Genomic DNA, 106,278 nt, shown 5'->3' with positions numbered 1-106,278 from the left:
GCGATGACAGGGTTTGCAACTTCGGTAATTGCCTGCGGTTGTGAGGCGGGGATAGAACGTGTTTTAGATTCTTCGGAAACGCCCGATGGACGCCCTGGCGTGTCAGTATTGATTTTCGCCATGGGTGGTAAGGGTTTAGCCAAGCAATTGGAAACTAGAGCAGGGCAGTGTGTGTTAACCTCACCTACCTCCGCTTTATTTGCCGGAATTGATGAAGGACTGCAAATTCCTTTAGGTAAAAACCTGCGCTATTTTGGTGATGGATTTCAAATCGCGAAAAAAATTGACGGTAAGCGATACTGGCGTGTGCCGGTGATGGATGGTGAGTTTTTAACCGAAGCGACCACAGGGCGTGTGGATGCGGTCGGTGGTGGTAACTTTTTAGTGTTAGCAGAATCGCAGCCACAAGCTCTGGTGGCCTGTGAAGCGGCTATTGTGGAAATGAAGAAATTACCCAATGTGATTATGCCGTTTCCTGGAGGAGTCGTTCGTTCAGGCTCTAAAGTGGGCTCAAAATACCCTGCTTTGGGTGCTTCAACTAATGATGCATTTTGTCCGACCTTAAAAGGTATCACTAAAACTGATTTATCCCCTGAAATTGAGTCGGTGATGGAAATTGTGATTGATGGCTTAACTAAAGAAGATATTGATAAAGCGATGCGTGTCGGTATCCAGGCAGTCTGTGATTTAGGTGCCGAGAATGGTATAAAGCGTATTAGTGCAGGTAATTATGGCGGAAAATTAGGGCCATTCCATTTTCATTTACAGGAGATTATGGCATGAGTGCTTTAACTTTTACGCTCAAGCAAGAAACTGCACAACGTGTTGATATGTCGCCATTGGTGTGTCAGTTATTAAAAGATGTGAGCATTGATGACATTGCGGCCATAGAATTGCAAAATGGCAAACGTAAAATACCGGTAAGCGAGTTATTTGATATTTCTGGTGCAGATACGCAAAATATTGTGATCAAAAACAGCTTTGCCAAATTAGACTTTATCGCTAAAGATCTGCAAGATGGCAGTATCACCGTAGAGGGTGAAGCGGGTGCATATCTTGCGATGGGTATGAAATCAGGCACTGTAACAGTCAATGGGGATGTCGGTCTTTATGCCGCCTGTGAAATGAAAAATGGCTTGTTGACTATACAGGGCAATGCAGGAGATTTCCTGGGTGCCGCGCTACCGGGCAATAAGCAAGGTATGAAAGGTGGGACTGTGCTGGTTAAAGGCAATGTCGGTCAGCGTGTCGGTGATCATATGCGTCGGGGCACCATGTTAATTGAAGGGTGTGCCGGAGATTACTGTGGCTCGCGGATGATTGCAGGTACGATAGCGGTGATGGGGGCTACGGGGCGGTTTTTAGGTTATGCGATGCAAAGAGGAACGATCCTGTTATGGCGGCAGCCGAAGCTATCGGCAACTTTTAATGATTGTGGTACGCATACGCTGGCATTTTTACCCATTTTGTTTAAGTCATTCAGGAAATTTGATTCCAAGTTTGCTGCACAGGCAATAGCATTCAATCGTGTGCAGCGTTATGGCGGTGATATGGCTGAAAAGGGTCGTGCCGAGATTCTGGTTAAGTTACCATCTGCAGGGCAGAATGATTCAGCATTTTCGGCGGAAAGCTTTCATTAAACGTTTTAGTCGCGTTTTATGTGCTACTGAAAAATCCTGGCAAGTGCAGAGATCAACCAGTGTACGCCCAGCTTGCAGCGTAAATATCTGCTTTCCATAGTTATATTTTGACTTATTAGGGTTTAATTCATTGACAACTGCAATTAATAATTTAGTACAAACACGTATTCCAACAGAATATGGTGAATTCGTACTACATTACTTTACTAACACCATCGATGATAAGGAGCATGTTGCTTTTGTGTTTGGTGATGTGATGCATAAGTCGCGTGTGCCAGTACGAATTCATTCAGAGTGCTTTACCGGTGATGTGTTAGGCTCAAGACGTTGTGATTGTGGTGACCAGCTGGATAAGGCACTGCAATTGATCAGTGAGCATGGTTTTGGTGTGTTGATTTATCTGCGTCAGGAAGGGCGGGGGATAGGTTTACTGAAAAAACTGCAGGCCTATAATTTGCAGGATGAGGGCATGGATACGGTAGATGCTAATCTGCACCTGGGGCACAAACCTGATGAGCGCGAGTATACAATTGCTGCGTTAATGCTGGACAACTTGCAGATTAAAACAATTGAGCTGATTACGAATAACCCTAATAAGATAGAGCAACTACAAGCCCTTGGGGTAAAGGTCGATGGGCGGATAGCAATTGAAATCGAGTCGAACTGTGATAATCGTGCCTACCTGCAGACTAAAGCACATAAGATGGACCATTTACTGACCAAGACAAAAAAATGATCGTATGCGTGATAGCTTGGCGCAGGTTATATTTAGCGCTATTTATTTCGCCAAATTAAAAGGCAAGAGTATAATAATCAATTTTTACCATCACGCTTGTGTGGTGGTTATCAGCAACACAGGTAGAATCCTACGTAGTCTATGACGCAGAAATTATTTATTTTGACCACAGGTTGTCAAATGAACGAGTACGATTCGGATAAAATGGCCGATGTACTCAAAGCCTCGCATAATATGGAAGTCACTGAAACACCCGAAGAAGCGGATGTTTTATTGTTAAATACCTGTTCAATTCGAGAAAAAGCGCAAGAAAAAGTATTTTCTTTGCTAGGCCGCTGGCGCAAAATCAAGCAGAAACGTCCGGAGATTATTATTGGCGTGGGTGGCTGTGTAGCGAGCCAGGAAGGCGAGGCGATCCAAAAACGTGCGCCTTATGTGGATATTGTGTTTGGACCGCAAACTCTGCACCGTTTGCCTGAATTGCTTAATAAATCTCGTAGCGGTGTCAAGCGGGTTGTCGATATTTCCTTTCCGGAAATTGAAAAATTTGATGCACTGCCAGAGCCTCGAGCAGAAGGCCCCAAGGCATTTGTCTCAGTTATGGAAGGCTGCAGTAAATATTGTACCTTTTGCGTGGTACCTTATACGCGTGGTGAAGAAATTAGTCGTCCGGTGCAGAGCGTGCTGGATGAAATTACTACGCTGGCCGGGCAAGGCGTACGTGAAGTCAATTTACTGGGACAAAATGTCAATGCCTACCGGGGGGAAATGGACGATGGTGACATCGCTGATTTTGCCTTGCTGCTACATTTTGTCGCTGCCATTGAAGGTATCGATCGTATACGCTTTACAACCTCTCACCCCATAGAATTCACTGATGAACTGGTGGATGCTTTCGCTGAAATCCCCGAATTAGTCAATCATCTGCATTTACCGGTACAGAGTGGTAGTGATAATATTTTAAGCATGATGAAACGCGGCCATACCCGTGCGTATTACCTGGCTACCATGGATAAAATTAAAGCAGTTCGCCCGGGTATCAGCTTGTCTTCGGATTTTATTATTGGTTTTCCAGGTGAAACTGATGCCGATTTTGCCGATACTATGGACTTGATCGAGCAAGTCGGCTTTGATTTTTCCTATAGCTTTGTCTACAGCTCTCGTCCAGGCACGCCTGCGGCGGATTTCCCTGATGACACGACTGAGGTTACAAAAAAGCAGCGGCTTAAATTATTGCAAACACGCCTGGATGAAATGACCATGGCTATATCTGCATCTATGGTCGATACGGTACAGAAGATTCTGGTTGAAGGCGTATCCAAGAAAAATCAGTTGCAGGTCACAGGTCGGACTGAAAATAACCGGGTAGTGAACTTTATTGGACATCCGCGCCTGACAGGTCAGTTTGTCGATGTATTGATTACTGAGGCTCTGCCTAATTCCTTGCGTGGCAGGATGCTAGAATCATCGCTAGACAAGATTATTCAGCAGGCAAATGGGTGAGTAGAGAAACATTACAATTAACCCTGGATCCGGTTGATAATCAGCGCCTGGCTAATCTGTGTGGACAGTTTAATGCGCATTTACAGCAAATAGAGCGACGCTTGAATGTGGAAATTGCCAACCGAGGCAATCAATTTAAAATTACCGGTCTGGTGCAGGCCATTAAAGCAACGGAAGCCATTTTACAAATGTTGTTTAATGATGCCGCAAGTGAAGAGATTACTCCCGAGCAAATTCATTTATCAATGCAGAAGGCTAATATCGAGGATATCGTACAGCCCGCGCCTGTGGATGATAGCCAGGCTGAGGTTTTTATTAAAACCAAGCGTGGTGTTTTAAAAGGGCGTGGCAGTAATCAGCGGGCTTATCTGCAAAAAATACTGGCGCATGATATTAATTTTGGCGTGGGACCTGCAGGCACCGGAAAAACTTATCTGGCTGTCGCGTGTGCAGTTGAGGCTCTATAGTCTGAACAGGTGCGGCGCATTGTGTTAGTGAGACCTGCAGTAGAAGCGGGTGAAAAGCTGGGGTTTTTGCCCGGTGATATGGCGCAGAAAGTAGATCCCTATCTACGGCCGCTTTATGATGCCCTTTATGAAATGTTAGGCTTTGAACGGACAGAGAAGTTGATTGAGCGCAAGGTTATTGAAGTGGCGCCATTGGCATTTATGCGTGGGCGAACGTTAAATGATGCTTTTATTATTCTGGATGAAGCGCAAAATACCACCAATGAGCAGATAAAGATGTTTCTAACCCAGGTCGGCTTTGGTTCAACGGCAGTGATTACCGGGGACATTACGCAAATTGATTTACCCAATGAAAAAATGTCTGGCCTTAAGCATGTGTTAAAGGTGCTGAAAGGCGTGGAGGGAATTAGCTTTACATTTTTTAGCGCCAAAGATGTGGTGCGTCACCCCTTAGTGCAGCGTATAGTGGTCGCCTACGAAAATTACGAGCGCGAGCAGGGTTGATGGCAATTCGTGATGTAGAGGTGCAGCGAATGGTCGATAGTCAATCTTTGCCGAATGATGAAGAGCTGCAACTTTGGGTCGAAAAGGCATTAAGCGATTATTCAAAAGATGCTGAAGTTGTTATTCGCATTGTAGATACTGACGAAATTTCGGGTTTAAATCAGCAATATCGGCTTAAAACAGGCCCGACTAATATTCTAAGTTTCCCATTTGAAGTGCCTGAAGGTGTGTCGGGGTTAAACCTGTTAGGTGATTTAGTTGTTTGTGCCGAGGTATTGCAGCAGGAAGCAATAGCGCAAAGAAAAACCTTAAAAGATCACTGGGCGCACATCATTATTCATGGTATTTTACATCTCATTGGTTATGATCATATTAAAGCAAAAGACGCTCTTGAGATGGAAGCAAAAGAAATTCACTTATTACAGCAACTCAGAATTGATAACCCGTATCAGGAGACAGAAGTAAATGGCTGATGAGGTCACAGGCAATAATAAATCTTCGCCAAAAAGCTGGCTGGAACGTATCGGTCAAATTATGGGGGGAGAACCTCAGGACAGAGAAGACTTGCTAGACATTTTAAGAGAGGCAGAGGAAAAACATCTTTTAGATAAATATGCACTGAAAATGCTGGAAGGTGTACTACAAGTTTCCGAGCAGCGAGCGCGAGATGTAATGGTGCCGCGCAAGAAGATGATCGTTTTAAAGAAAGATGCATCACTGGAAGAAATTTATCCGATTGTTATTGAATATGGTCACTCACGCTTTCCAGTGATTAGTGAAGATAAAAGTGAAGTTGTTGGCATTTTATTAGCCAAGGATTTACTGGCGCATGCCATAGACAGAAAAGATATAAAAGTTGCCGAGTTGATGCGTACCGCGACGGTGGTGCCTGAGAGTAAGCGCTTAAATGTACTGCTCAAGGACTTTCGTGCCAAACGTAGTCATATGGCCATTGTAGTTGATGAGTATGGGGCGGTTGCAGGTGTAGTCACCATTGAAGATGTGTTAGAGCAGATTGTCGGCGAGATTGAAGATGAGCATGACTATGCTGATGAAGAGTACATTACTAAACGTAATGATAAGGAGTATATAGTTCAGGCTCTGACGCCACTAGAAGATTTCAATGAATATTTTGCCGCTGACTTTGATACTGAAGAGTTTGATACTATTGGTGGCTTTATCGTTGGCCGTTTGGAGCATATGCCTAAAAAAGGTGAAAAAGTAGAGCAGGACAGATTTCGATTTGAAGTATTAAGAGCTGATGGACGGCGCGTACATTTGCTAAAAGTAAAAATAAGGTGATTGTCGGAAAATAATATGCCAGATTACGCAGGATTTTGTTTGTTTTCAAGGCACGACAACAGGCACATAGTTGTTCTATGTGATTTTTGTCGCAACGCAGAAGACGGGCAAAAAGACCAGTAAGGTGGTAAATTCTTTGACAGAAATCACTTAAGGAGCGAGAATTCAATAATACCCGAGTCTGACTGGTCTTTTGACTCCACAGGCGCACTAGAAAAATAGTTTCGTAGCCCCAGCTATGCGCCTATTTCCCTAGTACACCTGTGTAGCCAAAATCCTGCGTCATACTTTCGGGAATTATTAAACCCTCGCTCCTAAAGGGTACAATGAATTAGGGCAGTTACTATTAACTATTAGGATCATCAGTGTTCCCCTATCAATTGAGGCCGTGAAACTAACCTCGCCACAAGAGAGCTCATAAAGCACTGTAAAGACATTCCTGTTATTATTGCGTTTTGAACTGCTCGAATGGTATACGAGCTGATACGAGATATTCTTGCCTGGAAAAATAATGGATTCACAAAACGATCTCGTTTTTGAGCCTGTTGCTGCCTAATCTCCAGAGCCTTGCTATATTTTTTATCCGATGGATGAATCAATTCTGGCTGTTGTGTTTTTGAAAAATCTTCAAACACGCGCATTAAATTATAGCTCATTGCAGTCGCTGTCAGCCCCGGACGGGCTGATAGTCTCCAGAAGGCGCAGGGAAATTTGCCAATCCGAAGTGCGCGATAGCGCGCGAGGGAGGCTAAAATTTTATCCCGAATAGCCGTAGAGCCATTTGTGGTAGCCATGACTGAGCTGCTTTGTGCTCAGTCTGTGGCGGACGCAGGGCGGCTGGAGCATCTCCTATTCGCTGCGTAGGTGAACGAATTACGGCGACAGGAGTCCCGGAATTTCGTGAGGTAGCATGGCGCGCCTGCAGGCGCATTTGATTTTCAAGTGAGCGGGTATTGGAAGACCAAGCTTTAGTTTCCTTGAAATTACTTTTAGTGTTATTGAATGTCTTTTCAATCGTCCATCGCTTGAAATACAGCATGGCAATGGTTCTAGGGTTAATAGTCATTGGCAAGGTTGTCACAAACCGGTGAAGTTTTCCGGTTTCTGGATCACGGTAATCCACCACGTTAAATTTGATGCCCTTGTTTTCGTACACACTGTATGCTTCAACCCCTGTATTGATCTCAGGGCGGGAGTCAAAAGGGATAGACTCAACCAGAGTCGCAATTGAATTTTCTTTTAGCATTGAAATCATGTAATTAGCATGTCGTTTCTGCCGATCCCACCAGACAAAGTCGGTGACGGCTTTATCGTAGGCATAGAGATGTTTCTGAGAGCTGTTATTTCCCTTGTTTTGCTTTTCAATATGATCTCGTAACACAGGTATTTCTTGATGTCTCTGAGTTCCGTTTGTCACCAGACAAAGAAATCTGAGCAACCCACTTCTGAGATTCAACGCGTAAATCCCCCCGGCTGCATAAACTTTCCCCTTGCTGTTTTTTTTAGTATGGCATGCATGATTAATAAAATGTCCATCCGCTGCTTCTATGGTGTATTCGTCAAGTCCCTGGAATTCTTTAAGATAATCAATGCCTTGCGATAGCGGTGTTTCAGCGTGAAGATGATAGCTCTGCTGTTCAAATGCCTCAAGCATACTTGTTCGTCTATGCGACTTCAGTGATTTAAAATACGTTGAGTGGGGAAGCTGAAGTTTCCCAATTATTGAGTAGCTGAAATACACAATGCTGGTGTATCGAGGTTTATTTTAGGTGATTTTGCCATGTTTATACTCGATGTTCAAGTTTTTCCATCCCATTGCCATCAAACTCTTACCTTCACCCAGCAGAACAATACTTTAATGATGGTGTTGGCTCTAAGCGCCCTAAATATCTGCCAATCATATGTTTTCCTGATGACATCAGTTGAAACACATCCTTTATTAATTCACCTAACTCTTTCAGCTTATCACCAGGATCTGGAAACTCTAGCAATGACGTGATGAACTCAAGCAGTACATCCATTTGAGACTTGCGCTGTAAGCTTCCTACGGTATACGCAGGTAGTTTGCTTTCAATGCGGGCTATTTGCTCTGGGTGAAGGAGAAGGCATCGGGGAGTCGCTATTTTTGCGAAAGCTTGTTTTGGGCATCCCAGCCCAAGCAAGCAGCAAAAACTTAACGCGACCACTTATGCCTCCGGCGGCCCCGATTCGTCCTCGTCACCTCGTCCCGACCCAACAAGGGGTCGGAACATAGGCTCCAAATGACTTGACGCCGTGTCGGATGGCCTTTTATTTTGTCTCCACCTTCGCTAACGCTCAGACTCCGACAAAACAACGGCCCTACGGCTATCGCGGACTAAAAATCTTCACTTCGCTAAAGCTCCGTTTCCAGGATTTTCAGCGATGGTCAAACAAAAGACTCAGAATCAGGCCACGGCTTGATCACTCTTCATCCGCTGTCAGCCACGGACGGGCTGATAGTCTCCAGAAGGCGCAGGGAAATTTGCCAATCCGAAGTGCGCGATAGCGCGCGAGGGAGGCTAAAATTTTATCCCGAATAGCCGTAGAGCCATTTGTGGTAGCCATGACTGAGCTGCTTTGTGCTCAGTCTGTGGCGGACGCAGGGCGGCTGGAGCATCTCCTATTCGCTGCGTAGGTGAACGAATTACGGCGACAGGAGTCCCGGAATTTCGTGAGGTAGCATGGCGCGCCTGAAATCTGTTCATTGGTTTGGAGGAAATGGCGACCTACACTGATACAGCGTAATAACCCAAGGCGAATAAAGTCGATATCCTTCAACTCTGGGCATGAACGAGCCCACAAAGGATGACGCTCTGCTAACAGGGCACGTTCCATACTTTCATTGCAGTGTTGGTGAATATGTTCAGAGAGTGGTAGGTCTTTAAGCATGGGTGATATCCGTTTATGAGGTGATTAAAACGGAAAATTTTTTCGGCAATTGCAAGCTTTATTTGAAATTATTTGTTGTTCTTTTACGGTGCCTACAGAGTGTCTATTTGCTGTTATAAGTGATTAAAATCAAAAATATGGAAATATTCGAGTGGTGCTACCTTCAGGTAGGTTATAGGCTGCTTTGTTTAGGTACTTCTTCTTTCAATGGGAACACTGATGCATGAATCAGAATTTGCAGGTTTCGCAGAGCAATTTAGCGCTAAAAATATTCGCAGTATTGATACTGATAGCTTGTTTGCGCAACTGGATTTAGCAATTTTAAATAAAGGAGAGGCCTTTGGTCTCCTAAAGCTTATTAATCCGGGCGACCCTGATCCTGGTGCAGAGATTATTGCTATTTATACCTTTATTCCAAATATGCTAGGCCATGTCGGTGGGATTATTACTGAGCAGCCACAAACGCCTTTATCGCATATAAATTTGAAAGCGCGGCAAAATGATACGCCTAATGCCTATATGAAAAATGTGCGAGCTATACCAGAAGTCGCTGATTTGATCGGTCAGTGGGTGCATTACTCTGTAAATGATGAAGGTGTGCATATTGAGTCTGCGACTGAGCAAGAGGCTGAGCAATGGCTGGCAGGCCATTTTCCTGTAGAAGCGACGATACCGGAAAGTGATTTAAGTCTGACTGCGCCTATGCCATTAACAGCACTAAGTCATGTAGACTGGATTCGTGTTGGTGTTAAAGCAGCTAATGTTGCCGAATTAGGCAACATTCTGGCAGAGGGCATAGCACCTAAAGGCTATGCTTTGCCGTTTGCGATGTACGATGCTTTTATGCGTAGCCCGCGTTGTGTCAATGAGCCGCGTGTGCTGTGTGATAATAATGCGAGTGTGTCGTTGTATACGTATATAGAGCGATTATTAGACAATGCTGAGTTTAATGCGAGTTTGGCGGTTCGTGAGCAAAAGCTGTCAGAGTTTCGAGGTCTTATTGAACATGCTGAGGTAGAGAAATCTCTAGTTGATGAAATTGAAACGGTAAGATTATTCTGGGAACCAGAGGGCGAGCCTTTTACGCAAAAGCTGCGAGTTCGTTCCAGTACCAATAATGAAGATCTGCAGGGGTTTAGCGGGGCAGGTTTATACGGCTCTTTTACCCATAAACCCAAAGAAGGGAAGTTGATTAAAAGTATTAAAGAAGTTTGGGCTGGTTTATGGACGTTAACCCATCTTCGTCACTTTCATCTTTCTAAGTCATTGATTCATCGGTTTAAGCGATTTTTTGTCGAAAAATTCTCTTTAAAATCAATGGTGTTTTTTTTGAAAGTTTTGTAGTGCCATTTATATTATTTTTGTCGATAAATTCATTGACTTTTGTCAAAAAAATCATCATTATTTGAGTGTAATTTACATGCGACAAAAATACTCTAAAAAATCCAACGTTTTATACAAAAACACAAAATCTGTAGTGCCAACTGGCTACTTTTTAAAATTTCAACCAATTGATTTATAACAACTACATCATCAATAGTGACGAAGATGGGTTAAGAGCCTTTGAAGAACGCAGATTGCATCGCGTTGAGCATTTGAAAACCTATATGGGAGTATTGATACACCCTAATTATGGCGATGAACAGGTGAATGGTGTTGCGATTAGCAAAAATATCTATAATCGGGGCTGGAAAGGGTTTTATGTAAATGCGCAGTATGGTGAATTATCGGTCACTAATCCAGAGCCGATAGAGATATCGGCTGGCTTGATTAGTCCGGTGTCCGATGAATTCCTTATTACCCGACTTGCAGCACCCTTTAGTGGATTTACCTGGGAAACGCAATTTATCAGGCACTCAAATATAAAAGCTGAAGTTTCCCAATTATTGAGTAGCTGAAATACACAATGCTGGTGTATCGAGGTTTATTTTAGGTGGTTTTGCCATGTTTATAGCAAACCCCTACTTAATTCCCCTTAGGCAATAGCATTTGAAACGAATGAAAAGACTATTTTTTTCATATAGTTGTAGCATAGTTTCAATTTTACCATAAATAATTATTGGGAAACTTCAGATATAAAAGAAGTTTATGATACGCCGGTGATGACGGAGGACGTACGCTGAAAATCATGGAAACGGAGCTTAGGGAAGTGGTGATTTTTAGTCCCTGATAGGCGACAGGGCAATTCGCTGATTCGACGTGTGCTAGCAGCACGCGAGAGGAGCAAGAATTGCATTCCGAATAGCCGTCCAGCCAGTGAGGTAGTAATGACGAAGCGGCTTTTGTGCGTAGTCGTTGCGGACGCAGGGCGTTCAGGGCATCTCCCATCCGCTGCGTAGGTGAACGAATTATGGCGACAGGAGTCCCGGAATTTCGTGAGGTAGCATGGCGCGCCTGATGAGCTCTCTTGTGGCGAGGTTAGTTTCACGGCCTCAATTGATAGGGGAACACTGATGATCGACATATAGTTTCTCAGATAAATAATTTCCAAATTTGGAGCGCTTAAACTTAGGCGGTAACAACGAAATCTTCCCGCAATCGCTGTCAGCCCCGGACGGGCTGATAGTCTCCAGAAGGCGCAGGGAAATTTGCCAATCCGAAGTGCGCGATAGCGCGCGAGGGAGGCTAAAATTTTATCCCGAATAGCCGTAGAGCCATTTGTGGTAGCCATGACTGAGCTGCTTTGTGCTCAGTCTGTGGCGGACGCAGGGCGGCTGGAGCATCTCCTATTCGCTGCGTAGGTGAACGAATTACGGCGACAGGAGTCCCGGAATTTCGTGAGGTAGCATGGCGCGCCTGTAAGTGTTAAAAGTTTGCACAACTGAATCATGAAGATCTTCAAAAGTTTTAAAATACTTCATATGAGTCGAATCGCGTTTCGTATTTTTCCATAATTTCTCAATCGGATTAAAATCCGGCGAGAACGCAGGGAGACGTTCTACTGTCAAACGATCTACATTAGCTAACTTAAATTCCTTAATAACACCGCTTCCATGATACGGGGCACCATCTTCAATTAGAATAATCTTGCCTTTATAATAAGCCAGCAATTGTGTTAAAAACTCAACATAGCTTTCACCATTAAAACGCCCAGATGTTTCAGCGTGTTGTAATATCATTGGCTTATAACTCTCGATTAAGACGTTGTCGGCAATAGAATATATCGCTTCCATAAAAAGCTTCTGTGTTGGATATTTCTCATTTTTTAAGCTTTTAAGAATAGCTAAAAATTCTTGAGGCAGCCCAGCTTCTTTTAAAAGTCTAAGTGACTTTGGTTTTATCTCATAAGCCAATGATTCTCGGTATTGAAAACTCCCTCCTTCGAGTTCGATCGTACCAAACATTTTCAACCCTTTTCGAATCCCTGATGTTTTCACTGTGGGTTGCTCTCCTATTGGAGCCCAGGTTCGTGCCAATGAACCCCACATAGCAAATGACACCTCATCACCGAATAAAACGACACTCTTTTCTTCTACCGCCTTTTCCATAATGGCAGGCAATGTTTCTTCCAGCCACGTTTTTCTTTCAAGCTCGTACTTTTCTTCTTCTTGGCGATCAGTCACAAAACGAGCTTTTTGATAACTGAAGCCCAGTTTTTTCATTAGGCTTGATAAATAGTTCAAGTTATAACGAACTTCAAGTTTTAACCAAATAAGCTCGGCAATCATCGCAGTATTCCATATTCCACAATGAAATCCATTGTCTTCTGGGCCTTTCTTTATCAACTCAACCAACGCTGAAAATCAGGGAAACGTAGCCTAAGCGAAGTGAAGATTTTTAGTCCGCGATAGCCGTAGGGCCGTTGTTTTGTCGGAGTCTGAGCGTTAGCGAAGGTGGAGACAAAATAAAAGGCCATCCGACACGGCGTCAAGTCATTTGGAGCCTATGTTCCGACCCCTTGTTGGGTCGGGACGAGGTGACGAGGACGAATCGGGGCCGCCGGAGGCATAAGTGGTCGCGTTAAGTTTTTGCTGCTTGCTTGGGCTGGGATGCCCAAAACAAGCTTTCGCAAAAATAGCGACTCCCCGATTTATTTTTCTGGTCTTTAGTTAACTTTGACTTCCGACCACGTCCTTGATAGTGTTGCCCTATTAACCAACCGACACCTTTATCCATGAATGTTTTCAGCCGCTGAAAATCAGGGAAACGGAGCCTAAGCGAAGTGATGATTTTTAGTCCGCGATAGCCGTAGGGCCGTTATTTTGTCGGAGTCTGAGCGTTAGCGAAGGTGGAGACAAAATAAAAGGCCATCCGACACGGCGTCAAGTCATTTGGAGCCTATGTTCCGACCCCTTGTTGGGTCGGGACGAGGTGACGAGGACGAATCGGGGCCGCCGGAGGCATAAGTGGTCGCGTTAAGTTTTTGCTGCTTGCTTGGGCTGGGATGCCCAAAACAAGCTTTCGCAAAAGTAGCGACTCCCCAACAATTTATAATGGTTTTTTCACAGACTCCCATTAGGCGTGCTATTTCTTTGATTCCCATGCATTCACTGAACCAGAGTAGAGCTTGAGTTAATCGATATAAACAAATATTACTTAGCTTGAGAGCTGTCGCCATATTTTTTTTAGTCGGTCTACAATTGACTTTGAAAAAGTGAGGGATACCATTTTTGACTGTTTCCGTTAGTGTTGGGACGAAAATTATAAGCCAGTTTCCCCTCTGTCGTTTTTGTTTGTTCGGAAATTAATTTTCTGAAAGTCTATAGAGTTTAAAATTACAGAAACTGATGATGGCAGTCGAGGTAAACTGGCAATAAAACAAGCCCGCCCCTGGGTTGATTAGTTTCGATAATTGTAACTACTCAGCGTGTTTTTTAACTTTAAAATCAAATGGATATATTTTAATTTAACCTGACTTTAGTCATTTTCACCTTTAAAAAGGGGTGAAAATTGGACTAAAATTCAGAGAGATACATTAATTATTATTTTAAATCAATCTGTTATGAGTTTAAATTACGCTGAGTAGTTACCGATAATTTTTGAATACTTGCAAAGAATGAAAGGACTGCCAGTAGAGGTTGCGACTGGCAGTCTATGCTAAGGATCGCGCAGGGAATAAGTTGAGCATCTGGCGCAGGATTTTTATTCATATTCAAGGCGTAGAAACAGGCGTAAAGCCAGTTACGTAAGTTTTCTATAACGTAGAAGAGAGATAAAAAGACAAGCCAATTGTTTAAGCAATTCCGTAAACGTTGTTAAATATTTAGGTTTGTGTATCATCCATAGAAGGTGGTTCTTTCCTGTTGGTTTTGGACAAAAAGAACAAGCCTGCAAGGGTTATCGGGGCGATAATTAACGGAATTAGAATTTTACTCGGTATTGCACTTTCGTCTTCTTCCAGGCCGACAGAAAAAGGCAAGTGCGAGTCGATAGTCTCACCCTGGTTAAGCACGGTGACATGGAGTAGGTAATTGCCCTCTCCATATTGTCTAAAATCAACCTTGGCATCTATCGTTCCTTTAGTGATTTGCTCGGGGCTATGGTAATACACGCGGCTTCCCTCGGGCTCTTTGGTTACCTCAAATTCAACGGTGGTATGGCGTAGTTTTTTACCTTCATAATCTATGACAAGATCTGTCAAGCCAACTTCTGGGATAATGTGGCAGTAGCTTTTACCACCCGATAAAGCGGGGGTGTAGGCTGAAAAATGAATCACTTCTTTACCGACTGATATTCGGCAGGTATCAACCTCGCCTTTTGCTCCTCTATGGGCATTAGCGGTTAATGGTAATATCAGGATCAGGCATAAAATAGACAAAAATGCATGTGACTTATTGCTGATTATGCGTGATATGCCAGAAAAAAGTCTCGGGTTATTTTTATCTCTGTAAGTAGTATTGCGTGCTGATCTGATTAGATGCCCGGCAGTATTGCCGTGTTGAGAAAGTGTAGAAGTTAATGCAGTTTTATTCATGTCATACCCTCTTAAAATACTGAAGTTTCCTAGTTTTTAAAGCATAAGAATATCAGCTAATGCTTATTTTTCTAAAATATTAGGTATTGCTAATATTAATGGCATTCCGTTGACTAAAAGCCTTGAATTCTTTTTAAAAACAACAGGTTAATCGTGAATGAGGCCTAGTTTTACTGTATAATGAAAGTTTATAACACATTGATTATACAAATAAAACGACCTCATTCATGTTCATTTTACGCGATATTTTACTCCCGCTTCAAGATCATTTTTCCGGAACCACTTTAGGCCGCGAACGAGCCTCTCTGTTCGTTTACACGATCCTGTCCATTATCGTTCCTTTTACGTCATCAATGACCTCTAATCTTTGGCGTTGCCTTGATACGTTGTTTGGGTTTGAGATCAAGAATAAGCGCTTTTACACTTTCATAGCTTCTTCAACTTTGCCGTGGGCTGGGCTGTGGAAAACTATCTGGGAGCTGATTCCGTCTCCTGAAACAGATGGGCGCATATTGGTTGCACTGGATGACTCCATTATCACTAAAGTAGGCAAAAATATCTTCGGCTGTGAAGCCATTTTTGACCACGCGGCCAAATCGAATCAAAGCAAATATCCATGGGCACAAAATATTGTATCGGTAAGGTTGCTGAAACAGGTCAAAGGTCGCTGGGCGTGCTTATTTTTAGATTTCCGATTTTATCTGCCCTTAAAAACAATTCAGGCAAAAAAAGAAATCGCCACGATAAGAGGTGATGTCGTTCCTTTCCAGACCAAGATGGCTCAGGCGGCTCAAATGCTGATTGCAATTGCAGAACATTTTTCCACCGCTCCGATATTGACAGTCACTGATAGCTGGTTTGGCAACAATGGCCTATGGAAGCCTGTTTACAAAGCTATCGGAAGCCGGTTTAATATTCTCTCTAGGTTAAGGTGCAATAATGTACTGTACGATCGTCCAGAAAAAAGAAAACCCAAGCAGAGGGGGCGGAATAAAAAGTACGGGCAGCGTTGGGGGCAGCCACAGACATGGCAAAAAAAGTACAACAAAAGGCCCGATCGTATACCGTGAATCTCTATGGAAAACAGCGTGAAGTCAGGGCTTATAGTCGCGTTGTCATGCTGAAAACATTGAAACGACCCGTTCAGGTTGTCTGGGTGTCTCGTCGCACACAGTGGATTGCTTTGTTTACGACCGATCTAAGTTTATCCGTCACACAGATTATTGAGTATTATGGTGCGCGATGGAAAATCGAATCCGGGTTCAAAGAGCTCAAGCAAGACATAGGGAGCCATAAAAGTCAGTGTCGAAATGCGCAGGCAGTGACCAACCATTTGGACTTCTGTATGATGGCAACAACGCTGACGTGGATTTACGCGGATCGTTTAAAAACCGATCTGGAACGTCGGCACAAAGTGAAGGGGCGAGCCAGTTTCGCCTTTTCAGATATCCGCCGCATCATTGCCGAAGCGGCTTTGGATCCGGATTTTGAAAGGGTTTGCCCCAAATACAGCAGCTCCCCTGTAAATTCGGTGGTAGCCGTTTTATTGCGAATGGTTGCTTGATGAATTTCTAAGAAACTTCAGTTAGAATACAGACATTAGCATTGCTAAAAAAAGAAATACCGTCTGCTCGTAATGAAATTGAATAGTAATTCAATATCTGAAGTTTCCCAATTATTGAGTAGCTGAAATACACAATGCTGGTGTATCGAGGTTTATTTTAGGTGGTTTTGCCATGTTTATAGCAAACCCCTACTTAATTCCCCTTAGGCAATAGCATTTGAAACGAATGAAAAGACTATTTTTTTCATCAGTGTTCCCATTGAAAGAAGAAGTACCTAAACAAAGCAGCCTATAACCTACCTGAAGGTAGCACCACTCGAATATTTCCATCTTTTTGATTTTAATCACTTATAACAACAAATAGACACTCTGTAGGCACCGTAAAAGAACAACAAATAATTTCAAATAAAGCTTGCATTTGCCGGAAAGATTTTTCTAAAAATTTCCGTTTTAATCACCTCATAAACGGACATCACCCATGCTTAAAGACCTACCACTCTCTGAACATATTCACCAACACTGCAATGAAAGTATGGAACGTGCCCTGTTAGCAGAGCGTCATCCTTCGCTGAAAATCAGGGAAACGGAGCCTAAGCGAAGTGATGATTTTTAGTCCGCGATAGCCGTAGGGCCGTTATTTTGTCGGAGTCTGAGCGTTAGCGAAGGTGGAGACAAAATAAAAGGCCATCCGACACGGCGTCAAGTCATTTGGAGCCTATGTTCCGACCCCTTGTTGGGTCGGGACGAGGTGACGAGGACGAATCGGGGCCGCCGGAGGCATAAGTGGTCGCGTTAAGTTTTTGCTGCTTGCTTGGGCTGGGATGCCCAAAACAAGCTTTCGCAAAAATAGCGACTCCCCAATGTGGGCTCGTTCATGCCCAGAGTTGAAGGATATCGACTTTATTCGCCTTGGGTTATTACGCTGTATCAGTGTAGTCGATAGTGGTAGCCATTTCCTCCAAACCAATGAACAGATTTATGGCCAGCTGCTTCCCCACTCAACGTATTTTAAATCACTGAAGTCGCATAGACGAACAAGTATGCTTGAGGCATTTGAACAGCAGAGCTATCATCTTCACTCTGAAACACTGCTATCGCAAGGCATTGATTATCTTAAAGCATTCCCGGAACTTGACGAATACACCATAGAAGCAGCGGATGGACATTTTATTGATCATGACTGCCATACTGAAAAAAACAGCAATGGGAAAGTTTATGCGGCCGGGGGGATTTACGCGTTGAATCTCAGAAGTGGGTTGCTCAGATTTCTTTGTCTGGTGACAAACGGAACTCAGAGACATCAAGAAATACCTGTGTTACGAGATCATATTGAAAAGCAAAACAAGGGAAATAACAGCTCTCAGAAACATCTCTATGTCTACGATAAAACCGTCACCGACTTTGTCTGGTGGGATCGGCAGAAACGACATGCTAATTACATGATTTCAATGCTAAAAGAAAATTCAATTGCGACTCTGGTTGAGTCTATCCCTCGCTGAAAATCCTGGAAACGGAGCTTTAGCGAAGTGAAGATTTTTAGTCCGCGATAGCCGTAGGGCCGTTGTTTTGTCGGAGTCTGAGCGTTAGCGAAGGTGGAGACAAAATAAAAGGCCATCCGACACGGCGTCAAGTCATTTGGAGCCTATGTTCCGACCCCTTGTTGGGTCGGGACGAGGTGACGAGGACGAATCGGGGCCGCCGGAGGCATAAGTGGTCGCGTTAAGTTTTTGCTGCTTGCTTGGGCTGGGATGCCCAAAACAAGCTTTCGCAAAAATAGCGACTCCCCAATTTGACTCCCGCCCTGAGATCAATACAGGGGTTGAAGCATACAGTGTGTACGAAAACAAGGGCATCAAATTTAACGTGGTGGATTACCGTGATCCAGAAACCGGAAAACTTCACCGGTTTGTGACAACCTTGCCAATGACTATTAACCCTGGAACCATTGCCATGCTGTATTTCAAGCGATGGACGATTGAAAAGACATTCAATAACACTAAAAGTAATTTCAAGGAAACTAAAGCTTGGTCTTCCAATACCCGCTCACTTGAAAATCAAATGCGCCTGACTGCAATGAGCTATAATTTAATGCGCGTGTTTGAAGAGATTTCAAAAACACAACAGCCAGAATTGATTCATCCATCGGATAAAAAATATAGCGAGGCTCTGGAGATTAGGCAGCAACAGGCTCAAAAACGAGATCGTTTTGTGAATCCATTATTTTTCCAGGCAAGAATATCTCGTATCAGCTCGTATACCATTCGGGCAGTTCAAAACGCAATAATAACAGGAATGTCTTTACAGTGCTTTATGAGCTCTCTTGTGGCGAGGTTAGTTTCACGGCATCAATTGATAGGGGAACACTGATGATTTTTTTCATATAGTTGTAGCGTAGTTTCAATTTTACCATAAATAATTATTGGGAAACTTCAGTTCAATATTAATTGTGGCCGGATAGCATTATTCACTGAGTGGATTTAATGCGGTGAAGTGCCTCCCGCTCTTTTTATGCCGAAGCTATTGATTTATAAACCTGTGTTATTGACAGGTTGATGTGATCATAGGTTACAAATCTACCATCAGTCAAATACTTAAGAAATTTTATCCCCCAGAGTTTTTAGTTGTGCTACTATGCGAAAGGCTGGAATAAGGTGTCGAAGAGCGCCGTTTGTAGCCGCAGAACTATAGCGTAGCTATTTTCAACGTTAATTAAAAGTTTTACGAGGGTAGGATATGACTGAATTAATTTATGTACTGACGATACTTTACGGTTTGTATGTGATCGATAAAATGGTGGGTGACAAGCTGGTTTTATTTTTTGCTGTAACTGCGCTTGTTATCGGTGTGGTTCATTAAGGGGGTAAGATGAGCGTTGTAAGGCACGGGTTATCAATTGGCATAGAAAGAATCGGTCATGAGTTCTTTCTCTCCTTGAAAGCAACCGGAACGCTTACGCTGAAAATCCTGGAAACGGAGCTTTAGCGAAGTGAAGATTTTTAGTCCGCGATAGCCGTAGGGCCGTTGTTTTGTCGGAGTCTGAGCGTTAGCGAAGGTGGAGACAAAATAAAAGGCCATCCGACACGGCGTCAAGTCATTTGGAGCCTATGTTCCGACCCCTTGTTGGGTCGGGACGAGGTGACGAGGACGAATCGGGGCCGCCGGAGGCATAAGTGGTCGCGTTAAGTTTTTGCTGCTTGCTTGGGCTGGGATGCCCAAAACAAGCTTTCGCAAAAATAGCGACTCCCCAAGTCATGAGGATTATTTAAAAATAAATCCGATGATAGACTCTGCTTTGCAGGGTGTCAAAGACCCACAAACGCTGTCAGCCCCGGACGGGCTGATAGTCTCCAGAAGGCGCAGGGAAATTTGCCAATCCGAAGTGCGCGATAGCGCGCGAGGGAGGCTAAAATTTTATCCCGAATAGCCGTAGAGCCATTTGAGGTAGCCATGACTGAGCTGCTTTGTGCTCAGTCTGTGGCGGACGCAGGGCGGCTGGAGCATCTCCTATTCGCTGCGTAGGTGAACGAATTACGGCGACAGGAGTCCCGGAATTTCGTGAGGTAGCATGGCGCGCCTGTAAAGGTCTTTATCGACGGCTCCGAGCTACAGGGCTGGGAATTAAGAGCAGCATGGGATGACTTTAAACTGGGCTTAAAACATGGTAACGAGTTTAGTGAAATTGCTATTTTTGGTAATAAAAAATGGCAGGAATACACTGCAAAAATAGCTTCGTGGTTTATTTCAGGCGAAGTTAAATACTTTGAAGATTCTGACCAGGCACTGGCCTGGCTACAGGAATAAGTCTTACCATTAGTTAGGCTCTGTTTATATTAACGCTAAATATGATTGCCTAGCGCATTAATTTAAGCATTCAATAAACTCAAAAAAGTAAGTTATCCATTTTCCAATTTTACATTCATTTTATGTCAAGTATACAAGCCCCTTCTCGTACCACTCCTGAAACGCATCAGCGGAATGCTGAAAAATTATCCAGAATCCCTGTCAAGGTAGTGCCCGGAAAATCGGTTTTGCGCAAACCTGACTGGATTCGGATTAAGTTAGCAGGAAATGAAGATGTGGTACGTATTAAAAAGACATTGCGTGAAAATAAATTACACAGTGTTTGTGAAGAAGCGGCCTGCCCAAACTTAAACGAGTGCTTTAGTCTGGGTACGGCAACTTTTATGATTATGGGGGATTTATGTACCCGGCGCTGCCCTTTTTGTGATGTAGCACATGGCAGGCCTGAGCCTCTGGATTCGTCTGAACCTATCAATCTAGCTAAGACGATTAAACAATTAGCACTGAGATATGTGGTGATTACTTCGGTAGACCGGGATGATTTAAGAGATAGCGGGGCAGGGCATTTTTCCGCCTGTGTGGATGCTATTCGGGAGAAATCGCCTGATACAAAAATTGAAGTTCTAGTGCCTGATTTCAGGGGGCGTGTAACAGTTGCTCTAGATATTTTACAGTCTAGTCCTGTGGATGTATTTAATCATAACCTGGAAACTGTTCCGCGGCTTTATAAGCAGGCCAGGCCAGGTGCTCACTATCAACAGTCACTGGATTTATTAAGAGCACATCATGAGAGATTGCCACAAATACCGACAAAATCCGGGTTGATGTTAGGTATAGGTGAAACCCGGGAAGAAGTGCTAGAAGTTATGCGCGACCTGCGCGAGCATCATTGTTCAATTTTAACCCTGGGACAGTATTTGCAACCGAGCACAGATCATTTGGCGGTACAGCGTTATATCACACCAGAGGAGTTTGATGAATATGCTGTATTAGCTAAACAGGTGGGGTTTAAACAAGTTGCCAGTGGGCCTATGGTACGCTCGTCATATCATGCTGATGAGCAGGCTCGGGAGTTATTAGTCTAGGTTAGGGAGATGGAAACGCACATCATCCAAAAAACTGCTGGTCTTTTTTCCGTCTTCTGCGATGTAGTAACTTTACGTAGCCTGCTATGCGCCTGTTGTTACTACGTCTTGAATACGAACAAAAATCCTGCGCCATACTTTCAGGTATTATTAAATCCTCGCTCTTTAGATAAGAATTCAGCGGGTGCCAAACGCAACAATGGTTTTGCCATGAGCCGAAATTAATTGCTTGTCTTCCATTTCTTTTAAAATACGTCCGACCATTTCTCTGGAGCAACCGACAATGCGGCTAATCTCCTGACGCGTTGTATGTAACTGCATACCCTCCGGGTGCGTGATAGCATCGGGCTCTTTAGTTAAATCCAGCAATGTGCGGGCAATACGCCCTTCAACGTCCATAAAGGCCAAGTCGCAATATTTTCTACTGGTAATCAGCAGACGACACGCGAGTTGTTCGCCAAATAAAGACAGTAAGTAGACTGACTGGTCGGCAAGTTCATTATGCATCGCCTGATGCAGGCGAACGTAACTGATTTCTGCGAGCTTGCAGGCGACCCGAGTTCTAACGGTGACTTGTCGATCACCGGGTGGTTTAAATACCCCAATTTCTCCAATAAAGTCATTCTTATTCAGATAAGCCAGAATAAGTTCATGACCTTCATCATCCTCAGCGCAGACGCTGGCGGAACCTTCAACAATATAATGCAAGGTATCACCTTTGTCGCCAGGGCGAATGATAGTCGTCTTGGCTGGATAACTACGCACATGACACAGGGTAAGCATCTTGGCGATAGCAGCGGTTTGTTCAGGACTTATTGGTTGGTTGTTGATCATAAATACATATACCTGTTTTCATGCTTTGAAAAAGAACTTACTCTGAAATTTAACGAAATCATACTTAGCCCGGAGCAGAGTCGTAAGTACCTATAAAGAATTATTTTTAACCTTTGTATTTAAATAAATTGCATAGGATGGGTAGAGAATATTTTTACGCAACCCATCATTTTATGTACACTGTGATGGGGTTTCACTGTGTGCCCAAAAAACAAGCACTACGTTGTACCCATTTTATACAAAGTGTTAAGTTGTTTGTAACTACTCAGCGTACGCTTAAAATCAGGGAAACGGAGCCTAAGCGGAGTGATGATTTTTAGTCTCTGGTAGGCGACAGGGCAATTCGCTGATCCGAAGTGCGCTAGTAGCGCGCGAGGGAGGCAAGAATTGCATTCCGAATAGCCGTCCAGCCATTTGAGGTAGACTTAACTGAGCAGGGTTTTGTGCGTAGTTGAGTAGTTGAGACGGACGCAGGGCGACCAGGGCATCTCCCATTCGCTGCGTAGGCGAATGAATGTTGGTGACAGGAGTCCCAGAATGTTGTGAGGTAGCATGGCGCGCCTGAATAATTAAAAAAGTTCTTGACAGGGTTTTAGTCTGGTTTTTGTGATTTTTAGTAAACTGCCCAACAGTCGATTAATCCACGCTTTATTGCTTCTATCGCTATAGTCATCACAAAATGTCCCCTTAAACATCTACGACCTCGAAGAACTTTTTTATTCGCCTTACAATCGCTTAAAACAAGGAAAATTCGGGATTTAAAACCCATGAGATAATAAGCCTGTCCTTAAAGCAATACAGGTTACCCTTTGAAAATAGACTTCATCGATGTTGATTCCGCAATCAGTCATGCCAAACAGTTACTTGAAACTGAGCGTGATATATCGCCTGCGCTAAAATCAGCACTGGAAGTGATTCTATTATTAGTCACGGTATTACTCAATCGAGTGACACTGAACAGCAAAAATAGCAGTAAACCACCTGCAAGTGATCCCAACCGTAAAAAAGGGAATCGAAAAAAATCAGATAAGCCTTCTGGCGGACAAAAATCGCATGTCGGCACGACACTTCAAAAATAGATGACCCGGATGAAATCGAGATCATTACCATTGATCGCCGTACCTTGCCAAAAGGGCGATACACGGCAGATGGCTTTGAAACACGCCAGGTATTCGATATTGATATCTCAAGGGTAGTGACAGAATACCAGGCGCAACGGTTGATAAATGGAAAAGGTCAGTGTTTTATCGCTCCTTTTCCAGATGAGGTTACTAAGGCTGCGCAATATGGTAATGGGATAAAAGCCCATGTGGTTTATCTTTCGCAATATCAGTTATTGCCCTACAACCGAATACAGGAGTATTTCGCTGATCAATTAGGTATGCCGATTAGTGAAGGCTCTATCTATAATTTCAATGAACTGGCCTATGAGAAGTTGGCTGGGTTTGAAACTATCAGTAAAGAACACTTAGTCGAATCAGCGTGCATTCATGCGAATGATGCCGTCAATGAAGCAGGTGGCATGCTACTACATAAAGAAGCAGAAAACAGGCGCGCCATGCTACCTCACGAAATTCCGGGACTCCTATCGCCGTAATTCGTTCACCTACGCAGCGAATAGGAGATGCTCCAGCCGCCCTGCGTCCGCCACAGACTGAGCACAAAGCAGCTCAGTCATGGCTACCACAAATGGCTCTACGGCTATTCGGGATAAAATTTTAGCCTCCCTCGCGCGCTATCGCGCACTTCGGATTGGCAAATTTCCCTGCGCCTTCTGGAGACTATCAGCCCGTCCTGGGCTGACAGCGATGGAAGGTACAATACAGAGAATTACTTGGCAAAGCGGAGATCGAATGCCCACCACCCGATAAGCCTAAAGAAGTAAAACGGGAGCGAATAAAACGCAGTAAAGCTAGAAACTTACTGGAAAGGCTGATTAATTATGAAGAGGATGTCTTGCACTTCATGACAAATACCTGGGTGCCATTTACCAATAATGCCGCAGAAAATTCGATTCGGATGACCAAGGTTCAACAGAAGATATCCGGCTGCTTTCGTAGTACCAAGGGTGCAGAGATATTTTGTCGTGTCAGAGGGTATTTATCAACGTGCCGTAAACAAGGTCTATAGACTTTCAGAAAATTAATTTCCGAACAAACAAAAACGACAGAGGGGAAACTGGCTTATAATTTTCGTCCCAACACTAACGGAAACAGTCAAAAATGGTATCCCTCACTTTTTCAAAGTCAATTGTAGACCGACTAAAAAAAAATATGGCGACAGCTCTCAAGCTAAGTAATATTTGTTTATATCGATTAACTCAAGCTCTACTCTGGTTCAGTGAATGCATGGGAATCAAAGAAATAGCACGCCTAATGTGAGTCTGTGAAAAAACCATTATAAATTGGCTGAAAACATTCATGCATAAAGGTGTCGGTTGGTTAATAGGGCAACACTATCAAGGACGTGGTCGGAAGTCAAAGTTAACTAAAGACCAGAAAAATAAATTGGTTGAGTTGATAAAGAAAGGCCCAGAAGACAATGGATTTCATTGTGGAATATGGAATACTGCGATGATTGCCGAGCTTATTTGGTTAAAATTTGAAGTTCGTTATAACTTGAACTATTTATCAAGCCTAATGAAAAAACTGGGCTTCAGTTATCAAAAAGCTCGTTTTGTGACTGATCGCCAAGAAGAAGAAAAGTACGAGCTTGAAAGAAAAACGTGGCTGGAAGAAACATTGCCTGCCATTATGGAAAAGGCGGTAGAAGAAAAGAGTGTCGTTTTATTCGGTGATGAGGTGTCATTTGCTATGTGGGGTTCATTGGCACGAACCTGGGCTCCAATAGGAGAGCAACCCACAGTGAAAACATCAGGGATTCGAAAAGGGTTGAAAATGTTTGGTACGATCGAACTCGAAGGAGGGAGTTTTCAATACCGAGAATCATTGGCTTATGAGATAAAACCAAAGTCACTTAGACTTTTAAAAGAAGCTGGGCTGCCTCAAGAATTTTTAGCTATTCTTAAAAGCTTAAAAAATGAGAAATATCCAACACAGAAGCTTTTTATGGAAGCGATATATTCTATTGCCGACAACGTCTTAATCGAGAGTTATAAGCCAATGATATTACAACACGCTGAAACATCTGGGCGTTTTAATGGTGAAAGCTATGTTGAGTTTTTAACACAATTGCTGGCTTATTATAAAGGCAAGATTATTCTAATTGAAGATGGTGCCCCGTATCATGGAAGCGGTGTTATTAAGGAATTTAAGTTAGCTAATGTAGATCGTTTGACAGTAGAACGTCTCCCTGCGTTCTCGCCGGATTTTAATCCGATTGAGAAATTATGGAAAAATACGAAACGCGATTCGACTCATATGAAGTATTTTAAAACTTTTGAAGATCTTCATGATTCAGTTGTGCAAACTTTTAACACTTATATGCATGATGCCAGTAAAGTGATTTGTGTTATGCAAAAATTGCGGGAAGATTTCGTTGTTACCGCCTAAGTTTAAGCGCTCCAAATTTGGAAATTATTTATCTGAGAAACTATAAGACCTGTTAATACAATGTCCTCTAGGGCAGAGTGGTTTATTAATATGTTTTAAAAAAATGATACTGGATTCACAAAAATCTCCCTGATTTAGCTAGAATAAAAATAGAAATACAGAGATAGTGATATATTGTAACCTGTTGATAATATAGTTATTTACATCTTAAGTGCGTGCTGTTCGTGTAACATGCATTTTATTTATGGCATACAATTATTCAACTAATTCAGGTTAGGAAGTACTAACGTTTCGGTTTAGTCTACAACATTAGAAAGCTAAACACCTGACCCAAACGGGTCAAGATTACACTTAATTTTTTGTTTAACTAAAAATATTTAATTTATATGTCAACGCCTGTTTCTCTTCCATAAACAGTATTTAAAGGGGGCGTATGATATCTACTAGTATCAAAGATGCTATAAATATGCGCAGGAGTATTTTATTGACAATTAAAAAACAAAAGAGGGTAGGCGGTTAGCGCCACCAAAAGCAAGATGTGGATTATTGCTTGCAATGTCCTGTGAAGAAAAGTTGCGTAGTAACTTGTATTCATTGGCTTAATTCCATCTTTCTTATTGAGTGGCTCAATTAATGATCTGAAGTTTCCCAATAATTATTTATGGTAAAATTGAAACTATGCTACAACTATATGAAAAAAATAGTCTTTTCATTCGTTTCAAATGCTATTGCCTAAGGGGAATTAAGTAGGGGTTTGCTATAAACATGGCAAAACCACCTAAAATAAACCTCGATACACCAGCATTGTGTATTTCAGCTACTCAATAATTGGGAAACTTCAGTTAATGATGATCCAATATGTTGGGGTTAGTGGCGCTAACCGCCTATCATCTTAAAAATAATATAAAAATCAGATTATTTCGTAAATAAGGAATGACGAAAAGAGTAATGTAGATTAAAATAATCTGTTGATTTACAGCATGGCATTAGGCTAATGCTGTACTAGTTTCTAAAAAATACATTCCTCAGTTTTCAGAACTTTTAATGACAAAATTTATATTTATTACAGGTGGTGTTGTTTCATCTCTTGGCAAAGGAATTGCGGCCTCATCTTTAGCGGCTATTCTGGAAGCGCGTGGTTTAAAAGTAACCATGACAAAACTGGATCCTTATATTAATGTGGATCCGGGTACTATGAGCCCGTTTCAGCATGGTGAAGTGTTTGTTACCCAGGATGGGGCAGAAACAGATTTAGATCTGGGGCATTATGAGCGTTTTTTACAAACGCGGCTAACCAAGAAAAATAACTTTACCACCGGCCAAGTCTACGAAAGTGTGTTACGCAAAGAGCGTAAAGGTGAGTACTTAGGCGCAACGGTACAGGTTATCCCGCATATTACCAATGAGATTAAGCGCCGCATCTATGCCAGTGCAGAAGGTATGGATGTTGCCATTATTGAAGTAGGTGGTACGGTTGGCGATATCGAGTCTTTGCCTTTTCTGGAAACCATTCGTCAGATTGGTATTGAATTAGGCCTTGACCGGGCGCTGTTTATCCATCTTACCCTGGTGCCTTATATTAAGACTGCGGGTGAAATTAAAACCAAACCAACCCAGCACTCGGTTAAAGAATTACGCACTATCGGAATACAGCCGGATATCTTAATCTGTCGTTCTGAGCAGTGGATTCCTGCAGCAGAGCGGCGTAAAATTGCCTTATTTACCAATGTACCTGAACATGCGGTGATTTCGGCGATTGATGCCGATACGATTTATCTTATTCCTTTATTACTCAATGAACAGGGACTGGATGATATCGTGGTTAAGCAACTGCGCCTGGATGTTCCTACTGCTGATTTATCTGAGTGGGAAGCCGTTGTCGATGGCGTAACCCATCCGCATGATTCAGTCACGATTGCTATTGTAGGCAAATATGTGGGGCATAGCGATGCCTATAAATCACTGGGCGAGGCTTTGACTCATGCCGGGATTAGTACGCGTAACACGATTAAAATCAAATATGTTGATTCTGAAATTATCGAGCATGATGGTGTGGCTCCGTTAAAAGATGTTGATGCAATTTTGGTGCCTGGTGGTTTTGGCGAACGGGGCGTAGAAGGCAAGGTTGCTACGGTGCGTTATGCTAGAGAAAATAAGATTCCTTATTTGGGGATTTGCCTGGGCATGCAATCTGCTGTTATTGAGTTTGCACGTAATGTTGCTGGTCTGGAAGGGGCGCATAGTACTGAATTTTTGCCGAATAGCCCGCACCCTGTGATTGGCTTGATTATCGAATGGCAGAACCATGAAGGACAGACCGAAACTCGCGATGAAAATTCGAATTTAGGCGGCACCATGCGCTTAGGGGCACAGAAATGCCGACTCCAGCCTGACTCCCGAGTATTTGAGATGTACCAGAAAGATGTGATTACCGAGCGGCATCGTCATCGCTATGAATTTAACAATAATTATATAGAAGCACTGGAACAGGCAGGGCTGCGCTTTACCGGTAAATCTATGGACGGGCGCTTAGTCGAAGTCGTCGAGGTGCAGGATCATCCGTGGTTTATCGCCTGTCAATTTCACCCGGAATTTACGTCAACACCTAGAAAAGGGCATCCTCTATTTTCTGGCTTCGTTGTTGCAGCAGCAAAACACAAACAGGATATGAATAAATGAAATTATGTAATTTTGAAGTCGGCCTAGATCAGCCTTTCTTTCTGATTGCTGGCACCTGTGTTATTGAAAGTGAGCAAATGACACTGGACACAGCAGGTTTTCTAAAAGAATTAAGCACAAAGTTAAAAATTCCTTTTATTTATAAGTCCTCATTTGATAAAGCCAACCGTTCTTCACATGCCAGTTATCGTGGCCCAGGTGTAGAAGAAGGCTTGAAAATTCTGCAGAAAGTTCAACAGCAAATTGGTGTGCCGGTACTTACCGATGTACACGAAGATACGCATTTAAACGAGGTAGCCAGTGTGGTTGATGTCATGCAGACACCTGCTTTTTTATGCCGCCAGACTAATTTTATCCAGGCAGTTGCCGAGCAGGGTAAACCGGTTAATATTAAGAAGGGGCAGTTTTCAGCGCCCTGGGATATGGTGCATGTGGTTAATAAAGCCAAGGCAACAGGCAATCAGAACATTATGGTTTGTGAGCGCGGCGCATCGTTTGGTTATAATAATCTGGTCTCTGATATGCGCTCATTGGCAGAAATGCGTAATACTGATTGCCCGGTGGTTTATGATGCGACTCATTCTGCACAGCTTCCAGGCGGGCAGGGGACTTCATCGGGCGGGCAGCGCCAGCATGTTCCTGTTTTAGCAAGGGCTGCAATAGCTGCAGGTGTTTCAGGCTTGTTTATGGAAACTCACCCAGACCCTGATAAGGCATTGAGTGATGGCCCAAACTCATGGCCATTACATCGTATGCAGGAATTACTAGAAACTTTAATGGCTATCGACCATGCTGTTAAACAGAATGCATTAATAGAAAATACTTTATAAGTGCCTGACAGCTGCCTGGGCATTAAGCGCAGTGGTGTTAGACACAGACATACAAAAATATTTAATTTAACCAATATAGGAAAAAAGAATGGCTAAAATCGTCGATATTAAAGCAAGAGAAATTTTAGATTCACGAGGGAACCCGACTATTGAGGCGGATGTTGTTTTAGCGTCAGGTCATACTGGTAGTGCAATGGTTCCATCTGGCGCATCGACAGGTGAGCGTGAAGCAATCGAATTACGTGATGGCGATAAATCACGTTATTTAGGTAAAGGCGTATTAAAAGCAGTAGAATTTGTCAACACCGAAATTCGCGCTGCTGTTGTAGGTCTTGATGCTGCTGATCAAACAGCGCTAGATCAGGCCATGATGGATTTAGATGGTACAAAGAACAAGGGTCGTATTGGTGCTAACGCTATACTAGGCGTTTCTTTAGCAGCAGCACGCGCTTCTGCGTTAGATGCAGGCGTTCCTTTGTACCGTTACCTGAATAATAGCGGTGAATTCGTGATGCCAGTACCGATGATGAATATTATCAATGGCGGCTCACATGCTGATAATAGTGTTGATCTACAGGAATTCATGATTTTACCTGTCGGTGCTCCTACATTTCGTGAAGCGATTCGGTATGGCGCAGAAGTTTTCCATAATTTAGCTAAAGTTTTAAAAGCTAAAGGCCTGGCGACGACTGTCGGTGATGAAGGTGGATTTGCTCCGAATTTATCATCTAATGAAGAGGCGATTGAAGTGATTCTGGAAGCCATCGTTAATGCAGGTTATAAGCCAGGAGAAGATATATTCCTGGGTATGGATGCGGCCGCTTCTGAATTTTATAAAGACGGTAAATATGAGCTGACTTCTGAAGGCAAAACTTTAACAGCGGGCGAAATGACTGATCTATTCGCTGACTGGGTAGCAAAATATCCTATTATCTCAATTGAAGATGGTTTGTATGAAAATGACTGGGATGGCTGGAAAGAGCATACTGATCGCTTTGGTGATAAGGTTCAGTTAGTGGGTGATGATTTATTTGTAACTGACACAGCAACTTTAAAAGACGGCATAGCCAAAGGTGTTGCTAACTCTATTTTAATTAAAGTTAATCAGATCGGTACTTTAACTGAAACTCTGGAAGCTATTAACACGGCTCACGCAGCAGGTTACACAGCGGTTGTTTCGCATCGTTCGGGTGAAACTGAAGATACTACAATTGCTGATTTATGTGTTGCAACCGGCACAGGGCAAATTAAAACTGGCTCGTTAAGCCGCTCTGACCGTGTTGCTAAATATAACCGCTTAATGAAAATTGAAGAAGAGCTAGGTGCGGCGGCAAAATATGCTGGACGTAGCGCATTTAAAAAGTTGTCATAATACGTTGATTTGATTCAGAGTGGGTAAATTGCCCACTCTGAGTTGCTTGCCTGATAGGTGACTTATCAAAATTCTTATTGCCTTGCTGATTGTTCTGATTGTACTTTTACAATATCGCTTATGGTATGGTGATGCTGGCTATCAACAAATACAGAGATATCAGCAGCAACTTGATCAGTTACAGCAGCAGTTAGCTATAAAGCAACTGCGTAATAAAGCACTGGAAGCCGAAGTGCTGGATTTGCGTAAGGGCAAAGAGGCGATTGAAGAAACTGCGCGACATGACTTAGGTTTGATCAAGCAGGATGAAACTTTTTTTCAAGTCATTGAATAATTCCTATGACCGAATCAAATAAATACTGGGGAATTGTACCCGCTGCAGGTGTTGGTAAGCGCATGCAGGCTGATCGTCCTAAACAGTATCTGCAATTAAATGTACACACAGTTATCGAACAGACCTTAACGCGCTTATTAAGTGTTAAGCAATTAACTGCGGTTGTGGTGGCTATTTCTAAGCAAGATCCATATTGGCCGGAACTGGAAGTCTCAAAAAATCCGCGCATTATCACGGCTGCGGGGGGTAAGGAAAGGGCAGATTCTGTGCTATCTGCACTTAACAGCATTAGCGATAAAGCCTCTGATAATGACTGGGTGCTGGTACACGATGCGGCACGTCCCTGTATTGCTCAGAGTGATGTCGAACATTTAATTGATGAATTACAAGAGCATCCGGTGGGTGGGATTTTGGCACTGGCTTCGCATGATACCTTAAAATCGGTTAACACTGAGCTGGCTATTACGGATACCGTGGATCGAAGTAAAATATGGCGTGCTTTAACCCCGCAGATGTTTCGATACAGCGCCTTAAAACATGCTTTACAGGAAGCTGCAGATAAAGGCTGGATTATGACGGATGATGCCAGTGCGATGGAATTACAAGGTCTGCATCCGAAAATTATCGCTGGCCGCTCGGATAACCTAAAGATTACCCGGCCTGAAGATTTAGCTTTAGCACAATTTTATTTGGAGCAACAATGATACGAGTTGGACAAGGTTATGATGTACATCGTTTTATCGACCAGGGTGATGTCATTCTAGGTGGCGTAAAAATTGACTACGAACAGGGTTTAGAAGCTCATTCTGATGGTGATGTCGTGTTGCATGCATTATGCGATGCATTATTAGGTGCTGCTGCTTTAGGTGATATAGGTAAGCATTTCCCCGATACCGACCCTGAATTTAAAGGTGCAGATAGTCGTGTTTTATTGCGCCATGTGTATGGCATAGTACAGCAAAAAGGCTACAGCCTGGTGAACGCTGATATTACAATTATTGCACAGGCACTTAAGATGGCACCTCATATCGTTGCCATGTGTACAAATATTGCTAAGGACTTATCTATTGATATTGATTGCATTAATGTCAAAGCAACTACTACCGAAAAGCTGGGCTTTGAAGGTCGCAAAGAGGGTATTGCAGTGCAAGCGATAGTACTTATTACCAAATAGAGATGTACTGTAGGGCGTTGCTGAAGCCACGCCCTACGCAGACTATATACTTCATTATATTTTCAGTTTTTGAACTCTAAACTAACCCTACACGACTGGGCACACGCCTTTGGTGAAGCTCAAAGCCTGGGTATTATTCGCACGACTCCCGATGATTTTATCGTCAATGAAATTCAGTCATTTGAACTTTCAGGTAAGGGTGAGCACGCTTTTTTATTAATCGAAAAATGCTCGGAAAATACCGATTATGTTGCTCGATTACTCGCACGTTTTGCTGGCGTTCGCCAAAGAGATGTTAGTTACGCTGGCCTAACCCATCTTCGTCACTATTGATGATGTAGTTGTTATAAATCAATTGGTTGAAATTTTAAAAAGTAGCCAGTTGGACTACAGATTTTGTGTTTTTGTATAAAACGTTGGATTTTTTAGAGTATTTTTGTCGCATGTAAATTACACTCAAATAATGATGATTTTTTTGACAAAAGTCAATGAATTTATCGACAAAAATAATATAAATGGCACTACAAAACTTTCAAAAAAAACACCATTGATTTTAAAGAGAATTTTTCGACAAAAAATCGCTTAAACCGATGAATCAATGGCTTAGAAAGATGAAAGTGACGAAGATGGGTTAAGGTGATAACTAATTAACCATAAAATAAACTAAATTTTTTTGTTATGTGGTGAGTGTCTTGCTGCTCACTATGATCGATAGCTGGGCTAGCCCGTTTTTTCATGAGAGTGGTGGGTATTCTGTGTTTTCAGTAGATAATCAAACAATGGGTATGATATGCACCAGTTAGTATCTGAACTTACTAAATGGTGCTGATAATGCCAAGGTAGGTATATTTTGCCCAGTTAACATCTATATGCGCTTTACGGTGTAAATAGTAATACACACATACCGAGACAGTTATACCCCAGGCATAGCCATTCAGAAACCAGAAAAAAGGGGCATTTAAAATTAAGATACCACATAAAACCAGTATTTCTTTTGCCTGACTATTCCAGAGTTCTGGACGCTTCTTGTAGCCCGGATCCAGCATATTTAATTGTGCAGCAATATGATGGTGCTGGTAAATATGGTATGCCCAGAAGCTATCCACATTTTTCCCCAATCCATGCAACAGATAGCGATGAATCAGCCATTCACCCGCATTTGCAATTATTAATCCAGAGAAAAATTGTAATCCCCATACGAACATTATTTTATAAGGCCTCTGTAAATAGGTGGTTTAACCTGGTAATTGATTTTTAGGTATTGTATTTGGTTTCAATAATCCCACCACCTAAGCAAACTTCTCCCGCATAAAATACCACTGATTGGCCTGGAGTAATCGCACGTTGTTGTTGTGCAAAGACTACTTTTACTCTGTTTTCTGGCAAAGGGATTACTGTACAAGTCTGGTCTTCCTGACGATAGCGAGTCTTAGCGGCGCATTGGATCGTTTCTGTAAGCGGTCGGTTACTGCACCAGTCTAGTTGATTGGATTCCAAAGTATTATGTAACATTGAAGGGTGATTATGCCCTTGTCCGACTATTAATATATTATTGTCCAGATCTTTATCCAGTACATACCATGGCTCATCCGATGCATTTTTTACGCCACCGATACCAAGCCCTTGGCGTTGACCAAAGGTGTAATACATTAAACCCGAGTGCTGGGCAATATACTGCCCTTCCGGTGTACGCATTTCGCCAGGCTGAGTGGGTAGATAGCGCTGTAGAAATTCGGTGAACTTTCGCTCACCTATAAAGCATATTCCGGTACTATCTTTTTTATGATGATTTGCGAAGCCATATTTCTCAGCCATTTTTCGAATTTTGGTTTTATGTAAATGGCCAATCGGAAATAAGGTTTTGCATAAGGCTTGCTGGCCCAGCGTGCATAAAAAATAGCTTTGTTCTTTACTGGGATCCAGTCCTTTAAGCAAAAAATATTCCCCATCTTTTTCGCTGATACGCGCATAGTGACCGGTTGCGATATATTCAGCACCCAGGTCTACAGTGGCATAATCCAGGAATGCCTTAAATTTAACATGCTTATTACACAGTATGTCCGGGTTGGGTGTGCGCCCTGCAGCAAATTCAGCGAGAAATACTTCAAATACTTCATCCCAGTATTCACTGGCAAAATTCACTGTTTTTAATTCGATACCCAGGGTATCACAGACCTGCTGCGCATCAGCAAGATCTTCCAGCGCCGTGCATTCTTCAGTACCATCATCTTCATCCCAGTTTTTCATAAATACACCGGTGACCTGATGGCCTTGCTCTAATAATAATGCGGCGGTAACAGAGGAATCAACGCCACCTGACATGCCAACAATAATATTTTTACTCATTATTCTATATCTATAAATGTTTTCAAAAGGGCAAGCGGGTAATGTTCACCTTGCAGATACTGGTCTATCGTTGTTAACACCAGTAGGCTGCGTAATTGCGATGTTTTAGCGACTACTTCATCACGAGTGAGCCAATGTGTAGCTATAATTCCGTCATCTAATGGTTGTTGCGGCTCATGATCATGGCAACTACCTGCAAAGCAGACTCTAAGAAAGCTGGGGGATTCGGGAGTCTTGCGCCAAAGCTGTATAGAAATAATATATTCTGGTGTAAACTGCCATGCAGTTTCTTCATTTACCTCGCGCTTTACCGCATGCATAAGACTTTCACCTGCTTCTAGGTGTCCCGCAGGCTGGTTGTAAGCTAGGCCATTTGCAGTGTGTTCTTCAACTAAAAGAAATCGACCTTCACGCTCTATAATAGCAGCAACAGTCACATGAGGTTTCCAGAGCATAAATTTACTTTAGGTTTTTAAAAAGGCAGTAGTCTTCTCAATCAAAGGGTATTATACTTTATAACAAATTGAAAATTGAGGATTACGCCTCAATATTTAAAGTTAGATTATTATTTAAAGTGTAGAAAACGATGAGTGACGTTAATCCATCCATAGACCATGATGATGCGCTAGCAGTACAGGAAGCAAGAACAAAATTAAACAAGCCGCCATTATTTAAAGTTATTTTACTGAACGATGACTTTACGCCTATGGATTTTGTTATTGAAGTATTAGTAGATTTTTTTGCCATGAATGAAGACGCAGCAACACAGGTTATGTTACATGTACATACACAGGGTATAGGAGTTTGCGGGGTATTTTCCAAGGATGTAGCAGAAACAAAAGTTGAGATAGTTAATAATTATTCTCGAGAAAATCAACACCCGCTTATGTGTGCAATGGAAGAAGCCTAAACGGCTTAAGGAGATATTATGTTAAGTAAAGATCTTGAAGTGACATTGAATCTGGCTTTTGTTTCAGCACATGAGAAACGTCATGAGTTTATTACAGTCGAACATTTATTATTAGCGTTACTCGATAATGACAGTGCACTGCAAGTGCTATCAGTATGCGCGTGCGATGTGGCTAGTTTGCGTGGCGAGATAACCCAGTTTATTGATGAAACAATTAGCTTATTATCCGTTGAAGGAAGGCGTGAAGCGCAACCCACACTAGGTTTTCAGCGAGTTTTGCAGCGTGCTGTTTTTCATGCCCAGGCACCTGATAAAAAAGAAGTCGATGGCGCTAATTTATTGGTCGCCTTGTTTAGCGAACAGGATTCACATGCTGTTTATTTATTAAATAAACAGGATATACAACGTCTGGATGTGGTCAATTTCCTATCTCATGGAATATCCAGGACGGATCAGGAAGTTCCGGAGCAAAAAGATAGCACAGGAAATATTGAGCCGGAAGCAGCAGAAAGCCCACTCGATAAGTACACAACTAATCTTAATCAGGAAGCTATTGAAGGAAAAATTGACCCACTGATCGGCCGCGAACTGGAATTGGAACGCACGGTGCAGGTTTTATGTCGTCGGCGTAAAAACAATCCCCTTTTAGTAGGTGAAGCAGGTGTGGGGAAAACAGCTATTGCTGAAGGTCTGGCAAAGAAAATTGTCGAGGAAGAAGTGCCCGAATTTTTGCAGGACTGCGTTATTTATTCACTGGACCTTGGCTCTCTGGTAGCCGGAACTAAATATCGAGGCGATTTTGAAAAGCGGCTTAAGGCGTTAATGAACCAGTTAACACAAGATTCTAAAGCTATTTTATTTATTGATGAAATTCATACTATCATCGGTGCGGGATCCGCTTCTGGTGGGGTTATGGATGCTTCAAACCTAATCAAGCCCGCTCTGGCATCTGGTAAATTGCGTTGCATAGGCTCTACGACTTATCAGGAGTATCGGGGTATTTTTGAAAAAGACCATGCACTCGCTCGACGCTTTCAGAAAGTAGATGTAATGGAACCCTCCGTAGATGAAACTTACCTGATATTAAAAGGCTTACAGAGCCGTTTTGAGGAATATCACGAGCTTAAATACAGTCTGGATAGTTTACGTGTTGCTGCAGAATTATCAGACCGACATATCAGTGATCGTTTCTTACCTGATAAAGCAATAGATGTGATTGATGAAGCCGGTGCCAAGCAGCGTCTGATGCCTGAAGGGGAGCGAAATAACCTGATTGATACGCATGAAATAGAAGAGGTGGTTGCAAAAATTGCACGCATACCCCCTAAATCAGTTTCCAGTAATGACCAGGATAAATTAAAAAACCTTGAGAAGAACCTGAAAATGCTGGTTTTTGGCCAGGATGAAGCAATAGCATCGCTATCCTCTGCGATTAAACTCTCCCGGGCAGGCTTGCGCGATATCAGTAAAACCATAGGTTCATTCTTATTTGCAGGTCCCACAGGCGTAGGTAAAACAGAAGTGACCAAGCAACTAGCTCACCTGATGGGTGTAGAGTTAATTCGCTTTGATATGTCCGAATATATGGAAAGTCATACGGTGTCGCGCTTGATTGGTGCTCCTCCCGGTTATGTCGGTTATGATCAAGGGGGATTACTAACCGAACAGGTTAATAAGCATCCTCATGCAGTGCTGTTATTAGATGAGCTGGAAAAAGCGCACCCTGATGTGTTTAATCTACTCTTACAGGTTATGGATCATGGTACTTTAACGGATAACAATGGCCGTAAAGCGGACTTTAGAAATATTATCCTGGTGATGACAACCAATGCCGGGGCAGAAGAGGAAAGTCGAGCATCGATAGGCTTTACGCAACAAGAGCATTTCAGTGATAGCATGCGGGTGGTGGAAAAAACCTTTTCCCCGGAGTTTAGAAACCGCCTGGATACGATTATTCAATTTAAGCCGCTAGATATCGCAATCGTAGGGAATGTGGTCGACAAGTTTATATTTGAACTGGAAACTTTATTACTCGAGAAAAATGTGACTTTCAGCCTTGATGCGGAAGCCAGACTCTGGTTAGCTGAACATGGCTGTGACCCTAAAATGGGGGCAAGACCAATGGCGCGTCTTATTCAGGATAAAATCAAAAAGCCACTGGCCAATGATTTATTATTCGGCAAACTAGAGCAGGGCGGGCATGTCCGCGTGACCGTGCAGAATAATGAATTAGCGTTTACGATAGAAAGTAAACAGCTGAGTATTCCGGAAAGTAATTAGTATTGAAGTATGCGTTAAGCGGAAGGCTTAGCGCATACGAAATGTTATGCGACCTTTTGTTAAGTCGTAAGGTGTCATTTCTACCTTAACTTTATCACCGGTCAGGATGCGTATGTAATGCTTACGCATTTTACCAGAGATATGCGCAGTAATTACATGACCATTTTCTAACTCAACTCTAAACATGGTATTCGGGAGGGTCTCGGTAATCGTACCATCCATTTCTATTTGATCTTCTTTTGCCATCTGTTTTCTATATTCTAATTTATCAGTAAATTTTTTATTCTAGCAGTTTTTATTTGCTAAAGACAGTAATAATAAAGCATAGACAAAACTGACTCTGTCTATGCTCTTTATATTTATGTTTTGGAAAAACAAAGTTTCAATTAATTTTTCTTGGCCGTTAGTCTTCAGTATTAGTTACAGTAGTATTAGGTTTTGACTCTGATGACGTCTTAGCGGCAGAAATATTTTTTTGATGATTTGCAGCATAAGACTGACTATCGCTGTTTTTATCTATGTTCACACTTGTTTCTTTTTGCGTCTGCTGGTTATTCGCTTTGCCACTATCTGCTGGCGTGTCAACTGAGTTATTTTCTTCGATCCCTTGCTTTGCAACTCTAGGCTTGCGGTTATATCCTCGGGGGTTAGGCTTGCGGTTCTGATTTCTAGGTTTAGACTCGGATGTTTCAGTATTACTTGCAGCTGTAGACTCGCTATTCTTAGCAGGGGCTGGTTTTTGCGTATCAGCAGGCTTCTTAGCTTGCGATTTATTGCGATCCCGGTTATTTGCGTTTTTATTGCGATTTCTGTTATTCGAGTTGCGACGGTTATTAGGATTTCTACGGTTGTTCTGCGGTTTGTCGCTTGTGGTTCTTGCCGGTTTTTCACCTTTGCCAGAGGTTTCGGCCGATTCTTCCTGGGCACTCGAACCGCCTATGAGTTTAGTCCAAAAGCGATTTATTAAACCTGCAGAGGTTTTTTTGTTCTGCACAGGCGCGGGTGCATCAGGCAAAAATTCTTTAATAGCAGCCTGCTCAGCTTGAGGTGCTGCTTGCCTGGCAAATTCCGGCAAAGAAGTATCCTCTGCTTTTATTTTGGTATAGCTAGCTACTTCTTCAGAGCCATCCTCATCTTTAGATTTAATGCGTTCTATATCATATGCCGGTGTTTCCAGATGTTTACTGGGTAATACTATAATTCGCACGTTTAAGCGCGACTCAATTTGATCGATAGAAGGACGTTTTTCATTCAGTAGGAAGGTAGCACACTCTATTGGTAAATGAGCAATGACTTTTTCCGTGCCGTTTTTCATGGCTTCTTCTTCAAGAATACGCAAGACAGATAAAGCAACAGACTCAACATTACGAATCTCACCCTGCCCATTACAACGGGGGCAGGTAAGCTGGGTTGTGTCACCTAGGGAAGGGCGCAATCTCTGCCGCGACATCTCCAACAAACCAAAGCGAGAAATACGGCTGGTTTGCACACGCGCACGGTCAATTTTTAGCGCATCACGCAATCTGGTTTCTACTGCACGCTGATTTTTATTGGCCAGCATATCAATAAAATCGATCACGAATAGACCTCCTAGATCACGCAGCCTTAGTTGACGCGCAATTTCATCTGCTGCTTCCAGGTTGGTATTTAAGGCAGTTTCTTCAATATCACTACCTTTAGTTGAGCGTGCAGAGTTGATATCGATAGAGGTCAGTGCTTCAGTATGATCAATTACCAATTCACCACCCGAAGGTAGCGCAACTTCACGGCTATAGGCGGTCTCAATCTGGGTTTCAATCTGATAGCGGTTAAACAGCGGCACATCGTCGCAGTATAACTTGGCTTTGTTTAGATAATGCGGCATAACCTGTTTGAGGAAGTTATGCACTAACTTAAAAGACGATTCCTTATCAATTAGAATTTCATCTATATCGGCACGTAGATGGTCACGTAGGGCACGAATAATAACATTGCTTTCCTGGAAAATAAGGAATGGCTGACTCTGCTCTTTAGATGACCGGTCTATCGCTTCCCATAACTGTAGCAAGTAATTTAAGTCCCACTGCAATTCTTCAGTGCTTTTTCCACAACCAGCGGTACGTACAATAAGCCCCATGTTTTCAGGGACTTCCAGTCCTACCATGGCGTCACGCAGTTCATTGCGTGTTTCACCTTCTATACGTCGGGAAATGCCGCCGGCCTTCGGGTTATTAGGCATTAACACCAGGTAAGTCCCGGCAAGGCTAATATATGTAGTTAGCGCCGCACCTTTATTGCCACGCTCTTCCTTTTCAATCTGGACAATGACTTCCTGTCCTTCCCGTAATTGTTCTTTAATTTTTGCGCGACTTAGATTTAAATCATCTGAGTACACTGCGCTAGGTGAAACTTCTTTGAGAGGTAAAAAACCATGTTTATCTACACCATAGTTAACAAAGGCTGCTTCCAGACTTGGCTCAATACGGGTAATAATACCTTTATAGATATTAGATTTTTTTTGTTCGTGTGAAGGGTGTTCTATGTCAAAATCATACAGTTTTTGACCATCTACCAATGCAACACGCAGTTCTTCAGACTGCGTTGCGTTGATAAGCATTCTTTTCATTAATTTATCCTTGCTTGATCCTGATGTTCCGTGCAGAAGATAAAAAAGACTTTTTCGTATGGGTTACTAGCAATACAAGCAGCTAATAATGACCACAGCAGAGACGATCTACTATAGTTCAGAGCGTGTTATTGCATAGCAAAGCTATGTCTGATTACACAATGAAAATATATAGCAAGACCCAAAGTTGGGTGCTTATAACATCATTTTCTGGCGGCGTTTATTGCATCATAGCAATAACACCTTAAAATGTAGGCTTTCAATCACATCATTGACTGTTTTACTGAAAACGCATGTCCAGGAGAATTTATAGTACTATGGCGCTCTACTGGTGTTTAAACTCCAGGTATTACAGTCTGGATTAATCAAACGTAAAACACGGTCTTTTTTATCGTTCGGCCTTTATCAGGTCGAGTATCGCTCGTCATGGGTCGAGCGTAAAAACCCAAAATCTGTTTTGCTATATTATTCCGTTTAAAGTAACTATTCAATTGAGGCGGGTATTGAATTACGCGATACCCTGTGTAAATGCAACAATTGATGAATTATGCCGTGTACGGTCTTATTGTATTCATCTTGATTAGTGACTCTTGAATAACAAGCAGCGCATAAACTGCAATTACAGCTTATAGCTTTACAATTATAACCTGTTACGCTCTAGATTGTAATATTCTTAATAAAATACACAACCGCACCCGCTAAAACGTTTAATTTGGCCTGTCATAACCTTCCTAAACCCTGAATTTAATCTCGACTCTCCACACGAAAACCTTCTATGGATAGCGCTCGGTGAACCAGCGAAAATCCTGTGCTCGCTTGCCCCACAGACCAAGATAGTTTTCCGGGGGAATTTCAAAAAAATCCAAACAGTCCGGAATGCCCGCCGCAGACCTAATCCGGCTCCGTCTAGATGTTGATTGTTCATGACGGGAATCTCATCCTCGATTTTTTTTTAGAAAATCATTCTCTACTTTCAGTTGCCCTATCTGCTTGTACAGATCGTCAACTAAAGCCTGCTGGTCATTATCCTGTTGTTTCCTTTTAGTCGAGAATGCTTCAGGAATAACCTCTAATACAGCTTTTTTCCAATTGTTGATTTGTGTTGCATGAATACCATATTTCGCGGTAATTTCAGCTCTTGTCTTTTCCCCTTTTAGTACGTCTAATACCACTTTTACTTTGGTTTGCGTACTATGCTTCTTCCGATTTATGGTCATTTCTTAATCCTCAGTTTTGAGGGCAAGATTCTATCTTAAATGCTGGTCTAGTTTTTGGGGATCATTATACTTTTGATGCGGTTGATGTCGCCGTGCCACTTGAAAGGCAACAGGAAAGCCTTAATCGTATTGTAGAGCTGGTAAATATGCAGTATCACTTTAATGATAAAGATGCGGTGCGCGATTACTTTACACAATTAACCGGCTTATTTAAAAACTTGAATTATTCACCCAGCAATCGCTGAAAATCCTGGAAACGGAGCTTTAGCGAAGTGAAGATTTTTAGTCCGCGATAGCCGTAGGGCCGTTGTTTTGTCGGAGTCTGAGCGTTAGCGAAGGTGGAGACAAAATAAAAGGCCATCCGACACGGCGTCAAGTCATTTGGAGCCTATGTTCCGACCCCTTGTTGGGTCGGGACGAGGTGACGAGGACGAATCGGGGCCGCCGGAGGCATAAGTGGTCGCGTTAAGTTTTTGCTGCTTGCTTGGGCTGGGATGCCCAAAACAAGCTTTCGCAAAAATAGCGACTCCCCGATCGCCTGAATTCGTATAATAAGTGCATAACCCTCTGCAAGTATTGGCTAGACTAACACCTGTTGAATTAAGACAAGACATAGGTGTAAAGTAAACAGCTACCAAACAATTTACAGAGGCTACAAATGAGCTATACACACCTATGTCCTGAAGAAAGATATTATATAGAAATTGAATTAAAAAAGGGAACTTCACAGAATAAAATAGCAGAAGCCTTAGAACGAAGCCAAAGCAATATTTCACGCGAGATTAAACGCAATACAGGTCAAAGAGGCTACAGGCATAAACAAGCAGAAGATTTTGCCCAAGAACGACACAAAAACAAGCCTAAAGAGGTTAAATTAACGGATGAAATAAAAGGCATTGTTAATGTTCGCATTGAGGATGACTGGAGTCCTGAGCAGATTGCAGGGCGGTTAAAACAAGAAGGTATAATTAGTCTTCATCCGCTGAAAATCCTGGAAACGGAGCTTTAGCGAAGTGAAGATTTTTAGTCCGCGATAGCCGTAGGGCCGTTGTTTTGTCGGAGTCTGAGCGTTAGCGAAGGTGGAGACAAAATAAAAGGCCATCCGACACGGCGTCAAGTCATTTGGAGCCTATGTTCCGACCCCTTGTTGGGTCGGGACGAGGTGACGAGGACGAATCGGGGCCGCCGGAGGCATAAGTGGTCGCGTTAAGTTTTTGCTGCTTGCTTGGGCTGGGATGCCCAAAACAAGCTTTCGCAAAAATAGCGACTCCCCGAATGAAACAATCTACCAGCATATTCTGGCGGACAAAAAGGCAGGGGGTGAACTATACAAGCATCTTCGGCATCAGAACAAAACCTATCGCAAGCGGTATGGGTCAGCCCATAATAGGACAGGAATCCCTAATAGAGTCGATATAGATGAGCGTCCTGAAGAGGTCAACAACCGTAAGCGTATAGGTGATTGGGAGGCAGATACAATCATTGGGAAAAATCACAAAGGGGCGATTGTAACGCTGGATGAGCGAGTCTCTAAATTACGGTTGGCCTTCCCTTTAGCGGGGAAAAAGGCTCAATATGTATTAGACGCAACTATTTTAATGCTTGATCCTATAAAAAGCTTTGTTAAAACAATTACTTTTGATAACGGGAAAGAGTTTACCCTGCATGAAAAAATAGCAGAAGCACTAGGTTGTGATACGTATTTTTCGACTCCCTACAGCTCTTGGGAAAGAGGGCAAAATGAGAATGCTAATGGCTTATTAAGACAGTATTTCCCTAAAGTAATGGAGTTGATTGATGTTACGATAAAAGAGGTTTTTATAGCCGTTGATAAGCTAAATAGTCGCCCTAAAAAGTGTCTCAATTACAAAACACCTTATGAGGTATTTGAAGAGCTGACTGGGATAGATATGAAAAATTTATTGGGTTATGTACTTATGACTTGAATTCAGGTCGAATGAATATAGTGATTACAGTGAAAAAATAGAGCAGTTAAGCAAGTCGGTCATGCACGAATAGCAACAGGCTATTTAGCAATGTCAGTAAGTTCAAACTATTAAGTTTTACAAGTAAAAAGTTTAAGCATGTTAAAATGATACTCTATCAGAGCCGGCTTTATAGGGTCGGCTTTTTTCATGATTAATATCAGTGGAACAAAATAGCGTGTACACAATTTCCAAGCAATTTAATTTTAGTGCAAGTCATATTATTGAGGGACTACCAGAGCAACACCCCTGTAGCCGATTGCACGGGCATAATTATGTTGTCGAACTGGTTCTGGCCGCAGAAGAACTCAATGCAACCGGATTTGTGGTTGATTATAATGAACTAATTGTTTTTAAAAAAATGATTGATGAGACGCTGGATCATCGTCACCTTAATGATGTCTTAACAGGTTCTACCACAGCAGAAAGTATAGCCAAATATCTATACGATCATGCCAGGCAGATCTGGCAGGAAGTCATTTCAGTCAGTGTCAGCGAGACACCGAAAACTAATGCTACGTATTGCCCCTGACATCTAATAAAAATAACAATAATAAATAGTCACTATGCAGCGTAATGATTTTTCCAATCTACAATTTTTAAAAGACAGTATAAAGCGAATTCTACCCAATTCGCAAGCAGTGGCTTTAGCGATTATTTTAATCGTTGGATTCTTGTTAATTACATCTCTGGCTGATGTATTAATGCCGGTTTTTATTGCCATTGTATTAGCCTACTTATTAGAAGGCATGGTCAAAAAGCTAGAGCATAAACTAAAGCGTCTACCTGCTGTATTAATTGTGTTTTCAGGGTTTATGGGTGCTTTTAGTTATTTATTATTTGGCCTGATGCCTATGCTATATAAGCAGCTAAAACAGCTCTTGCAGCATACACCGGACATTATAAAAAGCTCGCAAGCAGAAATTTTGAAATTGCCGGAAGCCTATCCGCAAATTATATCTGCTGATAAATTGCGTGAACTCATGTTTGCTATTCAGCAAGAGGCATTGAGCTATGGCCAGGACTTATTAAGCTTTTCCGCCTCATCGGTAGTAGGCATTATCAGTGTCTTAGTCTATTTGATTTTGGTTCCGGTGCTAATCTTTTTCTGTTTGAAAGATAAGAAAATTTTATTAGACTGGTTTGCTAAGTTTTTACCCCGGGATAGGTTGTTATCTGTCAATGTCTGGGTCGAAGTAGATATGCAATTGGGTAACTATATACGTGGGAAATTTGTCGAGGTTTTAATACTTGGTATTGTCAGTTATATGACATTTTCTGCGTTAGGGCTTAATTATGCGGTATTGTTGTCTGTGTTTATGGGGCTGCAAGTGATTATCCCATACGTAGGTGCTACGCTAGTGACTTTTCCTGTTTTGGGCGTGGCCTTTTTTCAATGGGGGTTTGGCGGCGATGAATTTATGTACACGGTAATTGCTTATTCAATCATACAGGCTATTGATGGTGTGGTTTTAGTACCACTGCTTTTCTCGGAAGCGGTTAACCTGCATCCGGCTGCCATTATCGTTGCTATCTTGTTTTTTGGTGGACTTTGGGGGTTTTGGGGCGTCTTTTTTGCTATTCCTCTTGCTACTCTGGTTAAAGCAGTGGTATCAGCCTGGCCACGCCTGGATGATAAAATGAACACCTATGAAATGTAGTGACTATGAAAAATATGCAGCAGTTAAGAGATCCGCAAACCGGTTGTTCATGGGATAAAAAGCAGGACTTTAGCAGTCTGATTCCCTACACGCTGGAAGAGGCGTATGAAGTTGTCGATGCGATTGAACGCGGTGATATGCAGGATCTTAAATCTGAATTAGGTGACTTGTTGTTCCAGGTAGTGTTCCATGCCCAGCTTGCAGCAGAGCAGGGACTATTTGATTTTGAACAGGTTGCAGCGGGTATTACTGACAAATTAGTTCGCAGACATCCACATGTCTTTGCGGACGTAGTTTATGCCAATGAAGCTGAGCAACATCGGGCATGGGAAACATTTAAATCTTCCGAGAGGGAGGCAAAAGAAGTAGCAAACCATACTATATTATCTGGTGTGGCAAAAAATCTACCCGCTCTAGTGCAGTGCAAGAAAATTCAGGATCGAGCTGCACATCATGGTTTTGGCTGGGTGGCAGTTGAGCCTGTTTACGATAAAGTTCTGGAAGAACTAGACGAAGTTAAAGAAGCCTGGGAGTCAGGCGACAAGCAGCATATAGAAGAGGAGATAGGCGATTTATTGCTGGTTGCTGTTAATCTCGCTAGACATATGCAGATTGATCCCGAACAGGCACTCAAAAAAAGCACCCGGAAATTTACCCAGCGCTTTGAATATATAGAAAATAAAGTGCTGCAATCTGGACGGGAAGTTAAACAATGTGAGCTAGATGAATTAGATGGCTTATGGAATGAAGCAAAACTTACTCTGAAGAAAATATAAGCTGTAGCGCGGACTTTAGTCCGCAATTATTGATTTAGAAGCAGAATTTTTAATACTCGAAACTATATATTCCGTAGGATGTGCTTCGTTCCTCAGCGCATCCTACAGCTTTCGGGTTTAATTTAATTTTCAACCCTTAGAGTAGCGGACTAAAGTCTACTCTACATCGAGTTTTTCACTCCCTGATTTCCCCAAATAAAATAAGACTATGACCGTGCAACGCATTATTGCAATAGAAACCAAAATTGCCTATCAGGAAGATACCATTGCCCAACTTAATGAGGTGGTATGTAAGCAGCAAACCCAGATAGATGCATTAGAACTCCTAACACAGCAATTGATCGGCCGGGTACGTGATTTATCGGAAGCGTCAGCGCAATCTGCAGGTGCATTTTCGGCTGCGGATGAACGTCCACCGCATTATTAATGAATAAGTTGATTCAGCAATGACTAATAACGATGTTTTACGGCGTATCCGTTACACTTTTGATTTTAATGATACCCGCATGATTGCATTATTTGCGCTGGCGGATCATCAGGTGTCGCGGCAGCAGATCAGCGCCTGGCTAAAAAAAGATGACGATCCTGAGTACCAGGCATGTAGAGATACTGAACTGGCAATTTTCCTGAATGGTTTGATTAACCATAAACGTGGCAAGAAGCCTGGCACGCAACCCAAGCCAGAGCAGCGGCTGACGAATAATATTATCTTTAGAAAATTAAAAATCGCGTTAAATCTTAAGGATGACGATATTCTGGCGATCATGCAACTCGTTGACTTTCGCTTGAGCAAGCATGAGTTAAGTGCATTTTTTCGTAAGCCAGAACATAAAAATTATCGTGAATGTAAAAATCAGATTTTGCGTAATTTTTTAGCCGGAATGCAGCTTAAATACCGGAAAAAGGCTGATCGTATCTCCTAATATAAATGTTTCGAGTAGTTGATGAAAAAAACAAGACTCACCATGAAGGTCATGAAGAAAAACAAAATAACCTTCGTGTCCTTCATGGAGAAAATACAAGTTAAAAAATGTCGTTCACAATTAAAAGGCTTCCTCAAGCTACCTGATATACAGTTGGGGTTTGACTAAACGTGAATAAGTGTGTCATTAATCCTCCGGTGAAAAAGGACAGCATAAGCTGCTCATTCAACCATTTATATTATCTGCACTTTGATATTACCAGCTACCGGTATTTTCCATAGAAGCCCAGGGTTCAGTAGGGCTTAGCGGCTCACCTTTTTGCAATAGTTCAATGGAAATCAGATCGGGCGAGCGGATAAAGGCCATATAACCATCGCGTGGTGGCCGGTTAATAATTACACCACTCTCCAGTAGTTTTTGGCAAGTAGCGTAAATATCATCGACTTCAAAAGCCAGGTGGCCAAAATTTCGTCCATCGGCGTACACTTCAGTATCCCAGTTATAGGTTAACTCCAGTAACGGCGCCTGGGTGTTTTTTGCCAGCTCGGAATCTGCCGGGGCATTTAAGTACACGAGTGTGTAACGACCAGCTTCATCGTCAAATCGATGTGATTCCTGGATGCCTAATTGCTGGCAGTAAAAATGTAGGGCTGCGTCCAGGTCTTGTACTCTGACCATGGTATGTAAATAGCGCATATGTATTCTTCCTTATTCAGGTTTAAGTATTTACTTAATGTGGGTTCTAATGATTCAAAATTGCCGGTAAAAAAAACTCACTAACCAATAGCGGGTGATGATGAATGGCATAAATGGTTCTACGTCCCCATAGGGGTTGTGTAACCAGCATCATCTGTTGTATAGATGACCGCCAGCTATGCACGGGGACCTGTGTAATTTCCAGTGCCAGGCGTTCTAATCTGGGGTATGAAAAAATCACTTCGCCCAGAGGACGATTACCCAGGTGCGACAGGTTTCGATGTGCGCTACTGATAGTCTGTTTAGGCAGGATAGTTCGTGCGAGTACCAGAGGAATATCATCAGCATACAGCAGTACTTCTCGGGTCAGAGTATATTTTATGGGTGACGTTTTTAGTAGCTTGCTTTCGGATATAAATGCTCTTTGCCATTGGTTTTTAAGCACCTGCACACGCACGCGCGAGCCATAGTAGTCTCGAAGTCTTTGGGTAATAGAGCCGGGCTCGTAAATCCACGAAGCAGCATTATCAGGGATGTTTAAACGACTTTTTAAGCGATTACAGAACCAGGTTGGCTCTTTTGGATATAAGCTGCTTTTATTGTTCAATATTATCAAACCTCTGCATATTTCGTTGTCGATCCTAACCAGCGCTCAACCAGCGGCTGAATATTTTCGGGATAGTTTTGCTGGATAAGATTGACTGCTATGTCGACCTGATCCAGTAAATCAATATCGTTCTCCAGGCTGGCAATTTTAAATTGCATTTGCCCGGTTTGCCTGGTGCCCATCATCTCACCCGGGCCGCGTAATTCTAAGTCTTTTTCGGCAATAATAAAACCATCACTGGTTTCGCGCAAAATATTAAGTCGCTCGCCAGCTGTTTTTGATAAGGGCGATTGATACATTAACAGGCAGAAACTATCATCACTACCACGGCCAACACGCCCGCGTAACTGGTGTAGCTGAGAGAGGCCCAGTCGCTCAGGGTTTTCGATAATCATCAGTCCGGCATTAGGCACATCAACGCCGACTTCGATCACTGTGGTTGCAACCAGTAGATCCAGTTGATGCTTTTTAAACGCTTGCATCACCTGGTCTTTATCCGCTGCTTTCATGCGTCCATGCACCAGGCCTATACGTACCTCTGGCAGTATTTCGACTAAATGTGCAGCCGTTTTCTCTGCCGCTTCACACTGTAATGCTTCGGATTCTTCGATTAAGGTACATACCCAGTAGCTTTGTCTGCCTTGCTGTATCCAGTTGTTGATTTTGGCAATGACCTCGCTACGCCGCTGTGCAGAAATAGCGCGGGTAACAACCGGAATTCTGCCAGGAGGCAGTTCATCAATAATGGAAATATCCAAGTCTGCATAATTAAGCATTGCGAGGGTTCGAGGGATAGGCGTTGCAGTCATAATTAACTGATGCGGCTTGTTGTTTTTATGCTGGCCTTTATCTCGCAATGCCATGCGCTGATTAACACCGAAGCGGTGTTGCTCATCAATAATGATCAGCCCCAAGCGGGCAAATACAACTGCATCCTGAAATAAGGCATGGGTGCCGATAATAATACCGGCACTGCCATCTGCTATTGCTTCCAGTGCTTGCTGGCGTTTTTTGCCTTTTAGCTGTCCGGTTAGAAAGATAATATGAGTATCAAAGCACTTAAACCAAACACTAAAATTGCGTAGATGCTGTTCAGCCAGCAATTCGGTAGGTGCCATAATAGCTACTTGATATTGACTACTTAAGGCAAGCAAGGCAGCGTATGCAGAGACTACGGTTTTTCCTGAGCCTACATCGCCTTGTATTAAGCGTAACATCGGAGAGTTGCTGGCACAATCAGTTGTGATTTCAGCAATAACCCGCTGTTGGGCATTAGTTAGCTTAAAACTGAGGCTAGCTAGAAACTGTCTGGCTTGCTGTTTGCTACATTCTAAGACGGGAGCCTGCCAGTGCTTATCTGCCGATTTTCGTTGCAGCTGACTTAACTGATGGGCAACGAATTCTTCAAAAGCCAGACGTTTTAATGCCGGGTTAGGGTAGTTGACTAAGGTATCAAGCGATATGCCTGGGGCTGGCGTATGCAGGGTATTTAATGCATCAATTAAAGTGGGATATTGAAATTTGCGTAATACCGCCGCAGGTAATAAATCGGGAAGTGAGTCGGGGGCATTGTTGTACAAAGTTAACGCCTGCTCTACCGCTTTTCTAATACTGCTCTGGCGTAGCCCTTCAGTAAGTGGGTAGATTGCGCTCAGGGTATCTTTGGTGATGCAGTCATCAATTTGCTGGATGACTTTATATTCAGGGTGGATCATTTCATGGCCCGAGTAGCCATCTTTAATTTCCCCAAAGCAGCTGATTAATGTTCCCGAACTAAGGCTATTGTATTGCTTGGCTGTAAAATGAAAAAAGCGCAGCCCTAGATAGCCGGTTTCATCGCTGATCTGACAGACTAATGTGCGCCGGCCCCGATTTAGAATGCTGCTGGAAACGACTTTCGCGCAGATTAAGGCGACACTACCCGGGGTGAGCTCATTTATTGCCTGAACACGGGTGCGATCTTCATAACGCAAGGGCAGGTGAAAGATTAGATCACGAATCTGGCGAATAGCTAATTTTTCCAGGCGGCCTACTGTTTGCCCACCGATACCTTTGAGTGATGCGACAGATTGGTTTAGAATGCCCTGTGAATCCATGGTAAGTCATTAACTTTAGCAGTAGGAGTGGCTCGGAATTAGGCCGCTAATGTTTTAAAATGTTAAAAAAGGGGGGTTAATAATTATACTGAAGTTTCCCAATAATTATTTATGGTAAAATTGAAACTATGCTACAACTATATGAAAAAAACAGTCTTTTCATTCGTTTCAAATGCTATTGCCTAAGGGGAATTAAGTAGGGGTTTGCTATAAACATGGCAAAACCACCTAAAATAAACCTCGATACACCAGCATTGTGTATTTCAGCTACTCAATAATTGGGAAACTTCAGTAATTATACTCAGGCGACTTTAATTCCATCACCGCATCCATTTCTACGCTAACACCTTTAGGTAATGCAGCAACACCGATGACTGCACGGGCAGGGTAGGGCTGGTTAAAATACTGCCCCATTATTTCATTCACGATAGGAAAATAAGACAAGTCGGTGAGGAAAACATTCAATTTAACAACATCCTGCAATTCACCACCAGCCGCCTGTGCGACAGCCGTTAAATTATCAAACACCTGTTTGATATGTGCGCTGATATCACCTGTTACGACTTCCATTGAGACGGGATCCAGTGGGATTTGTCCTGACAGGTAGATCGTTGTCCCTACTTTAACTGCCTGAGAATAAGTGCCAATTGCCTGGGGTGCAGATTCAGTGTGGATACTCTCTTTTTGCATAAATATTTCTAGCCTCTTGTGCGGGTAATTTTTAGAACAATAAATAACTTTTTAAGCTGGCGCATGATATTTGCCAGATGTAATCTATCTTTAACTGTCAGGGTAATGTAATCAACAGAAACGCGTCCATCCTGCTCGGCAATGTTGATATTTTCTATATTGGATTCTAACTTTGAAATTGTTGATACAATGGTAGCTAAAGTCCCCGGCTGATTCAATAATTCCAGGCGTATTTCAGTTGGATATTCGCCAGTTGTATCATTGCTCCACTCAACTTCTAGCCAGTCGGTGGTTTTTTTGCGTTCATTAGTACTATTCCGGCATTCATGATGATGCACTACGATCCCTTTGCCTGGATTGAAATAGCCGACTATAGGATCGCCCGGAATAGGACGACAGCATTTTGCGATAGTGACCACCATGCCTTCAGAGCCCTTTATAGCCAGCGGAGTTTCTTTACGTATTTCGGTGTCCTCCAGTTTTAAAGAGGCACTGACATCAGCTTGATTGAGCTGCTTGGCAATTAAAAAGGGCATTTTATTGCCCAGACCAATTTCTTCATATAGCTCATCCGTGCTGGCAAGGTTAATCGCTATTAATAGCTGATTTTGCATGGACTCCGAAATATCTTCAAGAGATTTTCCTATATCTTGCAGCTCTTTTTCCAGCAGGCGCCGTCCCAGACTAATAGCTTCCTGCTGCTTAAAATGTTTCAGATAGGAGCGTATACCTGCGCGCGCCTTAGTAGTGACTACATAATTTAACCAGAGTGGATTAGGTCTTGCCCAGGTAGCCCTAATAACTTCAACAGTTACACCGTTTCCCAGTTTCGCCTGTAAAGGTGCCAGGCGTTTATCGATACGCGCTGAGACACAGGAATTGCCTATGTCTGTGTGCACTGCATAGGCAAAATCGACCACACTGGAATTTCGTGGCAGTTTTACAATATTACCTTGCGGCGTAAAAACAAAAATTTCCTGGGGGAATAAATCAATCTTTAAATTATCAATAAATTCCAGTGAATTACCCGCTGTTTTCTGAATTTCCAGTAAGTCACGTACCCATTCATTAGCACGATATTTAGAATTGAAGTGCTCTTCGTCATCAGACTTATAAAGCCAGTGAGCAGCAATGCCTGATTCAGACATGCGATGCATTTGATGTGTACGAATCTGGATTTCCAGAGGCACACCGTAAGGTCCGATTACAATAGTATGCAAAGACTGATAGCCATTTGCCTTGGGTAAGGCGATATAGTCTTTAAATTTCCCGGGAATAGGCTTGAAGAGATTATGTACTATGCCTAAAACCCGATAGCAGGTATCGACATTATCGCAATGAATGCGAAAAGCGTAGACATCAAAAATATCCGAGAAAGACAGTTTTTTTGCCAGCATTTTCTTGTAGATACTGTACAGGTACTTTTCACGGCCTTGTACATCACAGCTCACATGTTCCTGATGCAGGCGAGTTTTTAAGGAATTTGTAATGGTTGCAACAATTTCATTGCGATTGCCTCGCGCTTTTTTTACCGCATTTTTTAAAATCCGGTAGCGCATGGGGTGCATTGCTTCAAAGCATAATGATTCCAGCTGATGGCGGATATTATTCATGCCCAGGCGATTAGCAATAGGCGTGTATATATCCAGGGTTTCTTTGGCTATGCGGCGCTTTTTATCCGGGCGCATAACACCGAGTGTCTGCATATTATGCAAACGATCGCCCAGCTTGACCATAATCACACGCATGTCTTTAGCCATTGCCAGACACATTTTACGCACATTTTCTGCTTGTGCCTCAGCTTGAGTCTTGCAATTTAACTGGGTTAGCTTGGTAACACCATCGACTAATTCAGCGACATCCTCGCCAAATAATTCAAGGATCTCCTGTTTGCTAACATCGGTGTCTTCAATAAGGTCATGCAGAATAGCAGCCATAATGCCATGCACATCCATGCGCATTTTAGCGAGAGAAATTGCAACAGCAAGTGGGTGGCAAATATAAGCCTCGCCGGTTTTACGAAACTGCCCCTGATGGTGTTTGGCACCGTATCGATAAGCTTGGTAAACCTGATCAATGTGGGCTGAATTTAAATATTTACTTAGTAAGGTATTTAGTTTTTCGAACAGGAGCTGCTCAGGTTGCTCGGAGATTGCTGTGGAGACCTGAGCGCTCATACATTCAATTTAATGTAGTCTGGAAGGCATCAAGAGGCTCAGCTACTTGGTGTAGTGCATCTATGTTTTCTTTGGTCACATGACCTTCCGCTATTTCGCGTAAGGCAACAACGGTGCATTTATCTTTTCCACGTGTAACAAATTCATCAGCGCCTTTTTCTAGTTGCCGAGCTCTTTGTGCCGCCAGTAAGACTAGCTCAAAGCGATTTTCAACATTATCTAGACAATCTTCGACAGTAACTCGTGCCATTATTAAACCTTCAGGGTGGATATTAAAAAATAATTGACTATTATATTGGAGTTTTAAGTTCTTATAAAACTTTCCTTGATAAAAAGTCAGCATTAGTGATGGTTTGCGTGCAATAAAAACGACACGCAAACCATCTTTGCTTTAATTAAGCTAGCTATTCTTGGCTTCAAGTGCAGTAATAGCTGGCAGTTCCTTGCCTTCTAAAAATTCCAGGAATGCGCCACCTCCGGTAGAGGTATAGGACACTCTGTCTTTAATTTCATATTTATCAATAGCTGCCAGAGTATCGCCACCACCGGCAATAGAGAACGCATCACTATCAGCGATAGCCAGAGCTAATGTTTTTGTACCTTCGGCAAATTGGTTAATTTCAAAAACACCGACCGGCCCATTCCAGACGATAGTTTTAGCTGACTTTAGAATCTCTGCATATTGTTTGGCAGTTTCTGGGCCGATATCCAGCACCATATCATCTTCGTCTATATCGCTCACATTTTTGATCGTCGCTACAGCAGACTCCGAAAATTCTTTTGCACACACCACATCAACAGGTACAGGAATATCTGAATTATTGGCTTTAGCCGCTGCAATTAATGCCTTAGCATCGTCAATTAAATCAGCTTCATAAAGCGATTTGCCCACTGAATAACCGGCTGCGGCAATAAACGTATTGGCAATTCCACCGCCGACTATGAGTTGATCAACTTTATCTGCCAGGGTTTTGAGAACAGTCAATTTAGTTGAAACCTTAGAGCCGCCAACTATGGCAACCACCGGGCGTTCAGGGTTATTCAGAGATTTGCCCAGAGCTTCTAGTTCAGCTGATAACAATGGCCCAGCGCAAGCAATCCTGGCATGTTCGATTACACTATGCGTTGACGCCTGTGCTCTATGTGCAGTACCAAAAGCATCCATCACAAAAATATCGCATAAAGCGGCCATTTTTTTGCCCAGTTCAGGACTGTTCTCTTTTTCGCCAATATTAAAGCGTACGTTTTCGCATAATACGACTTCACCAGGCTTGATATCGATACCATCAATCCAGTTTTTTTCTAGGCGAACCGGCGTGCCAAGCAACTCTGATAAACGTTGCGCAACTGGCTGCAAAGAAGCCGCTTGATCAAACTCCCCTTCAGTAGGGCGACCTAAATGCGACATTAGCATGACGGCGGCGCCGGCATCCAGGCCAAGCTTGATAGCAGGTAAACTGGCACGGATACGGATATCACTTGTAATTTTGCCATCTTGAACCGGTACATTAAGGTCCTGGCGAATTAAAATTCGTTTTCCATTTAAATCTAAATCAGCCATTTTTGTTACTGGCATTGCTATCTCCGATAATTGAGTGTGAATTTAAAGAGTGCGCTAGGTATATCAAACGGGTAAATTTAGCGTGTAATAGAAAAATATTATACCTTAAGTCTGTCTTGTGATTAAATTAAGCTTGCATATTCACTTTTAAGATTAAATCAGCGAGTGACTTTTGAATTAGGGCAGTAAAATTGAGGTAATAAATGGCTATTGGAAATCAGGAATTTAAAGACACACTTAAGCTTTGGGCGAGTGGTGTATCGGTTGTTACCGCACAATCAGAAGATGAGAAATTAGGCATGACTGCAACGTCATTTGCCAGTGTTTCTATGGATCCGCCACAAATTCTAGTGTGCCTTAATGAAACAACAGAAACCGGTGCTGCGATTCTGCAAAATAAAAAGTTTGCAGTAAATATCTTAACCAGCGAGCAGCAACAGGTATCAAACCAATTTGCGGGTGGCTCAAGTATGGATGAGCGCTTTAAAAATGTCGTCTGGCATAAGGGTGAATTAGGCGTGCCAGTTTTAGATGAATCTCTCGCCATTATGGAATGTACCGTTGTGCATCAGTTCAAAGCTGGTACGCATTGGGTGGTTGTGGGAGAGATTCAACATAATCAGTGCAATACTGGTGGTCCTTTACTTTATTTCAATTCAGCCTATCAGCAAGTAGCAGAGTAGCTTTGGGGAGTCGCTATTTTTGCGAAAGCTTGTTTTGGGCATCCCAGCCCAAGCAAGCAGCAAAAACTTAACGCGACCACTTATGCCTCCGGCGGCCCCGATTCGTCCTCGTCACCTCGTCCCGACCCAACAAGGGGTCGGAACATAGGCTCCAAATGACTTGACGCCGTGTCGGATGGCCTTTTATTTTGTCTCCACCTTCGCTAACGCTCAGACTCCGACAAAATAACGGCCCTACGGCTATCGCGGACTAAAAATCATCACTTCGCTTAGGCTCCGTTTCCCTGATTTTCAGCGTTAGCTAGCAGCTTCAGGGTATAAATCAAAGATTTATACCCTGAGGTTTTTTATGTAATACATAGCACATCCCTCAGCAGTCCAGGCTTGCGGAAAATTCTTTATATTGCTTATTATCTGAAGTTTCCCAATAATTATTTATGGTAAAATTGAAACTATGCTACAACTATATGAAAAAAATAGTCTTTTCATTCGTTTCAAATGCTATTGCCTAAGGGGAATTAAGTAGGGGTTTGCTATAAACATCATCAGTGTTTCCCTATCAATTGAGGCCGTGAAACTAACCTCGCCACAAGAGAGCTCATAAAGCACTGTAAAGACATTCCTGTTATTATTGCGTTTTGAACTGCCCGAATGGTATACGAGCTGATACGAGATATTCTTGCCTGGAAAAATAATGGATTCACAAAACGATCTCGTTTTTGAGCCTGTTGCTGCCTTATCTCCAGAGCCTCGCTATATTTTTTATCCGATGGATGAATCAATTCTGGCTGTTGTGTTTTTGAAATCTCTTCAAACACGCGCATTAAATTATAGCTCATTGCAGTCAGGCGCATTTGATTTTCAAGTGAGCGGGTATTGGAAGACCAAGCTTTAGTTTCCTTGAAATTACTTTTACTCGATGTTCAAGTTTTTTAACTGATTGATTTTATTGATAATTTTACTGACAAAGAAAGCATCAACATCATTGTAAATCAATCACTTATAAAACAAAGCCGGAAAAATTTACTTTTCTTAGCCCAGTTATAGCTGAAAACTTGAACATCGAGTTTTAGTGTTATTGAATGTCTTTTCAATCGTCCATCGCTTGAAATACAGCATGGCAATGGTTCCAGGGTTAATAGTCATTGGCAAGGTTGTCACAAACCGGTGAAGTTTTCCGGTTTCTGGATCACGGTAATCCACCACGTTAAATTTGATGCCCTTGTTTTCGTACACACTGTATGCTTCAACCCCTGTATTGATCTCATGGCGGGAGTCAAAAGGGATAGACTCAACGAGAGTCGCAATTGAATTTTCTTTTAGCATTGAAATCATGTAATTAGCATGTCGTTTCTGCCGATCCCACCAGACAAAGTCGGTGACGGCTTTATCGTAGACATAGAGATGTTTCTGAGAGCTGTTATTTCCCTTGTTTTGCTTTTCAATATGATCTCGTAACACAGGTATTTCTTGATGTCTCTGAGTTCCGTTTGTCACCAGACAAAGAAATCTGAGCAACCCACTTCTGAGATTCAACGCGTAAATCCCCCCGGCCGCATAAACTTTCCCCTTGCTGTTTTTTTCAGTATGGCAGGCATGATCAATAAAATGTCCATCCGCTGCTTCTATGGTGTATTCGTCAAGTTCTGGGAATGCTTTAAGATAATCAATGCCTTGCGATAGCAGTGTTTCAGCGTGAAGATGATAGCTCTGCTGTTCAAATGCCTCAAGCATACTTGTTCGTCTATGCGACTTCAGTGATTTAAAATACGTTGAGTGGGGAAGCAGCTGGCCATGAATCTGTTCATTGGTTTGGAGGAAATGGCGACCACTATCGACTACACTGATACAGCGTAATAACCCAAGGCGAATAAAGTCGATATATCCTTCAACTCTGTGCATGAACGAGCCCACAAAGGATGACGCTCTGCTAACAGGGCACGTTCCATACTTTCATTGCAGTGTTGGTGAATATGTTCAGAGAGTGGTAGGTCTTTAAGCATGGGTGATATCCGTTTATGAGGTGATTAAAACGGAAATTTTTAGAAGAATCTTTTCGGCAAATGCAAGCTTTATTTGAAATTATTTGTTGTTTTTTTACGGTGCCTACAGAGTGTCTATTTGCTGTTATAAGTGATTAAAATCAAGAAGATGGAAATATTCGAGTGGTGCTACCTTCAGGTAGGTTATAGGCTGCTTTGTTTAGGCACTTCTTCTTTCAATGGGAACACTGATGGTGCGTATAGGAAAACAAGTCAAGCAACGTACATTGCTCAATATAGGTGCGGACTTTACGATTGATGAAAAGTACTGGCCCTTGCTGACGGCCAGAATCGAACAATTACAGCAAGGTTTGGAACCACATCAGGAAGAGCTATTCAATTTAGCCGATGATTTAAATCAACTTCTGGAAGCAACAGCCCAGCGCTATAGCTCACTGATGACTGCAAAACTGTCACAACCGCTAGATTCAAAAACAACAACGCGAGATTTTCATCATGTCGATATTAATCATGTCGAAGCCATTAATGCCCGTAGTATTGGTGTTGAAACCCTGGCACTGCATGCCGCACAGCAGTTACAGCTAGACGAAAAACTCATGGCGCTGGGCTTTAATAAAGTAGATACGGCGACGGCCCTGGGCACTATCATAGGACGTATGGTTTCACCCGGCAGTGAACTGCAAACACATGACTGGTTGCAAAATCGAACAGGCCTGGGCGAATTACTGGGTCATGACTACGGTAACACCAGCCTGACGCGATTATATACAGTCAGTGACAAGCTACTCAAACATCAGGCAACTCTTGAATATTTTCTGGCTGACCGAGAGCAGACGTTGTTCAATTTAAACCGCAAGATTGTATTGTACGATCTGACCAATACTTATTTTGAAGGCCAGTGCGCCCGAAACCCGAAAGCGAAATTCGGTCGCTCTAAAGAGAAACGCACTGATTGCCCGTTGGTTACTCTGGGGCTGGTTCTGGATGGTGACGGCTTTCCATTGAGTAGTCAGGTTTTTCCCGGCAACGCCAGTGAGCCCGCGACCTTGAAACTGATGCTTGACGAACTGCGAGACAAGGATCCCTTTCATCAAATAAAGCCGGTGGTTATCATGGATGCCGGCATTGCCAGCGCTGACAATATTGCCTGGTTAATCGAACAAGATTATCATTATCTCGTTGTCAGTCGAGAACAACATGTAAAAAACCCAAGAGATCAGAAAACTCCGGTAGCGGTCAGGGATACCCGGGACAGCAATGTTGTTGTTTATCGTGAAGTTGATCAAGAAACCGGGGAAACCCGACTCTATTGTCATTCAGAACAAAAAGCAAAAAAAGAACAAGGTATCCGTAATCGCTTCCATGCTCGTCTGGAAGAGGTCCTGGAAAAACTGCACACAGGTCTGAGCAAAAAAGGCACCCTTAAAAAATACGACAAAATACTGGAACGTATCGGACGACTACGTGAAAAACATAGCCGTGTTGCTGCAGATTACACCATTAACGTTATCGCGGATGACAAAAAAAACAAAGCCATCGGTATAGAATGGCAACGTAAACCTGAAACTCGATGTTCAAGTTTTTCCATCCCATTGCCATCAAACTCTTACCTTCACCCAGCAGAACAATACTTTAATGATGCTGTTGGCCCTAAGCGCCCTAAATCTCTGCCAGTCATATGTTTTCCTGATGGCATCAGTTGAAACACATCCTTTATTAATTCACCTAACTCTTTCAGCTTATCACCAGGATCTGGAAACTCTAGCAATGACGTGATGAACTCAAGCAGTACATCCATTTGAGACTTGCGCTGTAAGCTTCCTACGGTATACGCAGGTAGTTTGCTTTCAATGCGGGCTATTTGCTCTGGGTGAAGGAGAAGGCAATGGTCAAACAAAAGACTCAGAATCAGGCCACGGCTTGACCCCTCTTCATCCGCTGAAAATCAGGGAAACGGAGCCTAAGCGAAGTGATGATTTTTAGTCCGCGATAGCCGTAGGGCCGTTATTTTGTCGGAGTCTGAGCGTTAGCGAAGGTGGAGACAAAATAAAAGGCCATCCGACACGGCGTCAAGTCATTTGGAGCCTATGTTCCGACCCCTTGTTGGGTCGGGACGAGGTGACGAGGACGAATCGGGGCCGCCGGAGGCATAAGTGGTCGCGTTAAGTTTTTGCTGCTTGCTTGGGCTGGGATGCCCAAAACAAGCTTTCGCAAAAATAGCGACTCCCCAATAATTGTTTGGCCTCACGCCCCCATCCTTCATTAAAGCTTCCAGTCCTCAAAGAAAACCTCAATCAGCCATCTCAACGTATAGGCTTGAATAATATCTTGTGTGCGCCAAGTCAGGTCTGTCGCCACTAAATAGCGATAGTCGTTTTCACCGTCATATTTTAAGGCAATGACAAAGCGCTTTTTACTGTGAGATCCCACTTTTAATCGTGCACTGCTGACAGTCACTTTAATCTCTTTGCCGCCACGTACACGTATTATCTGATCAATGCCTTTGTTAATCGAATTAAAGTAGCTCTCGACTGACCTTATTCTACCTCTATATTCAATATTTTGGTTTTTACATAATTGGCTAATCACCTGCGAGCCTCCAGATTCTTTAGCGGCTTCGTCCATAAAGGCTTTTCACCATACAGCGCATCAGCCAGTACGCCCGCTGAAAATCATGGAAACGTAGCTTAGCGAAGTGGTGATTTTTAGTCCCTGATAGGCGACAGGGCAATTCGCTGATTCGACGTGTGCTAGCAGCACGCGAGAGGAGCAAGAATTGCATTCTGAATAGCCGTCCAGCCAGTGAGGTAGTAATGACGAAGCGGCTTTTGTGCGTAGTCGTTGCGGACGCAGGGCGTTCAGGGCATCTCCCATCCGCTGCGTAGGTGAAAGAATTATGGCGACAGGAGTCCCGGAATTTCGTGAGGTAGCATGGCGCGCCTGCTTTACTCAAGTACTGCTGTTTCTGTTGTAATCAGTCGCCGTGCCCGACTCATGAAACAAGATCGCAGCAATGTTTCTTCCGCTTTGATCATGGCGACTGCTATGATGTATCTTAGGTTGTTGGTTATTATTTTCTTCCTGGATAGCACAGCAGGTAAAAGCCTATTATTAGCCTTTGCCGTTCTAATTATCCTTTCCTGTCTGCTTGTTGTGGGTTTACTTCACCCGCTGAAAATCCTGGAAATGGAGCTTTAGCGAAGTGAAGATTTTTAGTCCGCGATAGCCGTAGGGCCGTTGTTTTGTCGGAGTCTGAGCGTTAGCGAAGGTGGAGACAAAATAAAAGGCCATCCGACACGGCGTCAAGTCATTTGGAGCCTATGTTCCGACCCCTTGTTGGGTCGGGACAAGGTGACGAGGACGAATCGGGGCCGCCGGAGGCATAAGTGGTCGCGTTAAGTTTTTGCTGCTTGCTTGGGCTGGGATGCCCAAAACAAGCTTTCGCAAAAATAGCGACTCCCCGATGGACAACAATAGTGCTGCCATACCTGCAAGTAATACAACGCAACATCCTCTGGAGCTATCAACAGCAATATTTTGTTTGCTTTTATGTTTGTATTCTTTTCTTTTATCACCCAATATGTCATCGGGAATTTTGGTAATAATGGACTTAACTTTTTGTCTACTGAAGTTTCCCAATAATTATTTATGGTAAAATTGAAACTATGCTACAACTATATGAAAAAAACAGTCTTTTCATTCGTTTCAAATGCTATTGCCTACGCTGTCAGCCCCGGACGGGCTGATAGTCTCCAGAAGGCGCAGGGAAATTTGCCAATCCGAAGTGCGCGATAGCGCGCGAGGGAGGCTAAAATTTTATCCCGAATAGCCGTAGAGCCATTTGTGGTAGCCATGACTGAGCTGCTTTGTGCTCAGTCTGTGGCGGACGCAGGGCGGCTGGAGCATCTCCTATTCGCTGCGTAGGTGAACGAATTACGGCGACAGGAGTCCCGGAATTTCGTGAGGTAGCATGGCGCGCCTGAAAATAGCGACTCCCCGCATTGATTTTAAAGAGAATTTTTCGACAAAAAATCGCTTAAACCGATGAATCAATGGCTTAGAAAGATGAAAGTGACGAAGATGGGTTAGCAGAGCGTCATCCTTTGTGGTCTCGTTCATGCCCAGAGTTGAAGGATATCGACTTTATTCGGCTTGGGTTATTACGCTGTATCAGTGTAGTCGATAGTGGTCGCCATTTCCTCCAAACCAATGAACAGATTTATGGCCAGCTGCTTCCCCACTCAACGTATTTTAAATCACTGAAGTCGCATAGACGAACAAGTATGCTTGAGGCATCTGAACAGCAGAGCTATCATCTTCACTCTGAAACACTGCTATCGCAAGGCATTGATTATCTTAAAGCATTCCCGGAACTTGACGAATACACCATAGAAGCAGCGGATGGACATTTTATTGATCATGCCTGCCATACTGAAAAAAACAGCAAGGGGAAAGTTTATGCGGCCGGGGGGATTTACGCGTTGAATCTCAGAAGTGGGTTGCTCAGATTTCTTTGTCTGGTGACAAACGGAACTCAGAGACATCAAGAAATACCTGTGTTACGAGATCATATTGAAAAGCAAAACAAGGGAAATAACAGCTCTCAGAAACATCTCTATGTCTACGATAAAGCCGTCACCGACTTTGTCTGGTGGGATCGGCAGAAACGACATGCTAATTACATGATTTCAATGCTAAAAGAAAATTCAATTGCGACTCTCGTTGAGTCTATCCCTTTTGACTCCCGCCATGAGATCAATACAGGGGTTGAAGCATACAGTGTGTACGAAAACAAGGGCATCAAATTTAACGTGGTGGATTACCGTCGCTGAAAATCAGGGAAACGTAGCCTAAGCGAAGTGATGATTTTTAGTCCGCGATAGCCGTAGGGTCGTTGTTTTGTCGGAGTCTGAGCGTTAGCGAAGGTGGAGACAAAATAAAAGGCCATCCGACACCGCGTCAAGTCATTTGGAGCCTATGTTCCGACCCCTTGTTGGGTCGGGACAAGGTGACGAGGACGAATCGGGGCCGCCGGAGGCATAAGTGGTCGCGTTAAGTTTTTGCTGCTTGCTTGGGCTGGGATGCCCAAAACAAGCTTTCGCAAAAATAGCGACTCCCCGAGATCCAGAAACCGGAAAACTTCACCGGTTTGTGACAACCTTGCCAATGACCATTAACCCTGGAACCATTGCCATGCTGTATTTCAAGCGATGGACGATTCAATAACACTAAAAGTAATTTCAAGGAAACTAAAGCTTGGTCTTCCAATACCCGCTCACTTGAAAATCAAATGCGCCTGACTGCAATGAGCTATAATTTAATGCGCGTGTTTGAAGAGATTTCAAAAACACAACAGCCAGAATTGATTCATCCATCGGATAAAAAATATAGCGAGGCTCTGGAGATAAGGCAGCAACAGGCTCAAAAACGAGATCGTTTTGTGAATCCATTATTTTTCCAGGCAAGAATATCTCGTATCAGCTCGTATACCATTCGGGCAGTTCAAAACGCAATAATAACAGGAATGTCTTTACAGTGCTTTATGAGCTCTCTTGTGGCGAGGTTAGTTTCACGGCCTCAATTGATAGGGGAACACTGATGATAAACATGGCAAAACCACCTAAAATAAACCTCGATACACCAGCATTGTGTCTTTCAGCTACTCAATAATTGGGAAACTTCAGTTTGTCTATTGTGGTGGGCTTTACTGATATCGACCCCTCTATTTTATCATTGTTGTCAGGGAAATTTTCAGTTACAGAAAATGCAATTGTTTCTGCCATCATTGTTGCCAGTGGCAGTAATAATTTATTAAAGGCAATATACGCAACTATCCTGGCTCGCAATCGCTCAGTCATAGTGGCTGTCGTCTGGCTATTACTGTTGTTTGTTATTTCGCTTTTCTATGCTTTTTACTTTGTTTAATCTACAGGCGCGCCATGCTACCTCACAACATTCTGGGACTCCTGTCACCAACATTCATTCGCTTACGGAGCGAATGGGAGATGCCCTGGTCGCCCTGCGTCCGTCTCAACTACGCACAAAACCCTGCTCCGTTAAGACTACCTCAAATGGCTGGACGGCTATTCGGAATGCAATTCTTGCCTCCCTCGCGCGCTACTAGCGCACTTCGGATCAGCGAATTGCCCTGTCGCCTACCAGGGACTAAAAATCATCACTCCGCTTAGGCTCCATTTCCCTGATTTTAAGCGTATGTGCTGTTGCCGACCAGCTGATGATATGTTTTAAAGGTAGCCTACATTTAAGTTTTTCTATCGCTTGTAAAGCTTTTTCTGTTTCCTCGTAAAACTCAATAATCAAGGGTAATTCCAAAGATAGGTTCAGTAACGATGAGGTATGAATTTCTTTGTTTTCACCAAAACCGGCAATACCGCGAATAACGGTGGTGCCATGAATACCCTCCTCATCATGCAATATATTAAGAGCCTGGTCCATTTGATTATGTCCTTCCAAAATATAAACTCTGACAACCGTCACACTCACGCTGTCAGCCCCGGACGGGCTGATAGTCTCCAGAAGGCGCAGGGAAATTTGCCAATCCGAAGTGCGCGATAGCGCGCGAGGGAGGCTAAAATTTTATCCCGAATAGCCGTAGAGCCATTTGAGGTAGCCATGACTGAGCTGCTTTGTGCTCAGTCTGTGGCGGACGCAGGGCGGCTGGAGCATCTCCTATTCGCTGCGTAGGTGAACGAATTACGGCGACAGGAGTCCCGGAATTTCGTGAGGTAGCATGGCGCGCCTGTACTCATATGTGTTTTCCTAGCATTAATCCAATCCATAAAGATAAACCGCAAACAGCCAAGTTACTTATAAAAACCCCCGCCATAGCGTTTAAATCTGATTTAAACGTATGTCCGCTTTCTATTAAATATAATATCAGATATAAACTGGAGCAGGTAACAAATATGCCAACCATTATTGTCACCAGTGATGCCCGATATTCCAGGGACAGATCATTTTTTTGAATGAGAATAGTACTGATAATGCCAATAATAAAGGCGCCCATAGCATTAACCAGTATCAGTGCATAAGGGAAACCCCAGCCCATCCAGCGCACCACGCCGCCGGAATACAAAAACAGGGTTCTGCCTAATAACAAGCCCAACCACACTGCAAATAAACAAGCAAAAACACTGATCAGTACATTTAATGAGGCCTTTAAAAGATTCCCTTGCTCAATCAGATAAAGGGTTTCCAGCGAAAATGTGGAAAATGTGGTAAATGATCCAAACACACCGACCAGAAGAGCAGCTCGATATTCCATGGTGATGGCAATACGCTGTAAGATCAGTGCTTCTGTCATCAGACCAATTAAAAATGAACCTAAAATGTTAACGCTTAATGTCCCATAGGGAAAACCACGTCCTAACCATTGGTAAACTCCGCTGGATACCAAAAAACGTAATGATGCGCCCAAAGCACCGCCCAAAGCGACTGCGATTAAATGATTCATATTCAAATTTAAAAAAATGTTCCCGTAGTGCAGGAACATCAAGATTGCGATAATGAAAATAATTTTACAGTTTTTGCATAAGTAAGATACAAAAAAACGCCTGTTCTGGCAAATACTGTACCTACAAATAGATGATTTATTTTTTTGCACCCAGTGTTTTAAAAACTGAAGTTTCCCAATTATTGAGTAGCTGAAATACACAATGCTGGTGTATCGAGGTTTATTTTAGGTGGTTCTGTCATGTTTATCATCAGTGTTCCCATTGAAAGAAGAAGTACCTAAACAAAGCAGCCTATAACTCGATGTTCAAGTTTTCAGCTATAACTGGGCTAAGAAAAGTAAATTTTTCCGGCTTTGTTTTATAAGTGATTGATTTACAATGATGTTGATGCTTTCTTTGTCAGTAGAATTATCAATAAAATCAATCAGTTAAAAAACTTGAACATCGAGTATAACCTACCTGAAGGTAGCACCACTCGAATATTTCCATATTTTTGATTTTAATCACTTATCACAGCAAATAGACACTCTGTAGGCACCGTAAAAAAACAACAAATAATTTCAAATAAAGCTTGCAATTGCCGAAGAAATTTTTCTAAAAATTTCCGTTTTAATCACCTCATAAACGGATATCACCCATGCTTAAAGACCTACCACTCTCTGAACATATTCACCAACACTGCAATGAAAGTATGGAACGTGCCCTGTTAGCAGAGCGTCATCCTTTGTGGTCTCGTTCATGCCCAGAGTTGAAGGATATCGACTTTCGCTGAAAATCAGGGAAACGGAGCCTAAGCGAAGTGATGATTTTTAGTCCGCGATAGCCGTAGGGCCGTTGTTTTGTCGGAGTCTGAGCGTTAGCGAAGGTGGGGACAAAATAAAAGGCCATCCGACACGGCGTCAAGTCATTTGGAGCCTATGTTCCGACCCCTTGTTGGGTCGGGACGAGGTGACGAGGACGAATCGGGGCCGCCGGAGGCATAAGTGGTCGCGTTAAGTTTTTGCTGCTTGCTTGGGCTGGGATGCCCAAAACAAGCTTTCGCAAAAATAGCGACTCCCCGAATTCGCCTTGGGTTATTACGCTGTATCAGTGTAGTCGATAGTGGTCGCCATTTCCTCCAAACCAATGAACAGATTTATGGCCAGCTGCTTCCCCACTCAACGTATTTTAAATCACTGAAGTCGCATAGACGAACAAGTATGCTTGAGGCATTTGAACAGCAGAGCTATCATCTTCACGCTGAAACACTGCTATCGCAAGGCATTCGCTATCAGCCCCGGACGGGCTGATAGTCTCCAGAAGGCGCAGGGAAATTTGCCAATCCGAAGTGCGCGATAGCGCGCGAGGGAGGCTAAAATTTTATCCCGAATAGCCGTAGAGCCATTTGTGGTAGCCATGACTGAGCTGCTTTGTGCTCACAGTCTGTGGCGGACGCAGGGCGGCTGGAGCATCTCCTATTCGCTGCGTAGGTGAACGAATTACGGCGACAGGAGTCCCGGAATTTCGTGAGGTAGCATGGCGCGCCTGGATTATCTTAAAGCATTCCCGGAACTTGACGAATACACCATAGAAGCAGCGGATGGACATTTTATTGATCATGCCTGCCATACTGAAAAAAACAGCAAGGGGAAAGTTTATGCGGCCGGGGGGATTTACGCGTTGAATCTCAGAAGTGGGTTGCTCAGATTTCTTTGTCTGGTGACAAACGGAACTCAGAGACATCAAGAAATACCTGTGTTACGAGATCATATTGAAAAGCAAAACAAGGGAAATAACAGCTCTCAGAAACATCTCTATAGACTTTCAGAAAATTAATTTCCGAACAAACAAAAACGACAGAGGGGAAACTGGCTTATAATTTTCGTTCCAACACTAACGGAAACAGTCAAAAATGGTATCCCTCACTTTTTCAAAGTCAATTGTAGACCGACTAAAAAAAATATGGCGACAGCTCTCAAGCTAAGTAATATTTGTTTATATCGATTAACTCAAGCTCTACTCTGGTTCAGTGAATGCATGGGAATCAAAGAAATAGCACGCCTAATGTGAGTCTGTGAAAAAACCATTATAAATTGGCTGAAAACATTCATGCATAAAGGTGTCGGTTGGTTAATAGGGCAACACTATCAAGGACGTGGTCGGAAGTCAAAGTTAACTAAAGACCAGAAAAATAGATTGGTTGAGTTGATAAAGAAAGGCCCAGAAGACAATGGATTTCATTGTGGAATATGGAATACTGCGATGATTGCCGAGCTTATTTGGTTAAAATTTGAAGTTCGTTATAACTTGAACTATTTATCAAGCCTAATGAAAAAACTGGGCTTCAGTTATCAAAAAGCTCGTTTTGTGACTGATCGCCAAGAAGAAGAAAAGTACGAGCTTGAAAGAAAAACGTGGCTGGAAGAAACATTGCCTGCCATTATGGAAAAGGCGGTAGAAGAAAAGAGTGTCGTTTTATTCGGTGATGAGGTGTCATTTGCTATGTGGGGTTCATTGGCACGAACCTGGGCTCCAATAGGAGAGCAACCCACAGTGGAAACATCAGGGATTCGAAAAGGGTTGGTACGATCGAACTCGAAGGAGGGAGTTTTCAATACCGAGAATCATTGGCTTATGAGATAAAACCAAAGTCACTTAGACTTTTAAAAGAAGCTGGGCTGCCTCAAGAATTTTTAGCTATTCTTAAAAGCTTAAAAAATGAGAAATATCCAACACAGAAGCTTTTTATGGAAGCGATATATTCTATTGCCGACAACGTCTTAATCGAGAGTTATAAGCCAATGATATTACAACACGCTGAAACATCTGGGCGTTTTAATGGTGAAAGCTATGTTGAGTTTTTAACACAATTGCTGGCTTATTATAAAGGCAAGATTATTCTAATTGAAGATGGTGCCCCGTATCATGGAAGCGGTGTTATTAAGGAATTTAAGTTAGCTAATGTAGATCGTTTGACAGTAGAACGTCTCCCTGCGTTCTCGCCGGATTTTAATCCGATTGAGAAATTATGGAAAAATACGAAACGCGATTCGACTCATATGAAGTATTTTAAAACTTTTGAAGATCTTCATGATTCAGTTGTGCAAACTTTTAACACTTATATGCATGATGCCAGTAAAGTGATTTGTGTTATGCAAAAATTGCGGGAAGATTTCGTTGTTACCGCCTAAGTTTAAGCGCTCCAAATTTGGAAATTATTTATCTGAGAAACTATAGTGCATTTCCAGGTTTTAGAGTATTTATCCCTTTGCAATAAATACAGCGATACTCCGGCTGCTATTGCAAACTATCTGGGTATGACACGGGGAACTGTATCGCAGACGCTGATTATTTTTGAAAAAAGAGCATATATAAAAAAATCAGGATCAGCTGGATAAACGTGTTTATCATATTCAGTTACTTGACAAAGGGAGAAATATCTTAAACAAGGCAAAACCCACTGATTTATTTAAAAAAGCGGCGTAACTACTCAGCGTAATTTAAACTCATAACAGATTGATTTAAAATAATAATTAATGTATCTCTCTGAATTTTAGTCCGATTTTCACCCATTTTTAAAGGTGAAAATGACTAAAGTCAGGTTAAATTAAAATATATCCATTTGATTTTAAAGTTAAAAAACACGCTGAGTAGTTACAAAGCGGCTACAATACTACAAGCAAATGCTTCAATCCTTCCAGAAAACGAAATTTTTACTGAGGCGCTGAGAGCGCTGCAAAAAGCAAATAACTCAAATTCTTTTGGCGTCTGTAAAACATGTAAAAACTTTAGCAAAAGATCCTTTGGTTTTTTCTGTGAGTTAACCGAAGAAAAATTAACTAAAAGTGATAGTAATAAAATTTGCCAGGAACATATCCCACTATAATCCTAGAAAAATCAGTTGAGTGCGGAATTATAGTGCAAGATATTGGTTTCACAGTGATTTGAAAAAAATCTTAGCTTCACCATAGGTTAAGCGGGTATTTTTTTGAAGTGCTGTGGAGTCAATAGCTTATGCTAGAAACCGTGAGCAACCGCTGTCAGCCCCGGACGGGCTGATAGTCTCCAGAAGGCGCAGGGAAATTTGCCAATCCGAAGTGCGCGATAGCGCGCGAGGGAGGCTAAAATTTTATCCCGAATAGCCGTAGAGCCATTTGTGGTAGCCATGACTGAGCTGCTTTGTGCTCAGTCTGTGGCGGACGCAGGGCGGCTGGATCATCTCCTATTCGCTGCGTAGGTGAACGAATTACGGCGACAGGAGTCCCGGAATTTCGTGAGGTAGCATGGCGCGCCTGTGATTTTTTTAATATAATATAGCGTTATTGCCAAACATATTTTTACAGGATTAAAGAAAACATGATAAAGAAGCCATTGTTAACGGAAAATGACTTGCTATTGAATTATAAAGCTAGTTTTCGTTACGACCTTCCAGCAAGCATCGTCGTTTTTGTATTAGCCTTACCACTGTGTTTAGGTATTGCACTGGCATCAGGGGCGCCACTGTCTGCGGGGTTAATTGCCGGGGTTATCGGTGGCATCGTGGTTACTAGCCTAAGTGGCTCTTCATTAGGGGTGAGTGGGCCAGCTGCAGGTATGGCGGTTATTGTATTTTCTGCTATTGCAGAAATAGGCTTTGAAGCTGTGTTGCTTGCAGTCGTTCTCGCAGGCGTTCTGCAGTTTATTCTCGGTAAACTGGGTGCTGGAGTGATCGGCTATTATTTCCCGTCAGCGGTGATTGCCGGCATGTTGTCCGGGATTGGAATTATTATTTTTCTTAAACAGATTCCGCATGCAGTTGGTTATGACCAGGATTATGAAGGTGATCTCTCGTTCGTTCAGGGTGATGACTATACAACGTTGTCGGAACTGGGGCATATGGTTGATTTTATCGCTCCAGGCGCAGTTGTTATCAGCCTGCTTAGCCTGGGGTTAATATTATTATGGGAAACTGACTGGATTAAACAATATCGTTTCCGGCGCTGGTTGCATGGTTCTGTAATGGCGGTTGTTGTGGGGGGCATATTAAATCAGTTATTTATCTATTTTTATCCTGCCTGGGCCTTGGGTGTAAGCCACCTGGTCAACTTACCTGTAGTGGAAACGTACGGCGATATCATGAACTTAATCACCTTGCCAGATTTTAGTCAGATCGATAATCCAGCGATTTATCCTGTAGCGTTTACCATTGCCATTGTCGCAAGCCTGGAAACTTTATTATGTGTAGAGGCGGTTGATAAGCTGGATCCTTATACGCGCGTTACTTCAAATAATCGGGAGCTTAGAGCGCAGGGTATCGGTAATATCTGTTCGGGTTTATTAGGCGGTTTGCCTATGACGCAATTAATTGTGCGTAGTTCGGCTAATATTCAGATGGGTGGGCGTACAAAAATGGCTGCTTTGATACAGGGTTTGTTCTTATTAATCGCTGTACTACTTATTCCTGAATTAGTAAATAAAATCCCACTGGCCAGTTTAGCAGCTATTTTGTTAGTGGTTGGTTATAAGTTAGCCCAGCCTGCATCATTTAAAACCATGTATCAGGTTGGTTATTTTCATTTTCTTCCCTTTACGGCAACGATTTTCGGTCTTATTTTTTCAGATATGTTGACAGGTATCAGCATAGGTATGGCGTTTGCGCTATTTTTTATTTTGCTAGAAAATTTACAAGTGGGATTTCATTTGCATGAACAGCACAAGTTAAACAAAACGGTAATTACCTTATCGGAAAATGTGTCTTTTTTGAATAAATCAAAAATCCTGCATATATTGAGTAATTTACCTGCTAAATCTAATGTGGTGATTGATGCAACCTACGCTAAATATATTGATTATGATGTTTACGAGATGATTCAAAATTTTAAAGTTGAGGCAAGACGCAAAAAAATCAAGTTGGTTATCCAGAATTTGCGGGGCTTTGGCTTTTTAGAGCCGGTTGAGCGTGCTTTGCCGATTACTAAAGAGTCTCAACAGGCATTATCACCAAAGGATGTACTGGAGATATTGAAATCAGGTAATACCCGTTTTGTTAATAGCCTAAGAAATAATCGTAACCTCTTAGAGCAAGCTAATGAGAGTGTAGGAGGGCAGTTTCCTATTGCCATTATCTTAAGCTGTATAGACTCACGAACCTCGGCAGAATTGATTTTTGACCAGGGACTGGGTGATATCTTCAGTGTTAGAGTTGCTGGAAATGTGGTGAATGATGATATTCTGGGCAGTATGGAATATGCCTGTAAAGCAGCCGGATCTAAATTGGTCGTGGTGTTAGGACATACCCATTGTGGTGCTATTAAAGGTGCATGTTCGGGAATCGAGCTAGGAAATCTGACTAACTTACTAGATAAAATTCAGCCTGCAGTTGCATTCGTTAAAAGTGGAAAGCATACTACAAACATTAGCTTAGACAACTCTCTGGAAGAGAAGGTAGCGGAGCGGAATGTGGAAATAATGGTCGAACAAGTTAAGCAGCGGAGTGAAGTCTTAGTGCAATTAGAATCCGCTGCTGAGATAGCTATCGTTGGTGCAATGTATAATATAGAAACCGGAATTGTAGAGTTTTTTGATTAAGTGACTTCATTCTAGGCTGCCTAATCTACAGGCATTTCTGATTTACTCACATCTGAATAAGGAAATCGCGTAGAATACCCCACATTTTAGGTGATTGTCGGAAAAGAATATTCCAGATTGCGCAGGATTTTTGTTTGTCTTCAAGGCGCGATAACAGGCACATAGTCGTTCTATGTAACTGCTGTCGCAACGCAGAAGACGGACAAAAAGACCAGTAAGATGGTCTATTCTTTGACAGAAATCACCTTAAATAGTTATCTGCTAGAACAGCATCATTCCGTGAATGGCATTTCAGACAGACGGGATTGTTGTGCCTGCCCAAACCTAAAATATAAATATGCTTACAACTGCAAATATCACTATGCAATTTGGCGCCAAGCCACTTTTTGAAGACGTATCCGTTAAATTCGGTAATGGAAATCGTTATGGGCTGATTGGAGCTAATGGTTGTGGTAAATCAACCTTTATGAAAATTTTGGGTGGTGATCTGGAAGCTACATCGGGCAATCTTTCCAAAGATCCTAATGAGCGAATCGGCAAGTTACAACAGGATCAGTTTGCTTACGAGCAATATGCCGTAGTGGATACCGTGATTATGGGGCATGAGGAGCTCTGGAAAGTAAAATCAGAGCGTGATGCCATTTATGCAAACCAGGAAATGACGGAAGAAGAAGGGATGCGTGTTGCTGAGCTTGAGTCCGAGTTTGCCGAGATGGATGGTTATACTGCAGAGGCGCGTGCAGGGGAGTTACTCGCCGGAGTGGGTATTCCACTGGATCAGCATTATGGGCTTATGAGTGCAGTCGCACCCGGCTGGAAGCTACGCGTATTATTGGCACAAGTGCTGTTTTCCGATCCGGATATTATGCTCTTAGATGAGCCTACGAATAACCTGGATATTAATGCCATTCGCTGGTTGGAGGGGATATTAAATGAGCGTCAGTGCACCATGGTTATTATCTCGCATGATCGACACTTCCTAAATAGCGTGTGTACGCATATGGCAGATCTGGATTATGGTGAAATTCGCCTTTATCCAGGTTCCTATGATGATTATATGACTGCTGCCACTATGGTCACCGAACAGTTACAAGCGGACAATGCAAAAAAACAGGCAAAAATTTCAGAACTCAAAGCGTTTGTCAGCCGTTTTTCTGCGAATGCTTCAAAATCGAAACAGGCGACTTCTCGCGCTAGGCAGTTGGAAAAAATTGACTTGGCCGAGATCAAGCCTTCAAGCCGGAAAAATCCGTTTATTCGCTTTGAGCAAAACAAGAAACTGCACAGACTGGCATTAGAAATAGCAGGGCTTGCTAAAAGCTATGATGAGGAGCTCTTTGCCAATTTTGACCTGATGGTACAGGTGGGCGAGCGTATTGCTATTATCGGGCCAAACGGTATAGGTAAAACGACGTTACTCAAATGTATGGCAGGGGAAATTGAACCCACAGCCGGTAAGATGAAGTGGTCTGAAAATGCGGATATAGGCTATTGTGCACAGGATCATGCGGCAGATTTTGCTGAGCCGAAATTATTATTTGATTGGATGGAGCAGTGGCGTCAGCCGAGTGATGATGACCAGGTGATACGCGGAACGCTAGGAAGACTGTTGTTTTCTCAGGATGATATTCATAAAAAAGTCAGCGTGCTGTCGGGGGGTGAAAAAGGCCGTATGATCTTCGGTAAATTAATGCTCCGCCGTAACAATGTACTTTTGCTGGATGAGCCTACTAATCATCTGGATATGGAATCGATAGAATCATTAAATCTGGCGCTGGAAAATTATCCTGGAACCTTGATTTTTGTCAGCCATGATCGTGAGTTTGTGTCCAGTATAGCCACGCGCATCCTGGAATTAACACCGACAGGGGTTGTGGACTTTCATGGCACCTACGAAGAATACTTAGCAAGTCAGGATTTAGGTTAAAAGTAAGCATCCGGATACCCTCGCTGCCAGCCATGGAGAGCGAAAGCGAGGGCTGGTAGTCCCCAGAAGGCGTAGGGCCGTTGTTTTGTCGAAATCGTAGCGCTAGCGTAGGTGTAGACAAAATAAAAGGCATTCCGAAACGCCGTCCAGTCATTTGAGGGAGTGTTACGAAGCCAGCACCGAGTTTACGATGGTAATGGCGAAGTGGCACGTACGCAGGACGTCTGGGGCGCCGAAGGCATTAGTGGTCGCGTTAAGTTTTTGCCGCTTGCTTGGGCTGGGATGCCCAAAACAAGCTTTCGCAAAAATAGCGACTCCCCGAGTAGGGCGGACTTTTTCCGCTAATTGAGTCGTGAGAAGAGGGATGTTTGAGTGAGGCTAAGCGCAAGTTTTACACACACGCTGAAAATCATGGAAACGGAGCTTAGCGAAGTGGTGATTTTTAGTCCCTGATAGGCGACAGGGCAATTCGCTGATTCCAGGCGCGCCATGCTACCTCACGAAATTCCGGGACTCCTGTCGCCGTAATTCGTTCACCTACGCAGCGAATAGGAGATGCTCCAGCCGCCCTGCGTCCGCCACAGACTGAGCACAAAGCAGCTCAGTCATGGCTACCACAAATGGCTCTACGGCTATTCGGGATAAAATTTTAGCCTCCCTCGCGCGCTATCGCGCACTTCGGATTGGCAAATTTCCCTGCGCCTTCTGGAGACTATCAGCCCGTCCGGGGCTGACAGCGGACGTGTGCTAGCAGCACGCGAGAGGAGCAAGAATTGCATTCGCTGAAAATCAGGGAAACGGAGCCTAAGCGAAGTGATGATTTTTAGTCCGCGATAGCCGTAGGGCCGTTATTTTGTCGGAGTCTGAGCGTTAGCGAAGGTGGAGACAAAATAAAAGGCCATCCGACACGGCGTCAAGTCATTTGGAGCCTATGTTCCGACCCCTTGTTGGGTCGGGACGAGGTGACGAGGACGAATCGGGGCCGCCGGAGGCATAAGTGGTCGCGTTAAGTTTTTGCTGCTTGCTTGGGCTGGGATGCCCAAAACAAGCTTTCGCAAAAATAGCGACTCCCCAACCGAGTAGCCGTCCGGCCAGTGAGGTAGTAATGACGAAGCGGCTTTTGTGCGTAGTCGTTGCGGACGCAGGGCGTTCAGGGCATCTCCCATCCGCTGCGTAGGTGAACGAATTATGGCGACAGGAGTCCCGGAATTTCGTGAGGTAGCATGGCGCGCCTGAAAAAGCCCTGCTGATTGTGCTAACCAGCAGGGCTTTTTTTACAAGATTTTAGATTAAGCTAACTTACGTTTTCTTAAGCTCAATCCAGCTAAACCCAAGCCAAATAAAGCTAAAGTAGCGTGCTCTGGAACTGTAACATCCTTAATGAATTTATCTTTGACAGCAGCGTCAAAATCCCCACTTTCAAAACCTGTAGACTGTACACAGGCATTATTTACAACGTTGTCGGTGTAATACCCGCCGGCAAGACATGCATCCTGGAAACTTCCATCATCAACTGCTAGACCATTAACAATAATACCCGCTGCTGTAGCTAGGTCGCGTTGATCTCTTACAGCCTCATCTCGTCCAGCTTGGTCATTGGTATAGCCACCAATATTAACATTTTGGTCACCGTCACCGGAAACATCCATCACTAGGGCGCCGCCCTCTTTATCATTGCCAGTCAGCCAGGTATTTGCTAATTTCATGGCAGCTACAATATTTGTACGGGCACCAATAGTACCAAGTCTTGCAATTGCATCAATCGCGGTTGCAAAATTCATTGCATCAGTAGCTGTTACTAGCAAAGCCTCAATACTACCTATGGCAGAAGAAGAAAAGAATAGCTTTACTGCAAACCCACCAGCTATGCCCTCAATCCTATCTTGAATGTCAACATCACTAAACGCATTGACATAACCTTGCATTTGTGCTTCAAATTCAGTATTAGTGATGCTGCCAGAAGAATCTATAACCACTGCAAGCTCAACGCCTACCGGTACAGCCATTGCTTCAGTGCCAGCAAAAAGCAGCAGCGAAGCAACAACCCCGGTTAAAATTTGTTTTAAGGTTTTCATTTTTTTTACCCTCTAGGTGTAAATGAATATTATTGTAAAATGTTACATAATAATTTTGCGAATGTTCTATATTGTTTTTGAGGTAATTATTAAAAGCTAATTACCGTATTAACTAATACTGCAAAATCATATTAAAAGCAGCAAGTAGTATGCTACTTTGGTTAAGCCATTGATATGCATGTATTTTATTTATTTTGGTGTTGAGCCTAAGTATACAGGTGTAAAAAAAGCTGACAATATTAAGTGCCGCTCAGTTTAAAGTCGAGCAATAATCTTCAGCTGATTCAATATGTTAGGGTAGTGTCTTTGGTGCTTAGAATAGCCATCTATTCTATCAATGATGGAGTCGTTGGTGTTCTCGGGGGCATCGGGCTGACACGTATGGCTTATGAAAAAATCATCCCCTATGTCGATGTAACCGCAAAATTATTAGGCACAGCATTGAATAACAGGTAAGCATCCCCATCATAAAAGCAGTTTTTTGTAATTATTCAGTAGTAGTATTTACATACTGTTTGTAGGGCGTGGCTTTAGCCCGCTAAAATAATCGAAAGTATGCTAAAAGCGGGCTAAAGCCACGCCCTATAGCTGTTTTTAACTTATTGAATAATGGTAAATTTTAATGTTATACCCATATTTTCTGGAGCAAATTAAATGAGTAAAGATCAGCCATCCGCAGAGGTTCAATTAGACCGTGAATTGCTTGAAGACGTTCTTGAGCAGGTCGATGAACTTGATAATGAATCAGCAGAGTTAGAAGACGAAATTCAGACGGAGCTTTCCGTTGAAGATTTGCAGAAGAAATTGGCAAAGGCAGAGAGTAAAGCCGCTGAAAACTGGGATAAAGTCTTGCGTATACAGGCAGAAATGGACAATCTTAAAAGACGCACCCAAAAAGACCTGGATAGCGCGCATAAATATGGCCTGGAAAAATTTGCCAAAGAATTGCTCAGCGTCATTGATTCGCTGGAGCTGGGTATCCAGGCGGCTACGAGTGACTCCCCTGAAGTCGTTAAATTAAAGGAAGGTAGCGAACTAACAGTAAAGCAATTTGAATCAGTGTTCGAGAAATTTAATATTGAGGCAATTGACCCACTAGGGCAGCCGTTTGATCCTGAATTCCATCAGGCCATGTCTATGGTGCCAACTGAGGATGCAGAGCCAAATACAGTAATTAATGTATTTCAAAAGGGATATATATTAAATGGTCGCCTGATTCGCCCTGCAATGGCTGTTGTTGCTCAAGCTGTTGCATAAATTCAGCCGTTTTACTGGCGGTGCTGCACCTGCTCTTTACATATTGATGAATAAATGAATGAAGTTTGTGAGTTAAATCAAAGAGTTTAAGGCGACTCTAACTAGTAAAGTTAAATAGGCATTGCACAAGGCTTGAAAAAAAAATTAACAACCACATATCAGACTTAACTTTTAAATATATAAACCTTTTTGGAGCATTCAATGGCTAAAATGATTGGAATTGATTTAGGAACGACCAACTCTTGTGTTGCCGTTCTGGAAAATGGTAAAGCACGAGTTATCGAAAACAGCGAAGGCGCACGTACTACGCCATCAATTATTGCATTTACTAAAGATGATGAAGTTTTGGTAGGTCAGTCTGCAAAACGTCAGGCGGTCACTAATCCGGAAAATACCTTATTTGCTATTAAGCGTTTAATCGGACGTCGCTTTAAAGATGATGTGGTACAAAAAGACATCAAAATGGTGCCTTATAAAATCATCGAAGCAGAAAATGGCGATGCATGGGTAGAGTGTCACGGTAAAAAGATGGCAGCCCCTGAAGTTTCTTCACGTGTGTTGATGAAACTAAAAAAAGATGCGGAAGCCTTTCTAGGCGAAGAAGTTAATGAAGCGGTCATTACCGTACCTGCTTACTTTAATGATTCACAGCGTCAGGCAACTAAAGATGCCGGTCGTGTAGCGGGGCTTGATGTTAAACGTATTATTAATGAGCCAACAGCGGCTGCATTAGCCTTTGGTATGGATCAAGCACCAGGCGATTCGACTATTGCTGTATATGACTTAGGTGGTGGTACTTTTGATATTTCCATTATCGAAATAGCCGAAGTGGAAGGCGAGCACCAGTTTGAAGTATTAGCGACTAATGGTGATACATTTCTGGGTGGTGAAGATTTCGATTTAAGAATTATTGATTACCTGGCAACTGAATTTAAAAAAGACAATGGTATAGACTTACATAATGACCCATTGGCTTTACAACGCTTAAAAGAAGCAGCAGAAAAATCAAAAATTGAATTGTCTTCTGCTGAGCAGACAGATGTGAATCTACCTTATGTGACAGCTGATGCGTCAGGTCCTAAGCACTTAAATGTTAAATTAACCCGTGCTAAATTAGAGTCTCTGGTTGATGACTTAGTCCAGCGTACTAAAGGCCCATGTGAAACAGCATTAAAAGATGCTGGTTTGTCGGCAAAAGACATTAACCATGTCATATTAGTTGGCGGTCAGTCACGTATGCCGAAAGTACAGGAAGTGGTACAAGGCATTTTCGGTAAAGAGCCACGTAAAGATGTAAACCCAGATGAAGCGGTAGCGTTAGGTGCTGCGATTCAGGCGGGTGTTCTAGGTGGTGATGTTAAAGACGTATTATTACTTGATGTAACACCACTGTCTCTGGGTATTGAGACTATGGGTGGCGTGATGACTAAGTTGATCGAGAAAAACACTACGATTCCAACCAATGCATCCCAGGTATTTTCTACTGCTGATGATAATCAAACAGCGGTTACTGTGCATGTTATGCAAGGTGAGCGTGAAGTTGCTGCGGGGAACAAGTCATTAGGACGTTTTGATCTGTCTGATATTCCACCGGCCCGTCGCGGCGTACCACAAATTGAAGTTACTTTTGATATTGATGCCAATGGTATTTTGAATGTTTCTGCCAAAGACAAAGCAACAGGTAAAGAGCAGTCGATTATTATTAAGGCATCGAGTGGCTTATCGGATGATGAAGTTGAACGCATGATAAAAGATGCTGAAGCGCATGCAGAAGAAGATAAGAAGCTAACTGAGCTGGTTTCAGCACGTAATACTGCCGAAAGCATGATCAATGTCACCGAGAAATCAATTGAAGAACTTGGTGAGCAAGTAACTGCTGAAGAAAAAACGGCTATTGATGTGGCTATCGAAGAGCTAAAAGAAACACTGAAAGGTGATGACAAAGAAGCGATCGAAGCGAAAACAACGGCATTAACTGAGTTATCAGGCAAACTAGCTGAGCGTGCTTATGCACAGCAGGCAGGTGCTGAAGGTACGCCAGATATGGGGGGCTCTACAGAGCAGCCAGCAGCAGAGGCTGATGGCAGTGTTGTTGATGCTGAATTTGAAGAAGTAAAAGACGATGATAAGAAATAAGTTGTCATAAACCATTTAAAAAATGGGAGCGCCTCGCCACGGTGAAAAACTGTGACGGGGCGTTGTTGTATCACATAGTAGACTTCGCGTGGCTAGGTAAATGGCTGTGTGCGAAACAAGTGTAAAAGTAATTTCATAGTAACTGGGGTTAAGCCCCGGCAATGATAGGGTGTGGACTGAAAAATGGCAAAAGAAGATTTTTATAAGCTACTGGGTGTAAGTAAAAATGCAAGTGAAACAGAAATAAAGAAAAGCTATCGCAAGATGGCAATGAAATTCCATCCGGATAGAAATAAAGACAAGCCAGAGATTGCTGAGATAAAATTCAAGCAGATTAAAGAGGCGTACGAAATATTATCCGATGCGCAAAAGCGCTCTGCCTATGACCAGTTCGGACATGCCGGTGTCGATAATTCAGTGGGCGGCGGTTTTGGTGGTGGCGCGGAAGGCTTTGGGGATATCTTTGGAGATGTTTTCGGCGATATCTTCGGTGGCGGTGGCGGGGGGCGCCAGCGTAGCAATGTGCAACGCGGTGCCGATTTAGGCTACAACCTGGAACTTACCCTGGAAGAAGCGGTCGCAGGAACCGAAGCTAAAATTAGAGTACCTGTACTAGCCACTTGCGGCGAGTGTAGCGGTTCCGGCGCCAAGAAAGGATCTAGCCCGGTAACTTGTACAACCTGTCAGGGACATGGACAAGTCAGAATGCAGCAAGGTTTCTTTTCTGTGCAGCAAACCTGCCCGACCTGTCACGGTACAGGTCAGCAAATAAAAGATCCTTGTCATAAATGTCATGGACAGGGACGGTTACAAGAAAATAAGACCTTATCAGTCAAGGTTCCCAAAGGTGTTGATAGTGGTGACCGTATTCGCCTCGGTGGAGAAGGGGAAGCCGGAGCACATGGTGGCCCTGCAGGGGACTTATATGTCCAGGTACAGGTAAAAGATCACCCTATTTTTACCCGTGATGGTGAAAATTTGTACTGTGAAGTGCCAATTAGTTTTCCGGTTGCCTGCTTAGGTGGGGAGTTGGAAGTGCCTACCTTAAGTGGCAAAGTTAAATTAAAAATCCCGGCAGAAACCCAGACTGGAAAATTATTCAGGTTGCGTGGCAAAGGTGTTAAACCGGTGCGCGGGGGTGCTGTAGGCGATTTGATGTGTCGTGTGCAAATAGAAACACCAGTACGTCTGACAAAAGAACAAAAAGCACTGATTGAGCAGTTTCGCGAATCACTATCCACAGGTGGCAAGCACCATAGCCCACAAGAGCACTCATGGGTGGATGGCGTAAAAGGTTTTTTTGATAAATTAACAGGGTAATAGCCATGATTAGAGTTGCGGTTGTTGGTGCATCAGGGCGGATGGGCTTATGCCTGATTAAAGCCGCAGAGTTGGCTGAGAAAACTACATTGAGCGCAGCCATATCGCGTAGTGGTAGTGGCAAAGATGCGGGTGATTTAGCGGGTATTAGTGCATTAGGTATTTGTATCCGAGAGGATCTTGCGAGCGTGCTGGATCAGTTTGATGTGTTAATTGATTTCACCCGTCCAGAGCCTTCTATGCAATATATAGAGCTTTGCCGCCAGGCAGGTAAAAAGCTGGTGATTGGCACTACAGGTTATTCTGAAAAGCAAAAAGAACAGATTGCAGCAGCGGCTAAAGATATTGCCATCGTGATCGCACCCAATATGAGTGTTGGCGTGAACCTATCGCTAAAATTGCTGGAAATGACTGCAAAAGTGATGGGCGACACGACCGATATCGAAGTGATCGAAGCGCATCACCGACACAAGGTTGATGCACCATCAGGTACTGCTTTACGTATGGGTGAAGTTATTGCAGATACATTAGGACGTGACCTGAGAGAATGCGCTATCTACGGCCGCGAAGGTGATACGGGAGAGCGCGAGCGGAAAATCATTGGCTTTTCTACTATTCGCGCAGGCGATATAGTCGGCGAGCATACCGTTATGTTTGCGGATGAAGGTGAGCGCTTAGAAATTACCCATAAAGCAACCAGCAGAATGACTTTTGCTAATGGTGCGGTACGCGCCGCAGTCTGGCTGGAAAGTCAGAATAATGGTTTATATGATATGCAGGATGTTTTGGGTTTAAAGGATATTTAGGTACCTAGCAAATACCCCAGTCATCTTACTGGTCTTTTTAATCATCTTCTGCGTTGTGGGAACGGTTATATAGCTGGCTATGCGCCTGTTCCCACGCCTTGAATACAAATAAGCTAGCTGGCTTATTTATTGCCAGTTGCCTTAGTCATTCTAGGATAGCTATTTCACACGATTAATATCTCCACCCACTTTAGCAAAGTGCATTAATGAGGCTATATTCAATGCTCGGTCTGCTATTTTCTCTAAACGGCGTAATGTAAACATAACCGCTTGATATTCGTTAGAAAGCTGAATATCATTACTGATTTTTTTTAACAAGCTCTTTTCAATAATTTTGTAAAATTCATCGTTCTTCTCTTCTTCAATCACAACCGTTTTGTAAAGTTCCGCTACCTCAGATTTATCATCTATAGAAAAAAGAGCTAAAGCACTTTCTACTGAAACTACACAGGTTTTCTGTAAAGGAATGGCATATTCAAGAATAAAATATTGATCAATTTCTTTTGATAAAACATAGGGAAAATCTCGAATAAAAGACCGACTGGTATTAACAGTACGATCTAGTTCATTAGTGATTTTTAAAAAGGCGATTAATTGCCTTAAATCACGAGCCTCTGGAGTGTACAAAGCAAAAACATGAATAATTTGCGTATCAATTTTAGCAATATCCGCCCGCCAATTCTTTTTAGAATAAAACTTTGAGTGGGGAAGCAGCTGGCCATAAATCTGTTCATTGGTTTGGAGGAAATGGCGACCACTATCGACTACACTGATACAGCGTAATAACCCAAGGTGAATAAAGTCGATATCCTTCAACTCTGGGCATGAACGAGCCCACATTGGGGAGTCGCTATTTTTGTGAAAGCTTGTTTTGGGCATCCCAGCCCAAGCAAGCAGCAAAAACTTAACGCGACCACTTATGCCTCCGGCGGCCCCGATTCGTCCTCGTCACCTCGTCCCGACCCAACAAGGGGTCGGAACATAGGCTCCAAATGACTTGACGCCGTGTCGGATGGCCTTTTATTTTGTCTCCACCTTCGCTAACGCTCAGACTCCGACAAAACAACGGCCCTACGGCTATCGCGGACTAAAAATCTTCACTTCGCTAAAGCTCCGTTTCCAGGATTTTCAGCGAAGGATGACGCTCTGCTAACAGGGCACGTTCCATACTTTCATTGCAGTGTTGGTGAATATGTTCAGAGAGTGGTAGGTCTTTAAGCATGGGTGATATCCGTTTATGAGGTGATTAAAACGGAAATTTTTAGAAAATTTTTTTTCGGCAAATGCAAGCTTTATTTGAAATTATTTGTTGTTTTTTTTACGGTGCCTACAGAGTGTCTATTTGCTGTTATAAGTGATTAAAATCAAAAATATGGAAATATTCGAGTGGTGCTACCTTCAGGTAGGTTATAGGCTGCTTTGTTTAGGTACTTCTTCTTTCAATGGGAACACTGATGCATTGCGTGCTGTTTAATGACTAATGTTTGACCTAACGCTAGAGTGGTATTGAGCCCAATCTGATTCCACTGGGCAATATCTTTACTATGTAAGCCCAGTTTTCTAGCAATGCCCCATAAACTATCGCCTGATTTAACTGTATAGCTAGATTTATTGTAAATAGGCATTTTAGCCGTGGCCTGGGTAAACGAGGCCTGAGTCCCCTGGCTACGGGGGACAGGGATAAGCAACTGAGCACCCGCACGAATATTATTATTTGTTAAATGATTAACTTCACGGATGGATCTTATATGGGTTTTATAGTGACGAGCAATCGCCCATAGGTTCTCGCCGGGTTTAATCTGGTGTGTTTGCCATTGTACGCGCTGGGCTACGGGTAGAGCGGCCAGGTTCTTTTTAAATAGTTCGGCATTTGCGATTGGAATCAATAGACGGTGAGGGCCTTTTGGGGGGGTATAGCCGCGACTCAGTCCTGGGTTTAGATGTAATAATTGCTTAACTGTGGTGTTAGACAATTGCGCAGCTTTTGCCAGTTCAAGCTGAGAACCTATATTAATTGCCATAAAGGCGGGCTCATGCGTCTGGGTTTTTAAGCTGATACCATAATGATCTGCATGAGCGAAAATTTTTGCCAATGCAAGTAGACGCGGCACGTAATTTCTGGTTTCTTTAGGTAATTTCAGCGACCAAAAGTCGGATGCCTTGTTTTGGGAGGCATTGCGCTTGACTGCTCTGCCGACGGTTCCCATGCCGGCATTATATGAAGCAAGGGCGAGTAGCCAGTCATTATTAAAAATACCGCCCAGTTTTTTCAGGTAACTAGTTGCTGCATCGGTAGAGGCATAGACATCGCGCCGGCCATCGTACCACCAGTTTTGATCCAGGCCATACAGTCTTCCAGTAGAAGGTATAAACTGCCACAAGCCTGATGCCCGTGCCCGCGAATAGGCATGTGCTTTAAATCCACTTTCTACCGCAGGAAGCAAGGCGAACTCACCCGGCAAGCCCTTTTCTTCTATCTGTTTAATAATATTATATAAGTAAGGTTGCGCCCGTGTCTGAATGGTTGCTATATATTCTGGACGAGCCAGATACCAGTCCAGCTGTTTTTGAATTAGAGCATCATCAACTTCAGGAATGGCAAACAGGGAAATTAGATATTGCCAGCTATCATTGGTCTGGGCAAAGTTGCGTTTAGCTCGAATTGATGCGGCAGGCAAGTCTAGCCCGGCTTGTTGTGCCAGTTCACTAAGAGACTTATTTTGTTGCTTATTTTCTACCTGATTGGGATTTTTGAGGCTACAACCCTGGATAAAAAGCAGCATCAAAAAAAACAAAATGGAAAAACGTCTATTAATTTCTTGCATAATAAAAAATGAGCGTTAGACTTTAATTTATAATTACACTGTATTGTACTGTATTCTATGGGGATTTAACACTCAGAATATGTGCAAAAAAACTTATTTAGGAAACTTAAATCAGTAAAAAATAGTAAATTTATAGCCGTTAATTGTCTGAGGCGTTATTTTTGATTTTAGCATTCAACAAATTACCTTATAATAAGCAACTCATTTTTACGTCACACAATTAGGATTAAATATGAAAAAAATTTCTTTACTTGCATTATTCTTGTTTTTATTTAGTGCGATTTCTTTTGCACATGGCCCTGTTAGAGGAAAAATGACAGCAAAAGTTGCAATTGATGCGCCTGCTGAAGAAGTCTGGGACGTAATTAAAAACTTTGATGATATGTCCTGGCACCCAGGAATTAAAAGCACTGATGGAAAGGGTGGTAATGAAAAAGGTGCTACGCGTGTTTTAACACTACCTGGTGGTGGCACAATCACAGAATTTCTGAAAAAGTATGATGATAAGAAAATGTCATATACTTATAAGATCACTGACATGAGTATTGTAAAAACAATTCAGCACTCAGGTCAGGATGAAGACGTGCCAGTTCTTGCTGTTGATAATTACCAGGGTAAGTTGACAGTTAAGAAAAAAGGTAGCGGCTCTGAAGTAATTTGGGTCGCAACGTATTATCGAGGTTATATGAACAATAATCCACCGGTAGAATTAAACGAAGAAACAGCGGATAAGCAAGTAACGGCAGTATTAAAAGAAGGCTTAACAAGCTTGTTAAATAAATTTGAGCCTGCCGCTTCACCAGAAACGATTACATTTGAAATGAAAAGATAAGCTTCTTTTTAGTTGTTCGTCTAGGCAGTACTTGAAAGTGGGTCACAATGTACGCCTCTAGTCTACTTAGCTGGTATGACAATTAGATAGATAGTACCTGTTCGTTATTGAGAGGGACTAAGGGGAGGTTTATACTTCGCGTGGACACGACTGCGGATTTCTAACGACTGAGTTTTTGTCGATAGCGGCGTTGCTAAAACACTTGCGTAGCCAGTTTTAGCGCCTTGCCCTCGACAAAATCAGTGCACTATAAATTCTGCATCCGTGACCGCGCGAAGTATAGTAAAAACGCCACTCAGTCCCCCGCTGAAAATCAGGGAAACGTAGCCTAAGCGAAGTGATGATTTTTAGTCCGCGATAGCCGTAGGGCCGTTGTTTTGTCGGAGTCTGAGCGTTAGCGAAGGTGGAGACAAAATAAAAGGCCATCCGACACGGCGTCAAGTCATTTGGAGCCTATGTTCCGACCCCTTGTTGGGTCGGGACGAGGTGACGAGGACGAATCGGGGCCGCCGGAGGCATAAGTGGTCGCGTTAAGTTTTTGCTGCTTGCTTGGGCTGGGATGCCCAAAACAAGCTTTCGCAAAAATAGCGACTCCCCGATTTTCATAAGAGGGTGTGCACTACTTTCTTAATCGTCCAAGAGCGCATGCTTGCAAAACAAAATCAACGTCAGCATTATATGCCATTCAAATACACCTTCCAGATAATATATGTACTTTTGTTACTTACTAATAGTTCTTTTCTATTAGCGCAGCCCTATGCATTTATCACGAATCAATTAGATAACAGCATTGCGGTAGTTGATGTCGCGACTAATCAGGTCATTAAAACCATTGCCGTTGTTGGTAAACCTGTGGGTGTGGCAGTTAATCATCGATTAGGCAAGGTTTATATTAGCACCCCTGAAGGTGATGGCTTTGCTGTGATAGATGCGCAAAGTTTGCAACAAACAAACCATGTAACAGTCGGTGGTGCATCGGTTGGTATAGCTGTTAGCCCAGATGGGCAGCGTATTTTTGTTGCTGACTGGTATGAAAACAGTGTATCGATTTTTAATAGCGCTGATCTAGAACTAATCAAAAAACTAATAGTTGGCAAATCACCATCAGGTCTGGTAGTCAGCCCTGATAATCGCTGGCTATATGTTGCCAACCGCATGGATGACACATTATCTCAAATTGATTTACGCAGCTTTAAAATTAGAAATACGACTAAAGTTGGCGCTCACCCTTTTGGCATCATCCTGGATAAAAAAGGCGAGTACATTTATAGCGCGAATGTAGAAAGTAATGATGTCTCTGTTTTAAGTGCGCAAAATTTAAAACGCATCTCGCGCATTAAAGTGGGTGGTCGACCTTATGCACTCGCTTTAGCATTAAATGAAAAATTATTATTTGTTACCAACCAGGATGACAATACTGTTTCTGTTATTGATACGCAGACATTAAAAGAAATCAGCCAGATAGAAGTGGGCGAAAAACCGGAAGGCATAAGTACACACTCTGATGACCGCCATGTTTATATTGCTAACTGGTTCGATGGCACTGTCACAGTGATTGATGCTCAAACATTGAGCGTAGTAGAAACGATAGAAACAGGTGATGGTAGTCGTGCATTTGGTGATTTTATCAGTAAATAACCCTAAGAATAACTTGCGGCTTTAGCCCGCGAATACTTTAGGGTTGCGGATTAAATAATGCCTAAAACCTGTAGGATGTGCTGAGGCACGAAGCGCATCCTATAAAATATATAGTTTCAGATATTAATAAACTGAAGTTTCTTAGAAATTCATCAAGGAACCATTCGCAATAAAACGGCTACCACCGAATTTACAGGGGAGCTGCTGTATTTGGGGCAAACCCTTTCAAAATGTCCGGATCACAAAGCCGTTCGGCAATGATGCGGCGGATATCTGAAAAGGTGAAACTGGCTCGCCCCTTCACTTTGTGCCGACGTTCCGGACGGTTTTTAAACGATCGCGTAAATCCACGTCGCGTTGTTGCCATTCATACAGAAGTTTCAAATGGTTGGTCACTGCCTGCGCATTTCGACACTGACTTTTCTGACTCCCTATGTCTTGCTTGAGCTCTTTGACCCGGATTCGATTTTCCATCCGCGCACATTGGGTTTTCTTTTTCTGGACGATGACAGTACATTATTGCACCTTAACCTAGAGGAGAAATATTAAACCGGGCTTCCGATAGCTTTGTTAAACAGGCTTCCATAGGCCATTGTTGCCAAGCCAGCTATCAGGACTGTCAAATATTCGGAGCGGTGGAAAAATGTTCTTGCAATTGCAATCAGCCATTGAGGCGCCGAGTCATCTGGTCTGGAAAGGAACGACTTCCCCTCTTACGTGGCGGTTTCTTTTTTTGCCTGAAATTGTTTTTTAAGGGTAGATAAAATCGGAAATCTAAAAAATAGGCACGCCCAGCGAACCTTTGACCTGTTTCAAGCAACCCTACCGATACAATATTTTGTGCCCAGGATACGAGTTTTCAAGGATAGTTTTCGCCTAAATTTATTAAGCCGCTCATCAGTCCTTCAGGATTAATGAAAACTGCCCCTGTAGCATCCCAGTTTCTGGTTGAGCCAGACCATCTGGAAAGGTTTTTCTTTTTTCTTTGGAGATATAATTTTATCTTCGCACGCTGTCAGCCCGGACGGGCTGAAGTCTCGAAGGCGCAGGGAAATTTGCCAATTCCGAAGTGCGCGATAGCGCGCGAGGGAGGATAAAATTTTATCCCCGAATAGCCGTAGAGCCATTTGGGTAGCCATGATGAGCTGCTTTGTGCTCAGTCTGTGGCGGACCGCAGGTGGGCTGGAGCATCTCCGATTCGCTGCGGTAGGTGAACGGAATTATGGCGACAGGGTCCAGAATTTCGTGAGGTAGCATGGCGCGCCTGGAAAATAGCGACTCCCCGAGCCTGTCGGTTTTCTTTTATATGCGGATCCAGCCTTAAAGCAGTGGGATAAGAAGAAAAACGGTTGAAAAAGAGCGTATAGCAAAAAAAATATAGGCCTATTAGCCTGAAACGTGACAGTGCCTACCCGACCAAAACAGAGATTGCATTAGGCTTATAAAAGAGTTTAAGTGAGCATAGCCTGATTAAAATTAAGGGCGTACTCGTGATGCGATGTATGGTGAAACAAGCCTCTAGGGCGAAGCCGCTAAAGAAATGGAGGCTCGCAGGTGATTAGCCAATTACGTAAAACCAAAAAATTGAATATAGAGGTAGAATAAGGTCCGTCGAGAGTACTTTAATTCGATTAACAAAGGCATTGATCAGATAATACGTGTACGTGGCGGAAAAGAGATTAAAGTGACTGTCAGCAGTGCACGATTAAAGGTGAGTTCACACAGTAAAAAACGCTTTGTCATTGCCTTAAAATATGACGGTGAAAACGACTATCGCTATTTAGTGGCGACAGACCTGACTTGGCGCACACAAGATATTATTCAAGCCTATACGTTGAGATGGCTGATTGAGGTTTTCTTTGAGGACTGGAAGCTTTATGAAGGATGGGGGCGTGAGGCCAAACAATTAGATGAAGAGGGATCAAGCCGTGGCCTGATTCTGAGTCTTTTGTTTGACCATTGCCTTCTCCTTCACCCAGAGCAAATAGCCCGCATTGAAAGCAAACTACCTGCGTATGCGGGGAGTCGCTATTTTTGCGAAAGCTTGTTTTGGGCATCCCAGCCCAAGCAAGCGGCAAAAACTTAACGCGACCACTAATGCCTTCGGCGCCCCAGACGTCCTGCGTACGTGCCACTTCGCCATTACCATCGTAAACTCGGTGCTGGCTTCGTAACACTCCCTCAAATGACTGGACGGCGTTTCGGAATGCCTTTTATTTTGTCTACACCTACGCTAGCGCTACGATTTCGACAAAACAACGGCCCTACGCCTTCTGGGGACTACCAGCCCTCGCTTTCGCTCTCCATGGCTGGCAGCGACCGTAGGAAGCTTACAGCGCAAGTCTCAAATGGATGTACTGCTTGAGTTCATCACGTCATTGCTAGAGTTTCCAGATCCTGGTGATAAGCTGAAAGAGTTAGGTGAATTAATAAAGGATGTGTTTCAACTGATGCCATCAGGAAAACATATGATTGGCAGAGATTTAGGGCGCTTAGGGCCAACAGCATCATTAAAGTATTGTTCTGCTGGGTGAAGGTAAGAGTTTGATGGCAATGGGATGGAAAAACTTGAACATCGAGTAATAGGCTACGCTCAAGTAGTGTAGCGGCATCTTCGCCACTTTCTTGTTCATACACTTCAGCCCCGACTATTTTTCGGCTATAAATGTCCTCTATCATATATAAATAGTAGAACTGACCCACGATGGGTGTTGGCATGTAGCTGATATCCCACGTCCATACCTGGTTCGCTTTTTCTGCGATATAACTCGTTGGTTTGGAGGTGTTTTTGCGCTCTTTAGCCCGCCCTCTATGTGTGACTTGTTCTGCTTTATGCAACACTCGATAAAATGATGATTCGGAGGCAATCAGGCGCGCCATGCTACCTCACGAAATTCCGGGACTCCTGTCGCCGTAATTCGTTCACCTACGCAGCGAATAGGAGATGCTCCAGCCGCCCTGCGTCCGCCACAGACTGAGCACAAAGCAGCTCAGTCATGGCTACCACAAATGGCTCTACGGCTATTCGGGATAAAATTTTAGCCTCCCTCGCGCGCTATCGCGCACTTCGGATTGGCAAATTTCCCTGCGCCTTCTGGAGACTATCAGCCCGTCCGGGGCTGACAGCGAAAGTATGGAACGTGCCCTGTTAGTAGAGCGTCATCCTTTGTGGGCTCGTTCATGCCCAGAGTTGAAGGATATCGACTTTATTCGCCTTGGGTTATTACGCTGTATCAGTGTAGTCGATAGTGGTCGCCATTTCCTCCAAACCAATGAACAGATTTATGGCCAGCTGCTTCCCCACTCAACGTATTTTAAATCACTGAAGTCGCATAGACGAACAAGTATGCTTGAGGCATTTGAACAGCAGGGCTATCATCTTCACGCTGAAACACTGCTATCGCAAGGCATTGATTATCTTAAAGCATTCCCGGAACTTGACGAATACACCATAGAAGCATCGGGGAGTCGCTATTTTTGCGAAAGCTTGTTTTGGGCATCCCAGCCCAAGCAAGCAGCAAAAACTTAACGCGACCACTTATGCCTCCGGCGGCCCCGATTCGTCCTCGTCACCTCGTCCCGACCCAACAAGGGGTCGGAACATAGGCTCCAAATGACTTGACGCCGTGTCGGATGGCCTTTTATTTTGTCTCCACCTTCGCTAACGCTCAGACTCCGACAAAACAACGGCCCTACGGCTATCGCGGACTAAAAATCTTCACTTCGCTAAAGCTCCGTTTCCAGGATTTCCAGCGGCGGATGGACATTTTATTGATCATGCCTGCCATACTGAAAAAAACAGCAAGGGGAAAGTTTATGCGGCCGGGGGGATTTACGCGTTGAATCTCAGAAGTGGGTTGCTCAGATTTCTTTGTCTGGTGACAAACGGAACTCAGAGGCATCAAGAAATACCTGTGTTACGAGATCATATTGAAAAGCAAAACAAGGGAAATAACAGCTCTCAGAAACATCTCTATGTCTACGATAAAGCCGTCACCGACTTTGTCTGGTGGGATCGGCAGAAACGACATGCTAATTACATGATTTCAATGCTAAAAGAAAATTCAATTGCGACTCTGGTTGAGTCTATCCCTTTTGACTCCCAGCATGAGATCAATACAGGAGTTGAAGCATACAGTGTGTACGAAAACAAGGGCATCAAATTTAACGTGGTGGATTACCGTGATCCAGAAACCGGAAAACTTCACCGGTTCGTGACAACCTTGCCAATGACTATTAACCCTGGAACCATTGCCATGCTGTATTTCAAGCGATGGACGATTGAAAAGACATTCAATAACACTAAAAGTAATTTCAAGGAAACTAAAGCTTGGTCTTCCAATACCCGCTCACTTGAAAATCAAATGCGCCTGACTGCAATGAGCTATAATTTAATGCGCGTGTTTGAAGAGATTTCAAAAACACAACAGCCAGAATTGATTCATCCATCGGATAAAAAATATAGCGAGGCTCTGGAGATAAGGCAGCAACAGGCCCAAAAACGAGATCGTTTTGTGAATCCATTATTTTTCCAGGCAAGAATATCTCGTATCATCTCGTATACCATTCGGGCAGTTCAAAACGCAATAATAACAGGAATGTCTTTACAGTGCTTTATGAGCTCTCTTGTGGCGAGGTTAGTTTCACGGCCTCAATTGATAGGGGAACACTGATGATGTTTATAGCAAACCCCTACTTAATTCCCCTTAGGCAATAGCATTTGAAACGAATGAAAAGACTATTTTTTTCATATAGTTGTAGCATAGTTTCAATTTTACCATAAATAATTATTGGGAAACTTCAGTTTTGTTAATGATGGCATCTTTTCTTTCTTTTGGGTATTGAGTTGTCATGGTTTTATTTTTCCGCCCCTTGTTTGAGTTATTATTTTTCAAATAAGGCGAAAACTATCCTGACACGGGGGGGGGGATATTTGCTTTGATTCGATTTGGCCGCGTGGTCAAAAATGGCTTCACAGCCGAAGATATTTTTGCCTACTTTAGTGATAATGGAGTCATCCAGTGCAACCAATATGCGCCCATCTGTTTCAGGAGACGGAATCAGCTCCCAGATAGTTTTCCACAGCCCAGCCCACGGCAAAGTTGAAGAAGCCATGAAAGTGTAAAAGCGCTTATTCTTGATCTCAAACCCGAACAACGTATCAAGGCAACGCCAAAGATTAGATGTCATCGACGACGTAAAGGGAACGATAATAGACAGGATCGTGTAAACAAACAGAGAGGCTCGTTCGCGGCCTAAAGTGGTTTTGGAAAAATGATCTTGAAGCGGGAGTAAAATATCGCGTAAAATGAACATGAATGAGGTCGTTTTATTTGTATAATCAATGTGTTATAAACTTTCATTATACAGTAAAACTAGGCCTCATTCACGATTAACCTGTTGTTTTTAAAAAGAATTCAAGGCTTTTAGTCAACGGAATGCCATTAATATTAGTAATACCTAATATTTCAGAAAAATAAGCATTAGCTGATATTCTTATGCTTTAAAAACTAGGAAACTTCAGTTAATAAATCCAGGTTCCTAAATAGAATTCAATTTATTAATGGTAGACTATGCATCAATTCATTTTTTTGGAGTAAGTAATGCTCAATAAAGTAACTTTAATAGGAAATTTGGGGGCTGATCCAGAGGTGCGTTATATGCCTACTGGGGGAGTAGTTGCTAATGTAACCCTGGCAACAACCTTTCGCTGGAAAGATAAGCAATCGGGTGAACGCAAAGAAAAAACTGAATGGCATCGAGTGGTGTTCTTTAATCGCCTGGCAGAAATTGTCGGCGAATATTTACGCAAAGGTAGCCAGGTTTATGTAGAAGGGCGTTTGCAAACACGTAAATGGCAAGATCAGAGCGGTCAGGATAAATATACTACTGAAATAGTTGCTACAGAAATGAACATGCTAGGTAGCCGTTCTGGAGGGACAGCACCGTTAGCAAGTAATGCTGCCAATGCTCCTGCAAGTCCACAGAGTCATGCTACTCCTGCTCCAGCACAAACAGCACCAAATTCACCACCGCCTGCGGAGTATGAAGATTTTGATGATGATATTCCATTTTAGCTATCTGTAGGTTGGGATAAAGCGAGCGTAATCCCAGCTTTTCACAGGCTTCGTTTGTGACTTAAATATCTATTTGCTGGGTTTCGTACCTCAACCTCAGTCTACACTGAACAGCCTTAAGAAACTATTTTATAGCAGGGCACATAGGTTGTTCCGGGCAATTTCATGCGTTTCTGGCTAACAAATGCTGCAAGTAACTCATCACCGGTTGCATGATTTCTTTATCGCCACTGATTTCAAAATGTCCATTTTTTTCTATAGCCCGGATTCCCTCGCTGTCAGCCCCGGACGGGCTGATAGTCTCCAGAAGGCGCAGGGAAATTTGCCAATCCGAAGTGCGCGATAGCGCGCGAGGGAGGCTAAAATTTTATCCCGAATAGCCGTAGAGCCATTTGTGGTAGCCATGACTGAGCTGCTTTGTGCTCAGTCTGTGGCGGACGCAGGGCGGCTGGAGCATCTCCTATTCGCTGCGTAGGTGAACGAATTACGGCGACAGGAGTCCCGGAATTTCGTGAGGTAGCATGGCGCGCCTGCGTCTTTAACATTACCAGCCACTATGCCAGAAAAAACCCGGCGTAAATTTGCGGCTAATTGATGTTTTGCCTGGTCTTTATGTAATTCCAGCCCTGCCATATTTTCGTGAGTAGGGGTAAATGGTTGCTGAAACTCAGTAGCGATTTTTAAGCTCCAGTTAAAATAATAGGCATCGGCTTTACTCTTACGGAATTCGCGTACTTGCCGTATTCCTAAGCGCATTTATCGGGCAACTCTGGCCGGATCATCGATGATAATCTTGTAGCGCTGCTGTGCTTCAAAACCTAATGTTTCACCTATAAAGGCATTGATCTGCCTAAAGTAATCTGCTGATGATTCAGGTCCGGAGAAAATGAGCGGGAATGGGGTTTCTGCATTCTCTGGATGTAATAAAATCCCCAATACATATAAAATTTCTTCAGCGGTTCCGGCGTCTCCTGGGAACACGATAATACCGTGTCCGATACGCACAAATGCTTCCAGGCGTTTTTCTATATCCGGTAAAATTACCAAGTTATTTACAATTTCTGTGATGCCGATATAATGCCCGTGGTTGATGCGTTGTTTTGTATGGCCAATCGTTGCACCTTTCATAGGGCCTTTCATTGCGCCAGGGCCACAGCCGGTACAGATATTCATACCACGTAAGCCTATCTCGTAGCCTACTTCCGCTGAAAATCAGGGAAACGGAGCCTAAGCGAAGTGATGATTTTTAGTCCGCGATAGCCGTAGGGCCGTTATTTTGTCGGAGTCTGAGCGTTAGCGAAGGTGGAGACAAAATAAAAGGCCATCCGACACGGCGTCAAGTCATTTGGAGCCTATGTTCCGACCCCTTGTTGGGTCGGGACGAGGTGACGAGGACGAATCGGGGCCGCCGGAGGCATAAGTGGTCGCGTTAAGTTTTTGCTGCTTGCTTGGGCTGGGATGCCCAAAACAAGCTTTCGCAAAAATAGCGACTCCCCGATTTCGTATAAGTATATTCTTCGCGCGCTGAAAATCAGGGAAACGGAGCCTAAGCGAAGTGATGATTTTTAGTCCGCGATAGCCGTAGGGCCGTTATTTTGTCGGAGTCTGAGCGTTAGCGAAGGTGGAGACAAAATAAAAGGCCATCCGACACGGCGTCAAGTCATTTGGAGCCTATGTTCCGACCCCTTGTTGGGTCGGGACGAGGTGACGAGGACGAATCGGGGCCGCCGGAGGCATTAGTGGTCGCGTTAAGTTTTTGCTGCTTGCTTGGGCTGGGATGCCCAAAACAAGCTTTCGCAAAAATAGCGACTCCCCGTCGAAATGGAATGTCCACCCCAGAAAACAACCAGTTTAGGTTCGGTACTCTGGTGAATAATATTGGCATTGCGTAAAATATGAAATACTGAATTGCTTATGCCTTCCGAGCTTTGCAAGTCGAATTTAGGGTTATCATTTATTTCATCGCTAACGTAAACAATATCACGCAATACAGCAAATAAATGCTCGCGTATGCCTTTAATCATTTCTCCATCGACAAAAGCGGTTGCCGGTGCGCTTTTCAGATCCAGCTTAATACCCCCGCTGAAAATCATGGAAACGTAGCTTAGCGAAGTGGTGATTTTTAGTCCCTGATAGGCGACAGGGCAATTCGCTGATTCGACGTGTGCTAGCAGCACGCGAGAGGAGCAAGAATTGCATTCTGAATAGCCGTCCAGCCAGTGAGGTAGTAATGACGAAGCGGCTTTTGTGCGTAGTCGTTGCGGACGCAGGGCGTTCAGGGCATCTCCCATCCGCTGCGTAGGTGAACGAATTATGGCGACAGGAGTCCCGGAATTTCGTGAGGTAGCATGGCGCGCCTGTTCTCTGGATTGGGCGATTCAAAACGGAGTTGCTGAATGGGGCGTTACGCTATTAGCAGCTCAGGAAGAAATGGATATGGGCGATATCTGGGCGACAAAAACCTTTCCTATGCGCAATGCCACAAAAAGTAGCCTATTTAATCGCGAAGTGACGCAGGGTGCTGTGGACTGTTTATGGGAGGCGCTCAGCTATTTTGATGCGCCTGACTTTAAGCCTGTTCCGCTGGATTACAATAACCCAATGGTTAAAGGCAAGCTTCAGCCGATGATGAAACAGGCTGATCGTGCGCTTAACTGGAAAAAACAATCAACTGATGAGATTTTGCGACATCTGCATCAGGCGCGCCATGCTACCTCACGAAATTCCGGGACTCCTGTCGCCATAATTCGTTCACCTACGCAGCGGATGGGAGATGCCCTGAACGCCCTGCGTCCGCAACGACTACGCACAAAAGCCGCTTCGTCATTACTACCTCACTGGCTGGACGGCTATTCGGAATGCAATTCTTGCTCCTCTCGCGTGCTGCTAGCACACGTCGAATCAGCGAATTGCCCTGTCGCCTATCAGGGACTAAAAATCACCACTTCGCTAAGCTACGTTTCCATGATTTTCAGCGGCGGCAGATGGTAGCCCGGGGGTGCTGGATGAAATCTATGGGGGACCTGTGTTTTTATACAATGTGCATAAAGAAGAGCAGTTAACAGGAAAAGCCGGTGACATTATTGCTGCGGCAAATCAGGCTATTTGTAGAGCGACTATAGATGGCGCTATCTGGATAGGTCATTTAAAACCTAAGCTGGCGGCTAGTGAAAAAGGCATCAAGTTACCTGCAACGGTTGTTTTAAAAGATGAATTAGCACTTGCTGAAAAACCGGCTTCGATCGTAGCAAATCTTTTTTCTAAATCCATCATCAGTGTTCCCATTGAAAGAAGAAGTACCTAAACAAAGCAGCCTATAACCTACCTGAAGGTAGCACCACTCGAATATTTACATCTTTTTGATTTTAATCACTTATAACAGCAAATAGACACTCTGTAGGCACCGTAAAAAAACAACAAATAATTTCAAATAAAGCTTGCAATTGCCGAAAAAATTTTTCTAAAAATTTCCGTTTTAATCACCTCATAAACGGATATCACCCATGCTTAAAGACCTACCACTCTCTGAACATATTCACCAACACTGCAATGAAAGTATGGAACGTTCCCTGTTAGCAGAGCGTCATCCTTTGTGGGCTCGTTCATGCCCAGAGTTGAAGGATATCGACTTTATTCGCCTTGGGTTATTACGCTGTATCAGTGTAGTCGATAGTGGTCGCCATTTCCTCCAAACCAATGAACAGATTTATGGCCAGCTGCTTCCCCACTCAACGTATTTTAAATCACTGAAGTCGCATAGACGAACAAGTATGCTTGAGGCATTTGAACAGCAGAGCTATCATCTTCACGCTGAAACACTGCTGTCGCAAGGCATTGATTATCTTAAAGCATTCCCGGAACTTGACGAATACACCATAGAAGCAGCGGATGGACATTTTATTGATCATGCCTGCCATACTGAAAAAAACAGCAAGGGGAAAGTTTATGCGGCTGGGGGGATTTACGCGTTGAATCTCAGAAGTGGGTTGCTCAGATTTCTTTGTCTGGTGACAAACGGAACTCAGAGGCATCAAGAAATACCTGTGTTACGAGATCATATTGAAAAGCAAAACAAGGGAAATAACAGCTCTCAGAAACATCTCTATGTCTACGATAAAGCCGTCACCGACTTTGTCTGGTGGGATCGGCAGAAACGACATGCTAATTACATGATTTCAATGCTAAAAGAAAATTCAATTGCGACTCTCGTTGAGTCTATCCCTTTTGACTCCCGCCATGAGATCAATACAGGGGTTGAAGCATACAGTGTGTACGAAAACAAGGGCATCAAATTTAACGTGGTGGATTACCGTGATCCAGAAACCGGAAAACTTCACCGGTTTGTGACAACCTTGCCAATGACTATTAACCCTGGAACCATTGCCATGCTGTATTTCAAGCGATGGACGATTGAAAAGACATTCAATAACACTAAAAGTAATTTCAAGGAAACTAAAGCTTGGTCTTCCAATACCCGCTCACTTGAAAATCAAATGCGCCTGACTGCAATGAGCTATAATTTAATGCGCGTGTTTGAAGAGAGTTCAAAAACACAACAGCCAGAATTGATTCATCCATCGGATAAAAAATATAGCGAGGCTCTGGAGATAAGGCAGCAACAGGCTCAAAAACGAGATCGTTTTGTGAATCCATTATTTTTCCAGGCAAGAATATCTCGTATCAGCTCGTATACCATTCGGGCAGTTCAAAACGCAATAATAACAGGAATGTCTTTACAGTGCTTTATGAGCTCTCTTGTGGCGAGGTTAGTCTCACGGCATCAATTGATAGGGGAACACTGATGAAATCCATACAAAATATAGCTATTAATTATACCAAAGCGGGGCTGTATCCTCCTTGTCAGGAGGTCTGGTATCATACGAAAAACCGGGTCGCTTACCTGCATTCATCCTTTCATAATGGCGGTATGAGTACCGAGCAGTGCAGATTGCTACTCAGCGTTTATCAACATGTTAGTACCCTGGATATCGATGTGATTGTGTTAATGGGCGGGGAAGAGTCCTGGTCTAACGGTATACATCTCAATATAATCGAAGTTGCAGATGAGCCGGCGAAAGAATCGTGGCTTAATTTTATGCGATCGATGACATAATCCTGCAAATAATCAACACGCTGGATAAAGTGACAATCTCTGCTGTTACTGCTAACGCTGGCGCGGGAGGGGCAATATTAGCACTTGCGGCGGATAGAGTATTTGTCAGAGAAGGCGTGATATTCAATCGCTGTCAGCCCCGGACGGGCTGATAGTCTCCAGAAGGCGCAGGGAAATTTGCCAATCCGAAGTGCGCGATAGCGCGCGAGGGAGGCTAAAATTTTATCCCGAATAGCCGTAGAGCCATTTGTGGTAGCCATGACTGAGCTGCTTTGTGCTCAGTCTGTGGCGGACGCAGGGCGGCTGGAGCATCTCCTATTCGCTGCGTAGGTGAACGAATTACGGCGACAGGAGTCCCGGAATTTCGTGAGGTAGCATGGCGCGCCTGTTTCCAAGGAATAGTAATTAACTAAAATGCGCTTCGGCTAATTCAGCTGCAGCTATATAGTTAATTTTCCCAGTTGCCAATACAGGGACTTTCTCCACGGCGATAAATTTCTTTGGTAAATTAATGCTGGACACGCCTTTGGCAAGTGCGATCAGTTCTTTGCTATTAGCATTTTCCTGTGTGGTAATCAGGATTAATTGTTCACCTTTTCTTTCATCTGGAATACAGACCACAACATGCTGTGCATCTGGCCAGATTTCATTGATTAATTGCTCAGTAGCGGTCAGGGAAACCATTTCTCCGGCAATTTTTGCAAAGCGCTTACTACGTCCACGAATGGAGACATAGCGCTCCTCATCGACATGCACTATATCCCCGGTATCATACCAGCCATCGCCATAGATAGAATGGGGGGGTACTAATACTCCCGGATTATCGGCTAGCAAATAGCCTTGCATAATGTTTTCCCCGTAAAGGTGCAGTTTTCCAGCATTTTCAATGCCGGGAATGTTTTCTAATTTGTATTCCATTCCCGGCATTAAGCGCCCCACTGTCCCGTTTTTACAAAACATGGGGGTATTAACTGCAGCAACAGGGCTGGTTTCAGTCGCACCGTAGCCTTCTAATATACGAATGCCAAATTTATCTGCCCACAATTGCCGAGTGTTTTCATGCAGCTTTTCAGCACCTGCGACAACATAGCGTATATTGAAAAAATCATAGGGATGCGCCTTTTTTCCATAGGCGGCTAAAAAGGTATTGGTACCAAAGATAATAGAGGAATTGGTTTCATAAGCCATTTCAGGAATAATGCTGTAATGCAATGGCGATGGATAGAAGAAGGTGGTCATGCCATTCATAATAGGTAGCATAGTGCCAACGCTAAAACCAAAGGAATGAAACATGGGTAAGAAATTTAATACGGTATCCTGGGCATTAAAGTTAATTCGCGCTGAAATCTGCTTATGATTTGCCAGGATATTTTTATGCGATAGTACAACACCTTTAGGTGCACCTTCTGAACCTGAAGTAAAAAGCACAACGGCTGGGCTATCTGGGGAGCATTGTGTACGTGGATACCATAAATGGGTGGTTTTTGCCTGTATTAAAGCTGTGAGCTTATTGATAGTGCTTATATCTTTGGCTAAATCTTCCAGATAAATGAGGTTAATATTTTCCGCGAGTGTATGCGCATCTTCAGCAAATTTCCCTAGTTCAATAAAACGGTGTGAGGTCAGAACCGTGGTGATTTTTGCAGTATGACAGGCAGACAGCATTCCGGTAGCGCCTATAGAATAATTCAACATGGCGGGTACGCGTTCATGCAATTGCAAGCCTAGAACAACATTCAGTGTCTTACTATTATTCGGTAAATAGACCCCAACATTCTCACCTTTGGCAGTGATTTTTTTCAATGCATTACCTATCGCAATAGATCGGGTAATCAGTGTGTTATACGAAACAGGGATTCTGTCTAAATCTTCTGCAACACGGTGTTTACCACCGTGGATCTTTTTAGCATCCAGCATGGCTGAAAAAATTGTTTGTTGATAGTGACTGGTTGTATACATCATATTGCTCATGATGTCGGTTAAAATCAGACCACTGACATGGCGGCGCGCTTTTCCACGCAAATCTTTATCCACCTCAATTTTTGTTGGTGGTAGAATTTGCAGGGCGATTTTAGGAAAAAAACGTAGGCGAACTATTCTATGTAAACGAGAGAAATGTGTATATTGCGCGCCTTCTATACGGATAGGTAGAATTGTCGCTCCAGATTTATCGGCGACCATTCCAGTGCCGTCGTATATCTTCATCATCGAGCCAGTGACGGTAATCCGGCCTTCAGGGAAAATAACGGTTTTACTGGGTTTTTGTAAGAAATGAATCAGGTTTTTCAAGGATATCGGGTGGGTCGGATCCATGCGAAAAACATGCGACAATCTAAGAAATGGCCTTAACCACCAGAGTTCGGCAATATGGCTGTTAATTGCAAAAGTAATTCTATCTGGCAGGAATACACCTAATATTAATGGGTCTAAAAAAGAGCTGTGATTGGCAATAATCAGTACACGGTCACCAGCCTGCTTATAATTATCTAAACCTTTTACTTCAATTCTATAAAGAAAAGTCAGTAGCCATCTTAAAAATATTTTTAGCATGGGAGTCTTGGTATGTTGGATGGATAAAACTATGTGGTCATCAGGATAAGGGGGCTGCAAGCCTATTTATGTTTTTTGCAGCATAGCTGATACAGATAAATATAAAAAATTGTACACCAAAAGTTAAATTTGCCATTAATAAATGTATGGGTTGTGCGACAGGAGGCATGCCCAGATGATCTAAAGACATGCCCGCAAGAATTGCAGAAATAATTAGACCGACTAAGACCAAGGCAAGACGAAATAATAAGCTGCTTTTATCGACTGACTGGTAGACTTTCCATGCTAACCATAGGTTAGTGAAGAGTATCACTGCTGAAAATGATCGGTGTATGTAAAAAATAAGCGGAAAGCTATCGCGCCAGTATTCACGGTCTATATAATTATGATGTGTGGCAATTAAATCCACTGCTTCTCTAACCTGAGTGCCCATGCCGACTTGCAGTAAAGTAAAGCCCATAGCGACAATCAAGACAGTTTTAAATGTTGCAGGCAATGCAGAAATATCAATCTGGCGTAATAAATCATTTTGTGAGCGGGCAATGACATAGATTAATAAGGCGACAATAAACAGCGCGAGTAGCATATGTGCCGTGATCATCAACGGGTGCAGATGGGTTTTTACCACGATGGAACCCAGCCAGCCCTGAAAGCCCACTAACAGAAATACAGTCAGGGATAAATAAAACACTGCTTTATCTGTTTTCAGGTAGGCGCGTGATGCCCAGAGTGTTAAGAAAATTAAAAAACCGATTGTCACCCCGGTAAGGCGGTTCAGGTATTCAGTCCAGGTTTTGATGACATTAAAATCGGTATTGGTATAGCCAACAGCATAGATTTCATGATAATTGGCGGGCAGCTGAGCTTCGCTAGTTGGCGGGATTAGCTGTCCAAAACAGGTAGGCCAGTCAGGGCAGCCCATGCCGGCTCCAGATGCACGGACAATACCGCCTACTAAAATAACAAAATAGACGGCGAAAATTGTCAGTGTACCTAAGCGCCTAAAGCGTCGTGCAATGTCAGGGTTCATTTGTATTGTGCGGCTTTCATTATGATGTTAATTCAGAGTAATTTTATCGCAGGATTGATTAGCAAGTTGGAGATTTACATCATTAACTGCCTGATCATGCAGTACCACTAATAGCTGAGTTATATTGTCTTGCACTGCAACTAATACGACCATGCCCCGTACCTTAGACTCATTATCAGTAACTGAACAGCCAGGGCTAATTTCAGCAGCCGTAGCACAGCGTGCTTGATACATGGTGCGCTTATTCTTGCCTAAATAGTGTGTGCGAGCTACGATTTCCTGGCCGGTGTAGCAGCCTTTTTCAAAGCTGATCGCACCCAGTTTATCCAGGTTAAGCATTTGTGGCACAAATTCTTCACTAGTCCGTGTATATAGCCAGGGAATCCCCGCCTGAATATCCAGGCCTAACCAGGCGCTAGAGCTGATTAAGCTTATGTCTAGCTGCTGGCTTAGCTCTAACCAGAATAAGCGGCTTTGTTCGGGGGCGCCGATAAACAGAAAGCTGTTTTCTAGTTGCGGGTATGGGTATAACAGCTCTTGTGGATTCAGTTTGATATTTGCAATACCACTAATACATAAGTCATCACTATGATCTGTCATTTTTACGTCAGAACGTAACACATACATTTGCAGCTTTTTTCTAACCGATTCGAGTAACTCGTGCGTAAGGATGAGCTGAAATGAATCTTGATGCCGGATAATGATAAAGCTACTGATTGTACGACCTTTGGCATTGCAATATGCACCCAAAACAGGCTGCGCATCAAGCAATGCTTTAATATCACATGTTGTTTGACCTTGTAAAAAATCTGCCGCATCTTTCCCCGAAACCGTTAATATGCCTAAATGCGTAAGTGGCGCTAAGATTGCCTGCTTATCGGTTGGTACAAAGCTTAATAGTTTTTGTGTAGCCAGGTAGTCTATCCAGTCAGCATGCATAATAGTGTTCTAGGAATTCTTAATAAGTTCATAATAGAGGTCAATATTATAACGGGATATGCTTTTTATTGCCGCGAATTCCTGGCCGTGTAGTCACATAATAATCGAACAAGCAGGAGTAAAAAACTTTAGATTTTTTACTCTGGGTTATTATTAAGAAAAATACGCTTAACTGAAGTTTCCCAATAATTATTTATGGTAAAATTGAAACTATGCTACAACTATATGAAAAAAACAGTCTTTTCATTCGTTTCAAATGCTATTGCCTAAGGGGAATTAAGTAGGGGTTTGCTATAAACATGGCAAAACCACCTAAAATAAACCTCGATACACCAGCATTGTGTATTTCAGCTACTCAATAATTGGGAAACTTCAGCCCTTAAAAACAATTCAGGCAAAAAAAGAAACCGCCACGATAAGAGGGGAAGTCGTTCCTTTCCAGACCAAGATGACTCAGGCGGCTCAAATGCTGATTGCAATTGCAGAACATTTTTCCACCGCTCCGATATTGACAGTCACTGATAGCTGGTTTGGCAACAATGGCCTATGGAAGCCTGTTTACAACATCAGTGTTCCCATTGAAAGAAGAAGTACCTAAACAAAGCAGCCTATAACCTACCTGAATGTAGCACCACTCGAATATTTCCATCTTTTTGATTTTAATCACTTATCACAGCAAATAGACACTCTGTAGGCACCGTAAAAAAACAACAAATAATTTCAAATAAAGCTTGCAATTGCCGAAGAAATTTTTCTAAAAATTTCCGTTTTAATCACCTCATAAACGGATATCACCCATGCTTAAAGACCTACCACTCTCTGAACATATTCACCAACACTGCAATGAAAGTATGGAACGTGCCCTGTTAGCAGAGCGTCATCCTTTGTGGGCTCGTTCATGCCCAGAGTTGAAGGATATCGACTTTATTCTCCTTGGGTTATTACGCTGTATCAGTGTAGTCGATAGCGGTGTTTTTCAAGATAGTTTTCGCCTAAATTATTTAAGCCGCCTCCGCTGAAAATCCTGGAAACGGAGCTTTAGCGAAGTGAAGATTTTTAGTCCGCGATAGCCGTAGGGCCGTTGTTTTGTCGGAGTCTGAGCGTTAGCGAAGGTGGAGACAAAATAAAAGGCCATCCGACACGGCGTCAAGTCATTTGGAGCCTATGTTCCGACCCCTTGTTGGGTCGGGACGAGGTGACGAGGACGAATCGGGGCCGCCGGAGGCATAAGTGGTCGCGTTAAGTTTTTGCTGCTTGCTTGGGCTGGGATGCCCAAAACAAGCTTTCGCAAAAATAGCGACTCCCCAATTTTCCTTTAATAGGCTACGCTCAAGTAGTGTAGCGGCATCTTCGCCACTTTCTTGTTCATACACTTCAGCCCCGACTATTTTTCGGCTATAAATGTCCTCTATCATATATAAATAGTAGAACTGACCCACGATGGGTGTTGGCATGTAGCTGATATCCCACGTCCATACCTGGTTCGCTTTTTCTGCGATATAACTCGTTGGCTTGGAGGTGTTTTTGCGCTCTCGCTGAAAATCATGGAAACGTAGCTTAGCGAAGTGGTGATTTTTAGTCCCTGATAGGCGACAGGGCAATTCGCTGATTCGACGTGTGCTAGCAGCACGCGAGAGGAGCAAGAATTGCATTCCGAATAGCCGTCCAGCCAGTGAGGTAGTAATGACGAAGCGGCTTTTGTGCGTAGTTGTTGCGGACGCAGGGCGTTCAGGGCATCTCCCATCCGCTGCGTAGGTGAACGAATTATGGCGACAGGAGTCCCGGAATTTCGTGAGGTAGCATGGCGCGCCTGTTAGCCCGCCATCTATCGCTGAAAATCAGGGAAACGGAGCCTAAGCGAAGTGATGATTTTTAGTCCGCGATAGCCGTAGGGCCGTTGTTTTGTCGGAGTCTGAGCGTTAGCGAAGGTGGAGACAAAATAAAAGGCCATCCGACACGGCGTCAAGTCATTTGGAGCCTATGTTCCGACCCCTTGTTGGGTCGGGACGAGGTGACGAGGACGAATCGGGGCCGCCGGAGGCATAAGTGGTCGCGTTAAGTTTTTGCTGCTTGCTTGGGCTGGGATGCCCAAAACAAGCTTTCGCAAAAATAGCGACTCCCCGAGTGTGACTTGTTCTGCTTTATGCAACACTCGATAAAATGATGATTCGGAGGCAATGTAGATGCCTTTGTCTGCCAGGATAGGGACGATTTGACTCGGTGGTAAATTGGCATACTCGTCCTCATTACACTCGATGTTCAAGTTTTCAGCTATAACTGGGCTAAGAAAAGTAAATTTTTCCGGCTTTGTTTTATAAGTGATTGATTTACAATGATGTTGATGCTTTCTTTGTCAGTAAAATTATCAATAAAATCAATCAGTTAAAAAACTTGAACATCGAGTTACAGGTCATTAAAATAGCGAGTTGCTCATATTCGCTTAATTTATTATTACTCGATGTTCAAGTTTTTCCATCCCATTGCCATCAAACTCTTACCTTCACCCAGCAGAACAATGACGCAACGACTACGCACAAAAGCCGCTTCGTCATTACTACCTCACTGGCTGGACGGCTATTCGGAATGCAATTCTTGCTCCTCTCGCGTGCTGCTAGCACACGTCGAATCAGCGAATTGCCCTGTCGCCTATCAGGGACTAAAAATCAACACTTCGCTAAGCTACGTTTCCATGATTTTCAGCGGTAGCAACCAGTCCCAGGGTATACTTGCTTTACGAAACACCCAGGATAATGCGGCTACTTTGCAATCTCCAAGGCTTGCTCGCTCAAACTTAGCCCAGCAAACAGAGTTCATTAGCAGTCATCAGTGTTCCCATTGAAAGAAGAAGTACCTAAACAAAGCAGCCTATAACCTACCTGAAGGTAGCACCACTCGAATATTTCCATCTTTTTGATTTTAATCACTTATAACAGCAAATAGACACTCTGTAGGCACCGTAAAAAAACAACAAATAATTTCAAATAAAGCTTGCAATTGCCGAAAAAATTTTTCTAAAAATTTCCGTTTTAATCACCTCATAAACGGATATCACCCATGCTTAAAGACCTACCACTCTCTGAACATATTCACCAACACTGCAATGAAAGTATGGAACGTGCCCTGTTAGCAGAGCGTCATCCTTTGTGGGCTCGTTCATGCCCAGAGTTGAAGGATATCGACTTTATTCGCCTTGGGTTATTACGCTGTATCAGTGTAGTCGATAGTGGTCGCCATTTCCTCCAAACCAATGAACAGATTTATGGCCAGCTGCTTCCCCACTCAACGTATTTTAAATCACTGAAGTCGCATAGACGAACAAGTATGCTTGAGGCATTTGAACAGCAGAGCTACCATCTTCACTCTGAAACACTGCTATCGCAAGGCATTGATTATCTTAAAGCATTCCCAGAACTTGACGAATACACCATAGAAGCAGCGGATGGACATTTTATTGATCATGCCTGCCATACTGAAAAAAACAGCAAGGGGAAAGTTTATGCGGCCGGGGGGATTTACGCGTTGAATCTCAGAAGTGGGTTGCTCAGATTTCTTTGTCTGGTGACAAACGGAACTCAGAGGCATCAAGAAATACCTGTGTTACGAGATCATATTGAAAAGCAAAACAAGGGAAATAACAGCTCTCAGAAACATCTCTATGTCTACGATAAAGCCGTCACCGACTTTGTCTGGTGGGATCGGCAGAAACGACATGCTAATTACATGATTTCAATGCTAAAAGAAAATTCAATTGCGACTCTGGTTGAGTCTATCCCTTTTGACTCCCGCCATGAGATCAATACAGGGGTTGAAGCATACAGTGTGTACGAAAACAAGGGCATCAAATTTAACGTGGTGGATTACCGTGATCCAGAAACCGGAAAACTTCACCGGTTTGTGACAACCTTGCCAATGACTATTAACCCTGGAACCATTGCCATGCTGTATTTCAAGCGATGGACGATTGAAAAGACATTCAATAACACTAAAAGTAATTTCAAGGAAACTAAAGCTTGGTCTTCCAATACCCGCTCACTTGAAAATCAAATGCGCCTGACTGCAATGAGCTATAATTTAATGCGCGTATTTGAAGAGATTTCAAAAACACAACAGCCAGAATTGATTCATCCATCGGATAAAAAATATAGCGAGGCTCTGGAGATAAGGCAGCAACAGGCTCAAAAACGAGATCGTTTTGTGAATCCATTATTTTTCCAGGCAAGAATATCTCGTATCAGCTCGTATACCATTCGGGCAGTTCAAAACGCAATAATAACAGGAATGTCTTTACAGTGCTTTATGAGCTCTCTTGTGGCGAGGTTAGTTTCACGGCCTCAATTGATAGGGGAACACTGATG

General features: G+C 43.1%; 153 protein-coding genes and 13 pseudogenes (1 of these 166 only partly in view). 85 read left to right on the top strand and 81 right to left on the bottom strand.

Translation table 11 applies throughout. The features are described from left to right. The 7 genes and pseudogenes from fhcD to K6984_RS14930 all read left to right on the top strand — a co-directional run. Positions 1-783 carry the 3' portion of a formylmethanofuran--tetrahydromethanopterin N-formyltransferase gene (gene fhcD, locus K6984_RS14960; RefSeq protein WP_221896253.1) on the top strand. The gene continues 114 nt to the left of window position 1, outside the view, so only the last 783 of its 897 coding nucleotides appear in the window; its start codon lies beyond the left edge, outside the window; its stop codon occupies positions 781-783. Next, a complete protein-coding gene (locus K6984_RS14955; protein ID WP_221896252.1) occupies positions 780-1,640 on the top strand; it encodes a formylmethanofuran dehydrogenase subunit C in 861 nt (286 codons plus the stop codon). Before fhcD ends, K6984_RS14955 begins: the two co-directional genes overlap by 4 nt. Positions 1,641-1,770: 130 nt before the next feature. Continuing rightward, the gene (ribA, locus tag K6984_RS14950) at positions 1,771-2,376 is read left to right on the top strand and encodes a GTP cyclohydrolase II (RefSeq protein WP_221896251.1); all 606 of its coding nucleotides are present in this window, start codon (positions 1,771-1,773) and stop codon (positions 2,374-2,376) included. Positions 2,377-2,517: 141 nt separating this feature from the next. Beyond that, positions 2,518-3,879, top strand: coding sequence for a tRNA (N6-isopentenyl adenosine(37)-C2)-methylthiotransferase MiaB (gene miaB / locus K6984_RS14945; protein WP_221896250.1), 1,362 nt, complete (start codon positions 2,518-2,520; stop codon positions 3,877-3,879). Beyond that, positions 3,876-4,850: pseudogene (locus K6984_RS14940) on the top strand (PhoH family protein). Before miaB ends, K6984_RS14940 begins: the two are co-directional and overlap by 4 nt. Continuing rightward, positions 4,850-5,323 carry an rRNA maturation RNase YbeY gene (ybeY, locus tag K6984_RS14935; RefSeq protein WP_221896269.1) on the top strand — a complete coding sequence of 158 codons (474 nt, stop codon included), beginning with the start codon at positions 4,850-4,852 and terminating at the stop codon, positions 5,321-5,323. Before K6984_RS14940 ends, ybeY begins: the two are co-directional and overlap by 1 nt. Further along, complete coding sequence (locus K6984_RS14930) at positions 5,316-6,152, top strand: HlyC/CorC family transporter (protein WP_221896249.1); 837 nt, start codon at positions 5,316-5,318, stop codon at positions 6,150-6,152. The genes ybeY and K6984_RS14930 overlap by 8 nt, the downstream gene beginning before the upstream one ends. A 362-nt stretch (positions 6,153-6,514) precedes the next feature. On the opposite strand, the gene K6984_RS14925 is transcribed toward K6984_RS14930, so the two are convergent. From K6984_RS14925 to K6984_RS14915, 3 genes are all read right to left on the bottom strand, one after another. After that, entirely contained in the window at positions 6,515-6,946 is a 432-nt protein-coding gene (locus tag K6984_RS14925; RefSeq protein WP_221896248.1) for a hypothetical protein, read from the bottom strand. Continuing rightward, complete coding sequence (locus K6984_RS14920) at positions 6,901-7,893, bottom strand: transposase (RefSeq protein WP_221896247.1); 993 nt, start codon at positions 7,891-7,893, stop codon at positions 6,901-6,903. The genes K6984_RS14925 and K6984_RS14920 overlap by 46 nt, the downstream gene beginning before the upstream one ends. Positions 7,894-7,987: 94 nt before the next feature. Continuing rightward, complete coding sequence (locus K6984_RS14915; protein WP_221896246.1) at positions 7,988-8,314, bottom strand: hypothetical protein; 327 nt, start codon at positions 8,312-8,314, stop codon at positions 7,988-7,990. On the opposite strand from K6984_RS14915, the gene K6984_RS33725 reads away from it, so the two are divergent. Both K6984_RS33725 and K6984_RS14910 read left to right on the top strand, forming a co-directional pair. Beyond that, positions 8,278-8,406, top strand: coding sequence for a hypothetical protein (locus tag K6984_RS33725; protein ID WP_263458596.1), 129 nt, complete (start codon positions 8,278-8,280; stop codon positions 8,404-8,406). The genes K6984_RS14915 and K6984_RS33725 overlap by 37 nt on opposite strands. A gap of 27 nt (positions 8,407-8,433) precedes the next feature. Further along, positions 8,434-8,679 (top strand): hypothetical protein, encoded by a 246-nt coding sequence (locus K6984_RS14910; protein WP_221896245.1) that lies wholly within the window; start codon positions 8,434-8,436, stop codon positions 8,677-8,679. Between the two features lie 77 nt (positions 8,680-8,756). Here the strand turns inward: K6984_RS14910 and K6984_RS14905 are convergent, their stop codons facing one another. Next, positions 8,757-9,062 carry a hypothetical protein gene (locus K6984_RS14905; RefSeq protein WP_221896244.1) on the bottom strand — a complete coding sequence of 102 codons (306 nt, stop codon included), beginning with the start codon at positions 9,060-9,062 and terminating at the stop codon, positions 8,757-8,759. Positions 9,063-9,269: 207 nt separating this feature from the next. Here K6984_RS14905 and K6984_RS14900 point away from each other — a divergent pair, with 207 nt between their 5' ends. Then, on the top strand, positions 9,270-10,406 hold the full coding sequence (locus K6984_RS14900) for a PEP/pyruvate-binding domain-containing protein (protein WP_221896243.1): 1,137 nt from the start codon (positions 9,270-9,272) through the stop codon (positions 10,404-10,406). A gap of 167 nt (positions 10,407-10,573) precedes the next feature. Continuing rightward, on the top strand, positions 10,574-10,960 hold the full coding sequence (locus K6984_RS14895; protein WP_221896242.1) for a hypothetical protein: 387 nt from the start codon (positions 10,574-10,576) through the stop codon (positions 10,958-10,960). A 145-nt stretch (positions 10,961-11,105) separates the two neighbouring features. On the opposite strand, the gene K6984_RS14890 is transcribed toward K6984_RS14895, so the two are convergent. After that, a complete protein-coding gene (locus tag K6984_RS14890) occupies positions 11,106-11,390 on the bottom strand; it encodes a hypothetical protein (protein WP_221896241.1) in 285 nt (94 codons plus the stop codon). A gap of 355 nt (positions 11,391-11,745) precedes the next feature. On the opposite strand from K6984_RS14890, the gene K6984_RS33720 reads away from it, so the two are divergent. Then, the gene (locus K6984_RS33720; RefSeq protein WP_263458765.1) at positions 11,746-11,871 is read left to right on the top strand and encodes a hypothetical protein; all 126 of its coding nucleotides are present in this window, start codon (positions 11,746-11,748) and stop codon (positions 11,869-11,871) included. Here the strand turns inward: K6984_RS33720 and K6984_RS14885 are convergent. The 5 genes from K6984_RS14885 to K6984_RS14880 all read right to left on the bottom strand — a co-directional run bounded on the left by K6984_RS14885 (position 11,813) and on the right by K6984_RS14880 (position 14,976). After that, the gene (locus K6984_RS14885) at positions 11,813-12,787 is read right to left on the bottom strand and encodes a transposase (protein WP_221896240.1); all 975 of its coding nucleotides are present in this window, start codon (positions 12,785-12,787) and stop codon (positions 11,813-11,815) included. The two genes, K6984_RS33720 and K6984_RS14885, sit on opposite strands and share 59 nt — an antisense overlap. Next, positions 12,784-12,918 carry a hypothetical protein gene (locus K6984_RS33715; RefSeq protein ID WP_263458764.1) on the bottom strand — a complete coding sequence of 45 codons (135 nt, stop codon included), beginning with the start codon at positions 12,916-12,918 and terminating at the stop codon, positions 12,784-12,786. The genes K6984_RS14885 and K6984_RS33715 overlap by 4 nt, the downstream gene beginning before the upstream one ends. 27 nt (positions 12,919-12,945) lie before the next feature. Further along, complete coding sequence (locus K6984_RS33710) at positions 12,946-13,074, bottom strand: hypothetical protein (protein ID WP_263458596.1); 129 nt, start codon at positions 13,072-13,074, stop codon at positions 12,946-12,948. Between the two features lie 266 nt (positions 13,075-13,340). Then, positions 13,341-13,469: a hypothetical protein gene (locus tag K6984_RS33705; protein WP_263458596.1), complete on the bottom strand. Its 129-nt coding sequence runs from the start codon at positions 13,467-13,469 to the stop codon at positions 13,341-13,343. 796 nt (positions 13,470-14,265) lie between these two features. Beyond that, a complete protein-coding gene (locus K6984_RS14880) occupies positions 14,266-14,976 on the bottom strand; it encodes a hypothetical protein (protein ID WP_221896239.1) in 711 nt (236 codons plus the stop codon). 227 nt (positions 14,977-15,203) lie between these two features. Between K6984_RS14880 and K6984_RS36275 the strand changes: the two are divergent. Beyond that, a pseudogene (locus tag K6984_RS36275) lies at positions 15,204-16,540 on the top strand (IS701 family transposase). Positions 16,541-17,018: 478 nt separating this feature from the next. After that, positions 17,019-17,153: a hypothetical protein gene (locus K6984_RS33700; protein ID WP_263458763.1), complete on the top strand. Its 135-nt coding sequence runs from the start codon at positions 17,019-17,021 to the stop codon at positions 17,151-17,153. A 102-nt stretch (positions 17,154-17,255) separates the two neighbouring features. Here the strand turns inward: K6984_RS33700 and K6984_RS33695 are convergent, their stop codons facing one another. Next, positions 17,256-17,384, bottom strand: coding sequence for a hypothetical protein (locus tag K6984_RS33695; protein ID WP_263458596.1), 129 nt, complete (start codon positions 17,382-17,384; stop codon positions 17,256-17,258). Between K6984_RS33695 and K6984_RS14870 the strand changes: the two genes are divergently transcribed. Further along, complete coding sequence (locus K6984_RS14870) at positions 17,362-18,039, top strand: hypothetical protein (RefSeq protein ID WP_221896238.1); 678 nt, start codon at positions 17,362-17,364, stop codon at positions 18,037-18,039. The two genes, K6984_RS33695 and K6984_RS14870, sit on opposite strands and share 23 nt — an antisense overlap. Here the strand turns inward: K6984_RS14870 and K6984_RS14865 are convergent. After that, entirely contained in the window at positions 17,976-18,155 is a 180-nt protein-coding gene (locus tag K6984_RS14865; protein WP_221896237.1) for a hypothetical protein, read from the bottom strand. The genes K6984_RS14870 and K6984_RS14865 overlap by 64 nt on opposite strands. Positions 18,156-18,182: 27 nt before the next feature. Beyond that, the gene (locus tag K6984_RS33690) at positions 18,183-18,311 is read right to left on the bottom strand and encodes a hypothetical protein (protein WP_263458596.1); all 129 of its coding nucleotides are present in this window, start codon (positions 18,309-18,311) and stop codon (positions 18,183-18,185) included. On the opposite strand from K6984_RS33690, the gene K6984_RS14860 reads away from it, so the two are divergent. Beyond that, positions 18,275-18,907 carry a transposase gene (locus K6984_RS14860; RefSeq protein ID WP_221896236.1) on the top strand — a complete coding sequence of 211 codons (633 nt, stop codon included), beginning with the start codon at positions 18,275-18,277 and terminating at the stop codon, positions 18,905-18,907. The two genes, K6984_RS33690 and K6984_RS14860, sit on opposite strands and share 37 nt — an antisense overlap. Positions 18,908-19,429: 522 nt before the next feature. On the opposite strand, the gene K6984_RS36270 is transcribed toward K6984_RS14860, so the two are convergent. The 3 genes from K6984_RS36270 to K6984_RS14850 all read right to left on the bottom strand — a co-directional run bounded on the left by K6984_RS36270 (position 19,430) and on the right by K6984_RS14850 (position 19,989). Beyond that, entirely contained in the window at positions 19,430-19,615 is a 186-nt protein-coding gene (locus tag K6984_RS36270; RefSeq protein ID WP_221896235.1) for a hypothetical protein, read from the bottom strand. Between the two features lie 27 nt (positions 19,616-19,642). Beyond that, positions 19,643-19,771: a hypothetical protein gene (locus tag K6984_RS33685; protein ID WP_263458596.1), complete on the bottom strand. Its 129-nt coding sequence runs from the start codon at positions 19,769-19,771 to the stop codon at positions 19,643-19,645. A gap of 71 nt (positions 19,772-19,842) precedes the next feature. Then, positions 19,843-19,989, bottom strand: coding sequence for a hypothetical protein (locus tag K6984_RS14850; protein ID WP_221896234.1), 147 nt, complete (start codon positions 19,987-19,989; stop codon positions 19,843-19,845). A 12-nt stretch (positions 19,990-20,001) separates the two neighbouring features. On the opposite strand from K6984_RS14850, the gene K6984_RS14845 reads away from it, so the two are divergent. The 3 genes and pseudogenes from K6984_RS14845 (at position 20,002) to lipA (ending at position 21,426) form a co-directional block, all read left to right on the top strand. Continuing rightward, positions 20,002-20,178 carry a hypothetical protein gene (locus K6984_RS14845; protein ID WP_221896233.1) on the top strand — a complete coding sequence of 59 codons (177 nt, stop codon included), beginning with the start codon at positions 20,002-20,004 and terminating at the stop codon, positions 20,176-20,178. Beyond that, positions 20,117-20,341 (top strand): annotated as a pseudogene (locus K6984_RS14840) (SpoIIAA family protein); the annotation flags it as partial. The gene K6984_RS14845 and the pseudogene K6984_RS14840, both read left to right, overlap by 62 nt. A gap of 122 nt (positions 20,342-20,463) precedes the next feature. Next, positions 20,464-21,426 (top strand): lipoyl synthase, encoded by a 963-nt coding sequence (lipA, locus tag K6984_RS14835; RefSeq protein ID WP_221896232.1) that lies wholly within the window; start codon positions 20,464-20,466, stop codon positions 21,424-21,426. Positions 21,427-21,603: 177 nt separating this feature from the next. On the opposite strand, the gene crp is transcribed toward lipA, so the two are convergent. Both crp and K6984_RS14825 read right to left on the bottom strand, forming a co-directional pair. Beyond that, positions 21,604-22,260, bottom strand: coding sequence for a cAMP-activated global transcriptional regulator CRP (gene crp, locus K6984_RS14830; protein ID WP_221896231.1), 657 nt, complete (start codon positions 22,258-22,260; stop codon positions 21,604-21,606). A gap of 297 nt (positions 22,261-22,557) precedes the next feature. Continuing rightward, complete coding sequence (locus K6984_RS14825) at positions 22,558-22,755, bottom strand: hypothetical protein (protein ID WP_221894617.1); 198 nt, start codon at positions 22,753-22,755, stop codon at positions 22,558-22,560. A gap of 314 nt (positions 22,756-23,069) precedes the next feature. Here K6984_RS14825 and K6984_RS14820 point away from each other — a divergent pair, with 314 nt between their 5' ends. From K6984_RS14820 to truD, 13 genes and pseudogenes are all read left to right on the top strand, one after another. Further along, positions 23,070-23,339: a DUF6444 domain-containing protein gene (locus K6984_RS14820; protein ID WP_221896230.1), complete on the top strand. Its 270-nt coding sequence runs from the start codon at positions 23,070-23,072 to the stop codon at positions 23,337-23,339. A gap of 44 nt (positions 23,340-23,383) precedes the next feature. After that, a complete protein-coding gene (locus tag K6984_RS14815) occupies positions 23,384-23,857 on the top strand; it encodes an IS66 family transposase (protein WP_221896229.1) in 474 nt (157 codons plus the stop codon). Positions 23,858-23,936: 79 nt separating this feature from the next. After that, positions 23,937-24,131 (top strand): hypothetical protein, encoded by a 195-nt coding sequence (locus K6984_RS14810; protein WP_221894419.1) that lies wholly within the window; start codon positions 23,937-23,939, stop codon positions 24,129-24,131. Beyond that, positions 24,082-24,390 (top strand): annotated as a pseudogene (locus K6984_RS14805) (IS66 family transposase); the annotation flags it as partial. The gene K6984_RS14810 and the pseudogene K6984_RS14805, both read left to right, overlap by 50 nt. Before the next feature lie 92 nt (positions 24,391-24,482). Next, on the top strand, positions 24,483-24,641 hold the full coding sequence (locus tag K6984_RS14800) for a hypothetical protein (RefSeq protein ID WP_221893723.1): 159 nt from the start codon (positions 24,483-24,485) through the stop codon (positions 24,639-24,641). Positions 24,642-24,680: 39 nt separating this feature from the next. Continuing rightward, on the top strand, positions 24,681-25,772 hold the full coding sequence (locus K6984_RS14795) for a transposase (RefSeq protein WP_221893722.1): 1,092 nt from the start codon (positions 24,681-24,683) through the stop codon (positions 25,770-25,772). A 1,044-nt stretch (positions 25,773-26,816) separates the two neighbouring features. Beyond that, positions 26,817-28,451, top strand: coding sequence for a CTP synthase (locus tag K6984_RS14790; RefSeq protein WP_221896228.1), 1,635 nt, complete (start codon positions 26,817-26,819; stop codon positions 28,449-28,451). Further along, positions 28,448-29,281 (top strand): 3-deoxy-8-phosphooctulonate synthase, encoded by an 834-nt coding sequence (gene kdsA / locus K6984_RS14785; RefSeq protein ID WP_221896227.1) that lies wholly within the window; start codon positions 28,448-28,450, stop codon positions 29,279-29,281. Before K6984_RS14790 ends, kdsA begins: the two co-directional genes overlap by 4 nt. Positions 29,282-29,369: 88 nt before the next feature. Further along, positions 29,370-30,653 carry a phosphopyruvate hydratase gene (eno, locus tag K6984_RS14780; protein ID WP_221896226.1) on the top strand — a complete coding sequence of 428 codons (1,284 nt, stop codon included), beginning with the start codon at positions 29,370-29,372 and terminating at the stop codon, positions 30,651-30,653. 82 nt (positions 30,654-30,735) lie between these two features. Next, entirely contained in the window at positions 30,736-30,987 is a 252-nt protein-coding gene (locus K6984_RS14775) for a septum formation initiator family protein (RefSeq protein WP_338024522.1), read from the top strand. A gap of 5 nt (positions 30,988-30,992) precedes the next feature. Further along, entirely contained in the window at positions 30,993-31,691 is a 699-nt protein-coding gene (ispD, locus tag K6984_RS14770) for a 2-C-methyl-D-erythritol 4-phosphate cytidylyltransferase (RefSeq protein ID WP_221896225.1), read from the top strand. Beyond that, a complete protein-coding gene (ispF, locus tag K6984_RS14765) occupies positions 31,688-32,161 on the top strand; it encodes a 2-C-methyl-D-erythritol 2,4-cyclodiphosphate synthase (RefSeq protein ID WP_221896224.1) in 474 nt (157 codons plus the stop codon). Before ispD ends, ispF begins: the two co-directional genes overlap by 4 nt. Positions 32,162-32,230: 69 nt before the next feature. Continuing rightward, on the top strand, positions 32,231-32,494 hold the full coding sequence (gene truD / locus K6984_RS14760) for a tRNA pseudouridine(13) synthase TruD (protein WP_221896223.1): 264 nt from the start codon (positions 32,231-32,233) through the stop codon (positions 32,492-32,494). Between the two features lie 482 nt (positions 32,495-32,976). Here the strand turns inward: truD and K6984_RS14755 are convergent, their stop codons facing one another. Genes K6984_RS14755 through K6984_RS14745 form a run of 3 tightly spaced genes read right to left on the bottom strand, consistent with a single transcriptional unit; the run spans position 32,977 to position 34,962 of the window. Beyond that, on the bottom strand, positions 32,977-33,366 hold the full coding sequence (locus tag K6984_RS14755; RefSeq protein ID WP_230988097.1) for a hypothetical protein: 390 nt from the start codon (positions 33,364-33,366) through the stop codon (positions 32,977-32,979). Between the two features lie 49 nt (positions 33,367-33,415). After that, positions 33,416-34,507, bottom strand: coding sequence for a tRNA 2-thiouridine(34) synthase MnmA (mnmA, locus tag K6984_RS14750; protein WP_221896222.1), 1,092 nt, complete (start codon positions 34,505-34,507; stop codon positions 33,416-33,418). Next, entirely contained in the window at positions 34,507-34,962 is a 456-nt protein-coding gene (locus tag K6984_RS14745) for an NUDIX hydrolase (RefSeq protein ID WP_221896221.1), read from the bottom strand. The genes mnmA and K6984_RS14745 overlap by 1 nt, the downstream gene beginning before the upstream one ends. Before the next feature lie 131 nt (positions 34,963-35,093). On the opposite strand from K6984_RS14745, the gene clpS reads away from it, so the two are divergent. Then, positions 35,094-35,417 carry an ATP-dependent Clp protease adapter ClpS gene (clpS, locus tag K6984_RS14740; protein ID WP_221896220.1) on the top strand — a complete coding sequence of 108 codons (324 nt, stop codon included), beginning with the start codon at positions 35,094-35,096 and terminating at the stop codon, positions 35,415-35,417. An 18-nt stretch (positions 35,418-35,435) separates the two neighbouring features. Next, positions 35,436-37,697 (top strand): ATP-dependent Clp protease ATP-binding subunit ClpA, encoded by a 2,262-nt coding sequence (gene clpA / locus K6984_RS14735; protein ID WP_221896219.1) that lies wholly within the window; start codon positions 35,436-35,438, stop codon positions 37,695-37,697. Positions 37,698-37,724: 27 nt separating this feature from the next. Here clpA and infA read toward each other — a convergent pair whose 3' ends face one another. The 5 genes from infA to K6984_RS33680 all read right to left on the bottom strand — a co-directional run bounded on the left by infA (position 37,725) and on the right by K6984_RS33680 (position 42,036). Next, positions 37,725-37,943 (bottom strand): translation initiation factor IF-1, encoded by a 219-nt coding sequence (gene infA / locus K6984_RS14730; protein ID WP_221896218.1) that lies wholly within the window; start codon positions 37,941-37,943, stop codon positions 37,725-37,727. Between the two features lie 157 nt (positions 37,944-38,100). After that, on the bottom strand, positions 38,101-40,302 hold the full coding sequence (locus tag K6984_RS14725) for an Rne/Rng family ribonuclease (RefSeq protein ID WP_230988096.1): 2,202 nt from the start codon (positions 40,300-40,302) through the stop codon (positions 38,101-38,103). Between the two features lie 935 nt (positions 40,303-41,237). Then, positions 41,238-41,519, bottom strand: a complete 282-nt coding sequence (locus K6984_RS14720; protein WP_221896217.1) for a hypothetical protein — start codon at positions 41,517-41,519, stop codon at positions 41,238-41,240. Between the two features lie 223 nt (positions 41,520-41,742). Continuing rightward, the gene (locus K6984_RS14715) at positions 41,743-41,880 is read right to left on the bottom strand and encodes a hypothetical protein (RefSeq protein ID WP_221896216.1); all 138 of its coding nucleotides are present in this window, start codon (positions 41,878-41,880) and stop codon (positions 41,743-41,745) included. Between the two features lie 27 nt (positions 41,881-41,907). Beyond that, on the bottom strand, positions 41,908-42,036 hold the full coding sequence (locus K6984_RS33680) for a hypothetical protein (RefSeq protein WP_263458596.1): 129 nt from the start codon (positions 42,034-42,036) through the stop codon (positions 41,908-41,910). A 141-nt stretch (positions 42,037-42,177) separates the two neighbouring features. On the opposite strand from K6984_RS33680, the gene K6984_RS14710 reads away from it, so the two are divergent. Beyond that, positions 42,178-42,528, top strand: coding sequence for a helix-turn-helix domain-containing protein (locus K6984_RS14710; RefSeq protein WP_221896215.1), 351 nt, complete (start codon positions 42,178-42,180; stop codon positions 42,526-42,528). Here K6984_RS14710 and K6984_RS14705 read toward each other — a convergent pair. Then, positions 42,469-42,621, bottom strand: coding sequence for a hypothetical protein (locus K6984_RS14705; protein WP_221896214.1), 153 nt, complete (start codon positions 42,619-42,621; stop codon positions 42,469-42,471). The genes K6984_RS14710 and K6984_RS14705 overlap by 60 nt on opposite strands. A 27-nt stretch (positions 42,622-42,648) precedes the next feature. Continuing rightward, on the bottom strand, positions 42,649-42,777 hold the full coding sequence (locus K6984_RS33675) for a hypothetical protein (RefSeq protein ID WP_263458596.1): 129 nt from the start codon (positions 42,775-42,777) through the stop codon (positions 42,649-42,651). Positions 42,778-42,793: 16 nt separating this feature from the next. Between K6984_RS33675 and K6984_RS14700 the strand changes: the two are divergent. From K6984_RS14700 to K6984_RS14675, 6 genes and pseudogenes are all read left to right on the top strand, one after another. After that, positions 42,794-43,465, top strand: a pseudogene (locus K6984_RS14700) (IS30 family transposase); the annotation flags it as partial. A gap of 217 nt (positions 43,466-43,682) precedes the next feature. Beyond that, on the top strand, positions 43,683-44,036 hold the full coding sequence (locus K6984_RS14695; RefSeq protein WP_221896266.1) for a 6-pyruvoyl trahydropterin synthase family protein: 354 nt from the start codon (positions 43,683-43,685) through the stop codon (positions 44,034-44,036). 34 nt (positions 44,037-44,070) lie between these two features. Next, complete coding sequence (locus tag K6984_RS14690; RefSeq protein ID WP_221896212.1) at positions 44,071-45,165, top strand: AI-2E family transporter; 1,095 nt, start codon at positions 44,071-44,073, stop codon at positions 45,163-45,165. 5 nt (positions 45,166-45,170) lie between these two features. Beyond that, positions 45,171-45,941: a nucleoside triphosphate pyrophosphohydrolase gene (mazG, locus tag K6984_RS14685; protein WP_221896211.1), complete on the top strand. Its 771-nt coding sequence runs from the start codon at positions 45,171-45,173 to the stop codon at positions 45,939-45,941. A 214-nt stretch (positions 45,942-46,155) separates the two neighbouring features. After that, complete coding sequence (locus K6984_RS14680; RefSeq protein WP_420831675.1) at positions 46,156-46,368, top strand: SlyX family protein; 213 nt, start codon at positions 46,156-46,158, stop codon at positions 46,366-46,368. Positions 46,369-46,387: 19 nt separating this feature from the next. Next, positions 46,388-46,864 carry a YehS family protein gene (locus K6984_RS14675; protein ID WP_221896209.1) on the top strand — a complete coding sequence of 159 codons (477 nt, stop codon included), beginning with the start codon at positions 46,388-46,390 and terminating at the stop codon, positions 46,862-46,864. 255 nt (positions 46,865-47,119) lie between these two features. Here the strand turns inward: K6984_RS14675 and K6984_RS14670 are convergent, their stop codons facing one another. From K6984_RS14670 to K6984_RS14640, 7 genes are all read right to left on the bottom strand, one after another. Further along, complete coding sequence (locus K6984_RS14670; RefSeq protein ID WP_221896208.1) at positions 47,120-47,560, bottom strand: VOC family protein; 441 nt, start codon at positions 47,558-47,560, stop codon at positions 47,120-47,122. 46 nt (positions 47,561-47,606) lie between these two features. After that, positions 47,607-48,167 (bottom strand): chorismate--pyruvate lyase family protein, encoded by a 561-nt coding sequence (locus K6984_RS14665; RefSeq protein ID WP_221896207.1) that lies wholly within the window; start codon positions 48,165-48,167, stop codon positions 47,607-47,609. A gap of 5 nt (positions 48,168-48,172) precedes the next feature. Further along, positions 48,173-50,263, bottom strand: a complete 2,091-nt coding sequence (recG, locus tag K6984_RS14660) for an ATP-dependent DNA helicase RecG (protein WP_221896206.1) — start codon at positions 50,261-50,263, stop codon at positions 48,173-48,175. A gap of 288 nt (positions 50,264-50,551) precedes the next feature. After that, positions 50,552-50,953: a RidA family protein gene (locus K6984_RS14655; protein WP_221896205.1), complete on the bottom strand. Its 402-nt coding sequence runs from the start codon at positions 50,951-50,953 to the stop codon at positions 50,552-50,554. 8 nt (positions 50,954-50,961) lie between these two features. After that, complete coding sequence (locus tag K6984_RS14650) at positions 50,962-53,130, bottom strand: RelA/SpoT family protein (protein ID WP_221896204.1); 2,169 nt, start codon at positions 53,128-53,130, stop codon at positions 50,962-50,964. 4 nt (positions 53,131-53,134) lie between these two features. Further along, the gene (rpoZ, locus tag K6984_RS14645; RefSeq protein WP_221896265.1) at positions 53,135-53,380 is read right to left on the bottom strand and encodes a DNA-directed RNA polymerase subunit omega; all 246 of its coding nucleotides are present in this window, start codon (positions 53,378-53,380) and stop codon (positions 53,135-53,137) included. Positions 53,381-53,530: 150 nt separating this feature from the next. Continuing rightward, entirely contained in the window at positions 53,531-54,706 is a 1,176-nt protein-coding gene (locus K6984_RS14640; RefSeq protein ID WP_221896203.1) for a phosphoglycerate kinase, read from the bottom strand. 188 nt (positions 54,707-54,894) lie between these two features. On the opposite strand from K6984_RS14640, the gene K6984_RS14635 reads away from it, so the two are divergent. Next, positions 54,895-55,374, top strand: coding sequence for a flavin reductase family protein (locus tag K6984_RS14635; protein ID WP_221896202.1), 480 nt, complete (start codon positions 54,895-54,897; stop codon positions 55,372-55,374). A gap of 19 nt (positions 55,375-55,393) precedes the next feature. Continuing rightward, positions 55,394-55,522, top strand: a complete 129-nt coding sequence (locus tag K6984_RS33670) for a hypothetical protein (RefSeq protein WP_263458596.1) — start codon at positions 55,394-55,396, stop codon at positions 55,520-55,522. A gap of 397 nt (positions 55,523-55,919) precedes the next feature. Here K6984_RS33670 and K6984_RS14630 read toward each other — a convergent pair whose 3' ends face one another. The 3 genes from K6984_RS14630 to K6984_RS14620 all read right to left on the bottom strand — a co-directional run bounded on the left by K6984_RS14630 (position 55,920) and on the right by K6984_RS14620 (position 57,377). Continuing rightward, a complete protein-coding gene (locus tag K6984_RS14630; RefSeq protein WP_221896201.1) occupies positions 55,920-56,228 on the bottom strand; it encodes a hypothetical protein in 309 nt (102 codons plus the stop codon). 187 nt (positions 56,229-56,415) lie between these two features. Continuing rightward, complete coding sequence (locus K6984_RS14625; protein WP_221896200.1) at positions 56,416-57,276, bottom strand: transposase; 861 nt, start codon at positions 57,274-57,276, stop codon at positions 56,416-56,418. Next, positions 57,213-57,377, bottom strand: a complete 165-nt coding sequence (locus tag K6984_RS14620) for a hypothetical protein (protein ID WP_221894275.1) — start codon at positions 57,375-57,377, stop codon at positions 57,213-57,215. The genes K6984_RS14625 and K6984_RS14620 overlap by 64 nt, the downstream gene beginning before the upstream one ends. Before the next feature lie 233 nt (positions 57,378-57,610). Between K6984_RS14620 and K6984_RS14615 the strand changes: the two are divergent. Then, positions 57,611-58,945, top strand: a pseudogene (locus tag K6984_RS14615) (IS1634 family transposase); the annotation flags it as partial. Between the two features lie 44 nt (positions 58,946-58,989). Here the strand turns inward: K6984_RS14615 and K6984_RS14610 are convergent. From K6984_RS14610 to K6984_RS14600, 4 genes are all read right to left on the bottom strand, one after another. Beyond that, positions 58,990-59,274 carry a hypothetical protein gene (locus K6984_RS14610; RefSeq protein WP_221896198.1) on the bottom strand — a complete coding sequence of 95 codons (285 nt, stop codon included), beginning with the start codon at positions 59,272-59,274 and terminating at the stop codon, positions 58,990-58,992. 188 nt (positions 59,275-59,462) lie between these two features. Continuing rightward, positions 59,463-59,591 (bottom strand): hypothetical protein, encoded by a 129-nt coding sequence (locus tag K6984_RS33665; protein WP_263458596.1) that lies wholly within the window; start codon positions 59,589-59,591, stop codon positions 59,463-59,465. Between the two features lie 48 nt (positions 59,592-59,639). Further along, positions 59,640-60,002 carry a hypothetical protein gene (locus K6984_RS14605; protein WP_221896197.1) on the bottom strand — a complete coding sequence of 121 codons (363 nt, stop codon included), beginning with the start codon at positions 60,000-60,002 and terminating at the stop codon, positions 59,640-59,642. A 24-nt stretch (positions 60,003-60,026) separates the two neighbouring features. Next, complete coding sequence (locus tag K6984_RS14600; RefSeq protein ID WP_221896196.1) at positions 60,027-60,251, bottom strand: hypothetical protein; 225 nt, start codon at positions 60,249-60,251, stop codon at positions 60,027-60,029. On the opposite strand from K6984_RS14600, the gene K6984_RS14595 reads away from it, so the two are divergent. Both K6984_RS14595 and K6984_RS36265 read left to right on the top strand, forming a co-directional pair. Beyond that, positions 60,208-60,351 (top strand): hypothetical protein, encoded by a 144-nt coding sequence (locus K6984_RS14595; RefSeq protein ID WP_221896195.1) that lies wholly within the window; start codon positions 60,208-60,210, stop codon positions 60,349-60,351. The genes K6984_RS14600 and K6984_RS14595 overlap by 44 nt on opposite strands. Beyond that, positions 60,309-60,575 carry a DUF4010 domain-containing protein gene (locus K6984_RS36265; RefSeq protein ID WP_221896194.1) on the top strand — a complete coding sequence of 89 codons (267 nt, stop codon included), beginning with the start codon at positions 60,309-60,311 and terminating at the stop codon, positions 60,573-60,575. Before K6984_RS14595 ends, K6984_RS36265 begins: the two co-directional genes overlap by 43 nt. Here the strand turns inward: K6984_RS36265 and K6984_RS33660 are convergent. The 3 genes from K6984_RS33660 to K6984_RS33650 form a co-directional block, all read right to left on the bottom strand. Further along, positions 60,537-60,668, bottom strand: coding sequence for a hypothetical protein (locus K6984_RS33660; RefSeq protein WP_263458762.1), 132 nt, complete (start codon positions 60,666-60,668; stop codon positions 60,537-60,539). The genes K6984_RS36265 and K6984_RS33660 overlap by 39 nt on opposite strands. A gap of 27 nt (positions 60,669-60,695) precedes the next feature. Further along, positions 60,696-60,824: a hypothetical protein gene (locus K6984_RS33655; RefSeq protein ID WP_263458596.1), complete on the bottom strand. Its 129-nt coding sequence runs from the start codon at positions 60,822-60,824 to the stop codon at positions 60,696-60,698. 272 nt (positions 60,825-61,096) lie between these two features. After that, on the bottom strand, positions 61,097-61,231 hold the full coding sequence (locus K6984_RS33650) for a hypothetical protein (RefSeq protein ID WP_263458593.1): 135 nt from the start codon (positions 61,229-61,231) through the stop codon (positions 61,097-61,099). 249 nt (positions 61,232-61,480) lie between these two features. Here K6984_RS33650 and K6984_RS14585 point away from each other — a divergent pair, with 249 nt between their 5' ends. Beyond that, a complete protein-coding gene (locus K6984_RS14585; RefSeq protein WP_221896193.1) occupies positions 61,481-62,209 on the top strand; it encodes a hypothetical protein in 729 nt (242 codons plus the stop codon). Here the strand turns inward: K6984_RS14585 and K6984_RS33645 are convergent. Next, positions 62,197-62,325: a hypothetical protein gene (locus K6984_RS33645; RefSeq protein WP_263458732.1), complete on the bottom strand. Its 129-nt coding sequence runs from the start codon at positions 62,323-62,325 to the stop codon at positions 62,197-62,199. The two genes, K6984_RS14585 and K6984_RS33645, sit on opposite strands and share 13 nt — an antisense overlap. Positions 62,326-62,352: 27 nt before the next feature. Beyond that, a complete protein-coding gene (locus tag K6984_RS33640; protein ID WP_263458596.1) occupies positions 62,353-62,481 on the bottom strand; it encodes a hypothetical protein in 129 nt (42 codons plus the stop codon). Here K6984_RS33640 and K6984_RS14580 point away from each other — a divergent pair. From K6984_RS14580 to K6984_RS33635, 4 genes are all read left to right on the top strand, one after another. Next, positions 62,445-62,603: a hypothetical protein gene (locus K6984_RS14580; RefSeq protein WP_221896192.1), complete on the top strand. Its 159-nt coding sequence runs from the start codon at positions 62,445-62,447 to the stop codon at positions 62,601-62,603. The genes K6984_RS33640 and K6984_RS14580 overlap by 37 nt on opposite strands. Continuing rightward, positions 62,566-62,976, top strand: a complete 411-nt coding sequence (locus tag K6984_RS14575; protein ID WP_221896191.1) for a hypothetical protein — start codon at positions 62,566-62,568, stop codon at positions 62,974-62,976. Before K6984_RS14580 ends, K6984_RS14575 begins: the two co-directional genes overlap by 38 nt. 71 nt (positions 62,977-63,047) lie before the next feature. Then, on the top strand, positions 63,048-63,302 hold the full coding sequence (locus K6984_RS14570; RefSeq protein WP_221896190.1) for a DUF4010 domain-containing protein: 255 nt from the start codon (positions 63,048-63,050) through the stop codon (positions 63,300-63,302). Between the two features lie 73 nt (positions 63,303-63,375). Beyond that, positions 63,376-63,501, top strand: a complete 126-nt coding sequence (locus K6984_RS33635) for a hypothetical protein (RefSeq protein ID WP_263458613.1) — start codon at positions 63,376-63,378, stop codon at positions 63,499-63,501. Positions 63,502-63,542: 41 nt separating this feature from the next. Here the strand turns inward: K6984_RS33635 and K6984_RS14565 are convergent, their stop codons facing one another. From K6984_RS14565 to crcB, 3 genes are all read right to left on the bottom strand, one after another. Next, on the bottom strand, positions 63,543-63,881 hold the full coding sequence (locus K6984_RS14565) for a DUF190 domain-containing protein (RefSeq protein WP_230988095.1): 339 nt from the start codon (positions 63,879-63,881) through the stop codon (positions 63,543-63,545). Continuing rightward, a complete protein-coding gene (locus tag K6984_RS33630; protein WP_263458761.1) occupies positions 63,878-64,012 on the bottom strand; it encodes a hypothetical protein in 135 nt (44 codons plus the stop codon). Before K6984_RS33630 ends, K6984_RS14565 begins: the two co-directional genes overlap by 4 nt. A gap of 131 nt (positions 64,013-64,143) precedes the next feature. Further along, positions 64,144-64,851 carry a fluoride efflux transporter CrcB gene (gene crcB, locus K6984_RS35740; RefSeq protein ID WP_420831678.1) on the bottom strand — a complete coding sequence of 236 codons (708 nt, stop codon included), beginning with the start codon at positions 64,849-64,851 and terminating at the stop codon, positions 64,144-64,146. A 638-nt stretch (positions 64,852-65,489) separates the two neighbouring features. Between crcB and K6984_RS33625 the strand changes: the two genes are divergently transcribed. Next, entirely contained in the window at positions 65,490-65,624 is a 135-nt protein-coding gene (locus K6984_RS33625) for a hypothetical protein (protein ID WP_263458760.1), read from the top strand. On the opposite strand, the gene K6984_RS14555 is transcribed toward K6984_RS33625, so the two are convergent. Both K6984_RS14555 and K6984_RS33620 read right to left on the bottom strand, forming a co-directional pair. Further along, positions 65,570-65,740 carry a hypothetical protein gene (locus K6984_RS14555; RefSeq protein ID WP_221896188.1) on the bottom strand — a complete coding sequence of 57 codons (171 nt, stop codon included), beginning with the start codon at positions 65,738-65,740 and terminating at the stop codon, positions 65,570-65,572. The two genes, K6984_RS33625 and K6984_RS14555, sit on opposite strands and share 55 nt — an antisense overlap. A 27-nt stretch (positions 65,741-65,767) precedes the next feature. Then, positions 65,768-65,896 (bottom strand): hypothetical protein, encoded by a 129-nt coding sequence (locus K6984_RS33620; RefSeq protein WP_263458596.1) that lies wholly within the window; start codon positions 65,894-65,896, stop codon positions 65,768-65,770. Here K6984_RS33620 and K6984_RS14550 point away from each other — a divergent pair. Then, complete coding sequence (locus tag K6984_RS14550) at positions 65,860-66,141, top strand: hypothetical protein (RefSeq protein ID WP_221896187.1); 282 nt, start codon at positions 65,860-65,862, stop codon at positions 66,139-66,141. The two genes, K6984_RS33620 and K6984_RS14550, sit on opposite strands and share 37 nt — an antisense overlap. On the opposite strand, the gene K6984_RS14545 is transcribed toward K6984_RS14550, so the two are convergent. Beyond that, the gene (locus K6984_RS14545) at positions 66,103-66,249 is read right to left on the bottom strand and encodes a hypothetical protein (protein ID WP_221896186.1); all 147 of its coding nucleotides are present in this window, start codon (positions 66,247-66,249) and stop codon (positions 66,103-66,105) included. The genes K6984_RS14550 and K6984_RS14545 overlap by 39 nt on opposite strands. Before the next feature lie 14 nt (positions 66,250-66,263). Here K6984_RS14545 and K6984_RS14540 point away from each other — a divergent pair, with 14 nt between their 5' ends. The 4 genes from K6984_RS14540 to K6984_RS14525 all read left to right on the top strand — a co-directional run bounded on the left by K6984_RS14540 (position 66,264) and on the right by K6984_RS14525 (position 68,022). Beyond that, positions 66,264-66,422, top strand: a complete 159-nt coding sequence (locus K6984_RS14540; RefSeq protein WP_221896185.1) for a hypothetical protein — start codon at positions 66,264-66,266, stop codon at positions 66,420-66,422. After that, on the top strand, positions 66,368-66,667 hold the full coding sequence (locus K6984_RS14535) for a hypothetical protein (protein ID WP_221896184.1): 300 nt from the start codon (positions 66,368-66,370) through the stop codon (positions 66,665-66,667). The genes K6984_RS14540 and K6984_RS14535 overlap by 55 nt, the downstream gene beginning before the upstream one ends. 273 nt (positions 66,668-66,940) lie before the next feature. Further along, positions 66,941-67,474, top strand: a complete 534-nt coding sequence (locus K6984_RS14530) for a winged helix-turn-helix domain-containing protein (RefSeq protein WP_221896183.1) — start codon at positions 66,941-66,943, stop codon at positions 67,472-67,474. After that, the gene (locus tag K6984_RS14525; protein WP_221896182.1) at positions 67,459-68,022 is read left to right on the top strand and encodes a transposase; all 564 of its coding nucleotides are present in this window, start codon (positions 67,459-67,461) and stop codon (positions 68,020-68,022) included. The genes K6984_RS14530 and K6984_RS14525 overlap by 16 nt, the downstream gene beginning before the upstream one ends. 826 nt (positions 68,023-68,848) lie before the next feature. Here the strand turns inward: K6984_RS14525 and K6984_RS14520 are convergent. Then, positions 68,849-68,998 carry a hypothetical protein gene (locus tag K6984_RS14520; protein ID WP_221896181.1) on the bottom strand — a complete coding sequence of 50 codons (150 nt, stop codon included), beginning with the start codon at positions 68,996-68,998 and terminating at the stop codon, positions 68,849-68,851. A gap of 12 nt (positions 68,999-69,010) precedes the next feature. Here K6984_RS14520 and K6984_RS14515 point away from each other — a divergent pair, with 12 nt between their 5' ends. The 3 genes from K6984_RS14515 to K6984_RS14505 all read left to right on the top strand — a co-directional run bounded on the left by K6984_RS14515 (position 69,011) and on the right by K6984_RS14505 (position 73,325). Next, positions 69,011-69,148: a hypothetical protein gene (locus K6984_RS14515; RefSeq protein ID WP_221896180.1), complete on the top strand. Its 138-nt coding sequence runs from the start codon at positions 69,011-69,013 to the stop codon at positions 69,146-69,148. 39 nt (positions 69,149-69,187) lie between these two features. Then, complete coding sequence (locus K6984_RS14510) at positions 69,188-71,398, top strand: bifunctional SulP family inorganic anion transporter/carbonic anhydrase (protein WP_221896179.1); 2,211 nt, start codon at positions 69,188-69,190, stop codon at positions 71,396-71,398. A gap of 337 nt (positions 71,399-71,735) precedes the next feature. Next, positions 71,736-73,325: an ABC-F family ATPase gene (locus K6984_RS14505; RefSeq protein WP_221896178.1), complete on the top strand. Its 1,590-nt coding sequence runs from the start codon at positions 71,736-71,738 to the stop codon at positions 73,323-73,325. Positions 73,326-73,666: 341 nt separating this feature from the next. Here K6984_RS14505 and K6984_RS14500 read toward each other — a convergent pair whose 3' ends face one another. Together K6984_RS14500 and K6984_RS14495 are read right to left on the bottom strand one after the other, a co-directional pair. Next, positions 73,667-73,816 carry a hypothetical protein gene (locus tag K6984_RS14500; RefSeq protein ID WP_221896177.1) on the bottom strand — a complete coding sequence of 50 codons (150 nt, stop codon included), beginning with the start codon at positions 73,814-73,816 and terminating at the stop codon, positions 73,667-73,669. Continuing rightward, positions 73,768-73,920 carry a hypothetical protein gene (locus K6984_RS14495; RefSeq protein WP_221896176.1) on the bottom strand — a complete coding sequence of 51 codons (153 nt, stop codon included), beginning with the start codon at positions 73,918-73,920 and terminating at the stop codon, positions 73,768-73,770. Before K6984_RS14495 ends, K6984_RS14500 begins: the two co-directional genes overlap by 49 nt. A 12-nt stretch (positions 73,921-73,932) precedes the next feature. Between K6984_RS14495 and K6984_RS14490 the strand changes: the two genes are divergently transcribed. After that, positions 73,933-74,076, top strand: a complete 144-nt coding sequence (locus tag K6984_RS14490) for a hypothetical protein (RefSeq protein WP_221896175.1) — start codon at positions 73,933-73,935, stop codon at positions 74,074-74,076. Positions 74,077-74,254: 178 nt separating this feature from the next. On the opposite strand, the gene K6984_RS14485 is transcribed toward K6984_RS14490, so the two are convergent. Together K6984_RS14485 and K6984_RS14480 are read right to left on the bottom strand one after the other, a co-directional pair. Then, a complete protein-coding gene (locus K6984_RS14485; RefSeq protein WP_221896174.1) occupies positions 74,255-74,491 on the bottom strand; it encodes a hypothetical protein in 237 nt (78 codons plus the stop codon). A 123-nt stretch (positions 74,492-74,614) separates the two neighbouring features. Next, complete coding sequence (locus K6984_RS14480) at positions 74,615-75,400, bottom strand: DUF1194 domain-containing protein (protein ID WP_221896173.1); 786 nt, start codon at positions 75,398-75,400, stop codon at positions 74,615-74,617. A gap of 345 nt (positions 75,401-75,745) precedes the next feature. Between K6984_RS14480 and K6984_RS35735 the strand changes: the two are divergent. The 5 genes and pseudogenes from K6984_RS35735 to dapB all read left to right on the top strand — a co-directional run. Then, positions 75,746-75,856, top strand: a pseudogene (locus tag K6984_RS35735) (heat-inducible transcriptional repressor HrcA); the annotation flags it as partial. A 198-nt stretch (positions 75,857-76,054) separates the two neighbouring features. After that, positions 76,055-76,657 (top strand): nucleotide exchange factor GrpE, encoded by a 603-nt coding sequence (gene grpE / locus K6984_RS14475; RefSeq protein ID WP_221896172.1) that lies wholly within the window; start codon positions 76,055-76,057, stop codon positions 76,655-76,657. A gap of 201 nt (positions 76,658-76,858) precedes the next feature. Further along, positions 76,859-78,793, top strand: a complete 1,935-nt coding sequence (gene dnaK / locus K6984_RS14470; protein ID WP_221896171.1) for a molecular chaperone DnaK — start codon at positions 76,859-76,861, stop codon at positions 78,791-78,793. A gap of 183 nt (positions 78,794-78,976) precedes the next feature. Further along, positions 78,977-80,113: a molecular chaperone DnaJ gene (gene dnaJ / locus K6984_RS14465; protein ID WP_221896170.1), complete on the top strand. Its 1,137-nt coding sequence runs from the start codon at positions 78,977-78,979 to the stop codon at positions 80,111-80,113. 5 nt (positions 80,114-80,118) lie between these two features. After that, positions 80,119-80,919 carry a 4-hydroxy-tetrahydrodipicolinate reductase gene (gene dapB / locus K6984_RS14460; protein ID WP_221896169.1) on the top strand — a complete coding sequence of 267 codons (801 nt, stop codon included), beginning with the start codon at positions 80,119-80,121 and terminating at the stop codon, positions 80,917-80,919. 159 nt (positions 80,920-81,078) lie between these two features. On the opposite strand, the gene K6984_RS14455 is transcribed toward dapB, so the two are convergent. Next, a complete protein-coding gene (locus tag K6984_RS14455; RefSeq protein ID WP_221896168.1) occupies positions 81,079-81,798 on the bottom strand; it encodes a phosphate signaling complex PhoU family protein in 720 nt (239 codons plus the stop codon). A 133-nt stretch (positions 81,799-81,931) separates the two neighbouring features. Here K6984_RS14455 and K6984_RS14450 point away from each other — a divergent pair, with 133 nt between their 5' ends. Then, positions 81,932-82,072, top strand: a complete 141-nt coding sequence (locus K6984_RS14450) for a hypothetical protein (RefSeq protein WP_221896167.1) — start codon at positions 81,932-81,934, stop codon at positions 82,070-82,072. Positions 82,073-82,358: 286 nt separating this feature from the next. Here K6984_RS14450 and K6984_RS14445 read toward each other — a convergent pair whose 3' ends face one another. After that, positions 82,359-83,744, bottom strand: a complete 1,386-nt coding sequence (locus tag K6984_RS14445; RefSeq protein WP_221896166.1) for a LysM peptidoglycan-binding domain-containing protein — start codon at positions 83,742-83,744, stop codon at positions 82,359-82,361. A gap of 232 nt (positions 83,745-83,976) precedes the next feature. Here K6984_RS14445 and K6984_RS14440 point away from each other — a divergent pair, with 232 nt between their 5' ends. After that, a complete protein-coding gene (locus K6984_RS14440) occupies positions 83,977-84,576 on the top strand; it encodes an SRPBCC family protein (protein WP_221896165.1) in 600 nt (199 codons plus the stop codon). Positions 84,577-84,792: 216 nt separating this feature from the next. Here the strand turns inward: K6984_RS14440 and K6984_RS14435 are convergent, their stop codons facing one another. Both K6984_RS14435 and K6984_RS33615 read right to left on the bottom strand, forming a co-directional pair. Next, a complete protein-coding gene (locus K6984_RS14435; protein ID WP_221896164.1) occupies positions 84,793-85,002 on the bottom strand; it encodes a hypothetical protein in 210 nt (69 codons plus the stop codon). Positions 85,003-85,029: 27 nt separating this feature from the next. Beyond that, positions 85,030-85,158 carry a hypothetical protein gene (locus K6984_RS33615; protein ID WP_263458596.1) on the bottom strand — a complete coding sequence of 43 codons (129 nt, stop codon included), beginning with the start codon at positions 85,156-85,158 and terminating at the stop codon, positions 85,030-85,032. 63 nt (positions 85,159-85,221) lie between these two features. Here K6984_RS33615 and K6984_RS14430 point away from each other — a divergent pair, with 63 nt between their 5' ends. Then, positions 85,222-86,214, top strand: coding sequence for a YncE family protein (locus tag K6984_RS14430; protein WP_230988094.1), 993 nt, complete (start codon positions 85,222-85,224; stop codon positions 86,212-86,214). Between the two features lie 911 nt (positions 86,215-87,125). Here the strand turns inward: K6984_RS14430 and K6984_RS14425 are convergent. Next, a complete protein-coding gene (locus tag K6984_RS14425) occupies positions 87,126-87,353 on the bottom strand; it encodes a hypothetical protein (protein WP_221896163.1) in 228 nt (75 codons plus the stop codon). Positions 87,354-87,931: 578 nt separating this feature from the next. Between K6984_RS14425 and K6984_RS14420 the strand changes: the two are divergent. After that, positions 87,932-88,231, top strand: a pseudogene (locus K6984_RS14420) (IS701 family transposase); the annotation flags it as partial. A 331-nt stretch (positions 88,232-88,562) separates the two neighbouring features. After that, entirely contained in the window at positions 88,563-88,748 is a 186-nt protein-coding gene (locus K6984_RS14415; protein ID WP_221895029.1) for a hypothetical protein, read from the top strand. Positions 88,749-88,797: 49 nt separating this feature from the next. Here K6984_RS14415 and K6984_RS31085 read toward each other — a convergent pair. Continuing rightward, a pseudogene (locus K6984_RS31085) lies at positions 88,798-89,082 on the bottom strand (DDE-type integrase/transposase/recombinase); the annotation flags it as partial. A gap of 128 nt (positions 89,083-89,210) precedes the next feature. Here K6984_RS31085 and K6984_RS14410 point away from each other — a divergent pair. Genes K6984_RS14410 through K6984_RS14395 form a run of 5 tightly spaced genes read left to right on the top strand, consistent with a single transcriptional unit; the run spans position 89,211 to position 90,887 of the window. After that, positions 89,211-89,366: a hypothetical protein gene (locus K6984_RS14410; RefSeq protein ID WP_221895156.1), complete on the top strand. Its 156-nt coding sequence runs from the start codon at positions 89,211-89,213 to the stop codon at positions 89,364-89,366. Continuing rightward, positions 89,348-89,743 carry a hypothetical protein gene (locus tag K6984_RS14405; protein ID WP_221896161.1) on the top strand — a complete coding sequence of 132 codons (396 nt, stop codon included), beginning with the start codon at positions 89,348-89,350 and terminating at the stop codon, positions 89,741-89,743. Before K6984_RS14410 ends, K6984_RS14405 begins: the two co-directional genes overlap by 19 nt. Further along, positions 89,692-89,820: a hypothetical protein gene (locus K6984_RS33610; RefSeq protein ID WP_263458596.1), complete on the top strand. Its 129-nt coding sequence runs from the start codon at positions 89,692-89,694 to the stop codon at positions 89,818-89,820. The genes K6984_RS14405 and K6984_RS33610 overlap by 52 nt, the downstream gene beginning before the upstream one ends. 27 nt (positions 89,821-89,847) lie before the next feature. After that, a complete protein-coding gene (locus tag K6984_RS14400; protein ID WP_221896160.1) occupies positions 89,848-90,057 on the top strand; it encodes a hypothetical protein in 210 nt (69 codons plus the stop codon). Continuing rightward, positions 90,054-90,887, top strand: coding sequence for a transposase (locus K6984_RS14395; RefSeq protein ID WP_221896159.1), 834 nt, complete (start codon positions 90,054-90,056; stop codon positions 90,885-90,887). The genes K6984_RS14400 and K6984_RS14395 overlap by 4 nt, the downstream gene beginning before the upstream one ends. Before the next feature lie 253 nt (positions 90,888-91,140). Here K6984_RS14395 and K6984_RS14390 read toward each other — a convergent pair. After that, positions 91,141-91,530: pseudogene (locus tag K6984_RS14390) on the bottom strand (IS701 family transposase); the annotation flags it as partial. A 287-nt stretch (positions 91,531-91,817) separates the two neighbouring features. On the opposite strand from K6984_RS14390, the gene ssb reads away from it, so the two are divergent. After that, complete coding sequence (gene ssb, locus K6984_RS14385) at positions 91,818-92,291, top strand: single-stranded DNA-binding protein (RefSeq protein WP_221896157.1); 474 nt, start codon at positions 91,818-91,820, stop codon at positions 92,289-92,291. A gap of 116 nt (positions 92,292-92,407) precedes the next feature. On the opposite strand, the gene K6984_RS36255 is transcribed toward ssb, so the two are convergent. From K6984_RS36255 to K6984_RS14375, 3 genes are read right to left on the bottom strand one after another with little or no spacing between them, the layout of a single operon-like run. Then, the gene (locus K6984_RS36255) at positions 92,408-92,458 is read right to left on the bottom strand and encodes a hypothetical protein (RefSeq protein ID WP_420831677.1); all 51 of its coding nucleotides are present in this window, start codon (positions 92,456-92,458) and stop codon (positions 92,408-92,410) included. Next, a complete protein-coding gene (locus K6984_RS36250) occupies positions 92,455-92,550 on the bottom strand; it encodes a hypothetical protein (RefSeq protein ID WP_420831676.1) in 96 nt (31 codons plus the stop codon). The genes K6984_RS36255 and K6984_RS36250 overlap by 4 nt, the downstream gene beginning before the upstream one ends. Next, positions 92,547-92,696 (bottom strand): hypothetical protein, encoded by a 150-nt coding sequence (locus K6984_RS14375; RefSeq protein WP_221896156.1) that lies wholly within the window; start codon positions 92,694-92,696, stop codon positions 92,547-92,549. Before K6984_RS14375 ends, K6984_RS36250 begins: the two co-directional genes overlap by 4 nt. Before the next feature lie 12 nt (positions 92,697-92,708). Between K6984_RS14375 and K6984_RS31080 the strand changes: the two genes are divergently transcribed. Further along, a complete protein-coding gene (locus K6984_RS31080) occupies positions 92,709-92,870 on the top strand; it encodes a hypothetical protein (RefSeq protein WP_230988093.1) in 162 nt (53 codons plus the stop codon). Here K6984_RS31080 and K6984_RS31075 read toward each other — a convergent pair. The 4 genes and pseudogenes from K6984_RS31075 to K6984_RS14360 form a co-directional block, all read right to left on the bottom strand. Then, a pseudogene (locus K6984_RS31075) lies at positions 92,820-93,503 on the bottom strand (pyrimidine/purine nucleotide monophosphate nucleosidase domain-containing protein); the annotation flags it as partial. The gene K6984_RS31080 and the pseudogene K6984_RS31075 sit on opposite strands and share 51 nt — an antisense overlap. Before the next feature lie 140 nt (positions 93,504-93,643). Next, complete coding sequence (locus K6984_RS33605) at positions 93,644-93,772, bottom strand: hypothetical protein (RefSeq protein ID WP_263458596.1); 129 nt, start codon at positions 93,770-93,772, stop codon at positions 93,644-93,646. 190 nt (positions 93,773-93,962) lie between these two features. Beyond that, a complete protein-coding gene (locus K6984_RS33600) occupies positions 93,963-94,091 on the bottom strand; it encodes a hypothetical protein (RefSeq protein ID WP_263458596.1) in 129 nt (42 codons plus the stop codon). A gap of 17 nt (positions 94,092-94,108) precedes the next feature. Continuing rightward, positions 94,109-94,369 (bottom strand): annotated as a pseudogene (locus K6984_RS14360) (pyrimidine/purine nucleosidase domain-containing protein); the annotation flags it as partial. Between the two features lie 169 nt (positions 94,370-94,538). Here K6984_RS14360 and K6984_RS14355 point away from each other — a divergent pair. From K6984_RS14355 to K6984_RS14345, 3 genes are all read left to right on the top strand, one after another. Continuing rightward, complete coding sequence (locus K6984_RS14355; RefSeq protein ID WP_221896153.1) at positions 94,539-95,282, top strand: formyl transferase; 744 nt, start codon at positions 94,539-94,541, stop codon at positions 95,280-95,282. 7 nt (positions 95,283-95,289) lie between these two features. Further along, positions 95,290-95,595, top strand: a complete 306-nt coding sequence (locus tag K6984_RS14350; protein WP_221896152.1) for a DNA-3-methyladenine glycosylase — start codon at positions 95,290-95,292, stop codon at positions 95,593-95,595. Positions 95,596-95,794: 199 nt separating this feature from the next. Next, the gene (locus K6984_RS14345) at positions 95,795-97,093 is read left to right on the top strand and encodes a transposase (protein WP_221893851.1); all 1,299 of its coding nucleotides are present in this window, start codon (positions 95,795-95,797) and stop codon (positions 97,091-97,093) included. 388 nt (positions 97,094-97,481) lie between these two features. Here K6984_RS14345 and K6984_RS14340 read toward each other — a convergent pair whose 3' ends face one another. Then, complete coding sequence (locus K6984_RS14340) at positions 97,482-97,664, bottom strand: hypothetical protein (protein WP_221896151.1); 183 nt, start codon at positions 97,662-97,664, stop codon at positions 97,482-97,484. A 12-nt stretch (positions 97,665-97,676) separates the two neighbouring features. Here K6984_RS14340 and K6984_RS14335 point away from each other — a divergent pair, with 12 nt between their 5' ends. Then, the gene (locus tag K6984_RS14335) at positions 97,677-97,817 is read left to right on the top strand and encodes a hypothetical protein (protein ID WP_221896150.1); all 141 of its coding nucleotides are present in this window, start codon (positions 97,677-97,679) and stop codon (positions 97,815-97,817) included. Here the strand turns inward: K6984_RS14335 and K6984_RS14330 are convergent. Genes K6984_RS14330 through ygfZ form a run of 3 tightly spaced genes read right to left on the bottom strand, consistent with a single transcriptional unit; the run spans position 97,810 to position 101,923 of the window. After that, the gene (locus tag K6984_RS14330; protein WP_221896149.1) at positions 97,810-99,954 is read right to left on the bottom strand and encodes an AMP-binding protein; all 2,145 of its coding nucleotides are present in this window, start codon (positions 99,952-99,954) and stop codon (positions 97,810-97,812) included. The two genes, K6984_RS14335 and K6984_RS14330, sit on opposite strands and share 8 nt — an antisense overlap. 40 nt (positions 99,955-99,994) lie before the next feature. Then, the gene (locus K6984_RS14325; RefSeq protein WP_221896148.1) at positions 99,995-100,984 is read right to left on the bottom strand and encodes a COX15/CtaA family protein; all 990 of its coding nucleotides are present in this window, start codon (positions 100,982-100,984) and stop codon (positions 99,995-99,997) included. Positions 100,985-101,011: 27 nt separating this feature from the next. Next, the gene (ygfZ, locus tag K6984_RS14320) at positions 101,012-101,923 is read right to left on the bottom strand and encodes a CAF17-like 4Fe-4S cluster assembly/insertion protein YgfZ (RefSeq protein ID WP_221896147.1); all 912 of its coding nucleotides are present in this window, start codon (positions 101,921-101,923) and stop codon (positions 101,012-101,014) included. A gap of 797 nt (positions 101,924-102,720) precedes the next feature. Here ygfZ and K6984_RS14315 point away from each other — a divergent pair. Further along, positions 102,721-102,942 (top strand): hypothetical protein, encoded by a 222-nt coding sequence (locus K6984_RS14315; protein WP_221896146.1) that lies wholly within the window; start codon positions 102,721-102,723, stop codon positions 102,940-102,942. Here the strand turns inward: K6984_RS14315 and K6984_RS14310 are convergent. From K6984_RS14310 to K6984_RS33585, 5 genes and pseudogenes are all read right to left on the bottom strand, one after another. Next, entirely contained in the window at positions 102,921-103,058 is a 138-nt protein-coding gene (locus tag K6984_RS14310) for a hypothetical protein (RefSeq protein WP_221896145.1), read from the bottom strand. The two genes, K6984_RS14315 and K6984_RS14310, sit on opposite strands and share 22 nt — an antisense overlap. A gap of 27 nt (positions 103,059-103,085) precedes the next feature. Continuing rightward, positions 103,086-103,214 (bottom strand): hypothetical protein, encoded by a 129-nt coding sequence (locus K6984_RS33595; RefSeq protein ID WP_263458596.1) that lies wholly within the window; start codon positions 103,212-103,214, stop codon positions 103,086-103,088. 19 nt (positions 103,215-103,233) lie between these two features. After that, positions 103,234-103,446: pseudogene (locus K6984_RS14305) on the bottom strand (DDE-type integrase/transposase/recombinase); the annotation flags it as partial. Positions 103,447-103,748: 302 nt separating this feature from the next. Next, a complete protein-coding gene (locus K6984_RS33590) occupies positions 103,749-103,874 on the bottom strand; it encodes a hypothetical protein (RefSeq protein WP_263458605.1) in 126 nt (41 codons plus the stop codon). Between the two features lie 27 nt (positions 103,875-103,901). Next, on the bottom strand, positions 103,902-104,030 hold the full coding sequence (locus K6984_RS33585; RefSeq protein ID WP_263458596.1) for a hypothetical protein: 129 nt from the start codon (positions 104,028-104,030) through the stop codon (positions 103,902-103,904). Positions 104,031-104,438: 408 nt separating this feature from the next. Here K6984_RS33585 and K6984_RS14300 point away from each other — a divergent pair, with 408 nt between their 5' ends. Both K6984_RS14300 and K6984_RS14295 read left to right on the top strand, forming a co-directional pair. Beyond that, on the top strand, positions 104,439-104,762 hold the full coding sequence (locus K6984_RS14300) for a hypothetical protein (protein ID WP_221896144.1): 324 nt from the start codon (positions 104,439-104,441) through the stop codon (positions 104,760-104,762). Between the two features lie 215 nt (positions 104,763-104,977). Then, positions 104,978-106,276 carry a transposase gene (locus K6984_RS14295; protein ID WP_221894003.1) on the top strand — a complete coding sequence of 433 codons (1,299 nt, stop codon included), beginning with the start codon at positions 104,978-104,980 and terminating at the stop codon, positions 106,274-106,276. Positions 106,277-106,278: the final 2 nt, after the last annotated feature.

The organism is Bathymodiolus japonicus methanotrophic gill symbiont (assembly GCF_019721995.1).
GTDB lineage: Bacteria > Pseudomonadota > Gammaproteobacteria > Methylococcales > Methylomonadaceae > Methyloprofundus.
This window is presented reverse-complemented; position numbering and strand designations above follow the sequence as displayed.

Bases quoted from the DNA above. Each gene is read 5' to 3' on its own strand.
- K6984_RS14955 (WP_221896252.1), top strand. From the start codon at position 780: ATGAGTGCTTTAACTTTTACGCTCAAGCAAGAAACTGCACAACGTGTT.
- miaB (WP_221896250.1), top strand. From the start codon at position 2,518: ATGACGCAGAAATTATTTATTTTGACCACAGGTTGTCAAATGAACGAG.
- ybeY (WP_221896269.1), top strand. From the start codon at position 4,850: ATGGCAATTCGTGATGTAGAGGTGCAGCGAATGGTCGATAGTCAATCT.
- K6984_RS14930 (WP_221896249.1), top strand. From the start codon at position 5,316: ATGGCTGATGAGGTCACAGGCAATAATAAATCTTCGCCAAAAAGCTGG.
- K6984_RS14925 (WP_221896248.1), bottom strand. From the start codon at position 6,946: ATGGCTACCACAAATGGCTCTACGGCTATTCGGGATAAAATTTTAGCC.
- K6984_RS14910 (WP_221896245.1), top strand. From the start codon at position 8,434: ATGGCCTTTTATTTTGTCTCCACCTTCGCTAACGCTCAGACTCCGACA.
- K6984_RS14905 (WP_221896244.1), bottom strand. From the start codon at position 9,062: ATGCTTAAAGACCTACCACTCTCTGAACATATTCACCAACACTGCAAT.
- K6984_RS14900 (WP_221896243.1), top strand. From the start codon at position 9,270: ATGGGAACACTGATGCATGAATCAGAATTTGCAGGTTTCGCAGAGCAA.
- K6984_RS14890 (WP_221896241.1), bottom strand. From the start codon at position 11,390: ATGGGAGATGCCCTGAACGCCCTGCGTCCGCAACGACTACGCACAAAA.
- K6984_RS33715 (WP_263458764.1), bottom strand. From the start codon at position 12,918: ATGGCCTTTTATTTTGTCTCCACCTTCGCTAACGCTCAGACTCCGACA.
- K6984_RS14880 (WP_221896239.1), bottom strand. From the start codon at position 14,976: ATGAATAAAACTGCATTAACTTCTACACTTTCTCAACACGGCAATACT.
- K6984_RS33700 (WP_263458763.1), top strand. From the start codon at position 17,019: ATGCTTAAAGACCTACCACTCTCTGAACATATTCACCAACACTGCAAT.
- K6984_RS14870 (WP_221896238.1), top strand. From the start codon at position 17,362: ATGCCCAAAACAAGCTTTCGCAAAAATAGCGACTCCCCAATGTGGGCT.
- K6984_RS14865 (WP_221896237.1), bottom strand. From the start codon at position 18,155: ATGGCCTTTTATTTTGTCTCCACCTTCGCTAACGCTCAGACTCCGACA.
- K6984_RS36270 (WP_221896235.1), bottom strand. From the start codon at position 19,615: ATGGCCTTTTATTTTGTCTCCACCTTCGCTAACGCTCAGACTCCGACA.
- K6984_RS14850 (WP_221896234.1), bottom strand. From the start codon at position 19,989: ATGGCTACCTCAAATGGCTCTACGGCTATTCGGGATAAAATTTTAGCC.
- lipA (WP_221896232.1), top strand. From the start codon at position 20,464: ATGTCAAGTATACAAGCCCCTTCTCGTACCACTCCTGAAACGCATCAG.
- crp (WP_221896231.1), bottom strand. From the start codon at position 22,260: ATGATCAACAACCAACCAATAAGTCCTGAACAAACCGCTGCTATCGCC.
- K6984_RS14825 (WP_221894617.1), bottom strand. From the start codon at position 22,755: ATGGGAGATGCCCTGGTCGCCCTGCGTCCGTCTCAACTACTCAACTAC.
- K6984_RS14810 (WP_221894419.1), top strand. From the start codon at position 23,937: ATGGCTACCACAAATGGCTCTACGGCTATTCGGGATAAAATTTTAGCC.
- K6984_RS14800 (WP_221893723.1), top strand. From the start codon at position 24,483: ATGGTATCCCTCACTTTTTCAAAGTCAATTGTAGACCGACTAAAAAAA.
- K6984_RS14795 (WP_221893722.1), top strand. From the start codon at position 24,681: ATGCATAAAGGTGTCGGTTGGTTAATAGGGCAACACTATCAAGGACGT.
- K6984_RS14790 (WP_221896228.1), top strand. From the start codon at position 26,817: ATGACAAAATTTATATTTATTACAGGTGGTGTTGTTTCATCTCTTGGC.
- kdsA (WP_221896227.1), top strand. From the start codon at position 28,448: ATGAAATTATGTAATTTTGAAGTCGGCCTAGATCAGCCTTTCTTTCTG.
- eno (WP_221896226.1), top strand. From the start codon at position 29,370: ATGGCTAAAATCGTCGATATTAAAGCAAGAGAAATTTTAGATTCACGA.
- ispD (WP_221896225.1), top strand. From the start codon at position 30,993: ATGACCGAATCAAATAAATACTGGGGAATTGTACCCGCTGCAGGTGTT.
- ispF (WP_221896224.1), top strand. From the start codon at position 31,688: ATGATACGAGTTGGACAAGGTTATGATGTACATCGTTTTATCGACCAG.
- K6984_RS14755 (WP_230988097.1), bottom strand. From the start codon at position 33,366: ATGTTCGTATGGGGATTACAATTTTTCTCTGGATTAATAATTGCAAAT.
- mnmA (WP_221896222.1), bottom strand. From the start codon at position 34,507: ATGAGTAAAAATATTATTGTTGGCATGTCAGGTGGCGTTGATTCCTCT.
- K6984_RS14745 (WP_221896221.1), bottom strand. From the start codon at position 34,962: ATGCTCTGGAAACCTCATGTGACTGTTGCTGCTATTATAGAGCGTGAA.
- clpS (WP_221896220.1), top strand. From the start codon at position 35,094: ATGAGTGACGTTAATCCATCCATAGACCATGATGATGCGCTAGCAGTA.
- clpA (WP_221896219.1), top strand. From the start codon at position 35,436: ATGTTAAGTAAAGATCTTGAAGTGACATTGAATCTGGCTTTTGTTTCA.
- infA (WP_221896218.1), bottom strand. From the start codon at position 37,943: ATGGCAAAAGAAGATCAAATAGAAATGGATGGTACGATTACCGAGACC.
- K6984_RS14725 (WP_230988096.1), bottom strand. From the start codon at position 40,302: ATGAAAAGAATGCTTATCAACGCAACGCAGTCTGAAGAACTGCGTGTT.
- K6984_RS14720 (WP_221896217.1), bottom strand. From the start codon at position 41,519: ATGACCATAAATCGGAAGAAGCATAGTACGCAAACCAAAGTAAAAGTG.
- K6984_RS14715 (WP_221896216.1), bottom strand. From the start codon at position 41,880: ATGGCCTTTTATTTTGTCTCCACCTTCGCTAACGCTCAGACTCCGACA.
- K6984_RS14710 (WP_221896215.1), top strand. From the start codon at position 42,178: ATGAGCTATACACACCTATGTCCTGAAGAAAGATATTATATAGAAATT.
- K6984_RS14705 (WP_221896214.1), bottom strand. From the start codon at position 42,621: ATGGCCTTTTATTTTGTCTCCACCTTCGCTAACGCTCAGACTCCGACA.
- K6984_RS14690 (WP_221896212.1), top strand. From the start codon at position 44,071: ATGCAGCGTAATGATTTTTCCAATCTACAATTTTTAAAAGACAGTATA.
- mazG (WP_221896211.1), top strand. From the start codon at position 45,171: ATGAAAAATATGCAGCAGTTAAGAGATCCGCAAACCGGTTGTTCATGG.
- K6984_RS14675 (WP_221896209.1), top strand. From the start codon at position 46,388: ATGACTAATAACGATGTTTTACGGCGTATCCGTTACACTTTTGATTTT.
- K6984_RS14670 (WP_221896208.1), bottom strand. From the start codon at position 47,560: ATGCGCTATTTACATACCATGGTCAGAGTACAAGACCTGGACGCAGCC.
- recG (WP_221896206.1), bottom strand. From the start codon at position 50,263: ATGGATTCACAGGGCATTCTAAACCAATCTGTCGCATCACTCAAAGGT.
- K6984_RS14655 (WP_221896205.1), bottom strand. From the start codon at position 50,953: ATGCAAAAAGAGAGTATCCACACTGAATCTGCACCCCAGGCAATTGGC.
- K6984_RS14650 (WP_221896204.1), bottom strand. From the start codon at position 53,130: ATGAGCGCTCAGGTCTCCACAGCAATCTCCGAGCAACCTGAGCAGCTC.
- rpoZ (WP_221896265.1), bottom strand. From the start codon at position 53,380: ATGGCACGAGTTACTGTCGAAGATTGTCTAGATAATGTTGAAAATCGC.
- K6984_RS14640 (WP_221896203.1), bottom strand. From the start codon at position 54,706: ATGCCAGTAACAAAAATGGCTGATTTAGATTTAAATGGAAAACGAATT.
- K6984_RS14635 (WP_221896202.1), top strand. From the start codon at position 54,895: ATGGCTATTGGAAATCAGGAATTTAAAGACACACTTAAGCTTTGGGCG.
- K6984_RS14630 (WP_221896201.1), bottom strand. From the start codon at position 56,228: ATGCGCCTGACTGCAATGAGCTATAATTTAATGCGCGTGTTTGAAGAG.
- K6984_RS14625 (WP_221896200.1), bottom strand. From the start codon at position 57,276: ATGCACAGAGTTGAAGGATATATCGACTTTATTCGCCTTGGGTTATTA.
- K6984_RS14620 (WP_221894275.1), bottom strand. From the start codon at position 57,377: ATGCTTAAAGACCTACCACTCTCTGAACATATTCACCAACACTGCAAT.
- K6984_RS14605 (WP_221896197.1), bottom strand. From the start codon at position 60,002: ATGGACGAAGCCGCTAAAGAATCTGGAGGCTCGCAGGTGATTAGCCAA.
- K6984_RS14600 (WP_221896196.1), bottom strand. From the start codon at position 60,251: ATGGGAGATGCCCTGAACGCCCTGCGTCCGCAACGACTACGCACAAAA.
- K6984_RS36265 (WP_221896194.1), top strand. From the start codon at position 60,309: ATGGCGCGCCTGCTTTACTCAAGTACTGCTGTTTCTGTTGTAATCAGT.
- K6984_RS33660 (WP_263458762.1), bottom strand. From the start codon at position 60,668: ATGGCCTTTTATTTTGTCTCCACCTTCGCTAACGCTCAGACTCCGACA.
- K6984_RS33650 (WP_263458593.1), bottom strand. From the start codon at position 61,231: ATGGCTACCACAAATGGCTCTACGGCTATTCGGGATAAAATTTTAGCC.
- K6984_RS33645 (WP_263458732.1), bottom strand. From the start codon at position 62,325: ATGGCCTTTTATTTTGTCTCCACCTTCGCTAACGCTCAGACTCCGACA.
- K6984_RS33635 (WP_263458613.1), top strand. From the start codon at position 63,376: ATGGGAGATGCCCTGGTCGCCCTGCGTCCGTCTCAACTACGCACAAAA.
- K6984_RS33630 (WP_263458761.1), bottom strand. From the start codon at position 64,012: ATGGCTACCTCAAATGGCTCTACGGCTATTCGGGATAAAATTTTAGCC.
- crcB (WP_420831678.1), bottom strand. From the start codon at position 64,851: ATGAATCATTTAATCGCAGTCGCTTTGGGCGGTGCTTTGGGCGCATCA.
- K6984_RS33625 (WP_263458760.1), top strand. From the start codon at position 65,490: ATGCTTAAAGACCTACCACTCTCTGAACATATTCACCAACACTGCAAT.
- K6984_RS14555 (WP_221896188.1), bottom strand. From the start codon at position 65,740: ATGGCCTTTTATTTTGTCCCCACCTTCGCTAACGCTCAGACTCCGACA.
- K6984_RS14545 (WP_221896186.1), bottom strand. From the start codon at position 66,249: ATGGCTACCACAAATGGCTCTACGGCTATTCGGGATAAAATTTTAGCC.
- K6984_RS14535 (WP_221896184.1), top strand. From the start codon at position 66,368: ATGGCGCGCCTGGATTATCTTAAAGCATTCCCGGAACTTGACGAATAC.
- K6984_RS14530 (WP_221896183.1), top strand. From the start codon at position 66,941: ATGCATAAAGGTGTCGGTTGGTTAATAGGGCAACACTATCAAGGACGT.
- K6984_RS14520 (WP_221896181.1), bottom strand. From the start codon at position 68,998: ATGGCTACCACAAATGGCTCTACGGCTATTCGGGATAAAATTTTAGCC.
- K6984_RS14510 (WP_221896179.1), top strand. From the start codon at position 69,188: ATGATAAAGAAGCCATTGTTAACGGAAAATGACTTGCTATTGAATTAT.
- K6984_RS14505 (WP_221896178.1), top strand. From the start codon at position 71,736: ATGCTTACAACTGCAAATATCACTATGCAATTTGGCGCCAAGCCACTT.
- K6984_RS14500 (WP_221896177.1), bottom strand. From the start codon at position 73,816: ATGGCGCGCCTGGAATCAGCGAATTGCCCTGTCGCCTATCAGGGACTA.
- K6984_RS14490 (WP_221896175.1), top strand. From the start codon at position 73,933: ATGGCTACCACAAATGGCTCTACGGCTATTCGGGATAAAATTTTAGCC.
- K6984_RS14485 (WP_221896174.1), bottom strand. From the start codon at position 74,491: ATGGGAGATGCCCTGAACGCCCTGCGTCCGCAACGACTACGCACAAAA.
- K6984_RS14480 (WP_221896173.1), bottom strand. From the start codon at position 75,400: ATGAAAACCTTAAAACAAATTTTAACCGGGGTTGTTGCTTCGCTGCTG.
- grpE (WP_221896172.1), top strand. From the start codon at position 76,055: ATGAGTAAAGATCAGCCATCCGCAGAGGTTCAATTAGACCGTGAATTG.
- dnaK (WP_221896171.1), top strand. From the start codon at position 76,859: ATGGCTAAAATGATTGGAATTGATTTAGGAACGACCAACTCTTGTGTT.
- dnaJ (WP_221896170.1), top strand. From the start codon at position 78,977: ATGGCAAAAGAAGATTTTTATAAGCTACTGGGTGTAAGTAAAAATGCA.
- dapB (WP_221896169.1), top strand. From the start codon at position 80,119: ATGATTAGAGTTGCGGTTGTTGGTGCATCAGGGCGGATGGGCTTATGC.
- K6984_RS14455 (WP_221896168.1), bottom strand. From the start codon at position 81,798: ATGCCCAAAACAAGCTTTCACAAAAATAGCGACTCCCCAATGTGGGCT.
- K6984_RS14450 (WP_221896167.1), top strand. From the start codon at position 81,932: ATGGCCTTTTATTTTGTCTCCACCTTCGCTAACGCTCAGACTCCGACA.
- K6984_RS14445 (WP_221896166.1), bottom strand. From the start codon at position 83,744: ATGCAAGAAATTAATAGACGTTTTTCCATTTTGTTTTTTTTGATGCTG.
- K6984_RS14440 (WP_221896165.1), top strand. From the start codon at position 83,977: ATGAAAAAAATTTCTTTACTTGCATTATTCTTGTTTTTATTTAGTGCG.
- K6984_RS14435 (WP_221896164.1), bottom strand. From the start codon at position 85,002: ATGGCCTTTTATTTTGTCTCCACCTTCGCTAACGCTCAGACTCCGACA.
- K6984_RS14430 (WP_230988094.1), top strand. From the start codon at position 85,222: ATGCTTGCAAAACAAAATCAACGTCAGCATTATATGCCATTCAAATAC.
- K6984_RS14425 (WP_221896163.1), bottom strand. From the start codon at position 87,353: ATGGCTACCCAAATGGCTCTACGGCTATTCGGGGATAAAATTTTATCC.
- K6984_RS14415 (WP_221895029.1), top strand. From the start codon at position 88,563: ATGGATGTACTGCTTGAGTTCATCACGTCATTGCTAGAGTTTCCAGAT.
- K6984_RS14410 (WP_221895156.1), top strand. From the start codon at position 89,211: ATGGCTACCACAAATGGCTCTACGGCTATTCGGGATAAAATTTTAGCC.
- K6984_RS14405 (WP_221896161.1), top strand. From the start codon at position 89,348: ATGGAACGTGCCCTGTTAGTAGAGCGTCATCCTTTGTGGGCTCGTTCA.
- K6984_RS14400 (WP_221896160.1), top strand. From the start codon at position 89,848: ATGGCCTTTTATTTTGTCTCCACCTTCGCTAACGCTCAGACTCCGACA.
- ssb (WP_221896157.1), top strand. From the start codon at position 91,818: ATGCTCAATAAAGTAACTTTAATAGGAAATTTGGGGGCTGATCCAGAG.
- K6984_RS14375 (WP_221896156.1), bottom strand. From the start codon at position 92,696: ATGGCTACCACAAATGGCTCTACGGCTATTCGGGATAAAATTTTAGCC.
- K6984_RS14345 (WP_221893851.1), top strand. From the start codon at position 95,795: ATGCTTAAAGACCTACCACTCTCTGAACATATTCACCAACACTGCAAT.
- K6984_RS14340 (WP_221896151.1), bottom strand. From the start codon at position 97,664: ATGGCTACCACAAATGGCTCTACGGCTATTCGGGATAAAATTTTAGCC.
- K6984_RS14330 (WP_221896149.1), bottom strand. From the start codon at position 99,954: ATGCTAAAAATATTTTTAAGATGGCTACTGACTTTTCTTTATAGAATT.
- K6984_RS14325 (WP_221896148.1), bottom strand. From the start codon at position 100,984: ATGAACCCTGACATTGCACGACGCTTTAGGCGCTTAGGTACACTGACA.
- ygfZ (WP_221896147.1), bottom strand. From the start codon at position 101,923: ATGCATGCTGACTGGATAGACTACCTGGCTACACAAAAACTATTAAGC.
- K6984_RS14315 (WP_221896146.1), top strand. From the start codon at position 102,721: ATGCTTAAAGACCTACCACTCTCTGAACATATTCACCAACACTGCAAT.
- K6984_RS14310 (WP_221896145.1), bottom strand. From the start codon at position 103,058: ATGGCCTTTTATTTTGTCTCCACCTTCGCTAACGCTCAGACTCCGACA.
- K6984_RS33590 (WP_263458605.1), bottom strand. From the start codon at position 103,874: ATGGCCTTTTATTTTGTCTCCACCTTCGCTAACGCTCAGACTCCGACA.
- K6984_RS14300 (WP_221896144.1), top strand. From the start codon at position 104,439: ATGACGCAACGACTACGCACAAAAGCCGCTTCGTCATTACTACCTCAC.
- K6984_RS14295 (WP_221894003.1), top strand. From the start codon at position 104,978: ATGCTTAAAGACCTACCACTCTCTGAACATATTCACCAACACTGCAAT.